This window comes from Aneurinibacillus aneurinilyticus ATCC 12856, assembly GCF_000466385.1.
Classification (GTDB): domain Bacteria; phylum Bacillota; class Bacilli; order Aneurinibacillales; family Aneurinibacillaceae; genus Aneurinibacillus; species Aneurinibacillus aneurinilyticus.
Genome location: NZ_KE952845.1, coordinates 1,824 through 87,093 on the forward strand (window position 1 = coordinate 1,824; position 85,270 = coordinate 87,093).

Sequence of the window (85,270 nt, forward strand, 5' to 3'; positions counted from 1 at the left end):
ACAGGAAAAGTAATCGACCGCACGAAAGATACGGCACGTGTTCACCTGGATACCAATGGAAATACGCTGCTCAATTGAGTTAGCAGTAAATGAAGATGGCCCCGCTAAAGACACATACAATGAGATTGATATCATGATTGTAAAAGCAACGGAACATGAATTTGATTTGAACAATGCAGGGTTATTGAAGGCATATAACCGCATCGAGAAATTCGAGCTGCCGCCACGACTAGATAGCTTTCATATGGGTTAACCGTCACCGGCTGCCAGAAGAGGTACTTGAATACGAAGTAGAGCGAGAGCGGCAGAAGTTTTTCTGCATAGCGGCTGAAATGATTACAGAGGAAAATATGAAACGAACGATGCGGACATGATAGATAGCTTGCAGCTACATCATAGCATTGATATAATGAATGTAAGCATTATTCAATGAATATACTAAAAAAGACCGCTCGGTGCTACCAACACCAAACGGTCATGCACAATAGACGTCCCTAACAAGGGCGTGGCTCATACGATGGATAAAGCAAGAGATAGGTCCCCTGGTCTTCCAAACTCAAGGGGGCCTATTTCTTTTGGCTAAACGACAGTATAGCTACAATTAGTGTGCCGAATGCAATCATCAACATCAATGCTTCGAATACTGTCATAAGCTTCACCCCCTTTCTTACAGGGAGTGAGCCGTAGACCACCCTTGAGGAGCCGTATCAAATTGTGCAATGACAAAATTATACCATATCTATGCACTCTTGGATGAGAGTGCTTTTTTGATAAGTTTTAAATTACAAATAAAGGATGGTGATGTAACATATAGTGATGGAGGAGAAGATGATGAAGATATTAAAGGGTATATTACTGGCTTTATTTTTACTCATTCCTTGGGCTATGGCTCTCGCAGAACCGAAACCTGAAGGAAAAGTACAGGATATTCAAAAGCAGGTTGATGCTAATAAGCCTGAAGTACACCAGCCTGTTCTTGGGGCACCAGCGGGTAATACTATTGGGGAACAACAAGATGGATATGTAACAAAGGAAGGCTTGTTTGCGTGTTAAAAGACATCAAGTGAAGCGGAGGGAGCGCTATACATATTGTGTAGTTCCAGCAGCATCATGATGGACGGTATCATCGAAATTTAGGGATATCGGATAGTGGATGAGGGGCTGACAAAGTCAATGAGTCACTTGTTTCGGTTTTTGTCATACGTGAACCTCTCCAAGCAGGAAAAGTTAAGAAAACAAGGTGTACAACCATTCTTTTTATTATTGTAGTCGTTTATCTTTTGTTTGTTTAGAAACCTTGTCCTGGATAAAATCTTTTACTTCCTGGAGCGATGGCGCGATTGTAACCTTCAGCAACAGTTCGTCGATATATTCATCCTTCGTTAGTTTCTGTATATCTTCATGTAAAGCTTTTGCAGCGTCTCCAAACTTCGCCTGCAAAAGCACATGTACAGCTTCTCGTTTTCCCTCTTGCCTTCCTTCTTGTCTCCCCTCTTGTCTCCCCTCTTGTTTTCCTTCTCGTCTTCCTTTCTCATGCCAGGATGTTGTCAATTCCATAATTCGTCCCTCCTCATTAGGATCAAGCTTTTGTAACTCCATGCGCAAGTGTTGTTCTTCCTCTTCACTCAATTGTAAGTAGGTTTCAAAAAAACCGGTAAGCAATGTCATACGAGCCGGGTCTTGTTCTAACCGTACCAATATGCGGAGAAACTCTTTTTTGACTTCGACTCTTTCCTCAGGTGTGTATCCCATTTTGCTTAGTAGTGCAGCCGCTATCGGATTGTCCTGTTGAATATAGTCTCGCCAGTTTTTTCGCCTCAGTTCCACTTTTAAGAACTGGAATGTCATCACATTGAAGAAAGGGAAGGATATGTGGAGCGTATCAGGTTCTTCCTTAACTTTATCGTAGCTGAAGATGGCGATCGGCAAAATGCGCCTGCGATATTTTTCATATAGTCGACTAAAATAAATGAACATACGGTCGTGGAAGGAGGTTTGTTCATACGATTGAGGCTCCACATGAATAATAATGAGACTTTCTTCCCCTCTCAGGTGCGTTTCTACAAGAAGATCGACACGTCGTTTCTCTCCTTTTAGAATATCCGTAAACAGTTCCTCTGATAAAAAAGAGGTATGTTCAAAATCAATGGCTTCATAGGCGTCAGGAAAGAAGAGCGCCATAAACTCTTCAAAAAATGTCGAAAGGAGCTCCTTAAATAAACGGTCATGATCGGTACGGCCTTGACTATCCGAGAGATTTTCTTCCTTTGACATTTGGATTCCCCCGTAGATACAATTTTATTTTTCATTATATCATGCTTCCCGTAAAGTTGTATTCTGACTATAGACGAGTACAAGGTAATATCGCAGATAAATGCTTTACCTTATGCATTTCTTTAGAAACAAACTAGCGTTATAATAAAAAAATGGAGTTTTGATAATTCAAAAAAATGAGGAGTATGATTTCCTTTGATTATTTCAGAAGACGGTCTCTCTGTTTATCCAGTTAAAGTTCCTACAAAATATAACTTACGGTCCTTTAATTTTTATTTACTAGAGGAAGCTGGTTCTTTAACATTGATCGATGCTGGTATAGACTCTGAAGAATGCTGGGAATGCTTTATGCGGACGATGAATGAAAATGGATATACTCTTCATGACTTGACCCGGATTATTGTTACACATAATCATGAAGATCATGTGGGCCTGATTAATCGTATTTCTTCCATAAAAGAAATTCCGCTCTATGCCCATCAAGAATCGATTCATCGCTTGAAAAGGGACAAAGCGTTTTTTTTATTACGGATAGAATTTTTTGAACAGCTATATCAAGAAATGGGGTGTGGTGCTGCCGGGGAACAACAGGTTCAAAAGTTGCGGGAGGCTGTACGGAAAAATGAGAAGAACCGAATTCAGGCAGACATTGTAACGTTTGCTGATGGTGATACAATAGCGGGGATGCAGGTTATAGAAACACCTGGACATTCTTCTGATCATGTGGTTTTTTTACATGAACAGAAAAAATGGCTTTTCGCTGGCGATCATCTTATTAGTCATATTTCCAGTAACGCGCTTGTCGAACCTGATCGGAATGGCAAACGACAATTAACGCTAGTTGAATATGTAGACTCGCTTAAAAAGTGTTTACAGCTTGATGCCGAGATTGTTTATCCTGGCCATGGGGAATTCATCTACAATCATAAACAATTGATTACGAAGCGATTACACCGTATTAATGAAAAGGCAGAAAGGATTCTGCGTTTAATCCGAAGCGGAATTTCAACAGCAAATCAATTGGCTTATGCGTATTATAAAGATAAATATGAAAGCCAGTTCTCATTGGTCATGTCGGAAATTATCGGTCATTTGGATTACTTAGAGACACGGCATAAAGTCCAAAAAGAGTTGAAAAAAGGTGTGTGGCACTATGATGTGCAACCCGTGAAAGGGGAGGAGGGCTCATATGAATCAAACAATTGAGACGATTCCTGCGCACCGCTCCATCCGTAAACCGAAGAATAGTCGCTGACTGCGAGCGGTTCCAAACGATTGTACCTGATTTGATAAGTCGACACATGTTTGTGATGGAGGTAAGAAAAGAGGGAAGGGCGGTAGGCGGGAGCGGTCGGAAAAAGACGCGCTGGCCTTCCTTCTGCCGGGGCGCAGGTTCAGGCTATGAAGCTGTATGGTGCAGAATTTTACAGGAAGGGAGAAATGCGTTGCATATGAGAAATGTGAGGAGCGACAAAGAAGAAAAGGAGCAAAAAGAGATAGCGAAGGCTACGATTTTTGCGGTATCTGCTGGAGTTGGTGAGGAGACGGAGCAGATAATTGTTGTTACTACGCCTGATTGGAACAGTCGTCAGGCCCGGCTTCAGGCTTTTGAGAAAGTAGGGGGAAAATGGGTTCCGGCTCTGCCGCCGATGCCGGCGGTAGTAGGGAAGAATGGATACGCATTGTCTGTGGATAAGAAAGAAGGAGATGCCAAGTCACCCGCAGGTGTCTACTTCCTCGGAACCGCTTTTGGCACAGCTACAAAACCTGCCGGGGTTACAATGCCTTACAGATTGGTTACACGCCAAGACTACTGGATAGATGATAAAACATCCCCCGACTACAATACGTGGGTCCATTATGAAGGCGATCCAAAAAAGAAGTGGAAATCATTCGAGCGTTTGGCTATTCCGTTGTATAAATATGCGCTGGTGATTCGCTATAATGAAGACCCGGTGATTCCGGGCAAAGGCAGTGCGATTTTTGTGCATATCTGGCGTGGTCCCCAGAGCTACACTGCTGGTTGCGTGGCGCTGTCTGAAGCGAATGTACTGGCTATAGTAAAATGGCTGGACCCAAAGAAAATGCCAGCGATTGTGCAAGGTCCGGAATCCTTTCTGGCTTCATTAGTGAAGTAAGTAAAGCATACAAAAACGCGAGACGCTCAAGCAGCTTCTCGCGTTTTGTTTAATAGAGAAGAAAATAATATACTTTCTTCCGTTTATGTTGCTTGAAAAACGCGTGAGTTTTTATCCTGCAGGCTTTTGTCGTACAAGAAAAATCATCAGTAGCGTACCTGCTCCGAGATAGCCGAATAGCGGATAGAGATGATGTACTAGCGTGGAGAAGCCGAATTGGCTAATCACATAGCAAACCATCAACAGTCCAGCGATAAGTACCCTCGGACCAGTCTGGAATTGGGGAAGCGTCTGCAATTGGCGCGTTAGACCGAAGACGTTGCCGACAAGCGTAGTGAAAATTTCTGCCAGAATTACAAGGCTGAACAGCCATTGCACAAGCGGTCCGAGCGATACGACGATCATTGCCATAGGAACTTCGGCTTGAGCGATAGCAGGTCCACGGACGAGCAATGCATAGTTGCTGAGAAAAAGGAGAATGCCAAGACCAATTCCTCCGATTATACTACCGCCGACTAGTACACGGGGGTCTTGTACTGTGCTCCCAAGCGGTACAAGTACGGCCAGTGCGAGTGAAAGATTAAACGCTACGTACAGGAATGGAGCTAACGTCCATTCGGAAACGGAAGAACGTTCTGTAAAGGGCAGGGAAGTCGCATCGTTCATTAAAAACGTATGAATACCGATAAGAATAGTAAAGCCAAGCATGAGTGGTACGACAAATGTATTGACCGTCATAATGGCCTGCATACCACGTGAGGTAATAACATACACAAGCAGTGCGGTTCCGATGATGCCGATCTGATAGAATCCGCCTAATTGCTGGGCGAACAATGCGCCGCTCCCGGCTAGCATAACACCTGTCGTACAAAGCAGCGTAAGCAGCGTAAATACATTGATCCAGAGACCTGCCTTTTTACCGAATACATACCGGTTGAACTGATGATAAGAAGAAGCGCGAATACGGTGGGCGATCAGCATGATTTTGGCTCCGGCAAGAATGAATAGAAGAACGCTAACGATAATAATTGGCACGCTTTTGCTTCCATAACGGGTAATAAATTGAAAAATTTCCTGTCCGCTTGCAAAGCCTGCGCCGACAATTGTGCCAATATACGTGAAGCCGACCTGTAGCATCGCCAGCCATTGAATGGACTGCAAATTTCGTTTCGAGACTCTCACCTCTCATTGGTTCATATAATCAACAGGTGTGTTATTTTATATGTATGAGATTGTCCCGGCTGATAGACTGGCCTTACATAGAGAAAAAATCTCGTTACATTTTTAATGCTTTGTTTTACAATAAAAAGAAATACGGCAGGCCTTGTTCGATTTTGGGAGAAAGCAGGAGGACATATACGCATGATGAAATGGATAAAGGAATGGGTGCCCGTTATTCTGTTGGCGATTGTACTGAGTGTGACCATTCGTACATACATTGGGGAAGCGGTTGTCGTGCCGAGTGGTTCCATGCTGCCCACGATTCATATTAATGATCGTCTGGCGGTAGATAAAATGACGAGTACGGAAAATTTAAAGCATGGCGATATAGTTGTATTCTATCCGCCTTTGCCTGAAAAGAAAGGCGAGCGGTTTATTAAACGTCTTATTGGAATGGGCGGCGACACGATTGAAGTGAAGGATGGAGCGTTGTACCGGAACGGAGAAAAAGTGGATGAGCCGTATATTAGGGAACCGATGAAATATGATTTTGGGCCGATTACGGTTCCAAAGGGAAAATTCTTCTTCCTTGGTGACAACCGGAATGAAAGCTATGATTCTCATCTATGGCCTGAGCCGTTCGTAGACGAGAGCGCTATCGAGGGCAAAGCACGCTTCCGATTCTATCCGTTTACGGATATGCAGTCCATGTAGAAAAAGCAGTTTCTTGGCATGCCAAGAAGCTGCTTTTTTCTATATGGGGGGTTATTTTCTACCGGATGCTGCCTCCTGTGAAGGAACGGCGGTTGCCGGGTCATACGGTTTGTCGGTAGGATCCAGCCCCACGTGCTTTTCGTATGAATCATATATCGCCCGGGCGATTAAACCGGCTGAAGAGCTGCCGTATCCCCCTTCCGGTACGATAACGGCGACAGCTAGCTTGGGATTGTCCACTGGTGCGAACGAAACGAATACCCCGTTATTGATTGCTTTGTATTTGCGCCATTTAACTTTTTTGGAGAAATCGACAGAATCCGGCACATAGATGTCCTGCTGCGAGGTCCCTGTTTTGGCTGCAACACGGTACGGAAAACCGGCAAACGCGTTACGTGCTGTACCTGAACTGGCAACCTGGGCCATCCCCTGATGAACAATTCTCCAATACGAATCGGACTCTTTTAACACGCTTAACACTTCGGTTTTGAATGGTCGAACAACATTGCCGTTGATGTCAACAATGCGATCGACGATTTGGGGCCTTACACGTACGCCTTTATTCGCCATAGTAGCCGTGTATTGCGCCAGTTGCATGGTGGTGTACCGGCCCTGCTGCCCGAAGGAAGCTTGTACCATAGCGGCAACCGGTCCGTACTCTTTATTCATGACAAGGAAGTCCTCACCGCCGGATGACTCGCCCGGCAAGTCGACACCTGTCTTTATTCCAAGACCGAATGCATGCATGTATTTCTGCAACACAGGCACAGCATTCTTCTTATATTTTCTGGCCAGATTATGGCCGACGAGCGCCATATATGTATTGGAGGACTTCTCAATGGCCATCTGTGGTGTTAATGGACCATAAATATGTCCGCTATCATTGCGAATGACATCTCCCGCGCCACCATATTGGTATGAGCCCGTGTCAGAATAATAGTAGGGTGCAGTCCCTTCCGATAAGCCCATTAGAACGGTAGCTGGTTTAATTACTGAGCCGGCGGGAACGAGTGAAGCCGGATGCTTATACGTTTCCAACTGAGCCGTTTTGCCCGTTTTCGGACGTACGTCATACGGTGCACTGCGGATTGTACCGTTTGTGAAGGAATATTGGTTGGCCTCATATGTTTCCTGATCAGGGCTGGATGTCCAGATGTTCGGGTCGTATTCAGGATAGCTAACCATAGCGACAATCTTGCCTGTCTTTACTTCCATTGCGACCGCATAAGCCGTCTTTGCGTAGGAGGCATTACGGCCGGTCGCACGCAGTTTTGGCAGGAAGTTTTTAATGAAATCGCGTGCTTCCATCTGGACGCGCTGATCGATCGTCAGGTACAGGTTATGCCCGCTCTTAGGCGGGGCTTCCGCAATCTGTCCCAGGATGGCTTGCTTGGAGTTAATCTGATAAATCCGATACCCATTCTCCCCGCGTAATACTTCTTCATAGCTTCGTTCGATGCCGTCGTAGCCAACCATCTGGTTAGGGAGATACGAGTCTTTACGCTGACGATAGAATTCGATATTTTGATTATCTGCAACGTTAAACGGCCGAACATAACCGATCGCTTGTACCGCTATGTGCTTGGAATCATATTCACGAATCGGTTTGGTTACGACAGATACCCCTTTTAATTCAGTACGGTGTTCCGCCAAATAAGCGATTTCTTCTTCAGATAAATCATATTTTAAGTCCTTCTCAAGGAATTTTTGTGTTTGACGGGGAACGTCAACAATTTTTCCATCCTTGTAATGATATCCTACGTCCATCTTCTTAAGCAGGTCTTCTTTTGTTGTGTTTTTTAAAATTGTAGAAAGCCGGGTCGCCAGACTAACAAAGTCCGCTTTTTTCATCCCGTTTTCTTCCTGGAATACAGCCGCGAAAGATGCCCGGCTATGCACGATAAGATTTCCATGCTTATCATAAATGCTCCCACGCAGCGCGGGAATTGGAACTTTCTTGTCAGACTTGGAAGAGGCTTCCTGTATGTATGTGTCTCCCTGCACTATTTGAACATAGGCCAGCCTGAAAATGACAATAGCAAATATGGAAAAGACCAGCACGAGGAGAAAATTTAAGCGAGAGCAAATCTGTTTACGCCGTTCAGTCTCTTTTTTTTCTACGTCGAACATCGTGGTTACCTCACACCTTGAACTATATAGTTTCTTTCTCTTTGTCTTATATGCTTACACCGGAAGCGAAAATAATAAGGGCAAATAAAATATAAATAAGATTAAACATCCACCAAATAAGGGGAGGTTGCTGAAAAAATGCATATTTGTAGGGAAATTGATGCTTATGTGTTTTTTTATTAAAAGAGAGATGCTTTAACAGTAGCATTCCTAAAACAATGAGGGAAAATTTAACGATATCCAGTAAGAACATGATTTCCACCTGAAGTATAATTTTCCATGCATTTACTATTTTACATGAAATGAGGGTGTTTTGCTATCTTTCAATCTGAGCAATCCCCTTGCCAGTGAAATGGACAAGGAGATTTATCGAATCAGATATATATAGAAGGGAGCGAGATGAGGAAGCAAAAAATTTTTAAGGGGGATTGTTACGCCCTCTTATGTTTCGGGAATAATTTGAATAAGTATAATAGGACGGTGAAAATCAAAATGGATAACATTATAGATAAAGAAAAATTATTGTTAATTTACAACCCGATAGCCGGACAGAAAGTAATAAGTCAGATGGTAGGAGACATTGCTATATCGCTGCAAGAAAGATGGGATGTTACGCTTAGGCCCACATTGCGTCAAGCGCATGCCGAACAGATTGCATACGAAGAGAGCAATAAGTATAACGTAGTGGCAGTTGCCGGAGGGGACGGAACTGTCCACGAAGTAGTGAATGGCTTGATGCGCTTGGACAGGTGTCCTGTGCTCAGTATTTTGCCTGCGGGTACGGCAAATGACATCGCCCGCACGCTGCAAATCCCGTTGGATTTGCTGGAAGCGTGTGAATTTATGAAGCAGGAATTGCCACAGGCCATCGATATCGGATGTTGTGGCGAGCGGTATTTTGTAAATTTTCTTGGTGTAGGACTTATTTCTACGGTGTCGAATGAAATAAAGAACGAAACGAAAACATATTTAAAGCATTTCACTTATTATTTGAAATCACTGCAACACTTACAGGAAGATCAGCTATTTCGGACGGTTATTAGAACAGAGACAGAAACGATCGAAAAGGAAGCGGTTATGGTGTATATAGCCAATGGAATGTCATTGGCAGGCCTCGAACTGTTTACGGACAATGAAATAAACAGCGGGTATCTTGAGGTGATCGTGGTAGAGAATATCGGGCTTTCCGAAATTGTTAGTGTTTTGTCGTCTTATTTGCGACATGAGCCGTTTCAGCATGACGCGCTCTCCTGTCATAAAGCGTCCTCATTGACACTTGAATGCAGTCCTGCACAAATCATCGATACGGATGGAGAAGAGAATGGGAAAACACCGGTTGATGTCAGGCTTTTACCTGGAGCCCTTCGTGTTATTGGAAGAGTATAGGCATGCGATGGGGGGATTTTCTAAATAAAATATAATATGTTTCAATCCTCACCTATGTGGAAAGGAATACATGTCACCACATTAGAAAAATACGAAAAGGAGCGAGGATACACAATGAATACAAATTGCAAGGTTCAAGAATATGAGAACACAGTACAGGCGTATCAAGCGGTGAATAGCCTGCAAAACGCAGGATATACAAAAGATAATATGTATCTGTTTGCCCATGATAAAAATATTTCTAAAGATTTAACAGATACAACAGATACACAAAACATGGGCGTTAGTGAGAAAGGCGTAATCGATACGGTAGCTAATATGTTCAAAAGCCGGGGAGATGAGCTGCGCAATGAGTTCAAAAATCTTGGCTTTACCCAGGCGGAAGCCGAGCAGTACGAGGCTCGTCTTGATCAGGGAAAGGTTCTGCTAGTTGTGAAAGATTATCGTGATAATCTGGACCGTTATCTATAAGGAAAAATTTTCGGGATATGGATTTTGACAAAGGAAAAAGTGGTAAGCCTTATTCATGAGGCTTACCACTTTTGTACGTTCTTATTTTCGTTTAACTGAGGTGAGCTGCGTTTCCACCCTTTTGCCGACAAACCAAAGCAAAAAAATAGCGAGAAGCACAACAAGCAGCTTCCACGGTTGCTCAATAAAGGACATAAAGTCGTGCCCGATAAACGAAATGATAAAAATCATAATCGCTTTACCAAGCATAATAGCAGCCATGAAGTGACTGGTTGGAATGTTGGAAAGACCAGCCACTACATTTACGAGCGAAGAAGGTGTGAACGGGAAGCAGGAAAACAGAAAAATGGCGCTGAATCCATGCCGGTTCATCCAATTCATCGCTTCGTTCACCTTCGGATGACGGGTGAGGAAGTTCAGGAAGCGGTGCTGTCCAAGCTTACGGCATAGCAAGAATACGGTGCCTGCACCGAGACAGACTCCGACCCAGGAATATAAAAACCCGAGCCATAAGCCGTATGCAGCGGCGTTGCCCGCGACGATGGCTATCAATGGCAACGGCGGGAAGAACGCTTCGATAAACGGCATGAAAATACCTGGAAACGGCCCGAATGATTCATATTTGGCAAGCAACATTAATAGATTTTCTTCGGAAAAATAGGCTTTTAACTCTGTCCAGTTCATATTTTCATTTTACCCCAAAAAAGAAGGAAAGTGCATCAGGAAGTTGATTTTGCCAAAATCCCCAATCATGGCCGCCTTCTTTTTCGGTATATGTAACAAAAGCCTGGCGCTGCTCGAGCAATTGCTTCATTTCACGGTTATAGCTGAGAAAATCGGCGGTTTTATCTCCGACAGGTACTGCTGTTTCCTGCAAACCGACAAGCATATAGATGGTGAGGTGCGGAAGCTTAGGCTTGCGCAGCACGCCTTTCATTACTTCCGGATAGAACGCTCCAGAAAGAGAGAGAACTTTGTTGAATAAATCAGGTCTGTCCAACGCAAGATCAAGACTTACGGTTCCGCCAAGTGAATCGCCGACAAGTACACGTTCGCTTACGAGGAATTCTTGCTCGACTGCGGGTATGATTTCTTCCAGAAAAAAGGATTTGTAAATATGATTTCGGCTGCGCCCGGTTCCGTATTCTTCTGTTCGATTTTCACGTGAAACTGTAACAGCTACTATGATGAATGGTAACAGTTTGTTCTTGAGAATCATTTCCTGAGCGATGGTTGCTCCTCTGCCAAAGTTGAGGAACTGTTCGCCGTCCTGAGCGTACAGTACGGGATAGGCCTGGTTCGAATCATAGTTCGGCGGCAGGTACACTTTGTAGGAGCGTGTTTCTTTTAGGTACGCGCTCTCAAGCTCACGGCGCAGGATGGTCCGCTTGCGCAATTTCTCGTCCATTTTGAATCAATCCTCCGTGTTTTTTATATGTATGAGTGAAAAAAATTGGACATGATAAAGAGGAAGTGCTATACTCATCGCGAATCCGAAAGTAAAGAACTGTACTTGTTGTGCAACAAGAGGTGTTTCACTGCCAGATTGTTCTATTACAGCAGTGTAAATGTTCTTTTTCATATTTTATCAAAAAAAGGAGTTGTCATGATGTTACAAATTCTTTCGCCTGAAGGCAAGGTTGCAGATCAAAAGCAAATGCCTCAAGTCGATGATGCCACTCTGAAAGAATTAATGCGCAAGATGGTATATACCCGAGTATGGGATCAGCGTGCAATCAGCTTGAACCGTCAAGGTCGTCTCGGCTTCTATGCACCGGTTGCCGGACAGGAAGCATGCATGATCGGAAGTCAAAGCGCACTGGCTAAGGAAGACTTCATTCTGCCGAGTTACCGTGATATTCCACAAATCGTATGGCATGGACTGCCATTGTACCAGGCATTTTTATATTCACGCGGTCATTTCCACGGTGGACAGATTCCTGAAGATGTAAACGTTTTAATGCCACAAATTATTATTGCTGCACAAATTACACAAGCAATGGGTGTAGCTATGGGCTTTAAGCTGAAAAAAGAAAAACGTGTCGCAATTACGTACATAGGCGATGGTGGTACGTCCCAAGGGGATTTCTACGAAGGTCTGAACTTCGCGGGTGTATATAAAGTACCGGCTATCTTCTTTGTGCAAAACAATCGTTACGCGATCTCTACGCCGTTCTCCAAGCAAACAGCAGCCGAATCGGTGGCGGCGAAAGCGCAAGCAGCGGGTATTAAAGGCGTGCAAATCGACGGTATGGATGCGATTGCCGTATACGAAACGGTACGAGAAGCAAGAGAACGCGCGCTCGCAGGCGAAGGCCCGACACTGATCGAAGCGTTGACGTTCCGTTATGGACCGCATACGATGGCAGGCGATGATCCGACCCGTTATCGTGCACAAGAAGAAATGACTGAGTGGGAACAAAAAGATCCGCTTGTACGTTTCCGTTCGTATCTTGAAAGCAAAAACCTCTGGTCTAAAGAGGAAGAGGACAAAGTAATCGAACAGGCGAAGAATGAGATTGCTGAAGCGATTAAAAAAGCAGACGCACAACCGAAGCAAAAAGTAACCGATCTGATCGATATTATGTTTGAAGAGAAGACTCCGGCTCTGCAGGAGCAATACGATGAGTATAAGCAGAAGGAGATGAAGTAAGCCATGGCACAAATGACCATGATCCAAGCCATTACAGACGCACTGCGTACAGAAATGAAAGCTGATCCGAACGTACTCGTGTTCGGTGAAGACGTAGGGGTGAACGGTGGGGTATTCCGCGCAACGGACGGACTTCAGAAAGAGTTCGGCGAAGAGCGTGTATTCGATACGCCGCTTGCGGAATCCGCTATCGGCGGCATGGCAGTCGGCCTTGGCCTGCAAGGCTTCCGTCCGGTTGCCGAAATCCAGTTCTTCGGTTTTGTATTTGAGACGTTTGATGCGGTTGCATCCCAGGCAGCGCGTATGCGCTACCGCTCTGGTGGACGCTATAACTCTCCAATCGTATTCCGCGCGCCGTTTGGCGGTGGCGTGAAAACGCCGGAATTGCATGCTGACAGCTTAGAGGGGCTGTTCCTGCAAACGCCAGGTGTAAAAGTAGTTATTCCGTCCAATCCGTACGATGCGAAAGGACTTCTCATTTCCGCTATTCGCGACAATGATCCGGTTATCTTCCTTGAGCATATGAAGCTATACCGTTCTTTCCGCGGTGAAGTACCAGAAGAATCGTACACAGTTCCGTTAGGTAAAGCGAATGTAGTAAAAGAAGGAAAAGATGTGACCATCGTTACGTATGGCGCTATGGTACAAACATCCTTGAAAGCGGCCGAACAAATTGAAAAAGAACGTAATGTATCGGTTGAGGTTATCGACCTGCGTACCATCAATCCGATTGATACGGAAACAATTATTGCCTCCGTTGAAAAAACCAATCGTGTCGTTGTTGTACAGGAAGCACAAAAACAAGCGGGTGTGGCGGCTGAAGTCATCGCTCAAATCAACGAAAAGGCTATCCTCTCTCTGGAGGCTCCGGTCGTGCGCGTAACGTCTCCGGATACAGTGTTCCCATTTGCGGCAGCGGAAGATGTATGGTTGCCGGATCCGTCCCGTGTCATCGAAGGTATGAAGAAAGTGCTCGATTTCTAAATCGACCCTTCGATATTATTCGCAACAATACTTAAAGAGGAGGTCCCATCTATGGCGTTCCAGTTCAAGATGCCGGATATTGGTGAAGGCATCCACGAAGGCGAAATCGTTAAGTGGCATATTAAAGAAGGCGATCAAGTCGAAGAAGACCAGATCATTATGGAAGTACAAAATGACAAGGCGGTTGTAGAGATTCCCTCTCCCGTAAACGGAAAAGTGCTCGCTATTAAAGTGGACGAAGGAACGGTAGCCGTCGTCGGTGACGTACTCGTCGAATTCGATGCAGAGGGTGCTGCAGCATCTGAAGGCGCATACGAGCCGCAGAGCGAGACGGCAGATGCTACCGGACGCGATGTAGGAGAAGAGCTGAAAGAGAAATCCGAGCAGGCGGACGTAGAAAAAACACCGCTAACGCAAGGCCAGGCTCCTGTGCAGCAGAAGGCTGAGCCAGTGGATGAGAACAAGCGCGTATATGCAACACCGGCTGTACGTAAGCTGGCTCGCGAACGCGGCATCGATATTCGTCAGGTACAAGCTACAGGTAAAAATGGCCGTGTAACCCGCGAAGACGTAGAGCAATTTGCACAAGGCGGCGGCAAAGCCCAGGCAGCAGCACCGCAAGCAGAGCAAACACAACAGGTGGCTCAGACAGCAGGCGAGCAAAAACAGGCTCCAGCAGCAGTACAAGCAGCGTCTGGTGGACTTGAAGAACGTAAGCCGCTTAAAGGTATCCGCAAAGCCATTGCAACCGCAATGACGAAATCGATGTATACCGCGCCGCATGTAACCATTATGGATGAAGTGGATGTAACCAAGCTAGTAGAAATGCGCACTCGCTTCAAGCCGATTGCGGAGAAAAAAGAAGTGAAGCTGACATACTTGCCGTTCATTGTTAAGGCTGCTATCGCAGGTCTGCGAGAGTTCCCGGAACTGAATGCAAGCATCGATGACGAGAATAACGAAATTATATTGAAGAAATACTACAATATCGGTATTGCAGCTGCAACAGATGAAGGATTGCTTGTGCCGGTTATCAAGGATGCGGACCGTAAACCGCTGTGGAAAATTGCGGGCGAAATTTCCGAGCTGGCCACTAAAGCGCGCGAACGAAAAGCTTCTTCTGATGAGTTGAAAGGAAGTACATTCTCTATTACGAACATTGGTTCTGCAGGGGGCATGTTCTTTACTCCGGTTATTAACTATCCGGAAGTGGCGATCCTTGGCGTAGGACGCATCGCGAAGAAGCCGGTTGTGAATGAAAATGATGAAATCGTAGCTGCACCTGTTATGGCGCTGTCCTTAAGCTTTGATCACCGCCTTATCGATGGTGAGATGGCGCAATTGTATATGAACTATATTAAAGGCCTGCTGCAAAATCCGGAAATGCTTGTCATGGAGGTGTAATACATGGTAGTAGGTGAATTTACAACAGAGCTTGATGTGCTGGTGATTGGTGCTGGACCGGGTGGATATGTGGCGGCAATTCGTGCTGCCCAGCTTGGCAAGAAGGTAGCGATCGTGGATAAGGCAGAAGTCGGCGGCGTATGCCTTAACCGTGGCTGCATTCCGTCCAAGTCGCTTATCTCTGCCGCCAAGCAGTATGAACAGGCGAAAGAGGGAAGCAGCATCGGTATTAACGTCGAAGGTGTATCCGTCGACATGAAAAAAGTACAGGAGTGGAAGCAAAGCGTTGTCAATAAATTGACAGGCGGTGTTGGAACGCTTCTTAAAGGAAACGGTGTAGAAGTGATTCCGGGCGAGGCGCTTTTTGTAAGCGAGAATGAGGTGCGCGTGTTCCATGGTTATGAAGTGAACCGCTACCGTTTTAACCATTGCATTATCGCAACAGGCTCCCGTCCGATCGAGATTCCGGCCTTGCCTTTCAGCGAGCGCATTCTTTCTTCGACCGAAGCATTGGAATTGGATCATATTCCAGAGCAAATGCTCGTTGTTGGCGGCGGCTATATCGGTATCGAGCTCGGCACTGTGTTCGCAAAGCTGGGTGCGAAAGTGACTGTGCTTGAAGGCGCGGCCAATATTCTGCCTGGTTTCGAGAAGCCAATGGTACAAATGGTACGCAAAAAGCTGAAGAAGCTAGGTGTAGAAATCCATACCGAGGCGATGGCGCAATCGAGTGAAGTAACGGAAAATGGCGTAAAGGTAACAGCAAAAATTAAAGATAAGGAAGAAGTATTCGAGGCGGATTATTGTCTGGTAACGGTGGGACGCCGTCCGAATACGGATGAACTAGGGTTAGAAGCCATCGAGATGAAGCTGACGGACCGTGGACTTATCGAGGTTGATAAGCAGTGTAAAACGAGCGTGCCGAATATTTATGCGATTGGTGATGTTGTGGCTGGTCCTGCTCTGGCACACAAAGCGTCATACGAAGGTAAAGTAGCAGCGGAAGTGATTGCTGGTGAACCAAGCGAAATCGACTATATGGCAATCCCGGCGGTTGTGTTCTCCGATCCAGAGATGGCTACTGTCGGCTTGACGGAAGAGCAGGCGAAAGAAGAAGGATTCAAGGTGAAAACGGGTCGCTTCTCCTTTGCGGCAAATGGCCGTGCGTTGAGTGTTAATGAAACAGACGGTTTCGTGAAAGTTGTAGCAAACGAAGAGGATGGACGAGTGCTTGGAGTGCAAATTGTCGGTCCAGAAGCATCTGATCTTATTGCAGAAGCCGGCCTTGCTATCGAGATGGGCGCAACGCTAGAAGACATCGCGTTAACCATCCATGCGCATCCGACGTTATCCGAAGTAACGATGGAGGCGGCAGAAGCGGCTCTTGGACACGGTATTCATTCATTGTCCAAGTAATGTTTGGTGGGCAGAAAAAAGGCAGACGGAATATCAATTCCGGCCTGCCTTTTTTTGTAGGAAAGGAATGGATGTTACACATCTGAAGCTTTGCGTTGGATGAGAGATTCGGATACTTCTGCGACTTTCCTTGAGTTTTCTTCAAGTGAAGCCATTGATGCGCTGATTTGCTCAGTGGCAGCTGCTTGTTGTTGAGCTAAAATGTCGAGGTTTTTGACTTCCTTTACGATTTCTTCAATGGTGCCTGACATTTCCATGAGATTTTTCGAGATTTCCTCTACATTGTCTCGTGTGCTCGAAGCAAGTTTGCGTACCTCGTCGGCAACGACGGCAAAGCCACGACCCGCATCGCCTGCACGCGCTGCTTCGATTGCAGCATTCAGGGCGAGGAGGTTGGTTTGATCGGCAACTTGTTTAATCAGGTTGATGACCTTGCCTACTGTGCTTAGTGCGTTCTGGGCCTTTTGCGAGTTAACCGATAGAGCACTTACCGCATCCGCCATACCTGTAGCACCGGCAGCGATGTCCTCAGTGGCCTGTGTCGTCTGCTCAGATGTTTGCATCAATTCTGATGCCATATTTTTAAGCATTTCCTGCTTTTGAATGGGAGTAGAGACTGCGAGGGCTCCGATAAGTCGGCGCTGCTCATCAAACAGAGGAATGCTTGTGGCCGAGTATCCGAAGCCAAACGCTGATTCCTGATGATCAACAGTGCGGCTGACTTTGCGCTTTTGCTCCAGCGAGCGTCGAAGCGCTGTATTTTCGGGAAGGCTGCTTCCTTCTCTGAAGCCAAATTTAATATGCTTGCCTTCCCAGTATCCGATAATTTTTTCTGTATCGGAAAGAACAAGCGTACTTTCTTCATTAAGCATGTCATAAAAATAACGGCAGGATTTTTTTAATGAATCCCACTCGTCATGAAGATGCGATGTTTGGTCTTTTGCGATTTCCGTCATTATTGGGAACACGCTCCTATTCGATAAGAAATGGTATCTTTTTCATTAGTATTTTCTACTCTTTTCATCATAAACCAAAACCTTACATAAGAGAATATGGAATTAGATAAAGAGTTTGTTTATAAGTATAAAGTCTTATTCATTTCTTTTAGGAGGCTATATGAAAATAGGGTTTCGTATTGCAAAAACAGCGTTGGCGGTGGTGCTTTCGATTTATTTGGCTCATTTTCTTCGACTGGACACGTATACATTTGCCGGAGTGATCGCTATTTTGACGCTGCAGGCGACGCGGAAGGCTTCCCTCGCTGCGGCAGGAAAACTGTCGCTTTCCGCAGGCATTACGCTGTTTATCGGTTCAGGGTTGTTTTATTTGCTGGATTTTCGCGTTTATGTTATAGGTCTTATTTTATTGCTTGCTATTCCCCTGTTAGTAAAAATTGGAGCGGAACGCGGGATCGTGCTCTGCTCCGTCGTTTCGCTTCATCTGTTTGCCGCTGAGGAAATTTCACTTGCCGTTGTCCAGAATGAGGTGCTGATTTTATTTTCTGGTATGGTGGTGTCATTGCTGGTTAACATGGCGTACATGCCGTCACGGAAGAAGCGGGTGCAGGAAATAAGGGAGAAATTAACGGGGGAGTGTGCTTCATTGTTCACACAGCTTGCCAATCATCTTGAAAATGAAGGATATATCTGGGATGGCCGGGAAATTCTCTCCATTGATGAACTGATCGGACAGGGTAAGGCGGAGGCGCTGTTGAATGCGGAAAATGCGATGACTCGTGACGAGATGAATGATTACCAGTACTTCGAGGAAAAAGAAAAGCAGTTCGAGACAATAAAGCGAATGCTCGCACTCGTATCCCATGTTCAGAAAGTCGTAGTGCAGGGAGAGATGTTGGCTGTGATGCTGCGTAAAATTGCGGAGAAGCTTGGTAGGGGGAAACATGCAGAGCTTGGAGGGATGCGTGATGAGATTCGTGTGCTGCGTCGGGAGTACGAAGCCATGCCACTGCCTACGACACGGGATGAGTTCGAGATTAGGGCGGCTCTGCTGCAGATTTTAAATGAGCTGGAAAGCTATTTGCTGGCGTATCAATGATGTATAGAAAGCAATAGGTCTGCACTGCGCTGCGGGCCTATTTTTTGTTTTTTTACTATTGACGAAATGTAAAGAGAGAAGTATATTTTCGTTAAGTAAATACTTAACGAATTGAGAGGAAGCTATAGAACACGATGAAAAAACAAACAAATCGTGCTTTGCAAGCTGCAGAGACGAAGACCAAATTAATCGATGCGGCACTGGCCGTGTTTTCGAGGAAAGGATTTTCCGCAAGTACAACGAAGGATATCGCACGTCAGGCTGGTGTAACCGACGGATTGATTTATCATTATTTTACGTCAAAGGAAGAGCTGCTATGGGCGGTAATTGATCGGCATACACTAAATGAGTCTTTGCGGCTTATCACACTGGAAATACGAGAGGAAACAGGGCTGGAAGAGGCGTTGACTTATATATTGCGTTCGCTCTTCCGTTTGCTGGACGAGAAGGAAGCTCTTATTGCAATGTTCTTCGGTGAATCACACCGTAATCCGGCTATTCAGGAAAAGCTGAATCAATTGGTAGCACGCGGTGTACAATTGTTTGCCGGATTTTTAAAAGAACGCAGTACTATTGGCGAGCAGGAGCTGTACATTGCGATTCGCAATATGCTGAATGCGCTTGTTATGTATTTTCTTATTCATGATCGTGTACAGGACAATAAGAATGAACGTGAGAACTATATCACAGTTACTGTTCATCAATTTATCAAAATAATTTCTTAACTATTTCTTTATCTAGTTCATTGAGTAAGTACTTACTAAGTGAAAGGGTGGGGAAAAATGGGCGGAAGTGATCTGGAATTTGATGTTATCGTGGCAGGAGCAGGACCTGGGGGATGTACGCTGGCATATTTACTTGCGCGGAGTGGGGTAAGAGTCGCGCTGGTAGAGCGTCATAAGGAACTGGATCGCGAGTTTCGAGGGTACTTTTTTCAGCCGAGTGTGATGAAATTATTTGATCAGATGGGCGTGCTCGATGGGGTGCTTGCTTTGCCTCATCGAAAAATTGACGCCTTTCACTTCATTGATCATGGAAAAAGGCTATTTTCTGTAAGGTTTGACGATTTGCCGCGTCCTTATCATTTTGGCGTAAATCTTGCGCAGCCTTTGCTGCTTCAGTTTTTAATTGATAAAGCATCTGCATTTGATAATTTTACTTTCATGAATGGTACTGTCGTGACAGATTTGATTAAAGGAGAGAAAGGTGTATCCGGTGTACAGGTGAGGAGAGGCAGTGAACGGCTCGAGTTGTCAACAAGGGTAGTAGTTGGTGCTGATGGGCGCTATTCTACCGTACGAAAACTCGCAGGGATTGAACAGGAGAAAGAAGAGCATCAATTCGATTTTGTATGGTTTGACATGCCGGCCATAGGAGGAAAAAAGTATCCGTTACAAATACAAATTGAAGATGAAGGGATGCTGATTCATATACCGATGGGTAAAGATAAAGTGCAAATTGGATGGGTGATTCGCAAAGGAACATACAATGAATTGCGCAGGCAGGGCATCGAACAATTCCGCAATCGGTTGAGCGCAGTGGAACCGGGTTTGCAGAGTGGGCTTGCGCGGCATTTGGTTGATTTTAAGCAATGCTCAATATTGGATATTCAGGTGGCAATGATGAAAAGCTGGGTGCAGGACGGACTGCTGCTCATCGGAGATGCTGCGCACATTGCCTCTCCATTTTCTGGACAGGGAAATAGTTTGGCCATTCAAGATGCAGTAGCTGCCCATCCTGTCATTATGGAGGCGCTACGGACGAGTACGGGAATTCTATCGAAGAGAGAGCTTCATCTGTATGAGAAGGAGCGACGTCCAGCCGTTGCACAAATCCAAAGCATTCAACGGATGCAGGCGAACATGCTAGGTATCCGTAATCCTCTCCTACTACGACTTCGGCGTACGGCTGTCCCTATTGTCAGCCATACACCGCTATTTGAAAGAATGCGAAATAAGCTGGCGCTTGGGTCAAAGCCTATACATGTTGCTACCGATTATTTCGTCCGTTAGCAGTATAAGTACAGTAGTATTCAAAAGAAAAAAGGCCGGGGAAGTTCCGGCCTTTTGGCAGTATAACAGTACGGTTATTTAACGGCTTCCTCTTGTTTAGCAAGCTGTTCTTTTACATAACGATTATCCTTATGTTCTGCGCATGCTGTGGAGCAGGAGCGTTTGTGCTCATCCTCGCATGCTTCACAGCAGAAGTGCTGCACATTACACCATGGATTCGCACAGTTTACATAGCGATCGCTCGGCTTACCGCAGTGTTTACATTTAGAAATAATTACATCCTCTTCAGTTTGGTTAACCGGTACGGAAATTCGTTCATCGAATACGTAGCATTTGCCGTCGAATAAGCGACCTTGTACTTCAGGGTCTTTACCGTATGTGACGATGCCTCCATGCAGCTGGGCCACATCGGTGAAGCCTTCATTTAGCAAAAATCCGGATAGCTTCTCACAGCGAATCCCGCCTGTGCAGTACGTGATAATTTTTTTGTCCTTGTAGTCCCCCAGGTTTTCACGAATCCATTTTGGAAACTCGCGAGAAGAATTAACACCAGGCTTAATCGCACCGCGGAAGTGTCCGATTTCATATTCATAATCGTTACGACCATCAATTACGATTACATCGTCACGTTGCAGATGTTCGTAAAATTCCTTTGGACTTAAATATTTACCGGTTGTCTCATTCGGATCAACATCTTGTTCGAAGCGCCACGTTACCAGCTCTTTTTTGTAACGAACAAAAATTTTCTTGAAGGCATGTTCATCCACTTCGTCGATTTTGAAAAACATATCAGCAAAACGAGGATCTTGCCGTAGCGTGTCCATATATTGTTCTGTTTGTTTCACTGTCCCGGATAGTGTGCCATTAATGCCTTCATCAGCGACGATAATGCGGCCTTTTATACCTAGATTTTTACAGAAATCCAAATGTTCGGCTGCGAATGTTTCTGCATTTTCAATATGAATGTATTTATAAAATAAAAGCACACGATATGGCTTTTGTGTTTCCAAATGCTCTTGTTGCACGGAAATCTTCCTCCTTGTTATATGTTTTGATCTCAAGGATGCTGATTATCCAGTACGATGGGAGCATCTTCTCCCTTCCAACCTATGGATAATCAACAGGTGTGATAGTATACTTATTAAATAAATGTAATAATAATTGGCTGTAATTGTAAATATCATAAGCATATTGCATAAGTTGAGTTACGATACTATATCGTACCATAAATATTACCGAAAAGGGAAGCGGTGATTTATAGCAATGTCAGCATGGTTCGGTTCTTTCATTATCGTCTGGACAGTTCTTCTTATTTTATTGCTTGCCGTTGGCGGATTTTTCATGTTCCGTAAGTTCTTAAAATCAATGCCGAAGCAGGACGGAATGTCAGAGTTGGACTGGCAAGACCATTATATTGACAAGACACGTCATATGTGGACAGACGAGACGACAGAGTTGCTTGATGAACTGGTTAGTCCTGTGCCACAACTGTTTCGCGATGTAGCCCGTCGCAGCATTGCGGGAAAAATCGGGATGCTGGCGCTTGAGGCAGGGGTCAAGCAGATAACGACCGACCTTGTTATCAAGGGATACATTGTGGCAACGCCTGCTCGCGACCATAAGTTCCTGGTCGCCCATCTACAGAAGAAGCAGATTGATTTTTCTCCGTATAAGCAGCATCTAAAAATTAATGTGTAAAGGTGCCCTTCATCCTAATGTATTTCGGCACTATCGCACTTGTCGTCGAAATCTTTACCGTTCTCTTGAATATGACAAAAAGCTACTAAGGTAAAAGGCCTGCTGTCCCGGATGGGATAAGCAGGCCCTTTTCTTATTAGCAGCAACGTGTCCGTTTTCCGTTTCCGTAGCGTTGTTCAATTGCTTGTCGGAAGAACTCCTTCTCAGACATGGGTGTCTGTTCATCCTTCGGCGGTGCTGCATGCCAGTAATCCAGATACAACTCATAGTCCGGAATACCGAAGATCATTCGGAACGTCGAGCGAATCCGCCGCATGAGCGAATGGTTAGCCGATATCTCCTTTACTTTCTCCGGTGGAACATACGATTGTTTCGGACATGCTTCATCGTTCCACATTATTTATCCCCTCCTTTATGCGCTGTGCGAATGACCGCCTCCTCCATAAATAGAAGCGTCGCCTTTGGATTCCACGAAAGGTGCTTCTTGAAGCGAACCACGATACGTGCCCCGCAGAATGCTAATCCAAACACGCAAGCAGTCGATGATAAGCAGGAGTACGATGCCGACAAAAATCGCAGTCATTATAGCATCTACGCGATCATTAAAAATCATTTGTTTTGCAGCTTCTATTGTTTTTACGCCTTTAGGCAATTGTCCCTGTTCCAATGCTTTTGAAAAAGCAGAGGCATGGGAGAGAAATCCGATGGCCGGCTCGGGATGGAATAGCTTTTGCCAGGCGGCTGTCATTGTGACAGTGAGCAGCCAGGTGAGCGGTACAAGTGTAACCCAGGCGTACACTTTTTTACCCATTTTCAATATAATGGTCGTTCCGACTGCCAGCGCGATTGCGGCCAACATTTGGTTGGCGATACCGAACAGCGGCCAGAGCGTCTTAATGCCGCCAAGCGGGTCAATAACGCCCGCATACAGGAAGTATCCCCAGCCCAGACTGATGACGGCGCTAGAGATAATATTGCCGGGCAGCCATGTCATATCTTTGAATTTCGGAGCGAAGTTGCCGACCAATTCGCTTACCATAAAACGTCCGACCCGTGTACCGGCGTCGATAGTTGTAAGAATGAATACCGCTTCGAACAGAATTGCGAAGTGATACCAGAAAGCCATGAGAGCCTTGCCGCCGAGAATAGTCGAGAAAATGACGGACATACCGACCGCAAGTGACGGCGCACCACCTGTACGGGATAGAATGGAATTCTCCCCTACGTCTTTTGCCAATTGCGTTAGTTCAGCCGCCGAGACAGTAAAGCCCCATTCTGTAATCGTACGTGCTGCAGCGATGGCATCTGTGCCAATAGCGGCCGCTGGACTGTTAATCGCAAAGTAGGTGCCGGGTGTCAGAATGGTAGCGGCGATGAGCGCCATGATGGCGACGAACGATTCCATCAGCATACCACCGTAGCCGATGGCGCGGCTGTGGCTTTCCTTAGCAATAAGCTTCGGCGTCGTACCGCTTGATACGAGCGAATGGAAGCCAGAGATGGAACCACAGGCAATTGTAATGAATAGGAAGGGGAACAGATTACCGGTGAATACCGGTCCGCTTCCATCAATGAACTTCGTTACCGCAGGCATTTGTAAAGTCGGCAATGTTAGGATAATGCCGATGCCGAGCAATCCGATCGTTCCGATTTTAAGGAACGAGCTAAGATAATCACGCGGAGCGAGCAGCATCCACACGGGTAGAATGGATGCGATGAAGCCGTAGATAATCATTAAAATAGCGAGAGCTTCCGGACTAAACGTAAACATGGGTCCAAGGGTAGGCGATTCCGCTACCCATTGTCCGGCTACGAGTGCAAGCATCATGAGCGCGAATCCGATAAGGGATGTCTCCCCAACACGCCCTGGACGAATATAGCGCATATAAAAGCCCATGAACAGCGCAATCGGAATGGTCATGGCAATCGTGAAGGTGCCCCAAGGGCTTTCAGCCAGAGCATTGACTACAACAAGTGCCAATACAGCAATAAGAATAATCATAATGGCAAGAATACCAACCATGGCAATCAGGCCGCCAACCGGTCCGATTTCTTCCTTCGCGATTTGTCCCAGACTTTTTCCATCACGTCGCATGGAGCCAATAAGGATAATAAAATCCTGAACAGCACCTGCAAGAATAACCCCTACAACAATCCAGATAGTACTGGGCAGATATCCCATCTGTGCGGCAAGGGTAGGACCAACAAGCGGGCCTGCACCGGCAATTGCAGCAAAGTGGTGGCCGAATACAACCCATTTGTTGGTCGGAACGAAGTCTTTACCATCATTATGAACTTCAGCGGGTGTTGCCCTTTTGTCATTCAGGTTGAAAATCTTATGAGCGATAAAACGACTATAAAACCGATAAGCGACTGCATAGCTTGCCAGAGCAGCAATTAAAAGCCAGGCCGCATTGATTTCCTCGCCACGTACAAGGGCAACCCAGCCCCAGGCCACCGCACCGACAAGCGAAATCGCACCCCAGATTAAGATGGAGAACATACGGCTCTTCATTTGTAAATCCCCTCTTTCTTTCTCTGAAATTTTATGATTTAAAATTTTCTAATAATTGTATTGTAATTGTAGCCTGCTTGGCTATAGCGTGCTATCGATTTTACATCAACGGTAGTAAACAATGCATGAACAGTAAAAAAAACGATGTTAATAACAGGAACAAGTGCATGCGGCAAAAGGAAAGTCCAGCCATATGCACTTGTGTATGTAATGACGCTAGAAACCGAGTCGAAGCTTAAGATCTTTTACGAGTGTGCGGCTAACGGGAAGAAGCGTTTCTTCCGCATCGTCAACCCTTACCTGGACAGTACCCTTAAACCATGGAATGAACTCAATGATTCGGCAAAGGTTCACGATATATGTACGATGAATCCGGTAAAATTTCTCCTCAGGAAGTTTTTTTTCCAGCTCTTGAAGGGAAAAGGATGTGACATAGTTCTCTGTCTTCGTGTGAATGCGCGCGTTGCGGCCTTCGGCAGCGGCATAAATAATATCGTCCACCTGGACGAAGGCCACGCTTGTCGCTTTCTCTACAGGAATGCGGGAGAAAGTCATGAATGATTTAGCCATAGGCTGCATCGTTTCGATAACCTGGCGTAATGCTTGTTCCAGGGAAGCGGATGTATCCATCCTGTCTACGGGCCCCTGGCTTATCCGTTTGCGAAGCCTTTTCAACGTTTTATCGAGGCGTTCCTCATTGAATGGTTTGAGCAGGTAATCCATCGCTTCTGTTTCAAAAGCCTGTAGTGCATACGAATCGTATGCAGTAGCATATACGATGTATGGACTTGCATCGTTTTTGGCTAACTTCTCCGCAATTTCAATCCCTTCGATATCATGAAGATGAATATCCAGGAATACTACATTCGGTTTCTGTGAAGCGATCGTATAGAGTGCTTCTTCACCGCTTGCCGCTTCTCCAATAATCTCAACATCTTCGTATTGTTCCAGTAAATAGCGCAGCTCCGAGCGTGCTGGCGCTTCGTCGTCAACGATGATTACTCGCAGCATATGTTATGATACATTCCTTTCCTCCCATGGCATCGTAATTGTACAGACGGTGCCTCCACCAGGATTGCACTCGATTTTTAAATCATACGGGTTACCATACAGTGCCTGAAGACGGCTTCTCACATTCACAAGACCGATGCCGGATAGGGGACGTGTCTTCGTATACGGTGAAAATCCGACACCGTTATCAGTTACGCGAACGGTAAGCGCCTGGTTTTCTTTGCCGATAAAAATATGGACGGTGCCTCCTTCTTTCTTCGCAAGCAGACCGTGTTTCACAGCATTCTCTACAATCGGCTGAAGAATCAAACCGGGAATGTGCTGTTTCCAGGCAAGCGGCTGGATATCGGTTTTAACTTGCAGCTTATCCCCGAAGCGTGCCTGTTCGATTTCGAGATAGGCTTCTACATGCTTCATCTCTTCTTCCACTGTAATAATTCGGTCTCCCTGATGTAGATTGCGCCGGAAAAATTCAGCCAGATTCACAATGAGGCGCCGGGCTGTTTCCGGTTTGGTACGAATAAAAGAAGAGATTGTATTCAGGGCATTAAAAAGAAAGTGCGGATTAATTTGCGCATGTAGCGCCCGGATTTCTGCATCAGCCAAAAGCGAAGCCTGTTTCTCCAGATCGGCGATTTCGAGTTGGGTTGAGAACAGTTGCGCAAGGCCACGTGCCAGTTCCCAGTCGACAATGGACACTTCATGCTCTCGCTTAAAATACAGCTTTAGTGTACCGACTGTGGATTCCCTCTTGGTGAGTGGAACGATAATGGCAGAGTGCAGGGGACAATCTTTGCTGCTGCAACCAATCTCTTTTTTATTATGGGCCCAGATTACATTCTGGCTGCGTAACGCTTCCAGCGTTGCTTCTGTCTGCAAAGGGGTTCCTTTGTTGTGATGATTGTCTCCAGCGCCAATGTGGGCCAAGATGCGTTCTTTGTCAGTAATTGCTACTGCGGCTGCTTCGGTCATGTTGTAAATAACGCGGGCTGTCTTTTCCGCGGAATGTTCATCGAGTCCCTGGCGCAGTATCGGAAGTGTGATATCGGCGATCTGCAGGGCGCGCTGCGCTTGCATGGAGCCGATTTTTTCCTCTTCAGCTTTCGCAGCCTGTACAATCATAATGAACAGGGCGATAGCTGAGGCATTGACGAGCATCATTGGGAGTGCAATAATTTCGACAAGGCGCAACGCCTCTGTGAATGGTCGTGCAACGCTAAGAATGATCAACATCTGCACACCTTCCGCGATGAAGCCGACCAGCCATGCGGCACCCCAGTGCATAGAGCGGCGATGGTACCTGAGATAGACCAGACCTGCCAGCAGGCCTTCCACAGTCGTCGAGACGGCGCAGGCAATGTCGGTAAATCCGCCGAGAAAATAGCGGTGTACACCAGCTAGAAAGCCGGTTGCTATACCGACGAGTGGACCGCCCAGAAGACCTGCCATAACAGGACCGATAACCCGGGAGTTTGCGAGCGCTCCTTCGATAGGGATGGCTGCATACGTTCCATAGATGCCGATAAGTGTACATACTATAATCGTAATGATTTTGTCCCGCGGCCCATCGGTGCGCCGGAGCATACGGCGAAAAAAGCGAAAACGAGAGAGAAAAAAAGCTAGCACGACAAGTGTGGCGGTGCGTTCAGCCAAATCGATAAACAACGGATGAAGCAGCATATGTACGCCTCCTTATGTGTCCGATTGCATGGTTACCCAAAGTATATCATCCGTATAATCCCCGTCAATTAAGGAAAGAGAGCTTGTGAGGAGATGGACTAATGAAAAATTTAACCATGAGTACAGACTTGTACCAGATTAATATGATGTACGCTTATTACAAGAAGGGGATGGCTCGCCAGCGCACGATATTCGATGTGTTTTTCCGAAAGTCGCCCTGTGGAAGCGGATATGCGATTTTTGCTGGGCTGGATCAAGTGCTTGATTACATCGAGAACATTCATTTTACGGAAGAAGATATTACTTATTTGCGTAGCGTTTATCCATATGAAGAAGAGTTTTTGGAAATATTGCGTAATTTTCGCTTTACTGGAAACATCGCAGCCATGAAGGAAGGAACGATTGTATTTCCGGGAGAGCCGTTAATTCGTGTGGAGGCGCAGGTTAGTGAGGCGCAGCTTATTGAGACGGCTATGTTGACAATGATTAACCATCAGACATTAATCGCTACAAAAGCGGCGCGAATTGTTGGAGCGGCGAAAGGGGATACCGTGCTTGAATTCGGCCTTCGCCGTGCTCAGGGAGCGGAAGCCGGTTATTACGGTGCACGAGCTGCGTACATCGGTGGTGTACATGCAACGTCGAACTTGATGGCAGGACAGGATTTCGGCATTCCGGTAAAGGGGACGCATGCCCACAGCTTTGTTCAATTGTTCGACCATGAGATGGATGCGTTTACCGCATACAGTGAAGCGTTTCCGGATGAGACAGTGCTGCTGGTAGACACATACGATACGCTGAGGATTGGTATTCCGCATGCCATTCAGCTTGGTCTTGCGATGAAGGAACGGGGAAAAAGATTGCTGGGTATTCGGCTTGATTCCGGGGATTTGGCGTATTTGTCCAAACTGGCGCGCCGGATGCTGGATGAAGCGGGGCTTATAGATGTGGCCATTGTCGCATCCAGCGATCTGGATGAACGGTTGATTCAGGACTTAAAAAACCAGGGGGCGCAAATTGCCATCTGGGGCGTAGGAACGAATCTCATTACGTCGTACGATTGTCCGGCTCTGGGGGGTGTCTATAAGCTTGCTGCTGTGGAAAAAGATGGCGAATGGCTGCCGCGTCTAAAGATTTCCGAGAATCCGACCAAGATTACGAATCCAGGATATAAGCAGGTAGTTCGCTTTTATGATCGAGCGTCGGACAAGCCGCTGGCTGATTTGATTGCACTTGCGGACGAAGATATTCCGCGCGACAGAATTACTTTGTTCGATCCTCTATTTCCGCACAAACGCAAGACGATCCACAACTATAGAGTTGAATCCTTGCTTCAGCCGGTCATCGAACAGGGCCATCGCTGCTACGATACGCCGCCTTTAGAAAGCATCCGCGCTTATGTTCAGCAGCAATTAAGCTGCTTCTCGCCGGAAATTAAGCGGTTGATTAATCCGCATGAATATCATGTTGATTTAAGCCAGAAGCTGTGGGATTTGAAACAGAGCCTGATTCATCAGGAGAGGGAATAGCATAGATTGAATGAAATAGAAGATTATTGAAACTTTTCCTAATGTTTTTCCGTAAAAGAGAATGTAAGAATAATTTGGAGGGGGAATCCGCATGAAAAAAGGAAAAGTAGCAGCAGCGGGAATGTTAAGTTTGGCAATGTTAATGGGAACACCGGCATTCAACGTGCTTGCAGCAGAACCAGCTGTCGCGGTACAACCGCAGGGCGAAACGCTGACGCGGGGAGAGTTTTTCAAAATGCTTGATCAGGCCATTGATCTGCCAAAGAGTGAAGAAAAGCGTACATATAAAGATGTGCCGCAGGGCAGTGAGTTGGCAGACATCGTAAACAAATTGCAGACGGTAGGCGCTTTGCACGGGTATAACGATGGCACTGTGCGTCCGGAAGATAAATTGAAATCAGGCGAAGCGATAGCCCTGATTAGTGGTGCGCTAGGCATACCGGATCATCCCGTTCCCGGAGGTTCTTCGCCGCTTGATTCTGAGCATTGGGCAAGCAACATTGCAAGCTGGATGAAGAGTGCCAAGGTGGATTATAACTGGAATGATCTGGATCGGGCCATTACGAAGCAAGAAGCCGAATCCCTTGTTAAACAACTGCTGTCTACTTCCAGTGATGCTACAAAGCTTCTGGAAGAAAGCCAGAAGGCGCAGAAGGACATTAAGTCCTTCAATTTGAAAGGCGACATGTCTTTCAGCATGGTGTTAAAGCAGAATGCGCTGGAGCAACTGTCTGCTGACGAACGTAAAACGTTTGAAGAAATGGCCAAAAAAGGCATGTCCATGAAAATGGAAGGCGCTTATGTTATGCCTGACTCCATGTATACGAAATCCCATATGAAGATGCCGGATTTCGGACAGGGAGTAGAGCTGGGAGATATGGAAATCGAGCAATATGTTATCGGCAAGGATATGTATATGCATATGAAGATGCCGGAGATTGCTTCTGCCGATTCCAAGGGTACGTCAGAATGGGTAAAAATGAAAGATGCATTCCCGCTGGATATGAAGACGATGATGGAGCAGCAGATGTCTGGCGTTCCGCCGCAGTTAGAGAAAAAGCTGTTCTACCGAAGTGCAGGAGAGGGACAGTTGTCGTTCCAGGGACGCATCGATAAGTTATCCGATCTAGCTTCGATGATGAACGGCATGCAGGGAATGGAAGATATGACAGCAGCACTTAAAGAGGCAGAAAAAAGCATCGGTGCTATTTATCTTCAAGGGGTTATGAATTTTGATCCGAAGACAAAACTGCCTGTAGATAGCAGCATGCAATTTGTCATTTCATTCAATGAAAAAGCTGGTAATGCCGAAGAAATTCCATTCAAGCAAATGATTATGGCTCAAAATGTAAAGTATAGCGATTATAACGATAATGTGAAGATCGAACTTCCAGAAGCAGCTAAGCAGGCTAAAGAAGCATCTGCAAATGTAGAAGCGGCCAAACAGGCTACCAAGCAATAAAAAAGCATATCTCATTGCTTTCGTATGTTTTTACCGGGCGAAAGAAACGCTGCCGTTTCTTTCGCCCGGTTTATTATTTGAGGGGGAAGGGAGGCTAAAGAAAAGAAAGTGCGGTATGATAAAGTAAAACTTCTGTCGGCTTAGGGTTCTTCATCCCTTGTCGATGGTTCGTAAATGCGAGAAGGGAGAATGCCAGATGACAACAAGAACAATTTTTCGTATGGGGCTGGCGCTTTGTTTCTTTTTTTCTTTCCTTCTTTTTCCTTCGACCGTATATCAGGAAACAAAGAACGTAATACGAATTGCAGGAGATAATCAATTTCCTCCTTTTGAATATTTGAGTGATGCCGGAGTATATTCGGGCTTTAATATTGATATTATGAATGCTGTGTCTATTCAGACGGGAACGAACATCGAATATTATCCTATGCCATGGAATCAGGCGGTGCAGGCCTTGCAATCAGGACAGGTCGATGCGATTCAGGGCATGAAAAAAACGGAGGCGAGAAAAGGAACATACGAATTTTCAGTTCCGTATTTCACCAGTTCACAAGCGATTTTTGTTCTGAAAGATAATATGTTCATTAGAAAAGTGGATGATTTGGAGGGAAGAAGGGTAGCGGTACAAAAAGGTGATGTCGCGACTGATTTATTAAGCCGGGTCAAGCAGGTTCAGCTTATAGAAGCGGATAACCAGCAGGAAGCCATTCAATTGCTGACAGAGGAAAAGGTGGATGCGTTCGTTGGAAATAGAATTACCGGGCAGTATTTCCTTCAGAAGAGCCGCCAGCAGCCATTAACGAAGATCGTAGGGGAGCCTCTGGACGCTACCGATTACGGAGTAGCTGTAATGCCCAAGAATAAAGAGTTATTATCTGTATTTAACAAAGGGATTTCCCGGATAAAAGGCGATGGAACCTACCAGAAAATCGAAAAAAAATGGTTTGGAGAATATATTATGCCGTACAGTTTCAGTCTGCGGCAGACGCTTTTGTATTTGGAGATAGGCCTTGCGCTTACCTTTGTTATTATCACATGTGTCCTTTGGTGGAATCGAAGCCTGAAAAAAGAAGTTGGGAGACGGACGAAGCAAATTGAGCGCATAAATAAGGAATTAGAAAAGAAAATGGTTTTGCTTGAGGGGAATGTACACTTCCAGCAACAATTGTTAAACAGTGCATACAGCTCTTTTATTACCATGGGCCCATCCGGAAATATTTCGATGATGAACGATAGGGCGGTGGAGTATTTACATCTAGAAAAGGCAATCATTGGGACTTCCTTTGTACAGACTCCGCTTGCTGCTTTTATTCCTGAACAAGAAATTCTCGCTGCACTGCAAGACAAAAAAGTTTTTTTGCAAAAAGAGACGGTATGGATAAAAGATCGCTCCGAAAAAAGGAATATCGTGTACAGTATCTCCCCTATTCAAACGATGGAAGGAGACAGTGCCGGAGTCGTATTGAATATTATGGACATTACGGAGCAAAAAGAATTAGAAAGAAAAATCGCACAGGAAGATCGGCTACGTTCTCTCGGTCAATTGATCGCAGGGATTGCTCATGAAATACGAAATCCGTTAATGTCTATTCTTACCTATACACAATTGCTTCCAAAAAAATTCGACAGCCCGGAATTTCGTATTTTTTTTTCACGTCATGTTACGAGTGAAATTACCCGTCTCAACGCGCTGATTAATGATCTGCTGGATTATTCTCGTCCGAAAAAATCGGACCCTATTGTTTTTCCTTTTTATGAAATGGCACAAGGGATTGTACATTTGTTTAAGCAGAAAGTAAAAGAAGCCGATGTGGTCATTCGTTGGGAATTCGATGGCGAAGTTTGGGCGATTGCGGATGTACAGCAAATAAAGCAGGTACTAATGAATGTAATTCTAAATGCTATCGAAGCCGTAGAAAAAGGTGGAATCATTATAATTCGAGGGTATTATGAGGAAGCTAAAGCCGTTCTTCAAGTCGAGGATAATGGAAGAGGAATGTCGGAAGAGGAGATTCATAAAATGTTTGAGCCTTTCTACAGCAAGAAATTGAATGGTGTCGGACTTGGTCTTTCGGTTACATATCAGCTAATACAGGAAAATAACGGGGAGATTAGGGCCAGCAGCAGAGAAGGAGAGGGAACAGTTATGACGATTTGGTTACCGGGCTGCAGAAAGGATGAGAACGATGTATCATGTCATGGTAATTGATGATGAGCCGACTATTTGCCAGTCGCTTACTTTTGCTTTAGAGGATGAGTATCATGTGTATGCATTTACTGATCCGCGAGAAGCACTGCCTCTGTTGGAGCGTACGGAGATTGCCATTGTTTTGTTGGACTTAAAAATCGGAGAGTATGATGGAATGAAGATATTGGAGGAAATTAAACGCATATCTCCTTCTACCATTGTCATTATTATGACAGCTTACGGAAGCATTCCTTCTTCCGTAGAGGCGATGCGCAAAGGGGCCTTTTCCTATGCTACGAAGCCGCTTCATATTGACGAATTAGAAGTGCTTATGCAAAAAGCGGAAGAAGTGTATGCACTGCAATCCAAAGTGCGTTGGCTAAGCGATGAATTGGAAAAGGTAACAGATAACAATGGGCTCATCGGAGAAAGTGCAGCCATGCGCGAAGTTTTTACTTTGATTGATAAGGTAAAAGATATCGGCTCTAATATCCTTATCACAGGAGAAAGCGGAACAGGAAAGGAAGTGGTTGCCAGAACAATCCATTACGAGAGTAAGCGCAGAAACAAAAGGTTTCAGGCGATTAATTGTGCTGCTATACCATCTCATCTATTGGAATCCGAATTGTTTGGACATGAAAAGGGAGCGTTTACGGGAGCGTTGCAACGTAAAGCCGGATTGTTTGTTTTAGCGGACGGAGGTACCATTTTTTTAGATGAAATCGGTGAGATGGATTTGGCTTTACAAGGCAAGCTATTGCGTGTGCTTCAAGAAAGAAAAGTCATGCCGGTTGGAGGAACAGAAGAAATCGAGATCGATGTTCGCATCGTCGCCGCGACCAACAGAGATTTGGCAAAAGAAGTAAAAGAGAACCGTTTTCGTGAAGATTTGTATTACCGTCTCAATGTTATTCCAATGCATCTGCCTCCTCTTAGGGAAAGAAAGGAAGATATTCCTTTGCTGGTGAAGTTTTTCATTAGAAAAATCGGCGATAAAATGGGCAAGCCTGTAGAAGGAATTGCTGAAGAAGCGCTTCGTCTCCTGCAGCAATATTCTTTTCCAGGCAACATAAGAGAGTTACAGAATATGATTGAGAGGGCTATTGCCCTGACGAATTCTTCCTGTATACAGAAAGATGATTTACCAGCTGAAATCAAAAATCACACGCGTGCTTTTATTAGTAATACGCTTATTCCTATCTATGTAGGAGAGACGATGGATGAGGTAGAGAAGAAAGTGATTTTACATAATTTGGCTGATTTCAATGGTAACCAGCGAAGAACTGCACAAATCATTGGCATTGGGGAGCGAACGATGCGGGATAAAATAAAAAAATACAGGGAGCAAAAGTAGGCGAAAATTGCCGTGCGGCAATTTTCGCCTACTTTTTTGTGGCTTTTTATGTCGTGATGCTGTGATGAATTGTGTGTTGTTGTTTTTGGTATGAAATTTGCTCTGGTTATATATTTATCAAGCACAACAAAACAACAAGGGAGGCACAAATGTATACGCTAACAGAAAAAGAATGCTGGGCCGGAAGAGTCGACAGTGAGACGGTGGCCGGGATGTTTCGGTTACATCAGGTAGTGAGAATTGAAGACATTTCTACTTTTGATAAGAAGCAAGGTGGAAAGGCTATTGGCATTATCGGCTTTCGAAGCGATGAAGGAGTTCGGAGAAATAAAGGCAGAATAGGGGCGTATCATGCTCCCGATGAGATAAGAAAAGCGCTGGCATCTTTACCGTATCATTTTCATTCCGAAATTGCGCTATTTGACTTTGGAAATATTAGCTGTGATGATGGAAACCTTGAAGGAGCACAGGCGGAATTGGGTTCTGTGGTAAAAAAAATATTACAGTTAGATATGTTTCCGTTGATCATCGGCGGTGGACATGAAGTGGCATACGGTCATTTCCTTGGGGTAAAAGGCCATGCGGGCGGTATAGAGAACGTAGGAATTGTAAATATTGACGCCCACTTTGATATGAGACCGTACGATGAGATGACTAGTTCGGGCACAATGTTTAAACAAATTGCGGATGAATGCGCCGCAGAAGGTAAACCGTTCCGCTATTTGTGTGCTGGTATTCAGAAAAGCGGTAACACAAAGCATTTATTTGAAACAGCTGACCTACATGGGTGCCAATACATTTGTGAAGACGAAATTTCATGGCAAAACATAGAGGCGACCACTGAGAAGATTAATAACTTTATCGAACAAAGCGGGGTAGTTATGGTTACGCTTTGCAGCGATGTTATGGATGCCAGCTATGCGCCGGGTGTCAGCGCCCCCCAACCGTTCGGTATGGAACCGAAGCTTGTAGCACGCCTCTTGCAGGAAGCCTTGAAAAATAAAAAAGCGATTAGTTTTGATATCGCTGAGATTAATCCGGCCCTGGATGAAAGTGGCCGTACGGTTAAGCTTGCTGCTGCCATGTTATACAAGGTGATGGATAGCGTGGCTTCTGTCGATGGGGGGGGAATTGTAAAATGAAGCTGGAATTTACCTTAATTGAAACACTGTGTTTAGCCGTGCTGCTGTTGCTGTTTGGGTATTACATCAGAAGAAAGGTAAAGGTGCTGGAGCGCTTTTGTATTCCAGCCCCTGTTATTGGCGGGTTACTTTTCTCTATTCTTGTTATGATATTGAAGGAAGCAGATGTCGCGACTATTAAACTTGATGTTTCTCTGCAAAGTTCATTTATGCTCGCTTTTTTTACGACGGTTGGTTTAGGAGCAAGCTTTTCTCTTGTGAAACAGGGAGGAAAATTGCTGATTGTTTACTGGCTTCTGTGTGGTTTTGTAGCTATATTCCAAAATGTTATTGGTGTTTCTCTGGCGAAGCTTATGGACATCCATCCCCTGCTCGGTGTAATGGCAGGAGCGGTTTCGATGGAAGGCGGGCACGGGGCAGCTGGAGCTTTCGGACCGACGATTGAGAGTCTGGGCGTTCCTGCAGCGACCACGGTTGGTATTGCCGCTGCTACATTTGGACTTATTTTTGGCAGTTTAATTGGTGGTCCAATCTCCAGGCATTTAATAACGAAACATGGTTTAAAGCCGCAAGCCTTAAATGAGGAAATCGTATCGTTCGAAGCGGCTGCAGGCATCGACAAGAGTGAAAGCGATTTAACTGCTACACGTTTCTTTACACATATTGCTCTTATTACTTTTTGTATGAGTATGGGCGTTATTATTAGTAAAGCTTTCTCTCAAGTTACAAGCTTCGTATTGCCTGAATATGTAGGCGCCATGTTTTTAGCTGTTATTATTCGTAATATAAACGATCGCTTCGGCTTTATGAAGTTTAATCTAAATTGCGTCAACCTTATCGGAGATATTTCACTCGGTATTTTCCTGTCTATGGCATTGATGAACCTGAAAATTTGGGAAGTTTTCAGTCTGGCTGTACCTTTGTTCATTATTTTAATTTTCCAGGTAGTGTTTATCGTTTTATACGGTATATTTGTTGCGTTCCGCTTGCTGGGCAAAAACTATGATGCTGCGGTGATGGTAGGCGGATTGGCTGGTCACGGACTGGGAGGAACACCTAATGCCATGGCGAATATGGGAGCAATTACGGAGAGATTCGGTGAATCGAAACGGGCGTTTCTCATTGTTCCTGTTGTTGGAGCATTTTTAATCGATTTGTTTGGCATACCTAGTATTATTACTTTTATTAATCTTTTTAAATAAGGGCAAAAATAAAGGCAAAGCATAAGTGGGGCGGAGAAACATTACGTTTTTCCGTCCCGCTTTATTTCCTCCTTAGATGACAGGAAGAGGAGGAATATGGTATAGTAAATGCCGGATTTACACAAATCCTATTCGTAAGAAACAACATTTAATTGAAGAAAATTATGGAGTGGTTGCATGCTCTACTCATTATTGTTACCGGATCTGCATGTCGATTCCGTATATGATATTGATTTGAATGAATTGAAAAAGCGTGGTATTAAAGGGATTATTACAGATCTGGACAATACGCTAATCGAGTGGAATCGTCCAGATGCAACTCCGGAACTTGTGAAGTGGATGAAAGAGCTTAAGGAGCAAGGCTTTGCGGTCGTGATTGTTTCGAATAATAGACAAACACGGGTATCCAAAATAGCAGAACCGCTCGGGGTACCGTTCATTCATCAGGCAAAAAAGCCGACGACATCGGCTTTTCGCCGGGCTACACGGGAAATGGGGCTGTCTGTACAGGAAACAGTAGTTATCGGCGATCAGCTTTTCACCGACGTGCTTGGTGGAAAGCGGATGGGCTTTTATACGATTCTGGTCGTTCCGGTAGCGCAAAGCGACGGGTTTATTACTCGTTTTAACCGGAAGATGGAGAAAGTGGCGTTAAACTGGATGAGAAAACGCGGAAAAATTCCGTGGGAGGATTCGAATGGATAAGCAAGAAATGATGGAACTGTATTGCGCGGGATGCGGTGTAGCTATTCAGACGGAGGATAAAACCTCAGTCGGCTATGCTCCTCCGCAGTCATTGGAAAAAGAAACGGTCATTTGCCAGCGATGCTATCGTATTCGGCACTATAATGAAGCGTCTACTGTCACATTAGGTGACGACGATTTTGTGCGCATTCTTAATGGGATAGGTGACACCAAAGCATTGGTTGTGCAAGTGGTAGACATTTTTGATTTTAATGGAAGCTGGTTGCGCGGTTTGCCGCGTTTTGTAGGAGGCAACCCGATTCTTCTGGTGGGCAATAAAGTGGATTTGTTACCGAAGAATGTAAACCGTAATCGTCTGATCAATTGGATGCGGAAGTCGGCTGCCGATCTTGGATTAAAGCCGCTCGATGTTGTGCTTGTGAGCGCACGCAAGGGTGAAGGCGTAGAGCGATTGGTGCAGGCGATGAATGAATACCGTAAAGGCCGCAACATTTATGTAGTCGGTGTGACTAATGTTGGTAAGTCATCGTTAATTAACCGTCTGCTTAAGCAGTTTGGTGAATCTGAGATGGATATCACAACATCCCAGTTCCCAGGAACAACATTGGATGTCATCGAAATCCCGCTTGATGACAAGTCCTCGCTATATGATACGCCAGGCATTGTTAACCGTGATCAGCTTGTGCATAAGGTGGCGCCGCAGGAATTGAAGATAATTATGCCGGACAAGCCGATTAAGCCGAAGGTATATCAATTGAATGCCGAGCAAACGATGTTTATCGGGGGGCTGGCCCGAATCGACTTTGTTAAGGGGGAGCGTCAGCCGTTTGTATTTTACTTATCAAACCATCTGAACATTCACCGTACAAAGCTGGCCAATGCGGACGAGCTGTATGCGAAGCACAAAGGCGAAATGCTGGCACCGCCAGGACCTGATGCGGCTGAAGCTATCGTGTGGGAGAAGTTCACATTCAAGGTTCCGTCAGGCAAGTATGATATCGTCATTTCTGGACTTGGCTGGATTGCAATGCATGGCAAGGGCGCGAATGTTGAAGTGCACGTGCCGAAAGGCGTGGCTGCAGGTCTTCGCCCTTCACTTATATAAGCCCACCCGTTTACCCCTGGACTTCAGGGGGTTTTTTAACATATAATTTCTTCCGATCGCATCACTTGAAAAACTCGCGAGGCATGTGTCAACTGTCTCCCTCACCCGAGATACCCGGACGTTTTGTCGGGCCGCCCGAAGTGGCACAAAGCGGCCGTTCGGCATCGTTGTGGAAAAGGACGAGCGGCCATGCCCGCGAGTTTTTCTTATACATAGTTCGTGAGATAAGATGAAAAATAGGAAACTATAGTGAAGAGAGGCGAGTCGATGAACAGTCAAACGGTATTAACCGGATTGTTCGGCCATCCGGTGGGACATTCCTTATCCCCGCTAATGCATAACCGGGCATTTGCCGAATTGGGGATAAATTTTCGTTATGCAGCGTTTGATATTGAACCCGGGCAGGTACGAGAAGCGGTAGAGGCAATTCGGGCGCTTGGCCTGCGAGGTGTGAATGTTACGATTCCGCATAAAGTTACAGTCATGGACTATCTTGATGAGGTAGACGCGGAAGCGAGGGCTATTGGGGCGGTTAATACGATTGTCAATGACGGGGGCAAGCTTATCGGATACAATACAGATGGACGAGGCTATGTGCGTTCTTTAACTGAGGAGACGGGCGTGGATTTGTCCCGGCAGTCGGCATTGTTGCTTGGAGCAGGTGGCGCAGCACGAGGTGTGGCTGTAGCGCTGCTTGGAGCGGGTCTGGCCTCGCTGGTCATCACAAATCGGACGAGAGAGAAAGCGGAACAGCTTGCTGAACATCTGCAAGCGATTCATCCGCAAGCGAGCATAACGGTTCAGCCGACAGAGCGGATAAACGAAGCTCTTGTGGACGCTACGCTTTTGGTGCAGACAACTTCCATCGGCATGCATCCGAATGTAGAAGCAAGTCCGGTATCGAAGGAAGCGCTGCATGAACGATTACTGGTCAGCGACCTTATTTATAATCCTATGGATACGAAGCTTTTGCGTGATGCAAAAGAGAAGGGCGCTCATACTCATCAAGGCTTGGGGATGTTTATTTATCAGGGTGCTCTAAGCTTTGAATATTGGACAGGACAGCCAGCGCCTGTGGATGCCATGCGTGAGGCTGTATGGGATGCGCTGCGCAGCCGTCAGCAAGCATAAGGAGGAACAATATGTTAAAAGGAAAACAAAAGCGGTATTTGCGTTCGTTGGCCCATCATTTGAACCCGATTTTTCAGGTGGGTAAAGGCGGCGTGAACGAGAATTTGATTACACAGGTCGAAGAGGCACTTGAAGTACGCGAGCTGCTGAAAATATCTGTGCTGAATAATTGTAGTGAAGACAAAAATGATGTGGCGGAAGAAATCGCCGCTGGCAGCGGTGCGGACATCGTGCAGATTATTGGCAATACGATCGTGCTCTATAAAGAATCAAGGGAGCATAAGACGATTGAGCTTCCAAAATAACCGCAAAAAAGTTGGTCTTTATGGAGGTACCTTCGACCCTATTCATACGGTTCATCTAATTGTGGCAGAGCAGGCACGGGACATACTGGCGCTTGATGAGATTTGGTTTCTGCCAGCGCGCATCCCACCTCATAAGCAGGCGAAGCAGATTACCGCCGACGTTCACCGGGTCAAGATGATCGCCCATGCAATTGCCAGGCATCCATCCTTTCGGCTCGATACAATTGAGCTTGAACGCGAACCGGAATTGCCTTCTTATACGTATGATACGGTCCATATACTAAAGGAGAGGCACCCGGACATCGACTTTTATTTCATTATCGGTGGAGATATGGCGGCCTATCTGCCAAAATGGCACCGTATTGATGAATTAATTTCAATGGTACAGTTCGTGGCATTGGGGCGGCCTGGTTATGTGATGGACAATCCGTACATGCAGTGTGTCATCAAGGTGGAGATGCCGCAATTGGATGTTTCTTCGTCCATGATTCGCAAGAAAGTAGCGCTGGGCCAATCCATTCGATATCTTGTACCGGAGGCGGTAAGAATGTATATAGAGGAGAAACGGTTGTATGAAGCGTGAACAATTGTTGGAAGCTGTACGTGAGCAGATTACAAAGCATCGTTATGAGCATACGTTAGGCGTTGTCGATACAGCTATCCGACTCGCCGACAAATATGGAGCTGATAAAGAGAAGGCTGAAACGGCAGCTATCCTTCATGATTATTGCAAGTTTTGGCCGGAAGATAGAATGCGTGAGATTATTGAGAGCACGCCGACTATTCCGAAGGATTTGCTTGAGCATGATAAAGAATTGTGGCATGCTCATGTCGGGGCCGAGGTCGTTCGAAGCGAGCTGGGCATTGAGGATGAGGAGATTCTTGATGCGATTCGTTACCATACATCAGGTCGCGAAAATATGACCTTACTGGAGAAGATCGTATGCCTGGCTGATTATATAGAGCCGGGACGCCAATTTCCGGGAGTTGAAGAGTTGCGCACTGCGGCGGAAGAGGATTTGGACCGGGCGCTGGCCAAGGGACTGGGGGGAACGATTACCTTTCTTGTAAATAGGGAAAAAAGAATATATCCCCTCACTGTTCTGGCTCGCAATTCCTTACTTAAATTGAAAACGAAAAACGCACAGGAGGAATAAAAGCGTATATGACAGAATTGGAAATTGCTCAATTGGCTGCAAAAGCGGCAGAAGATAAAAAAGGGAACAATGTAGTCATCCTTAACCTGCAGGGTCTTTCCATTATTGCTGATTATTTCGTCGTTTGTCACGGTAATTCCGAAACCCAGGTTCAGGCGATTGTTGATAATATTAAAGATAGTGTGGAAGAAGCTGGCCTTACCGTGCGCGGACGTGAAGGATATGATGAAGCACGCTGGGTATTGATCGATTTAGGAGACGTTGTCGTACACGTATTCCATCGCGATGAGCGGGAATTCTACAATATTGAGCGCTTATGGAAGGATGCTCCCGTTGTCAGCGTTCAGTAGCTACCGGAAACTGGCTGATGTATATGATCATCTAATGGCGGATGCCCCATATGACCAATGGATGCAGTTTACGGCCCAGGCATGGCGTATGATGGGAGCGCATCCTCATTATGTGGCGGAGCTTGGCTGCGGCACCGGTTCGCTAACTCGCTATTTGCTTGAGAGGGAACTGGAAGTGTGGGGTGTGGATTTATCTGCTGACATGCTGGAAGTGGCGAGGGAGAAAATAGGGCGCAGCCATCCGCATGCGTCTGTTCACTGGCTGAAGCAGGATATACGCCACCTTTCACTCCCACGAGAAATGGACAGTATTGTAAGCTTTTGCGATACGCTGAACTATATCCCGGACGCCGAAGGGGTACGACAAGTATTCGCACATGTATTTGATGCACTTGTCTCCGGTGGTACGTTCCTGTTTGATGTGCATACTCCGTACAAAATCGCCGAGGTATTCGGAAATGAATCGTTCTGCTACCGTGATGAGGATGTAGCATATATCTGGCAAAGCACGTACGATGAAACGGTAGAGACGGTAGAACATGATTTAACGCTATTCGTGGCAGAAGGGAACGGCTTGTATCGTCGTTTTAACGAGCTGCACCATCAGCGTGCCTATTCACTTGATGATTTGCAGAAATGGCTTGGCGAAACGGGATTCAGCCTTTTAAGCATTACGGCAGACTTTTCTACCCAGCAGGTAGAGGAAGATAGCGAACGTGCCTTTTTCCTCGTCCAAAAGCCATGAGGAACATAAGTTGACATCAGGCAGGTAAGTTGCATATAATTTTAGATAATTGCAAATGAAGGCCTTGATAAGGAATAGTAATTGCCAAGAAGTGATGCAGAGAGTTAACGGTTGGTGCGAGTTAACCGCTTGAGGCGATGAACTCACCTTGGAGCCGATAGCGGGAAAAGCAAGTGTGAGTACCGTTATCCGACTCATCCACGTTACGGATGCGAAAGTGGGCGTCGTTTTTCTAGCAGTGAATTGCTATGCGGCGTTAACTGGGGTGGTACCGCGGGAGTTACGCCTCTCGTCCCTGGATGATTGCAGGGATGGGAGGCGTTTTTTAATGGATAAGAAACGATATGTCACTGTAAAGTAAGAAATTTACATATCATTTCTTCCGATCGTATCACTTAAAAAATGCGCGAGGCGTGCGCCAAACGCTTTCCTTTTCCTATGGGGCGTGTGGCAATGCTCGCGAGTTTTTCTTGTCGTAGAAGGACATGAATTATGATCACTGTGGAGGTTAGTCATTAATGAGAGCTTACAAGCCGCATGAAATCGAGCAAAAGTGGCAGCAGTATTGGGATGAAACGAATGCGCACCGTACGAATGAGGACGATGCGAAGGAGAAATTCTACTGCCTAGAACAATTCCCTTATCCTTCTGGACGTTTGCATATGGGGCATATGCGCGTGTATTCCATTGGAGATGTGACGGCTCGCTATAAAAAAATGAGCGGTTATCAGGTTCTTCACCCGATGGGATGGGATGCTTTCGGTATGCCTGCTGAAAACGCAGCTATTAAGCTGGGTGCACAGCCGTCCAAATGGACGTATGAGAATATTGACTTTATGAAAAATCAGCAAAAAAAGCTTGGTGTCAGCTATGATTGGGAGCGAGAGCTTGCCACATGTTCGCCTGAATATTATAAAATGACCCAGCAATTATTCCTTTTGTTCTATGAAAGAGGTCTGGCGTACCGTAAAAATGGAGCGGTGAACTGGTGTCCACATGATCAGACCGTACTCGCTAATGAGCAAGTAGAGGATGGTTGCTGCTGGCGTTGCGGTACGGAAGTAGTCAAGTTGGACCTGGAGCAATGGTATTTTAAAATTACGGACTACGCTGATCGTTTAGTAAACGATTTGGAACAATTGGCAGGATGGCCGGAGAAAGTCAAAACGATGCAGCGCAACTGGATTGGCCGCAGCACAGGTGCCGAGGTCACATTCGAAGTACCGGAAGTGGACGAGAAGCTAACTGTATTCACCACTCGTCCGGATACGCTGTTTGGTGTGACCTTTATGGTGCTGGCACCGGAACATCCAGTTGTACGAAAATTGATTGCCGGTAAAGAAAATGAGGCGGCAGTGAATGCGTTTATTGAGAAAACGCGAAAAGAATCCGATATTACACGTACTGCAGCTGATGCGCCAAAAGAAGGGATGTTTACGGGAGCGTACGCCCGTCATCCGCTGACTGGTGAGAATGTACCGATCTGGATTGCCAACTATGTATTGATGGATTACGGTACAGGTGCTGTTATGGCCGTACCGGCTCATGATACACGTGATTTCGCGTTTGCCCGCCAGTATGACCTTCCGATCAAGCGTGTCATTGTAGCAGAAGGCGAAACATTCGATGTGAATGAGACGCTGGCTGAGGCGTATACAGAAGATGGCGTGCTCGTGCAATCTGGAACATTCGACGGAATGCCGAATCGCGAAGCGCTTGTAAAAATTGGAGATTATCTGAAAGAGCAGGGATTGGGCGGTCAGACGGTTTCCTATCGTTTGCGCGATTGGCTCGTATCGCGCCAGCGTTATTGGGGAGCGCCGATTCCGATTATTTATTGCGATGATTGTGGCATCGTTCCGGTGCCGAAGGAGGATTTGCCGGTTATGCTGCCTGAGGATGTCGTCATTGACGGCATGAGCAATCCGCTTGCCAAATCCGAAGCATTCGTAAATGTGACGTGTCCGTCCTGCGGCGGACATGCGCGCCGGGAAACCGACACGATGGATACATTCATCGATTCTTCGTGGTATTACCTGCGCTATACGGATTCAAAAAACGACCAAATTCCATTCAAGTCTGAGAAAGCGAACAAGTGGCTGCCGGTTGACGAATATATCGGTGGTATTGAGCACGCGATTCTGCATCTTCTCTATTCGCGCTTTTTTACAAAAGTATTGTATGATGCCGGCATGGTGAATTTCACGGAACCATTCAAAAGCTTGCTGACGCAAGGAATGGTACTTAAGGATGGCGCGAAAATGTCCAAGTCAAAGGGCAATGTTGTTAGTCCAGATGAAATCATCGCCAAGTATGGTGCAGATACAGGACGGCTTTTCATTTTGTTCGCTGCTCCGCCGGACCGCGATTTGGAATGGAGCGATAGTGGCGTAGAAGGAAGCTACCGTTTCCTTAATCGCGTATGGCGCATGGTGGACGGCCATGCTGAGCTGGTAGCGAGCCACCCTGCTGTTCATTTGTCCGATAGCGCAGCGAAGGACTTGAACCGTACACTGCATGCTACTATTAAGAAGGTGAGCGAGGACATTGGCGAGCGTCGTCAATTTAACACGGCAATAAGCTCCATTATGGAGCTTGTGAACAAAATCTACGCTTATCCGGAAGACGCGGATCGTGGCATGCTTGCACATGCTATCGAAAGTACAATTATTCTGCTTGCACCTTTTGCTCCGCATATTACAGAGGAGATGTGGCGCATTGTTGGTCATGAAGATAGCGTACATGAGCAGAAGTGGCCTGTGTTTGATGAGACCGCTCTGGTGCTTGATGAAGTAGAGATTGTCGTGCAAATCAACGGCAAGGTACGTGAGAAGATGGTTATTCCAGCTAATACAACGAAGCAGGACATGGAAGAAATGGCCAACAGCAATGAAAAAATTAAAGAGTTGGTCGCCGGAAAAACCGTTCGCAAAGTCATTGCAGTTCCTGGGAAGCTTGTGAATATTGTTGTAGGATAATCGTTATAGAATTTTGACAACTTGCATGCTATACTTTTGAAAAGCTTAGCTTTTTAGATTTTGAGATGAGAGAGTATGGAGGAGAGATAAGATGAGAAGAGTGAGTGTTATGATGGCTCTATTTGCGCTGGCATTGTTCGCGCTAGTAGGATGTAGTCAGGAAACGAAGCAGGGATCTGTACAGCAGAAGGCGGAACAGGCAAGCCCCGATAAGAAAGTGAAGGTTGGTATTACACAAATTGTCGAGCATCCGGCACTTGATTCGATCCGCAAGGGAATTATTGATCAATTGGCGGACGAGGGCTTCAAAGATGGAGAGACAATGCAATTGGAGTACCTGAATGCTCAGAATGACATGAATAATGTTGCGACGATCGCTCAACAGTTGGCGGCTGATAAGAAAGATATTATCATTCCGATTACGACGCCTTCTGCTCAAGCGGTAGCTCAACAAGCGAAAGAAATTCCGGTTGTTTTCTCTGCAGTAACCGACCCGGTGGCGGCCAAGATTGTACCGGCATTGGATAAACCGGGGAAGTATATTACAGGTACATCCGACGTGTCTCCAATGGACAAACAAGTGCAGCTTGTGAAAGAATTCGTACCGTCTATGACGAAACTCGGCGTTATTTATAATACGGGGGAAGTCAATGCTGAAGTGCAGGTGGCTATGATTGAGAAAGCAGCTCAGGCATTAGGGATTAAGGTAGAGAAAGCCGGAATATCGAACTCCAATGAAGTAAAGCAGCGTGCTGAATCCATCGTTGGCAAAGTAGATGCTATTCTTATTCCGGTTGATAATACGGTTGTATCTTCATTTGAAGCTCTGCTAACTGTAGCCAAAGCATCCAAGATACCTGTGTTCGCTTCCGACAGCGACACGGTGAAACGAGGTGCGGTGGCTACCTATGGTATTGATTACTATAAGCTTGGTCGGCAGACCGGTGTGATGGCGGCCCGTGTTTTGAAAGGCGAGAAGCCTGATACAATACCGGTTGAGACGTTAAAAGATGTACAATTGATGATGAATGAGACCGCCGTAAGAGACTTTGGTCTATCTGTTCCTGACAAATTAAAAGCGGAAACACCAGCTAGCAAATAGCTCAGACAGACACAAAAAAACTCCTTCCTGGTTAGTGGAAGGAGTTTTTTTTGTCGGCAAACATTTCTTTTACTTCGAGAATATCCACATCGAATTTTCGATGGGTTGCCTGAATCAGGTGTTCGAATACGTGCTGCGTCTCACGATCCAGCACGTGCAGTCCAATACCTGTAACCCCTCCCGGAACGCACACTCTGGCTTGCAGGGTAGGCAACGAGAAGCGACCATCCTCTAGCAAGCGACCAAGACCTACAACCATTTCGGTCATCAACCGAGTTGCCTGCTCTTCTGTGATAGCCGTCTCCGATACAGCACTATCGATAAAGCGCTGCAGCAAAAAGCTGAAAAAAGCAGGCCCGCAGCTAACAATATCAGAAGAGATGCGTGTATTTTGCTCCTCAATTTCAATTGGTACACTAATGGCGGACAGCAAGGTCAGCAGTTCTGATCGATCGGTTACACATAAACGACTGCCGAACGTTACCAGCGCGGCGCCGCTCAAAGCAGTATTCGTAATGCTTGGAATGACGCGAGCCACCTTGCAGGGTGTATAAGCCTCCAACTGCTGGACACCGACGGAACTTGTGATGGAAAGCAGGAGCTTATCAGGGGTTAAACAATGCTGAATTTCATCAAGTACGGTACGGTAGTCGAGCGGCTTCGTACAGAGAAACAGCACGTCCGCCGCATGTGCCACGTCGATGTTTGTACCGGTAACAAGACCGGCGTTTTTTCTGGCAAGCGTGCGCGTTTTTTCCGGTGACCGGTTTGAAACGATGATGTGTGCAGGAGGCACGGTGCCGGATTCGATAAAAGCTTCAATTAGAATCGTTCCCATACTTCCCGCTCCAATAAAGCCGATAATCATCTGAATCCCTCCGGCAATCATGATTGATTAATGTGTATGGGAAAGTCGCAGGATTCAGTACACATATTTTTCCAATTATGCTAAAATGCAATTGAATGGAAATTAATTACATAAACTTTGTACCATGTCCGCTGTTACAAGCTTGCGAGGGGGAAGATGATATCGCTGTGCGAGTTGGTTGATTTGATTGGTGACCTCATTAATCTCCGCTACATTGATAGCATTTCCGCTTTTGCACTGTTCCACTGCACTTTCAATTCTGGCTTCCCGGAGAGAGTCTAGCTTTCTGTAGAGGGCGATGTATTCCGCTTGTTTAGCTGAGTGGGCAGTGATAGCTTTGTGAACACTCATGATAAAACCTCCTTTTTTCTGAACGGATTCAGTACATGTATATAAAAATTATAGGTAATTTGTTGGCAAACTACAAGTGAAGGGGAGAATGGCATTGAAAAACTGGATGCAGGGAAAGAAGAAATGGATTAGTAGTAGTATATGTCTTTTTATTCTCGTTAGTAGTGTTTATTTTTATAACCTTCAGCAAAAACCCGCAGAACAAGCATTTGCCTTCGCTGAAGCTAAACCAGCCGCACAGACCTCTCAAGAAACAATTGATGAGGCTGCGCGTCGAATGGGAGAGCCGGAAGCGGAACGAAAGACGGATAACGCTCCGTCAGCGGGTTCTATCTCTATTGTAGTAGATGTGAAAGGTGCTGTAGTGAAGCCTGGTGTCTATGCCTTGCCCAGGGATGCACGTGTCTACCAGGCGATTGGCATGGCCGGGGGGCTGTTGCCGGAAGCAGATGCAAAGCAGGTCAACGGTGCGCAGTTACTTCAGGATGGTACCATGCTGTATGTTCCACTAAAAGGAGAAGCATCCGCTCCTACGACAGCGGGGAGCATGATGAATGCTCCTGCTGCGGAAGAAGGTAAAATAAATCTTAATACGGCAACCTCGGAACAGCTTCAGACGATTCCTGGCATTGGCCCTGGAAAGGCAGATGCAATTCTTCAATATAGAGAAGAGCACGGGCCATTTAAAACAGTCGACGAGCTTACAGGTGTATCTGGTATCGGTGCGAAGACAGTGGAGAAAATGAAAAGCAAACTTTTTGTTCAATAAAAATTTTCGAATTAAGTTGACAGGTCGGAATAGTAAGGCTATAATTACAAACAAGAACGAAGCAAGCATAATGAAATTTTATAAGTAATCTCTTATCAAGAGCGGCAGAGGGACTGGCCCAATGAAGCCCGGCAACCGGCATGAAATGCAAGGTGCTAAATCCAGCAAAGCAGTGTGCTTTGGAAGATGAGAGCGATGGTACATACCTACGTAACCAACCCTCTTCTTCCAGGAAGAGGGTTTCTTATTTCTGATTTAAGAAAGTATATAGCGCTATAAAGCGGGAAAGCAACATATACTTTCTTCCGAAAATTAACGATTACGAGGAGGAAGATTAACGATGGCAGAAGAACGTAATTTCAAATTTGAAACAGTATGCTTGCATGGGGGGCAGGAAGTGGACCCTACCACATTATCTCGTGCAGTTCCGCTTTACCAGACAACCTCGTATGTATTTAAAGATACTGATCATGCAGCGAACCTGTTCGCTTTAAAAGAGTTCGGAAATATTTATACACGTATCATGAATCCTACGCAGGATACATTCGAGAAACGGATTGCGGAGCTCGAAGGCGGTGTTGGTGCGCTGGCAGTCGCATCCGGTCAGGCGGCAATAACTTTCTCCATTCTTAATATTGCCCATGCGGGAGATGAAGTGGTTGCATCGAGCAATTTGTACGGCGGAACGTATAACTTGTTCGCACATACGCTTCCAAAACTCGGTCTGACGGTAAAATTCGTCAATCCGGATGATTTGGACGAAGTACGTGCAGCCATTACGGATAAAACCAAAGTGCTCTACACTGAAACCATCGGTAACCCGCGGGCGGACGTAGTAGACCTGGAGGCCCTGGCAGCTATTGCTCATGAAAACGGCATTCCGCTTATTGTGGATAATACATTTGCGACTCCATATCTCTGCCGCCCAATTGAATTTGGCGCTGATATTGTCGTCCATTCTGCTACAAAATTCATCGGCGGTCATGGTACCTCCATTGGTGGTGTGATTATTGATTCCGGTAACTTCGACTGGACCAATGGCAAATTCCCGGGACTGACAGAGCCGGATCCAAGCTATCATGGTGTTGTTTATACTGAAGCGGTAGGGAATCTGGCATATATCATTAAGGCGCGCGTACAATTGCTGCGTGATTTGGGGGCGGCTGTATCGCCGTTCAACTCATGGTTGTTCCTGCAAGGTCTGGAAACACTCCATCTGCGCATAGAACGCCATGTGGAAAACGCAAAAAAAGTAGCGCAATACCTGGAAAATCATGAACTGGTGTCCTGGGTTAATTATCCCGGCCTGGAAAGCAGCCCTTATTATGAGCGTGCACAGAAATATTTGCCGAAAGGCGCGGGTTCCATCTTCACCTTTGGCATTAAAGGCGGTTTGGAAGAGGGCAAAAAATTCATCAATAGCTTGAATCTTCTTTCTCATCTGGCTAATGTTGGCGATGCTAAGACGCTAGTAATTCATCCGGCTAGCACAACGCACCAGCAGCTGACAGAAGAGCAGCAGGTCAGTGCCGGTGTTTCTCCAGATATGATTCGCCTGTCCATCGGTATTGAATCCGTGGACGATATCATCGCCGACCTTGAGCAGGCACTTAAAGCAAGTCAACTGGCGACAGTAAAATAACACATATGATATTTGTTTTTTGTAAGGGGCGAGGAAATATTTCCGCCCCTTTTTTGCGATACTTCTATCCCATCGTTTATTATATAAATAACGTTTGGCATTTCGGTATTGTAGATTGATTCAGTCGGATATATAGAAAAGAGGGAGATAGATGGACGTACGAAAGTCATGGGATGAATATTTCATGGATCTAGCCTATATGGCGGCCACACGCGCTACATGTCCGCGTCGGCATGTTGGAGCCGTGTTGACCAGAAACAGAAAAGTTCTGGGCACGGCGTACAATGGAAGTCCGAGCGGCGTCGATTCTTGTCTGGATGTAGGGTGCATGCTGCACAACTATTACGAAACAGACGGGAATGGTGTAATCCAGGAAAAGCAGAAATGCATTCGCACAATTCATGCTGAACAAAATTTGCTGCTATTCACTGATCAGGAAGATCGGCAGGGGGCAACAATCTATGTTACCGATCAGCCGTGCTGGACATGTGCCAATCTTATTGCCAATAGTGGCATTGCAGAAGTGGTCTATCACAGGGCATACGCCAAAGATTACGAGAAGGTTGCACGGCTATTTGCTCAGAAGAACATTGAATTTCGTCAGATGAAGGAATACACACCACCGACTGGTGTTAAGCTGGAGTTTGTGGATTAAGAGAAATTTTTTTATAAAATACACAAAAATATGGTATGGATGTTAAGCAAGGGGGTAAAGATGTAGCAAGAGGATATATTCTGTTGAACTACGAACGAGGTGATTTCAATGCAACCGAATGTCGCAACGATCCGTGGTGTATGTGATAATTTTCAAGCTCCGCAGGAAAGAACAGACGATGTGTACCGCATTGTGGAAGAAGCGAAGACGCGCCCCGAAATCACGGTAGAAGAGAAAAAGACAATGCAGGGTACACTGCTGCTTGGCTTCTATACCGAACACGGTGTTTTCCGCTTAGTCGTACAAGCGGGTCTGCCGATTAAAGGTCGGCTCTATATAAATGGGATTACTGAAGAAGAAATGGCAATCAACCCTCTTATCCGTTTGTTTTATGGCTCCGTATATTTGATGGGAGCGAGCGGTATGCTTCGCCTCTATGAAGAAGGAGTAAGCAAGGATATTCATTTCCGTGAAGGTCGTATTTATGAGAATAACGGATTTGGGGAAGAGAAAGAGTTGGCCAACATTCTGGTAGAGCAATATATTGATCAGCAAATTGTTGAAGGTCGCATTAATTTTCTGTTGGAGAAGTTGAACGATTGTATGGTGCAGAAGGAAGAACCGAATACGCATATAATTAAGCAGGAATTGTCTGAGTTAACGGGACAGTGGAATGAACTGCAGAATTTTTAAAAGGAAAGAGGAGTATACTCTTTCCTTTTTTTTACATTTAAATTATCTTTTATGATACAATAAAATAAAAACAGAGATACATGCTACAAGGGAGAAAGGAAGGGAATGAGGATGGAAATAGTGCTTCCCAGATTAAATCGGCTGGTTCCTTCATTAGAATCAACATTTCATAAATTGGTGGAGGAGCAAGGGGAGTTAAGCGAAGCGATACTGGGATGGATAGATGAGCAGGGAACGCCTCGGGCACGCGAAGCGCTTGAGAATGTAGCCGGTGAACTGCTGGACGTGGCACAGACCTGTATCTCCATGACTTTCGTACTGGAGGATTTGGCGCCGGATGTAAGATTGGAAGAAATGATTGATGACCATCTAGCCAAGCTATTGCGTAAGGGATACTTGCATAGCGTAGCTGGAGACATTTATATTACTGTAAATAAAGATGGCTTTCGGGAGCTGAGCTTGCCTCGATTGGTTATTCCAGGCGTCACGATGGACAGCACGGTGCTGAACATTTCGGTGGCAATTGGACGATTTGCTCAGTGGATTGGCAAGTTTCGTGGTGCAAGCGGCGAAGTCAGAAGATATACGGATGAACAGATTCTTAAAGGATGCGGCTTGAACTTATTACATATTGCTCAATGCTGTTTTACGATGCTATACATACTGGAAGAAACATTTTTGATGGATATTGACGTTCTCATGCGTATGCATATAGATAAATTGAAAAGGCGCGGGTACGTGGGATAATGGTGAGGCAGCGGACGCTTTTAATTTGTAGTTTATACATGCTGGGCGGACTTGTTTGCGCTTCTCAGTTTGTTCATAGCGTCCGCGCAGGCCTTGGCCTGCTTTTGCTGACAATTGTGCTTGGGATTTTGCCACTCTGGCTTCAAAAAGAAGTGTTTTCCCGCTCACTTGTTTTGGTAGGTCTGGCTTGTTTGTGCACAGGTTTTATGTATTATATATGGACAGAGCAACGCAACACAAGTGTGTTGCCGGAAGCGGCGAATGCGGCCTTTACTGGACGCATTGAGAGCCCTGTGGTTTTTGATGGAAATCGATGTAAGTTTACCCTGCGCATCAATAGCTTGGAAGACAAGGAGTTGCTGCGCTCGGAAAAGGTCCAAGCCACGCTTTATTTTCGGGATAAAGCATCACGTAACGAAGCGGAAAAAGTGCTCGGATACGGCACGGAGCTTGCAGGTCCCATAGAATTAATGATACCGTCTTCCCCTACTAACCCGGAATCATTTGACTATCCCGCCTATCTTCACTGGCAACGGATTCATCGTCTTGGTAAGATTATGGATATGCGCAGTCTTTCCTATCGAGAAGCTAAACTGAATTTTACCGTGGCTATGATGTCTTCACAACGGTGGCTGGCGGATCGTGTATCCAGTCTGTTTGCGCCAGAGGCAGCTGGCTTGCTTTCCGGGATGCTTCTGGGAGCGGTGGATGATATTGACCCGGATACGTATGCAACGTTTTCTTCATTAGGTCTCACGCATATTGTTGCGATTTCTGGACAGCATATTGCACTGCTGAGCGCAGGGGTGCTCTATGTATTGCGCTTATGTGGTGTAACAAAGAGGCGAGCCTATATAACGCTTGCATTATTTCTGCCTCTGTATGTAATTATGAGTGGTTCCAGCGCCTCGGCTGTTCGTGCCCTTATTATGGGTGAATTCGTTTTGCTCGCATTGATTGTAGGCAGGCTTAAAGACGGATGGAATTTGCTAGGCGCTGCATTTTTGCTTATGATAGGATACGATCCGTATTACATTCATAATGTAGGATTTCAACTATCCTACCTCGTTACTTTTGGCTTGCTTGTGTTTGTGCCGCCTATTATGAATAAATGTACCGCCGGATCATTGGCTATAAGAAGTTTGATCGCGGTTACAATTGCGGCGACATTAGTATCGTTTCCGCTAACAATCTACTATTTTCACGTATATTCTTTTCTATCACCAATGATCAATTTTTTGTTTGTTCCCTTTGTTAGCATATTGATTGCGCCGCTTTCGGTCGTTTCTATCATTTTGGGGAGCGTACATCCAGCTCTTGGATTTTTGACGTCCAAAATAGTAGATATTCTGTTGCTTCCTGCACTGCGGTTGTTGCGAATCATAGAGCAGGATTATTCGCTGCGATTCGCTTTTGAGTCGCCTTCGCTATGGTGGATGCTAGGATATTTCGGCTGGCTTATCTTTCTTACTGCATGGTTATATGATAGAATAACCTTTAATTGGAAAACAAAAACATGCCTTGTCCTTTTTCCGGCACTTCTATTTGGTATGCTCTTTTTTTCATGGCTGAAAAAAGAAGTTGTGGTTACTTTTTTGGATGTGGGTCAAGGAGATGCTATCGTAATTGAAACACCTGGACGTACCGTGCTGATTGATGGCGGGGGTTCTCCGCTCCTTTTTGGGGAGCAGGCGTGGGAGAGGCGACGCGAACCGTTTAATCCGGTCAAATCTACTGTCATCCCCTTTCTGCATGCAAAAGGAATTTCTTCGCTCGATTTAGTTGTTATGACCCACGGTGATAGCGATCATATTGGCGGTATTTCCTATTTGCTGGAGCATATGCCTGTTCGGCAGGTAATGGTCAATGGATTGCCAGCCCGTACCGAGATTGAAAAAAAAGTGAATGAATTACTTCACTATAAACGTATTCCTATATTGAAGGCTAAACAGGGCCAAGTGTGGAGTGAAGAACCTGGCATCGTCTGGCGGGTTCTGAATCCTGTTCGTGTGCTTTCACCAGAAGGGGAAGATAATGCATATTCTGTTGTATTATGGCTTGAAGCATACGGGTCAACGTTTCTATTTACCGGTGATCTGGAACAGGAAGGAGAAATGAGACTATTGCATGAGAAAGCTGTCGGAACAGTGGATGTGCTTAAAGTAGGCCATCATGGGAGCAGAACCTCAACATCTAAGCCCTGGGTGGAAGCTCTTTCGCCAAAGCTGTCCGTTATCTCGGCCGGAAAGAAGAATCGGTACGGACACCCGCATCGCGAAGTCATAGAAAGATTGGAAACGAATGGGAGCATCATCCTCCGCACTGATAGATGCGGCGCAGCGGTCGTACGCGTGCGTGAAGGTGCGCTTACATATAAAACAATGGAATCCAATGCTGGATGCAAATAAAGTGAAACTTTATGCAGTAAGGGTTTCTTCATTTCCTATTGCGTGTTAGTTTAACATATCGAACCTTTAAGGGTAGTTTGTCCTCCGCCTGAGCTTCGTCGATTTGTCCAAATCTTGAGGTGAGGATATTACTGCCCGTTAAAGCTGGAAAATTTTTTAGATATTCATGCAACATTTAGTGCAACATTTAGTATATACCTTACGTCTGAGGTATTGAGAGGGGAGGCACGGGCGTGGTTGATGCAGAGTTAGTACGCTCCGCCCAGAACGGGGATCGGGAAGCTCTTGTACAATTGTTGAAAGTGATAGAGCATTCCGTTTACCGCACCGCTTTTTACGTATTGGGGAACGAGCAAGATGCGCTGGACGCCTCTCAAGAGGCGTTAATTCGAATTTATACGAAAATCGATACCTACCAGGAGAAAGCGAAGTTTTCAACCTGGGTGCAGCGTATCGTGACCAATGTGTGCATAGATAAATTTCGTAAAAAGAAAGAAACCGTATCGATTGATCAGCACGAGCTTACCCTGTATGATGTGCAAAACGTAGAGCAGGAAGTGGAAAGGGCGGGAATGGCAGAAGAAGTCAGAAGAGCGATCAAGCGGCTTCCGGAGCATCAACGTACGGTTGTTACGTTGCGCTACCTCCAGGATTTATCGTACGGAGAAATTGCGGAAGTTATGAATATGCCATTAAATACCGTAAAATCATACCTCTATAGGGCCCGGCAACAACTTCAGGAATTACTACATGAATATCAGAAAGGTGGTGTGTAGAGTGAGTTGCGAAGAAGCTTATGAGTGGATACAGCGTGATCTGGACGACGAGCTTACTGATGTTGAAAAAGAAAAGCTAATGCTGCATTTGGCAGCATGCCGGGATTGCTCGTCATTATATGACCGCTTGAACTCTCTCTCTACGCATCTGGCGCAGCTTCCTATGGTGGAACCGCCATATAGCATTGTAGAATCCATCTTGCCGGAACTTGATCGGATCGATAGCGAACGAAGCATTCCTCCGATTGCTAAGGAGCAGGCAGCAGCTGTGGAATTACCGCAGCGCCTTTCTCGCAGGGCAATCTGGTATCGCTATATCGGCGGAGCTACGGCGGCTGGTTTGTTGATATCAGCTGTTGCTTTTATGCTTAATTATACGAATACCGATATCAAGGAGACGGCGCTTTCGACTTCCGAGATCGCCCGTGTGGAGGATGCGCCTGGAACAAAAGCGCAAACGATGGCCGGTGCAGGCGATGATAAACAGGCTGAGCTTCACCAGAAACAGCAGACGGAGCTGGAGGGACAGCCTGCTGAGGCACAGACGCCTGTCGGTGGGAAAGCTGGGGAAGAGCAGCCTTCTGATAATGGCTCCCCTGGCCCGAATACGTCGGGAAGCGTAGATGTTCCTACAGAGCAGCGGACGCAAGGAGCTTCCAAAGCTCAGGAAGTACATCCTGAGCAACGGCAGGCAAGTGAACAGAAGCCAAAGCCGGAGAATCCGAAGCGGGAGTCAGCGAATGAACCTTCTGTTCAGCCGAATGCTGAATCGGGGACAGTCAAGCCTAAGCCGGATGAGCCAATTATGAATAGCTCAGATCCTAAGGCAGCAGTTGCTCAGGTGCCGGAGTCATCCGCAGACAATAAGGCGTCAGCTGATGAGAATGAACCTCCTGTCGATAACAAAAAATCAATCTCGAACGGGTTGATAGCTTTTGTTCAGGAAGATGGAAAACAGCCGAAAAAACCGGCAAAACAAGGCATAGCTGCGTCAGGGCAAAGCGATGCAAATAAGACAACGAAACAGGAGTATTTTGTAAGCAAGACAGACAGCGCCCTGCTGGTCCGCAACGCAGATGGGGGCATTGAGTTTGTTACCCATACATGGAACGAGATGTATAATGTATCGTACCGTTGGATTGGGGAGAAGAAAATTGTGTATAAGCTTGAATACATTGGGCGAAAAGGCGAAGATGGTGTTACGGCTTCACAGCCACAGGAATGGCTAATTGACCTTGAAAAAAATGTTGAACGTCCACTTTACAATAAATAAGCACCCTTTCTTCTCTCGTGCGTATGATGTAGTAAAGGCAACGGTGCTTATCGCTCGGCCTCCGGGAAAAGGGCCCACCTGGACCTTGAGCGTTTACATATACGCACAGCCTTCCACAGGCCATGGCACACTTTGCCATGGTTTTTTTGTTTTGTATAATATCAAGGGTGTTGATTATCCAGTACGATCTAGAGTGGATAGCCACCACACCGTGCCCCAAACGGGCGTCGGTCCAGCCTTGGCGACACGTGCATCTCCCATTCTCCAATATATGGATAATGAACTGGTATAGTATAATATGTAAGGAGGATTGAGGTGACATAGATGGAAATACGGCAAATTGTACGGGATATCAAACAAGGGAACATCGCTCCTGTGTACGTATTTTATGGCACTGAGCAATATATAGTAGATGAAACTGTTCGATTAATCGAAGCGTGCGTACTGGACGAAGCAAGCCGGGATTTCAATTATAGTGCGTATGACTTACGTGAGACTCCTGTCCAGACGGTATTGCAGGATGCAGAAACCTTTCCTTTTATGGGAGAGAAACGCGTCATACGTGCGTCGTACGCGCTATTTCTGACTGGAAGCAAACTTCCTTCGGGAGCCCCTGAGCATGATATGGATGCGTTAGGTGCGTATATAGAGAACCCGCCGGACTATTCGGTGCTTATCCTGGAAGTGGCACAGGACAAGCTTGATGAACGAAAAAAGGTAGTAAAAGCGCTCAAAAAAAATAGTATTATGGTCGAATGCGCCCCGCTAAAAGAAGCGGCACTTGCTGACTGGGTAGTCCGTCAGGCGAAACGTTACCATGTTGGTATGGATGCAGCAGCAGCAGATCTGTTAATTGCGATGAGCGGGACGCATTTGCGCCAGCTAGATAAGGAAATTGAGAAGCTGGCAGCCTATGTAGGCGAAGATGGAGAGATTACCGAACCTATTGTGGAGAAGCTGGCGACACGGGAGCTGGAACATGATATTTTTCGGTTAATCGATAAAATTGCTCGTCTGCAAATTGAAGAGGCGATGCGGATGTATTATGACCTCCAACAACTTAATACCGGTAGCAGCGAAACGAAAGGAGAAGGGGAACCCTTAAAGATTCTCACGTTACTTGCGCGCCAGTTCCGCATTTTGCTTCAGATTAAAACATTGCAGCCGCGCGGGTATTCTCAACAGCAAATGGCTTCATTGCTTGGTATTCATCCATATGTTGCCAAGCTGGCGAGCGAGCAGGCGCATGCATTCAACGAACGGACTCTTAAGCGGATTATTCACAAGCTTGCGGAGGAAGACATCCGAATTAAAACAGGACAGATTGATAAAGTGCTGGCTCTTGAACTTTTTATTCTAGGATTAAAAGATAGTATGCATACACCATAGAATAAAAGAAAAAGCGACCATATTACAGGTCGCTTTTTCTTAATATGAATGCATTCATATATGCTTAAGCGGACAGGCCGTTAACCTTCTTCGCCAAACGAGACTTCTTACGGGAAGCTGCGTTTTTGTGGATCAGACCTTTGGTTACTGCTTTGTCCAAATGTTTGCTGGCAGCCTGCAGTGCAGTCTTAGCTGCTTCTACATTGCCTGCTGCTACAGCAACCTCTACTCCTTTGATCGCAGTGCGTAGAGTAGATTTTTGAGCGGCACGGTGTGCGCGGCGCTTTTCAATCGTTTTTGTACGCTTGATCGCGGATTTAATATTTGGCATGAGATTCACCTCCTTGGTGCATCCGATAATACTACTGTTATAAAGTCAACAAGAGAAATTGTATCATGTGCTACCAGGGTTTGCAAGAAGGTTTTTCTTCGTATAAATAAACAAGGAACGGGAGAGTATGAAAACGAGGTGATATGCATGGAAAAACGGCTTGATTTAAGCGTATATGCTGTACGGACGGATCTGGCGCTAGAAGCGCGCGAGATGGCGACACGGAAACATATGGAGGAGCTTGCCGGTGTTCGTTTTCATAGTGAGGAAGAAGCAGGGATTACTGTATCAAAGATGGTTATTGAAACGATGGAGGGTGCGGAACGAATTGGCAAAATGCCGGGGCACTATGTTACTTTGGAAGTGCCAGGCCTGCGTTCACAAGACTCAGAATTGCAGGATCGGGTAGCCACTCGCTTTGCCCAAGAATTTCATGCATTCCTCGAAGCACTAGGCTTGAAAGAAAAAGACAGTGTACTTATTGTCGGTTTGGGTAATTGGAACGTTACGCCTGATGCGGTCGGTCCTCTGGTAGTAGAGAATGTACTGGTAACCCGTCATTTGTTCGAACTTATGCCTGACCGTGTGGAAGAAGGATATCGGCCGGTTAGTGCTGTTTCGCCCGGTGTGCTTGGCATTACCGGCATCGAGACGAGCGAAATTGTATACGGAATTATTGAGAAAACGCGGCCTGATTTTATTATTGCAGTTGATGCGCTTGCCTCACGTGCGCTGGAGCGTGTCAATACGACAATACAAATATCGGATGCAGGAATCAGCCCCGGTTCCGGTGTTGGCAACAAGCGAAAGCCGTTGACAAAGGAAACGCTCGGTATTCCGGTCATCGCGGTAGGGGTACCTACCGTGGTTGATGCGACAACGATTGTTCATGACACGATTTCGTATATGCTTGCCCATCTGGGTCGTCAGCTTAACGAGGCAAAAAATCCAAAGCCTGCAAGCCGCCTGATGCCTGGTGGTTTTTCTCTTCCAGGTAAAGTGAAACGATACACGGAGGAGGATATGCCGAATGAAGATGAGCAAAAAACAATTCTCGGTATGATAGGCGAGCTGGAGGAAACCGAGAAGCGCCAGCTCATTCATGAGGTGCTTGCCCCGCTCGGTCATAATCTTATCGTTACGCCAAAAGAAGTTGATGACTACGTCGAAGATATTGCTAATATCATTGCCAGTGGTCTGAATGCGGCTCTTCATCGTTCTATTGATATGGATAATGTGTCTGCTTATACGCATTAATGTTATGGGGAAGAAAGTTAAATACTGTGTCCGTCAACGAAGCATGGACAGGAACCGCCAAATATTCGGATTCCTTTGAGGGAAAAACGGTGGCGGTTCTTTTTTATGGAGCGAAAGCACAAGCGTTTTTTTCTTCGCTCTTCTTTTTCTGGAAAATCGGTTCTATGTCCCGTATCGGATTCATAGATTAGTAGAAAGCATGGTGAAGACGATGGACAACCATCCGAGCAACAGGAAAGGAGAACGCAGTATGTCGAGGAAAAGTCGCAATTTTATTGTTAATTTATATGGGGCAGGCGTACAAAAAAGTTTTGTCGTCCTTTCGCTGAGCACGGCGGTTATTTTTGTATTAATGGGAATTCTCTTCGCTTCGCAGGCAGGTAAGGGATTATCTTCACAGCAAGTAGGAAAGATGACGGTAGCGATGTCGAGCGGCGTACTGCTTCGTACTATGGGCTACGAAATTCCTTATTTTACAGCCGTACAAAAGGCTGAGGAGAACATTAATGTATCTTCCTTAGCATTTCGCCTGATCACCAGCATTAATCCGAAAGATCCCCGCAGTTTTCTCGGCAACGAATTGCCGGGTTTTAGTCTATTTGATACGGAAGTTCTCGTCTCAGGAAAAGATCTCGCGCTAAGCGAGTTGCCCTTCGAATCATCCCCGCCTCCGGAAGCGTTGAAAAAAGATGCAGCGACAGGAACGGATTCCCAGGCAAAGGTGCAAGAGGAGAAGCCGATGGAGCAGGAAGTGCTGTCTACGAACGGTAGAAAAGTTTTTTTCATTTATAACACTCATAATCGGGAATCATGGGTGCATGCTGTTCCAGAGGCACGTGCTAAGAACAATCCGGATTTGGCGATGGATTCGAAGAAAAACGTTACGCTTGTGAGTCGGCGCCTTGCACAAACCCTTGAGAAGAATGGCATCGGTTCATCGGTAGGCACGACAGATTTTACGGGCCGACTCATTAATCGGGGTGCTCCATATGCGCTATCGTATGCTGAATCGTTAAAAGCGGTCAAAGCCGTGATGGCCCAAAACCGGGATTTGGACTATTTCATCGATATTCACCGTGACTCGCTCCGACGCAAATCTACAACGGTTGCCCTGGACGGAAAATCATACGCACAAATCCACTTCGTCGTCGGCATGCGCAACAAAAATTGGGAGAAAAATCAGCAGTTTGCACTCAAAGTGCATAATGTAGTCGAAAAGAAATACCCGGGCCTGTCCAAAGGTATATTTGGCAAAAAAGGTGGGAATGGTGAATATAACCAATCCGTTTCACCGAATGCTATCCTGGTTGAAGTAGGGGGTGTTGATAATACACTAGAAGAATGCTATCGCACGGCGGATGTGCTGGCGGAAGCGATAGCTGAAGTGTATTGGGAAGCGGAGAAAGCGAATGCGAAGACGCAGCCGAAACGATCGTAAGCGGGAGGGAACACGGTGAAGCTGACCGCCAAATTCTTTTTGCTTGTCGGAGTCTTATTTGCAGGTATTCTGTGCGGCATTAATCTGGCGGAGAAAGGCATCCAGCGCATTGAAGGAGCCTCGGATCAGCCTGTGAAGGGGTTTTATATTAAGAAGGTAGAGAACGGACGCTTTGAAGTAGAAGTGCTGGGCAAGCAGGTTGTAACGGAAGACACATTGTCCTCCGCACGAATGTCAAGCGAGAACTGGATTAGTCATACAGGAAACAGTGTGCGAAACTGGGTAGTTACGGCCACACGAAATATGATGAAATGGATTATGGATAAGCTATGATGAAAAAAGAAATCGCCGATGCGGTTTCTTTTTCGTTTTGTCATACGCTTATTGCAAGGCATATTGAGAGGAAAGAACAGTATGAACGAGAATTATATAGAACAACACAAATGAGGGGGAACCAAAAATGAGTATGTATTTGGAGCGATTGAACAGTGTGCGTGAGGAACTGCAAAGTATGGGAGCCGAATCTGCACTTATTACTTCTCCATTATCAGTGGCATATCTGACTGGTTTTGTGTGTGATCCGCATGAACGCTTTCTTGGCCTTTTGCTGCGGGATGATAAAGCGGTATTATTCTTGCCTTCGTTGGAGCAGGGAAAGGCAGAATCAGTGCTAGGCGGCACGAATGCATTAATTCAGGAGATTGTAGGCATACAGGATACGGATAATCCGTACGCTAAAGTGAAGCAGAACGGCGGGGCGGCAGCTCGGTGTATAGCAGTAGAAAAGGAATATATGAAGCTAAGCCAGGCAGAGCAATTGACTTCGGTATTTGGAAATCCCGTTCTTAATGATGTGGGTGGCTTTATCTCAAAGCTGCGCAACCGGAAATCGGCTGATGAAATTTTAAAAATCAGGGCTGCGGCAGAGTTGGTGGAGGATGTGCTGGCGGAAGGATTAAAAAAGGTTAAAGCAGGCATAACAGAAATAGAAATAGTGGCTGAGCTTGAGTACATAATGAAGAGGAAAGGGGCGGATGCACCAGCGTTTGACACGATGGTGCTTGCAGGAGCCAATTCCGCACTGCCACATGGTGTTCCGGGAAAGACACAGGTGAAGGAAGGCGGATTTCTACTGTTTGATCTCGGCGTGTTTAAGGATGGATACTGTTCAGATATTACCCGTACATTCGTGACAGGCGAGCCTTCGACAAAGCAGAGGCATATATACGATACAGTACTTAAGGCGGAAGAGGCGGCCATTCGTGCTGTACAAATCGGGCGTCCGCTGGCTGAAGTGGATCGTGCGGCGCGGCATGTAATTGAAGATGAGGGCTATGGACAATATTTCACTCATCGCACCGGTCATGGACTTGGCCTAGAAGTGCACGAATATCCTTCCGTTCATGGAGCTAATGAAGAAGCGATAGAGGCCGGTGCCGTATTTACAATTGAGCCGGGCATTTATGTGCCGGGGGTAGGCGGCGTCCGGATCGAGGATGATATACATGTTACAAGTCAGGGCGCTGAGGTTTTAACTTCATTCCCCAAGACTTTAACACGTCTTGATATTTAAATTGCTGTTCGTACCAGCGCCTGATATAATAATCATTAGTGCATTTTTTCCTCGTGGGAGGTATTGTATGGATCGCAGACAAAGACAGGAGAAAATCAGAAACTTCTCCATCATCGCTCACATTGACCACGGTAAATCGACGCTGGCTGACCGCATTCTTGAATTTACCGGTGCGTTGACCGAACGGGAGCGAGAAAATCAGTTCCTGGATCAAATGGATTTAGAAAGGGAACGCGGCATTACAATTAAGCTGAATGCCGTTCAGCTGAAATATAAGGCGAAAGACGGCGAAGAATACATTCTTCACCTGATTGATACGCCAGGACACGTCGACTTTACGTACGAAGTATCACGTAGCTTGGCCGCTTGCGAAGGTGCTTTGCTCGTTGTGGATGCGGCGCAGGGAATTGAAGCCCAGACGCTGGCCAATGTGTATCTGGCGCTGGATAATGATCTTGAGATTCTGCCGGTAATTAATAAAATCGATCTGCCAAGCGCAGAACCGGATCGTGTAAAGCAGGAAGTTGAAGATGTAATCGGTCTCGATACTAGCGATGCGGTGCTTGCTTCAGCCAAGGCAGGTATCGGAATCGAAGAAATTCTGGAACAGGTAGTAGCGAAGGTGCCTGCTCCGACCGGGGACCCGGATGCACCATTGAAGGCGCTTATCTTTGATTCCCTGTATGACGCGTACCGCGGCGTTATCGCTTATGTACGTATAGTAGACGGTACTGTGAAAAAAGGTTCGAAAATTAAAATGATGGCGACGGGCAGTGTATTCGAAGTGACTGAGGTTGGTACACATGCACCGTTCCCGAAACAAGTAGACGAACTAACAGTGGGCGATGTAGGCTTTATCGCTGCAAGCATCAAAACGGTTCGTGACACAAGGGTCGGGGATACGATTACGCTGGCGGAAAATCCGGCAAGCGAACCGCTACCAGGCTATCGTAAGGTGAATCCGATGGTATTCAGCGGCATGTATCCGGTGGATAGCGCGGATTACAACGATCTGCGAGAAGCGCTTGAGAAATTGCAGCTGAACGATGCATCGCTGCAATTCGAGCCGGAGACATCGCAGGCGCTCGGCTTTGGCTTCCGTTGCGGCTTTTTAGGTATGCTGCATATGGAGATTATTCAGGAGCGTATCGAACGTGAATTCGACATTCCCCTTATCACGACGGCACCAAGCGTTATCTATCATGTGACAAAAACGGATGGAGAAAAAATTTCCATCGAGAATCCGTCGAACATGCCGGACCAACAGAAAATAGATTTTATTGAAGAGCCATACGTTAAGGCCTCAATTATGGTGCCGAAAGATTTTGTTGGTGCAATTATGGATTTATGCCAGCGCAAGCGCGGTGACTTCATTGATATGCAGTATATCGACGAGACGCGTGTGCAGATCGTGTATGAAATGCCGCTGGCTGAAATTGTTTTTGAGTTCTTTGACCAGTTGAAGTCAAGTACGAAAGGGTATGCGTCGTTTGACTATGAATTAGTCGGCTACAAAAAGTCCAAGCTGGTAAAAATGGATATTATGCTGAACGGTGAAGTGGTGGATGCCCTGTCCTTTATTGTGCATCGGGATACTGCTTATCAACGCGGACGCGTACTATGTGAGAAGCTGAAGGAGCTGATTCCACGACAAATGTTTGAAGTGCCCGTACAGGCGGCTATCGGGCATAAGATTATTGCGCGCGAAACGATTAAGGCGATGCGCAAAAATGTACTTGCCAAATGCTACGGCGGCGATATTTCCCGGAAGCGTAAGCTGCTCGAGAAGCAGAAGGAAGGGAAGAAGCGCATGAAATCCGTCGGAAGCGTAGAAGTACCGCAGGAAGCATTTATGGCGGTGCTTAAAATGGACGAATAATTCATTACGAACGAAACGATGAGGAGCGAGGGGTAAAAGGCTTTTTACTTCCGCTCTTTTTTTGCTAGTACCGAGCGGCGATGCCCGTGAGTTTTTCTTACTAACTACAGGTTGTTAAGAGGTGATGCGGTATGACAAAGGCCGTATATATCCATATCCCATTTTGCACCAATAAATGCTACTATTGCGATTTTAATTCGTATGTAACGAAGAATCCGCAATTGGTGTGGGATTATCTAGATGTTTTAAATAAAGAAATGGAAGAAACAGTACGCTATTTTCCTCCGGAAGAAATCAGAACCATTTTTGTTGGGGGAGGAACGCCAACGTTTCTCGATCCGAAGCAGATGGCATATTTCCTTGAGATGGTACATCGGCATTTTCCGAAACGGAGTGCAGATTTGGAGTTTACGATGGAGGCAAATCCCGGAACAACCGATATGGAGAAGCTGTCGATTATGAGAGAGGGCGGCGTGAATCGGATTAGCTTCGGCGTACAATCGTTTAACGATGATTTATTGAAGCGAATCGGGCGTATCCATGACAGCGAACAAGTGCTGCGCAGTTTGGAGAATGCGAAGAAAACAGGCTTTGAGAATATCTCGATTGACTTGATTTTCGGTTTGCCTGACCAGACAGTGGTGCATTTTCAAGATACGCTGGACAAGGCATTCGGGCTTGATCTGCCCCATTTTTCTTCCTACAGTCTGAAAGTGGAAGAAAATACGCTTTTTCATACGCTATATGAAAAAGATCAGCTTCCTTTACCAACAGAAGATGAAGAAGTCATCATGTATGAACGATTAATGGAGCAAATGGCGAAGCACGGATACCGTCAATATGAAATTAGCAACTTTGCCAGACCCGGATTTGAGAGCCGTCATAATATGACATACTGGCGTAATGAGTCTTATTACGGCATTGGGGCAGGAGCACATGGCTACGTAAATGGGGAGCGGCATGTGAATGCGGGGCCGCTTGCACAATATATGCAGCTTACGGGTGAGAAAGGACTGCCGCGAGTTGAGCAATTCACTGTGAGCCGTGCTGAACAAATGGAAGATCATATGATTATGGGCCTGAGAATGATGGAAGGCGTATCCGCAAACGATTTCCGGCACCGGTACGGCATAACGCTTCAAGAGCAATTCAGTCCGGTTATCGGTGAGCTTATCGCGCTTGGCCTGCTTGCATGGAGTGGGGAACGCCTGCATTTGACCCATCGTGGCATTCCGTTAGGAAACGAGGTTTTCGCAAGATTTTTAGGGCTAGTTGACAAAGTTTGATCTCCTTTGGTATTTTGGAAGTAAGCTCTTTAGCACTCATTATCTAGGAGTGCTAACAAAGGAGGGGCAGCATGCTTACGGAACGTCAGCAAATGATTTTACGAGCAATTATAGACAACTATATCCGTTCCGCCGAACCAGTTGGCTCACGCACGATTTCGAAACGGGAAGACATTGGATATAGTTCTGCTACCATCCGCAATGAGATGGCGGATTTGGAAGAGATGGGCTATCTGGAGCAGCCGCACACATCGGCAGGACGCATTCCTTCCAATAAGGGCTACCGTTTTTATGTGGACCAGCTTGCTCGCATGCCTTTTGTGCAGATAGAGGATGCCTCATACATCCGCCGACTATTTGCCGAACGATTTTATGAATTCGAACAGGTGATGAACCAGGCGGCGTCCATCCTTTCCGGATTGACGAATTATACGTCTATTATTCTTGGACACGACATAAAAACGACTCGACTTAAAGCAGTCCAGATGATTCCACTATCCCGGCAATCCGCTGTTGTTATTCTTGTAACAGACACGGGAAAGGTCGAGAATAAGACTATTTCCTTGCCGGAGGGTATGGAGATAGAGGAAGTGGAGCGGGTAGTAAACCTGCTGAACGATAAGCTTTCCGGCGTGGCAATGACAGAGCTAAGACAGCGTCTGCATGCCGAGGTGGCAAAAGAACTGGGCCGCTATATTCAGCAATATGAGCAACTCATGACAGTACTTGAAGAGACGTTGAAGCATGAACCGGACGATCACATCGTATTGAAGGGAACGACCAATATTTTGATGCAGCCCGAATTTCGCGATGTGGATAAAGTTAGGGATATTTTAACACTTTTTGAGCAGAATGAAATGGTAGTGCGCCTGTTTGATTCGCAGCAAACCGGGCTTCGTGTACGAATTGGCACAGAGAACGAAGAACAGGCTGTTAGCGGCTGTAGCATCATTACAGCCACTTATCACCTGGATGGACAGCCGGTCGGAACGGTAGGTATTTTGGGGCCGACTCGAATGGAGTATGCCCGTGTCATGGCAATTTTGAGCGAGCTTTCGGGCAATTTAACCGATGCGTTTGAACGTTTCTATAAAAACGGGCCATAAGAGTCCGGTATAATTAGTGAATAAAAGGGGATGCTTATGAGTTCACATCCGACGGAGCGGGATGGCTCAGGGGATGAACGGATATCCACCCTGCTTCATAATATGAATGCGGTACAGGCGGTTGCAAGTTCCGTCGAAGGAACGATTGGCCCCAAAGGGCTTGACACGATGCTGGTAGACGAACAAGGTGGCGTTATTATTACGAATGACGGGGTCACTATCCTTGAAGAGATGGAAGTGAAACATCCGGCTGCCCGATTGATGATAGGCCTTGCCCGTTCACAGCAGCGTGAAGTGGGGGATGGGACGACGACAGCCACCTTGCTGGCTGCATCGCTTGTTGCCGAGGGTGTAGCGCAGGTGCAGCGAGGAGTTCCAATCGCCAGGGTGATTGCTGGCATCGAACTTGGAATCAAGGAAGCAGTAGACCGACTCAGGGATGCTGCGTTGCCGATCGAAGGGTTCGATGATGAGCGTCTGTTTCATATTGCATACATTGCGGGAAGGGAACAGGAAGATATTGCCCGTCTTGTTATTGAAGGAGCCGGACTTGTCGGACAGGAAAAGATGCTTGAGCAGGACTTTTCTTTCAGTGAATTGGTTACGGCACGTGAAGGCGCGGAGAATAAAGTGCTGAACGGTGTTATTATAAATCAGCATCCTTTATCTCGCGAGATGCCCACCCGTCTTGTAAATGTACGCCTTCTTGTGTTGAATGACGCGCTTGCACCCGAAGAAATGGATGATGAGGCGCTAGGTACAGAAATAGGATTTCAGCGGTACTTGCATGTAAAAGAAGAGTACCGGCGCAACCTTGAGAAGCTTTTGGAATTGAACGTGAATACAGTGGTGCTTGACCGAAGCTGTGATAGTATAGCAGAAGAGTTCTGTCTTGACCATGGAATTCTAGTGCTTCATCGGGTGTTCCGTTCGGAAAGGGAACGGGTTGCCCGATACACCGGTGCACGTTCGCTTAAACGTACTGCTTTGGATAAAAGCATAGCAGAGCTTTCACGTGCGCTTGGATATGCAGAACAACTGGAGTTTGACGAATCACTTAATCATGTGCGGATCATAGGCGGGCAAGGTATGCCTGAGGCGACGATGATTATTGGAGCTTCGACAAGCGAGGTGGTCGGTGAGCGGGAACGCATCGCCAAAGATGCGGCTTCGGCTGTCCAGGCTTCGCTTCGTGGCGGCTATCTTCCTGGTGGGGGTAGCGCTGAATTATTCCTGTCCAGGCACCTGGAAACATGGCGCCATTCGGTTAAAGGAATGGAAGGATTTGGTGTAGAATCGGTTGCCGCTTCGCTTCGCAGGCCTTTTGCCCAAATGGTGCGCAATGCCGGTTTTAATCCGCTTGAGAAAATTGAACAAGTAAAAGCGGCGCAGTCCGAAACGGGAATGTCTAGCATCGGTCTTGATTTTGACACCGGAGAATGCGCCGACATGCTGGTGGCTGGGGTGGTGGACCCTGCACCGGTCAAATTGCATGCCCTGCAGACGGCTGGTGAAGTAAGCCGCGCCATTTTGCGCATACATACGGTCATCCGCAAGAAGTCTCCAGCTATACTATTAGATGAATAGGGGGAAGTACTGTGTCAGAAGAGAACAAAAAAACTGCCGAAACATCGGAAGAAATAAAGCAACAAGAGGCTGCGGCAGAGGCAGTTGAATCTGTACATTCTGAGAAAAGCGAGCAGTCAGAGGCCGCAGCGGAGGCCAATGAGTCTTCCGGTGTAACTCGCGAGGAAGAATTGCTTGCCCAAATTGAGCAACTTAAGGCTGAGAAGGAAGAGCTGAACAATCAATATCTGCGGGCGCATGCTGACCTGCAGAACTTCCGTACCCGCGTCAATAAGGAAAAGGAGCAGATGCTCAAATATTCTTCACAGCGTGCTGTTGAGGCGCTTCTGCCGGTAATTGATAATTTTGAGAGGGCTATTGCTGCAAGTCAGGATGCCCAGGATACAAGCGCCCTAAAAGAAGGTATCGAGATGGTGTTCCGTCAATTGCAGCAGGTGCTTGAACAAGAAGGGGTTACCGTGGTGCCTGGCGTTGGAGAACCGTTCGATCCGAACATGCATCAGGCAGTGATGCAGGAAGAGAGCAGCGAGTATGAATCCGGTATGATTATCGAAGAATTCCAGAAGGGGTATAAGCTCAAAGATCGTGTCATTCGACCGTCTATGGTAAAAGTAAGCTCCTAAAAAACCATAATAAATACACTTAGAAAGGTTGGTCAACATATAATGGCTAAAGTAATTGGGATTGACTTAGGTACTACAAATTCTTGCGTAGCAATTATGGAAGGCGGCGAGCCAGTCGTTATTCCAAATCCAGAAGGCAACCGCACCACGCCTTCCGTAGTCGCTTTCAAAAACGGCGAACGAATTGTCGGCGAGGCTGCAAAACGTCAAGCGATCACAAACCCTGATAACACAGTTATCTCCATTAAGCGTTACATGGGTACGAACCATAAAGTTACCCTTGAAGGAAAGGAATACACGCCGCAGGAAGTATCGGCAATGATCCTGCAAAAGCTTAAATCTGATGCAGAAGCATATCTCGGTGAAACGGTAACACAGGCTGTTATTACAGTACCGGCTTACTTTAACGACAGCCAGCGCCAGGCGACGAAAGATGCTGGTAAAGTCGCGGGTCTTGAAGTGCTCCGTATCGTCAATGAACCAACAGCCGCAGCGCTTGCTTACGGAATGGAAAAGGAAGATGACCAAACGATTCTTGTATATGACCTCGGTGGCGGTACGTTTGACGTGTCCATTCTTGAGCTTGGCGATGGCTTTTTCGAAGTAAAGGCGACAAGCGGAGACAACAAGTTAGGTGGGGATGACTTCGACCAAGTTATCATCGACTATCTGGTAGCGGAATTCAAAAAAGAGAACGGCATTGACCTATCTGTTGACCGCATGGCAATGCAACGTCTAAAAGATGCAGCGGAAAAAGCGAAAAAGGATCTTTCCGGCGTACTTACTACAACAATCTCGCTTCCGTTTATCACGGCGGATGCAACTGGTCCGAAGCATTTGGAAGTAAATTTGACTCGCGCAAAGTTCGAAGAATTGAGCGCACAGCTGGTTGAGCGTACGATGGTGCCGACTCGCCAAGCGTTGTCAGATGCAGGCCTTCAGCCTTCCCAAATCGATAAAATTATTCTTGTCGGTGGTTCTACACGTATCCCGGCTGTTCAGGAAGCGATTAAGAAATTCACAGGTAAAGAGCCGTATAAGGGCGTAAATCCGGACGAAGTAGTAGCTCTTGGCGCCGCTGTTCAAGCAGGTGTGCTGACAGGTGATGTAAAAGACGTTGTTCTGCTTGATGTAACTCCGCTATCACTCGGTATCGAAACGATGGGCGGCGTTATGACAAAGCTTATCGACCGCAATACGACGATCCCGACTAGCAAGTCCCAAGTATTCTCTACAGCAGCCGATAATCAGACAGCAGTAGACATTCATGTTCTGCAAGGTGAGCGTCCAATGGCCCATGATAACAAAACGCTGGGCCGCTTCCAGTTGACCGACATTCCGCCGGCACCACGTGGCATTCCGCAAATCGAAGTTACGTTCGATATCGATGCCAATGGTATCGTAAACGTATCGGCAAAAGATCTTGGCACAGGTAAGCAACAGCAAATTACGATTACTTCTTCTTCTGGCTTAAGTGATGAGGAAGTGGAACGTATGGTGCGAGAAGCAGAAGAAAATGCCGAAGCGGATAAACAGCGTAAAGAACAGGTAGAATTGCGTAACGAAGCCGATCAATTAGTATTTGCGACAGAGAAAACGCTGAGTGACCTTGGCGATAAAGTAGAGCAAGCTGAGATCGACAAAGCGAACGCAGCAAAGGATAAACTGAAAACCGCACTCGAAGGAACGGATCTTGAAGCGATCCGTACGGCAAAAGACGAGCTGCAGGAAATCGTACAGCAGCTGTCTGTAAAACTGTATGAACAGGCTGCACAACAGGCGCAAGCGGCGCAAGGAGCACAAGGTGCAGAGCAAGCCGGTAAAAAAGACGATGATAATGTCGTAGATGCTGACTATACTGTTGTGGATGAAAACGAAAAAAAATAATGCGTAACGTTTGATGAAAAAAAAGTCAAAGTCAGGGGCAAACTTGGCTTTGACTTTTTTTCGCAATTTGATATATGATGAACCTTATGAGTGAAACAGTGCGGGAGTGAAGAGTATGAGCAAACGCGATTATTACGAGGTGTTGGGCGTAGGCAAATCCGCCTCGGAAGATGAAATAAAGAAAGCATACCGTAAGCTGGCGCGCAAGTATCATCCGGATGTCAACAAAGAGCCGGATGCGGAGCAGAAGTTCAAGGAAGTCAAAGAGGCATACGATGTTCTTAGCGATTCACAAAAACGGGAATCGTATGATCGTTTTGGTCATGCTGGAGCCCAGCAGGGCGGATTTGGCGGCGGTGGCGATTTCGGTGGCTTTGGTGATATTTTTGATATGTTTTTTGGCGGTGGCGGCGGACGACGCAATCCGAACGCCCCACGCCAGGGGGATGATCTGCAGTATACGATGCAGATTGACTTCAAAGAAGCGGTCTTCGGTAAAGAAATGGATATTGAAATTCCGAAGGAAGCAACCTGTTCTAAATGTGATGGATCGGGTGCTGAACCAGGTAGCAAGGTGGAAACATGCCATACATGCGATGGTTCTGGACAGCAGGAGGTTGTGCAGAATACACCGTTTGGCCGTGTCGTAAACAGACGTGTCTGCCCGACATGTAAAGGAAGCGGCCAGTTTGTATCTGTAAAATGCAGCAAGTGTCACGGCAGCGGAAAGGAAAAGGTTCGCCGCAAAATTCATATTAAGATCCCTGCAGGGGTAGATGACGGGGCAAGAATGCGTATCGCCGGCGAAGGCGAGCTAGGAGTGAATGGCGGACCACCGGGCGATTTGTACATTGTGTTCCGTGTAAAAAACCATGAATTCTTTGAACGTGATGGTAATGATGTTTTCTGCAAGGTACCGATTACGTTCGCTCAGGCTGCACTTGGCGATGAGATCGAGGTGCCGACGCTTGACGGCAAGGTAAAATTAAAGATACCTGCGGGCACGCAGACAGGAACGAAATTTCGCCTGCGCGGACATGGGGTTCCATACCTCAATCGCTCCGGTAAGGGTGATCAACATGTAAACGTAGTAGTAGTAACACCGACCAAGCTGGACGATAGACAGAAAGAATTGCTCCGTGAGTTTGCTGAAATTAGCGGTCAAGAAGTGCATGGCGGACATGAGCCTTCTTTCTTCGATAAAATGAAAAAAGTACTGCGCGGAGAAATGTAAGCAGGCAAGCTTGATAGCAAACGAGAGGATGGGACAATCGGATGAATTGGTCTGAAATTAGCGTTCACACAACGCAGGAGGCAATCGAAGCGGTTTCGAATATTTTGCAGGAAGCGGGTGCCTCTGGTGTTGTTATTGAAGACCCGGAAGTACTGAAACGTGAGTGGCAGGATACATTTGGAGAAATCTATCAGCTATCGGCAAAAGATTATCCATCCGAAGGCGTCATCGTAAAAGCCTATCTTCTCGCGAGCGATCAGATAGAACAAACCGTACAACAAATCGAACAGGCGATTCAGGGTCTTTCTGCATATGGCATCGAGGTCGGTTCCGGAGCGGTGTCGCTTGCGGAAGTGCAGGAGGAGGATTGGGCAACCGCCTGGAAGAAATACTATAAACCGGTAGAAGTATCCGAACGAATCACGATTACTCCTACATGGGAGAACTATGTGCCGGAGAAGGAGAATGAGCTTATTATTGAACTCGATCCAGGCATGGCATTCGGTACAGGAACGCACCCGACAACGGTGATGTGTATTCGGGCATTGGATGAAGCGATTTCGGGTGACGAAACGGTTATAGACGTCGGTTGCGGTACGGGTGTGCTCAGCATCGCAGCCGCGAAGCTGGGGGCTTCCTCTGTTCGGGCACTTGATCTCGATGAGGTCGCTGTTCAATCCGCAAGAACAAATGTTGAATTGAATGGTACCAAGAATACAGTAACTGTGGCACAGAATAATCTGCTCGATGGTATCGACGGTCCAGTCGATATCATCGTCGCTAATATTCTGGCTGAAGTTATCGCTTTATTTGTCGAAGATGCAGCCAGGACATTGAAGCCCGGTGGTTTGTTCATTACATCAGGTATTATTACTCAAAAAGAGGCCGACGTAAGAGCCGCGATGGAGAAGGCTGGTTTCCGTATTACGGATGCACATTACATGCACGATATGTATGAGAAAGAGGACGGCTCCCGTTATGCTGATACTGACAGGGTAGCACCACCTAGTATTCGTGACAGGGGTGACATCAAATCCGGCTGGGTATGCCTGATAGCACAAAGAAAAGCAGAATGAGGGATGTAGCATGCAGCGATACTTTGTAGATCCTTCGCAAATGAAGGAGCAGTATGTGGTGATTACGGGTGACGATGTGAACCACATTGCGCGCGTTATGCGTTCACGTGCTGGTGATGAAATCATCTGCTGCAATGGGCAGGGGCGTGATGTGCGTGGAGCAATCGAAGAAATTGGCGCTGATGCAGTGCGGGTGCGCATCCTTGAAGAAGACCTTCCAAGCCGCGAGCTTCCGGTGCAAGTTACCATTGCACAGGGATTGCCCAAAGGTGATAAAATGGAGTTGGTCATTCAGAAAGGCACTGAGCTCGGTGCTTTTTCTTTTTGCGCGTTCACATCATTGCGTACGGTAGTTAAGCTGGATGATAAAAAAGAGAAAAAGCGCAGAGAGCGGTGGCAGAAAATCGCCAAGGAAGCGGCTGAACAGTCACACAGGAGCAAGGTACCGAATATCGCCAATATGCTAACCTGGCGCGAGTTACTTGCATCGGTGACACAATTCCATTATGCTTTATTTGCATATGAGAAAGAAGAGACATCTACGTTGCGTCGTGCCCTTTCCGAAGTTCCAGCCGGCTCGCGAATTCTGCTTGTCATCGGTCCAGAAGGCGGTTTCGACGAAAAAGAAGTCGTAGAGGCGGAGGCAGCCGGATTCATCAGCGTTTCGCTGGGAAGGCGCATTTTGCGTGCGGAAACAGCCCCGCTCTATGCGCTGTCCTGTGTTTCATATGAGTTCGAACAAGCATGATAGAATAAAGTCAGAAGGAATTTTATAGTAAGGAGTTGGATGATATATGCCAACTGTAGCATTTCATACGCTCGGCTGCAAAGTGAATCACTATGAAACCGAAGCGCTCTGGCAACTATTCAAGCAAGCCGGATATGAAAAAATAGACTTTGAGCAAAGCGCGGATGTATATGTCATAAATACTTGTACGGTAACGAATACAGGCGATAAGAAAAGCCGTCAGGTTATTCGTCGCGCAATCCGGCGCAATCCGGAAGCGGTCGTAGCAGTAACCGGTTGTTATGCACAGACAACACCGCATGAGATTATGGCAATTCCAGGCGTTGATATCGTGGTGGGTACGTCTGGTCGCGACAACCTGATTGATTACGTAAATCGGTACCTGCGTGAACGTGAACCGATTAATGCAGTATCTAATATTATGAAAGCACGCGAATACGAAGAACTGGATGTACCTGAATTTACCGATCGTACACGTGCATCGCTGAAAATCCAGGAAGGTTGCAACAATTTCTGTACGTTCTGCATTATTCCCTGGGCACGCGGATTGATGCGTAGCCGTAAACCGGAAAGCGTCATTGAACAGGCAAACAAGCTAGTGGCGGCCGGCTATAAGGAAATTGTTCTGACGGGTATTCATACTGGAGGATATGGTGAAGACCTGGAAGACTATAACCTGGCACGTCTGTTGCGCGAACTCGATACGAAGGTTCCTGGACTGAAACGTATTCGTATCAGTTCGATTGAGGCGAGTCAGATTACGGACGAAGTTATCGAAGTGCTGAATTCTTCCGATAAGATGTGCCGTCATCTGCATGTTCCTCTGCAGGCAGGCGATGATAACGTATTGAAGCGCATGCGTCGCAAATATACGACGGACGAGTTCCGTCGTAAAATTGAGCAGCTGCATCAAGCATTGCCTGATGTAGCGATTACAACAGATATTATTGTAGGATTCCCTGGTGAAACAGAGGAAATGTATGAAAATGGGTATCGTTTCATTGAAGAGATGAAGTTTGCAGAGCTGCATGTTTTCCCGTATTCTAAACGGAGCGGGACACCTGCGGCTCGTATGGAAGATCAGGTGGATGAAGAAGTAAAGAACCGCCGCGTGCATGAATTGATTGCGTTATCTGATAAGCTGGCGCTTGAGTATTCCGGCAAGTTCGTTGGTGATGTACTTGAAGTTATTCCGGAAGAGCCATATAAGGAAGCGCCGGATAGCGGCTTGTATGTAGGTCATTCAGATAATTATTTGAAGCTTGTGTTTGAAGCAAATGAATCGCTGGTCGGTAAAATATGTAAGGTCCGTCTTGATGAACCTGGCTCTGAATACTGTAAGGGCACGTTTGCACGCGTGCTTAGTGAAGAGACGCTCAAGGCGTGATAATATGTAAACAGCTATGAAAGCGAAACTGTTTTTCCCCAGTTTCGCTTTTTTTTTGCTACCATTGTTTTGTATAATTTTAAACAAGCCATTTTTATTGGTAGTATATTGAGGAGTCGCTTATGCTTCATTTGGATAATTGGCCGATTCGCCGTAAAATTACTTTGCTTGCATTCGGCATCGTTTTGTTCACCCTGCTGATGGGCACGATGATTCTAATAGGCAAAATCGCTAGCGTAAAGGTCGAAGAGGTGAGTCAGCGCTCATTATTGACAGCAAAAGTTACTGCACAAATGCCCGAGGTCAAGCTGGCGGTGGAGATGCCGGAGGGTGCAAAACGTATGCAACTGCTCGTAGAGCAGGTTCGGGACATTTATGGGGTCGATTATATTGTTGTAGTAGATATGGACGGCAAACGGATGTCTCATCCGCTCCAGAACAGAATCGGGACACTGTTTGATACGACAGAAGCGATGCCAGCTTTTGCTGAACATATCTACATCGAGCGTGTGAAAGGGGACCTCGGTGAAGGTGTGCGGGCCTATGCACCAATTATGAATGCTGAACACCAACAGGTTGGAGTGGTGATGGTTGGTAACACTGTGCCGAAATTATCGGCCATTATAGCAGATATGGGCAAGGAAATGGGGATTATTCTCTCACTAACATTAACATTTGGAATTGTATGTGCCTATCTTTTGGCCAGTCATATTAAACAACAAACATTTCATTTGGAACCTCAGGAATTGGCCCGGACGCTAGACGAGCGAACTGCGGTATTCCATGCTATTCATGAAGGAGTTATTGCAATTGATGAGCATGAGCGCATTACTGTCATTAATGAAGCAGCGCGTCGTATGCTGAAGGTGGAGGGGAAGGCGATCGGGGAGAACATTCGTGAAGTCATCCCGGATACGCGCCTTCCGGAAATTATCGAGCTTGGTCGTCCATTGTATAATAAACAGTTCTACATTGGCGACACGCTTCTTCTAAGCAATCGGATGCCGATCAAAGTAAAAGGGAAAACGTCTGGAGCACTGGCGATTTTTCAAGATAAGACGGAAGTGACACAGCTAGCCGAAGAACTTACAGGGGTGAAGGCGTTTGTGGACGCCCTTCGTGCGAAAAACCACGAGCATAGCAACAAGCTGCATACAATTGCCGGGTTGATTCAATTAGGCAAAGAGCAAGAAGCGTTACGTTATATTTTTCAGTTGGATGAGGAACAGGAGAATGTAGCCCATTATATTGGCGGCCGCATTCAGGATGTTAATTTGTCTGGCTTGCTTATTGGCAAGATTAGCCGGGCCAAGGAGCTCGATATTTTATTGCAGATTGATTCGTACAGTGAATTCCAGCTGTATCCTGAGGGGATGACATATCACGACCTTGTCATCATTATCGGAAATCTAATTGAAAATGCCTTCGACGGGCTTGTTGAAGTAAATGATCGGGACAAGCGGGTTGATGTATCAATTGTGCAAGATGATAGTTATCTCATTGTCGAGGTTGAAGATAATGGAGTTGGCATTCCTGAAGAGATACAACGACAGATTTTTACAAAAGGCTTTTCCACCAAACAGAAAGGAGAGCGAGGTATCGGTCTGTATCTTGTCTCTTCAATTATTGAGCGAAGCGGAGGGGAGATTGAGGTGGAAAGTACGTTAGGATACGGTACGTGGGTACGTGTAAAGGTGCCGATGGAACGTAAGGAGGATGATAAGCGTGAGCAAAATGATTAATGTTTTACTTGTAGAAGATGATCCGATGGTTCAGGAGATTAATTCTTCTTTTATTGAGCGGGTTGAAGGGTTCAATGTTATAGGCTGTGCACGTAACGGGGAGGAGGCCATCGAAAATGTAAAGCAACTTGCCCCTCATCTTGTTATCCTTGATTTATATATGCCTGGTAAAGGCGGGCTAGAAGCGCTTCGTACTATTCGGCAGCAAGAACTGGATGTGGACGTAATTGCGGTGACGGCGGCCAATGATAGGGAAACGGTTTTGCGTGTAATGAGATTAGGGGCCGTAGATTACATTTTCAAGCCGTTTCAATTTCATCGAATTCAGGCGGCATTGTTGCGCTATAAAGAACATTTTCGTCGCAACCAGTCAGCAGTGTTCTCGCAATCAATGTTTGATACCGCACGCGAGTTTACGATGTTTGGCAATAAACAAACGAACAAAAAGGAAGATACGGAAACCGAATATCCGAAAGGGATTCAGGCATTTACGCTCCAGCAGGTGTCCGATTGTCTAAAAGGAGGGGCTGGAGAGATGTCTGCTGAAGAAATCGGCCAGCTTATCGGCATGTCCCGTGTTACCGTACGGCGGTATCTTGAGTATCTTGAATCGGTTGACAAAGTCAAAGCGTATATGGTGTACGGTACGGTGGGTCGCCCGATGAAAATGTACACATGGCTTGATGAACAAAAAGAACAAAATGTGTAACAAAAAGAACAAAACGTTTTAAAAATACGAAAACTTTTTTACTCCTGATGCAAACGTTATCATAAATCTATCAGAAAAAGAGAACGATTTGCAAAGGGGAGTGTCCTGTGAAGATTTTGAAGAATTTGACGGTACAAGTCGTTATCGCCATTATCATTGGTATTATCGTCGGATCGGTCTGGCCAGATGTCGGCAAAGAGATGAAAGTGGTCGGAGAAACGTTCATCAATATGATCAAAATGGTTATCGCGCCCATTATTTTCCTTACTATTGTTCTTGGCATCGCCAGCATGGGTGATATGAAGAAAGTGGGACGAGTTGGCGGCAAGGCTCTTATTTATTTCGAAGTTGTTACGACCTTTGCTCTTGTTATCGGTATCATCGTAGCCAACATTACAAAACCGGGAGCAGGGCTTGACCCGGCGAAGCTGAAGAGCGGAGATATAACCAAGTACGCCGAGAGCGCAAAAGAGATGGATTGGGTAGAGTTCTTCACCCATATTGTTCCATCCAACATGTTTGAAGCGTTCGCTAAAGGCGACATTCTGCAAATTTTATTCTTCTCGGTCCTGTTCGGTCTCGGTTTGACTGCAATGGGGAAAACAGGAAAGCCTGTTATCGATTTCTTCGAGAAATTATCTACGATTTTCTTCAACATTCTTGGCATCGTTATGAAGCTTGCGCCAATCGGTGCGTTTGGCGGTATGGCATTTACTATTGGAAAGTATGGCATTGGAACATTGCAGCAGCTTAGTATGCTGATGATAACGGTATATACCACGATGTTCTGCTTCGTATTTATCGTATTAAATATTATTGCTAAGATGTATGGTTTTAGCTTATGGAATTATCTCAAGTTTATTAAAGAAGAGCTGTTAATTGTACTGGGAACTTCTTCGTCCGAATCTGTGCTACCACGCATGATGGATAAAATGGAGAAGTTTGGCTGCTCCAAGCCGGTTGTCGGTCTCGTAATTCCCACAGGATATTCGTTCAACCTGGATGGGACAACCATCTATCTGTCAATGGCAACCATCTTTCTGGCACAGGTATTCCATGTTGATTTGAGCATCACGCAGCAACTAACAATTATTGCGATTTTGATGCTCACATCGAAGGGGGCAGCAGCGGTTACTGGCGGCGGATTCATCGTGCTTGCTTCTACCCTGACGGCTATGCAGGTTATTCCGGTAGAAGGATTAGGGCTTCTCATCGGCGTCGATCGTTTTATGTCGGAAGCTCGTGCTATTGTAAACTTAATTGGAAATGGTGTGGCAACCATTGTTGTGGCAAAGAGCGAGAACGAGTTCGATGAGGCGAAACAGCAGCAGGCAATACAGGAATTGAACCAAAAAATGAGCGCATAAAGCGTACAGGAAGAAGAGAAAGCGCCAGCTATCAGCAGGCGCTTTTTTATGTGGAGCGTATGGTACGGCGGACGAAACAAACCGACAATGCCTGCGAGCTTTTATTATATGGAGCATGTATAAAGTATGCTATGATACGAATACAAAAGAATGCAGAATAAGGTGAGAGGACATGAAATCTCTAGGGCTATTGGTCGTATTTCTTTTCGTTGGCCTATCGCTTTCTATAGCTATCGGTTTTGGTTTTGGCGTGGAGACGCCTGTGCGCTACGACGCAGAGCAGGAAGGATTGGATCAGAAAGTAACCATCCGATTTAGCCATGTAGTCGCGGAAAATACGCCGAAAGGGCTGGCGGTTGCCAAATTTGCTAAGCTGGTACGTGAGAAAACGAACGGGATGGTTGAAATCCGCGTTTATCCGAATGCGACGCTATTTGATGATGAAAATGAATTTAATGCTCTACAATCGGGCAAAGTGGAAATGATAGCGCCTGCTACATCCAAGATCTCTTCACGATATCCCGCATGGATGATTATGGACTTGCCCTATGCATTTGAAAATGAAAAAGAAGTCAATGAAGCGATGGATGGCCGATTGGGTGAATTGTTATTCGAGGCCATTAATGATGCCAATGTCAAAGGTCTTGCTTTGTGGGACAACGGTTTTAAACAGATGACAGCAAATCGGCCTGTCGTGCAGACGGATGATCTTAAAAATCAAAATTTCCGTATTATGCAAGGTCCCGTTCTGCATGCGCAGTTCAAAAGATTAGGGGCCAAGCCGGAGAGTCACTCGTTCAACGATTTATACCGGCAGCTGCAAAGCGGTGTTGTACAGGGACAAGAGAATACATTATCTAACATATACAGCAAACGCTTATATCAGGTGCAAAAATATATGACGATTAGTAATCATGGCTATCTGGGGTATATTGTATTAATAAATAAAGCAACATGCGATAGGCTAACCGGTACTCAACAGAAGGCGATTGAGTCGGCGATGGAAGAAACAACAGCCTGGATACGCGAATACGCAAAAAAAATGAATGACCAGGCGTTGGCTGAAATGAAGGAAGAACACCTAATTGCTATCCACATGCAAACAAATGAGGAAAAGGAAGCATGGAAAAAACAGCTTGGGCCTGTCTATTATCAATTTAAAGATGTAATCGGCGAACCGGTTATCGAGGAGTGGCAGCGGCTGATAGTCCGGCAGCGCTCTCCTCATAAAGGTCCCTATGGTTACGAATGAATGTTATGAAAAAAGTGGTAAAAGACAGTCATAGTGCGATAAACTTGAAAAAAAGGATGTTTTTGCGAGGAGGAATGTTTCATGGCAAAGGAGGTTTCTGCAGGAGGCGTTGTATATCGGAGAACGAAGGATAATCGGATTGAACTTATGATTATTGAGGATCGCTATTTGAAGGCGTCCCTGCCCAAGGGGAAACGGGAAAAAGGGGAGACGATGGAAGAGACAGCACTCAGGGAGATTCGCGAAGAAACTGGAATTGAGGGCAAGGTAGTTCAGCCCTTGGAAACGATTTATTATAATTATTACAATCCAAAATTCGGCGCTGTAAAAAAAGAAGTGCACTATTATTTAGTGGAAGCAATGGCAGGCACACTTGTTCCGCAATTGGAAGAAATTCACACTGTGGCCTGGATGTCGCCAGAGGCAGCCTGGGAGAAACAGGCGAAGAATGGGTACCAGAATAACATTTCTGTCCTGTCCAAAGCATATGAACTGCTCGGGCTGGATCATCGAAAGGAGAAAACATCATGACAGACGCGAACAAGCCGCTGGCAACGTATATTGATCACACCTTGCTAAAACCGGAAACGACAGCAGAGATGATCGATAAGCTGTGCCGGGAGGCGAAAGAAAATGAATTCTTCGCTGTATGTGTTAACCCATACTGGGTTGGACGGTCGAAACGAAATCTCCAAGGCAGTCAGGTAAAGGTTGCCACTGTTATTGGTTTTCCTCTCGGTGCGAATACTGCTGAAGTGAAAGCGTTCGAAGCGACGAAAGCAATCGAAGATGGAGCCGATGAGTTGGATATGGTGATCAACATTGGGGCGCTGAAATCGGGAGACGATGGGACAGTATTGCAGGATATCGCAGCGGTCGTGGCAGTCGCGGAAAATCGTGCACGCGTGAAAGTGATTATTGAGACTGGCCTGTTAACGAATGAGGAGAAGGAAAGAGCTTGCCGTCTAAGCAAAGAGGCAGGCGCACATTTTGTGAAGACTTCCACCGGATTCGGAGCAGGAGGTGCCACGGTGGAAGATGTCAAGCTGATGCGTGAAGCCGTCGGAACGGAGCTGGGCGTAAAAGCATCAGGCGGCGTTCGGACACGTGAAGACGCAGATGCGATGATTACAGCGGGTGCCACACGTATTGGTACCAGTGGTGGCGTTACGATTGTACAGGGTGGAACGAACACAGAACAATATTAACTCACTTACTGGCAGCAACAGGCATATGACCGAAGCAGCATGGTCATATGCCTGTTTTTTTATGGATAAGAAGGGGACATTTTACTTCTATGTGGAGGCCATGCTCGGGAGTCTTTCTTATTTTCTAATACAATATTGGGCCGCTCGCGCGAGCCAGTGTGTAAACGGCAATGCCAGCAGAGAACAAATAACGTTGAACAAGGTTTGAGCATGCGCGATTTGAATCGCCGGATCGTTTGTCAGCCATGTAACCGTTACTCCCAGCGGATAAATAAATGGCAGGAACAGCAGCACGCCCGCAACATTCAATACGACATGAACCCATGCAACCTGCTTTGCCTCTGCATTTCCACCGATTGCTGCCATTACAGCGGTGACGCATGTTCCGACATTGCTGCCAAGAACAATTGCAATACCCATCCCGAGCGTCAGGATATTCTCATTCATAAATCCCATTGTCATGGCTGTTACCGCTGAACTGCTGTGCAGCAGCGCCGTGAACGCCGCGCCGAGAAAAATCCCATTAAAGTAGCTGCTGTCGGGGCTGGCAAGCGATGATAAAAAGAAAGAGGTATGCTGCAAAGGCTCGGCTGCCGTCTGCATCATCTGAATGCCAAGAAATACGCATCCGAAGCCGCACAGAGACATCCCGATTGCTTTTATTATTTGTGAACGCATCCATAGTACGGAACAGCCTATAAGAAACATCGGCAACGCCAACTTTTGCGGATTTAGTGCAATTAATTGGGTAGTAAATGTTGTCCCAACATTTGTGCCAAGAATAATGCCTATCGTCTGTGGAAATGACAACAATCTTGCGTTTGCAAGCCCAATTGTTACGACTGATACTGCACTGCTGCTCTGAACGATCATCGTCACCAGCGTACCTGTAATCATGCCGCGTGTCGGGGTTTTCGTAAAGCGCACAAGCCAGCGATGAAGATTATTGCCCGCCAGCGCAAATAAGCCAAGGCGCATCAAATGCATTCCGCCCAAAAACAAACCAAGCCCTATTAGAAGGGGAAGCGCCAGACTAGTCATTTGTTTGTCTCCTCTCATGCATGTCTACCTCACATATGTATGCAAAGCAAAAGACAGGCATGACAGGCCTAGGCAAAATGAAAGGCAGATCCTGAGGGGATCTGCTTCGAAATTTACTATGCTGTACAAATGAAATAAGCGATGCGTCGTGTGTCCAATCCGCCGAGCGTATAGCCGAAGAACGGAATATGCCGGAAAAACGTAACTGTTTGCTGCCGCACAGAGAACGGCCAAATCCAGAATTGATCACCATTCGACAGCCATACATACGTCCAGCGGAAGAGGCACAATCGCAGGCTTCCCGGAGCGATTGCTAGGGTGCTGTAGGCCTGGCTTTGCTGTGGAATGTAAGTAGGTGGTAGGGTAGGCGGCTGCATTGGAGGTTGACCGGGTCCACCGGGCGGCTGTGTTGGAGGTTGAGGAGGGAAGCCGCCACCGGGAAATCCTGGAATACCCGGCAGGTTTTGAGGAAATGAAAATTGCCTCTCTTCTTTATAAAATCTACTCATTGTAACACCTTCCTTTCCGTATAGACTATTCACAAATCGGGCAGATTGCGTATAAAATAGGCACAAGCCTGCTATGGCTATGGCAAAAGAACAAGCGAAAGGGTGAACGGAATGGAAGCAAAAACGAATGGATGCAGCATTGACCATTCTCTAGAAGATGTACGCAAGAAGCTCGATGCCATTGAACCTTATCTGCCGGCAAGCATCTCTCAAGGCCTGCCGGGATATATGGAGCAGGAACGGACACAGGACGAGCTTAATCATGTATTCCATTTATTGAAGAAGTATGACCTGGCAGATGATGAAGAACAAGCGCGCCGCAATGAAGAATTCAGAAAGCTATTGCAGCACATCTAGATGAAAGACAGAATACCCTCCGCTTTTGGATGAGCGCAGGGTATTTTTAAATGTAGCACTTTTTATTGAAATGCGGCAGAAAAATCTTCTGCCCTACGAAAAATATAGCAGCTAAGGATAAAAATAAAGTAGAGATTAAAATCGGGGATCTTATAGCGGTAGTCAACGATAAAAAAGTGAAGCTGGATCAAGAAGCGTTTATGGTTAATAATCGTACGATGGTGCCGGTTCGTTTCGTAAGTGAAGCACTTGGTGCAGATGTACAATGGGATGCCAAAAACTTGACAATTCACATTACGACGAAAAAATAAAGTAACAATATAAAAGGATAACACAGTGGACACTTGCCTGGCAGGTGTCCGTTTTTATATGTATTCTCGTTTTTCTTTTATAATTTTGGTAAGATTATGTGCATGAAAACAGAGAAAAGGATGGTTTCGATGATTGCACTACCAGAACGTTTTGTTGAACGAATGAAGCGAACGATGGGGGAGAAGGATACGGCAGCTTTTTTTGCGAGCTATCAGGAAAATGTAGCTCATGGTCTGCGTCTGAATCCTGGAAAAGTATCGCATGAATCAACTGCTCCGATGCCATTTTCCCTTACACCTGTGCCATGGTGTTCAACAGGGTTTTATTATACAGAAGAAGACAGGCCGGGCAAGCACCCGTATCATGCAGCAGGCGTGTATTATATACAGGAGCCGAGCGCAATGGCGGTCATCGAGGCGCTTATGCCTGAGCCAGGAGATAAGGTGCTGGATTTATGCGCAGCTCCAGGGGGCAAGTCAACGCATATCGCCGGATACCTGGGGAATGAAGGTCTGCTGGTAGCGAATGAAATCCACCCATCCCGTGTTAAGGCACTATCCGAGAATCTGGAGCGATGGGGAGCAAGGAATATTCTTGTAACTAATGAAACGCCGGGTCGTATGGCTGAACGCTTTCCTGCATTTTTTGATAAAATCGCGGTAGATGCACCCTGTTCGGGAGAAGGAATGTTTCGCAAGCTGCCGGAAGCTTGCGAGGATTGGTCGGAAGGAAAAGTGGCCCATTGTGCAGCAATGCAAAGTGATATTCTCGCAGACGCAGCAGCGATGCTAAAACCGGGCGGTGTTATCGTATATTCGACCTGTACGTTTGCCCAGGAGGAGAACGAGATGCAAATCGAGGGCTTTCTTGCGGCACATCCTGAATTTTCGCTTGAACAGATTGCGCAGGAAGCGTACTTCACGCCGGGTGAGCTACAGCATACCGTACGCCTATGGCCACACAAGCTGCGCGGGGAAGGGCACTTTCTCGCCCGGCTGCGCAAGCACACCGATGCTGTGGTAACAGAAGAGGTGCAAGAAGCGAAAATAAAGCCGATACCATCGGATGTGCGCAAGCTATTCGAATCGTTCTGCAAGGAAACGCTGACGTTCGTTCCAGAAGGAAATTATGTGCTCTTCGGTGATCAGCTGTATGTGCTTGCGGATGGGCTGCCGCGCTTGAATGGCCTGAAGATTACGCGGGTCGGCTGGCATCTCGGTAAGGTGAAAAAGGACAGATTCGAGCCGTCACACGCGCTAGTGTTGGCGCTGAGGTTTGGAGAATGGAAGAGAAGCATAGATTTTGCGGCAGACAGCGAGGAAGTGCGTCGCTACTTGCGGGGCGAGAGTCTGTTCGTAGATGCGACCGAGAAAGGCTGGATCGTCGTGACGGTGGACGGATATCCGCTTGGCTGGGGCAAGCTTGTACAGGGACAATTGAAGAACCACTATCCCAAAGGATTGCGTTTGGTGTAGTGTGGTGAAACATGTAGGCTGAACCCCTTGATATATAAGGGGATTCAGCCTGTCAATATTATATATAGTTATGTTCAGATACAAACCCTTTACCGAAAAAAGATAATTCTTTTTCCTTTGTTCGTTTTTAACAGCTTTCCGAAAGAAGTCCCCTTCCT

General features: G+C 46.2%; 80 protein-coding genes, 1 riboswitch and 1 other annotated feature. Of the genes, 63 read left to right on the top strand and 17 right to left on the bottom strand.

From position 1 onward, the window contains the following. Positions 1-55: 55 nt before the first annotated feature. Positions 56-253: a hypothetical protein gene (locus HMPREF0083_RS17570; RefSeq protein WP_021622978.1), complete on the top strand. Its 198-nt coding sequence runs from the start codon at positions 56-58 to the stop codon at positions 251-253. A 313-nt stretch (positions 254-566) separates the two neighbouring features. Here the strand turns inward: HMPREF0083_RS17570 and HMPREF0083_RS28215 are convergent, their stop codons facing one another. After that, on the bottom strand, positions 567-650 hold the full coding sequence (locus HMPREF0083_RS28215) for a putative holin-like toxin (protein ID WP_148316011.1): 84 nt from the start codon (positions 648-650) through the stop codon (positions 567-569). A 178-nt stretch (positions 651-828) separates the two neighbouring features. Between HMPREF0083_RS28215 and HMPREF0083_RS17575 the strand changes: the two genes are divergently transcribed. Next, the gene (locus HMPREF0083_RS17575) at positions 829-1,053 is read left to right on the top strand and encodes a hypothetical protein (protein ID WP_148316007.1); all 225 of its coding nucleotides are present in this window, start codon (positions 829-831) and stop codon (positions 1,051-1,053) included. A 207-nt stretch (positions 1,054-1,260) separates the two neighbouring features. Here HMPREF0083_RS17575 and HMPREF0083_RS17580 read toward each other — a convergent pair whose 3' ends face one another. Next, positions 1,261-2,274, bottom strand: a complete 1,014-nt coding sequence (locus HMPREF0083_RS17580; RefSeq protein WP_021622982.1) for an RpnC/YadD family protein — start codon at positions 2,272-2,274, stop codon at positions 1,261-1,263. 195 nt (positions 2,275-2,469) lie between these two features. On the opposite strand from HMPREF0083_RS17580, the gene HMPREF0083_RS17585 reads away from it, so the two are divergent. Further along, a complete protein-coding gene (locus tag HMPREF0083_RS17585) occupies positions 2,470-3,480 on the top strand; it encodes an MBL fold metallo-hydrolase (RefSeq protein ID WP_021622983.1) in 1,011 nt (336 codons plus the stop codon). Beyond that, entirely contained in the window at positions 3,477-4,412 is a 936-nt protein-coding gene (locus HMPREF0083_RS29455; protein WP_245191355.1) for a L,D-transpeptidase family protein, read from the top strand. The genes HMPREF0083_RS17585 and HMPREF0083_RS29455 overlap by 4 nt, the downstream gene beginning before the upstream one ends. 111 nt (positions 4,413-4,523) lie before the next feature. Here HMPREF0083_RS29455 and HMPREF0083_RS17595 read toward each other — a convergent pair whose 3' ends face one another. Beyond that, the gene (locus tag HMPREF0083_RS17595) at positions 4,524-5,594 is read right to left on the bottom strand and encodes a YkvI family membrane protein (protein WP_245191356.1); all 1,071 of its coding nucleotides are present in this window, start codon (positions 5,592-5,594) and stop codon (positions 4,524-4,526) included. Positions 5,595-5,774: 180 nt separating this feature from the next. On the opposite strand from HMPREF0083_RS17595, the gene lepB reads away from it, so the two are divergent. Continuing rightward, a complete protein-coding gene (gene lepB / locus HMPREF0083_RS17600; RefSeq protein WP_040303499.1) occupies positions 5,775-6,287 on the top strand; it encodes a signal peptidase I in 513 nt (170 codons plus the stop codon). 51 nt (positions 6,288-6,338) lie between these two features. Here lepB and HMPREF0083_RS17605 read toward each other — a convergent pair whose 3' ends face one another. Further along, a complete protein-coding gene (locus tag HMPREF0083_RS17605; RefSeq protein ID WP_021622987.1) occupies positions 6,339-8,417 on the bottom strand; it encodes a peptidoglycan D,D-transpeptidase FtsI family protein in 2,079 nt (692 codons plus the stop codon). Between the two features lie 492 nt (positions 8,418-8,909). On the opposite strand from HMPREF0083_RS17605, the gene HMPREF0083_RS17615 reads away from it, so the two are divergent. Together HMPREF0083_RS17615 and HMPREF0083_RS17620 are read left to right on the top strand one after the other, a co-directional pair. Further along, positions 8,910-9,803 carry a diacylglycerol/lipid kinase family protein gene (locus HMPREF0083_RS17615; RefSeq protein WP_167331580.1) on the top strand — a complete coding sequence of 298 codons (894 nt, stop codon included), beginning with the start codon at positions 8,910-8,912 and terminating at the stop codon, positions 9,801-9,803. Between the two features lie 114 nt (positions 9,804-9,917). Continuing rightward, positions 9,918-10,274, top strand: coding sequence for a YflT domain-containing protein (locus tag HMPREF0083_RS17620; protein WP_040303502.1), 357 nt, complete (start codon positions 9,918-9,920; stop codon positions 10,272-10,274). Positions 10,275-10,355: 81 nt separating this feature from the next. On the opposite strand, the gene HMPREF0083_RS17625 is transcribed toward HMPREF0083_RS17620, so the two are convergent. Then, entirely contained in the window at positions 10,356-10,958 is a 603-nt protein-coding gene (locus HMPREF0083_RS17625) for a TVP38/TMEM64 family protein (protein ID WP_021622991.1), read from the bottom strand. Between the two features lie 4 nt (positions 10,959-10,962). Continuing rightward, the gene (locus HMPREF0083_RS17630) at positions 10,963-11,682 is read right to left on the bottom strand and encodes an alpha/beta hydrolase (protein ID WP_021622992.1); all 720 of its coding nucleotides are present in this window, start codon (positions 11,680-11,682) and stop codon (positions 10,963-10,965) included. Between the two features lie 198 nt (positions 11,683-11,880). Here HMPREF0083_RS17630 and pdhA point away from each other — a divergent pair, with 198 nt between their 5' ends. From pdhA to lpdA, 4 genes are read left to right on the top strand one after another with little or no spacing between them, the layout of a single operon-like run. Beyond that, positions 11,881-12,927: a pyruvate dehydrogenase (acetyl-transferring) E1 component subunit alpha gene (gene pdhA, locus HMPREF0083_RS17635; RefSeq protein ID WP_021622994.1), complete on the top strand. Its 1,047-nt coding sequence runs from the start codon at positions 11,881-11,883 to the stop codon at positions 12,925-12,927. A 3-nt stretch (positions 12,928-12,930) separates the two neighbouring features. After that, positions 12,931-13,911: an alpha-ketoacid dehydrogenase subunit beta gene (locus tag HMPREF0083_RS17640; protein ID WP_021622995.1), complete on the top strand. Its 981-nt coding sequence runs from the start codon at positions 12,931-12,933 to the stop codon at positions 13,909-13,911. Positions 13,912-13,962: 51 nt separating this feature from the next. Continuing rightward, positions 13,963-15,315, top strand: coding sequence for a dihydrolipoamide acetyltransferase family protein (locus HMPREF0083_RS17645; RefSeq protein ID WP_021622996.1), 1,353 nt, complete (start codon positions 13,963-13,965; stop codon positions 15,313-15,315). A 3-nt stretch (positions 15,316-15,318) separates the two neighbouring features. Next, entirely contained in the window at positions 15,319-16,731 is a 1,413-nt protein-coding gene (gene lpdA / locus HMPREF0083_RS17650; protein WP_021622997.1) for a dihydrolipoyl dehydrogenase, read from the top strand. Between the two features lie 74 nt (positions 16,732-16,805). On the opposite strand, the gene HMPREF0083_RS29820 is transcribed toward lpdA, so the two are convergent. Next, entirely contained in the window at positions 16,806-17,687 is an 882-nt protein-coding gene (locus tag HMPREF0083_RS29820) for a methyl-accepting chemotaxis protein (RefSeq protein WP_021622998.1), read from the bottom strand. Between the two features lie 160 nt (positions 17,688-17,847). On the opposite strand from HMPREF0083_RS29820, the gene HMPREF0083_RS17660 reads away from it, so the two are divergent. The 3 genes from HMPREF0083_RS17660 (at position 17,848) to HMPREF0083_RS17670 (ending at position 20,798) form a co-directional block, all read left to right on the top strand. Next, the gene (locus tag HMPREF0083_RS17660) at positions 17,848-18,786 is read left to right on the top strand and encodes an aromatic acid exporter family protein (RefSeq protein WP_021622999.1); all 939 of its coding nucleotides are present in this window, start codon (positions 17,848-17,850) and stop codon (positions 18,784-18,786) included. A 134-nt stretch (positions 18,787-18,920) separates the two neighbouring features. Then, positions 18,921-19,511: a TetR/AcrR family transcriptional regulator gene (locus HMPREF0083_RS17665; protein WP_021623000.1), complete on the top strand. Its 591-nt coding sequence runs from the start codon at positions 18,921-18,923 to the stop codon at positions 19,509-19,511. Positions 19,512-19,568: 57 nt separating this feature from the next. Then, positions 19,569-20,798: an FAD-dependent oxidoreductase gene (locus HMPREF0083_RS17670; RefSeq protein WP_040303505.1), complete on the top strand. Its 1,230-nt coding sequence runs from the start codon at positions 19,569-19,571 to the stop codon at positions 20,796-20,798. Positions 20,799-20,872: 74 nt separating this feature from the next. Here the strand turns inward: HMPREF0083_RS17670 and trhO are convergent, their stop codons facing one another. After that, positions 20,873-21,808, bottom strand: a complete 936-nt coding sequence (trhO, locus tag HMPREF0083_RS17675; protein ID WP_040303547.1) for an oxygen-dependent tRNA uridine(34) hydroxylase TrhO — start codon at positions 21,806-21,808, stop codon at positions 20,873-20,875. A 253-nt stretch (positions 21,809-22,061) separates the two neighbouring features. On the opposite strand from trhO, the gene HMPREF0083_RS17680 reads away from it, so the two are divergent. Beyond that, on the top strand, positions 22,062-22,496 hold the full coding sequence (locus HMPREF0083_RS17680; protein ID WP_021623004.1) for a DUF2621 family protein: 435 nt from the start codon (positions 22,062-22,064) through the stop codon (positions 22,494-22,496). A gap of 136 nt (positions 22,497-22,632) precedes the next feature. Here HMPREF0083_RS17680 and HMPREF0083_RS17685 read toward each other — a convergent pair whose 3' ends face one another. From HMPREF0083_RS17685 to HMPREF0083_RS17700, 4 genes are all read right to left on the bottom strand, one after another. Then, the gene (locus HMPREF0083_RS17685) at positions 22,633-22,893 is read right to left on the bottom strand and encodes a YbdD/YjiX family protein (protein WP_021623005.1); all 261 of its coding nucleotides are present in this window, start codon (positions 22,891-22,893) and stop codon (positions 22,633-22,635) included. 15 nt (positions 22,894-22,908) lie between these two features. Then, positions 22,909-25,011 (bottom strand): carbon starvation CstA family protein, encoded by a 2,103-nt coding sequence (locus HMPREF0083_RS17690; RefSeq protein ID WP_021623006.1) that lies wholly within the window; start codon positions 25,009-25,011, stop codon positions 22,909-22,911. 216 nt (positions 25,012-25,227) lie between these two features. Beyond that, positions 25,228-26,022, bottom strand: a complete 795-nt coding sequence (locus HMPREF0083_RS17695; protein WP_021623008.1) for a LytR/AlgR family response regulator transcription factor — start codon at positions 26,020-26,022, stop codon at positions 25,228-25,230. Positions 26,023-26,025: 3 nt separating this feature from the next. Beyond that, positions 26,026-27,702, bottom strand: coding sequence for a sensor histidine kinase (locus tag HMPREF0083_RS17700; protein WP_021623009.1), 1,677 nt, complete (start codon positions 27,700-27,702; stop codon positions 26,026-26,028). A 101-nt stretch (positions 27,703-27,803) separates the two neighbouring features. Between HMPREF0083_RS17700 and HMPREF0083_RS17705 the strand changes: the two genes are divergently transcribed. The 16 genes from HMPREF0083_RS17705 to HMPREF0083_RS17780 all read left to right on the top strand — a co-directional run bounded on the left by HMPREF0083_RS17705 (position 27,804) and on the right by HMPREF0083_RS17780 (position 46,157). Next, positions 27,804-29,231, top strand: coding sequence for a nicotinate phosphoribosyltransferase (locus tag HMPREF0083_RS17705; RefSeq protein ID WP_021623010.1), 1,428 nt, complete (start codon positions 27,804-27,806; stop codon positions 29,229-29,231). 91 nt (positions 29,232-29,322) lie between these two features. Next, positions 29,323-30,693 carry a DUF6612 family protein gene (locus HMPREF0083_RS17710; RefSeq protein WP_021623011.1) on the top strand — a complete coding sequence of 457 codons (1,371 nt, stop codon included), beginning with the start codon at positions 29,323-29,325 and terminating at the stop codon, positions 30,691-30,693. Positions 30,694-30,889: 196 nt separating this feature from the next. Beyond that, entirely contained in the window at positions 30,890-32,902 is a 2,013-nt protein-coding gene (locus HMPREF0083_RS17715; RefSeq protein WP_051354711.1) for a transporter substrate-binding domain-containing protein, read from the top strand. Then, entirely contained in the window at positions 32,880-34,235 is a 1,356-nt protein-coding gene (locus HMPREF0083_RS17720; protein WP_040303508.1) for a sigma-54-dependent transcriptional regulator, read from the top strand. Before HMPREF0083_RS17715 ends, HMPREF0083_RS17720 begins: the two co-directional genes overlap by 23 nt. Positions 34,236-34,384: 149 nt before the next feature. Further along, a complete protein-coding gene (gene hutG / locus HMPREF0083_RS17725; protein ID WP_021623014.1) occupies positions 34,385-35,377 on the top strand; it encodes a formimidoylglutamase in 993 nt (330 codons plus the stop codon). Further along, positions 35,374-36,579, top strand: coding sequence for a sodium/glutamate symporter (gene gltS, locus HMPREF0083_RS17730; protein WP_021623015.1), 1,206 nt, complete (start codon positions 35,374-35,376; stop codon positions 36,577-36,579). The genes hutG and gltS overlap by 4 nt, the downstream gene beginning before the upstream one ends. Positions 36,580-36,756: 177 nt before the next feature. Continuing rightward, complete coding sequence (locus HMPREF0083_RS17735) at positions 36,757-37,284, top strand: YqeG family HAD IIIA-type phosphatase (RefSeq protein ID WP_021623016.1); 528 nt, start codon at positions 36,757-36,759, stop codon at positions 37,282-37,284. A 7-nt stretch (positions 37,285-37,291) separates the two neighbouring features. After that, entirely contained in the window at positions 37,292-38,389 is a 1,098-nt protein-coding gene (yqeH, locus tag HMPREF0083_RS17740) for a ribosome biogenesis GTPase YqeH (RefSeq protein WP_040303553.1), read from the top strand. Positions 38,390-38,656: 267 nt separating this feature from the next. After that, complete coding sequence (locus HMPREF0083_RS17745; RefSeq protein WP_040303510.1) at positions 38,657-39,520, top strand: shikimate dehydrogenase; 864 nt, start codon at positions 38,657-38,659, stop codon at positions 39,518-39,520. Between the two features lie 11 nt (positions 39,521-39,531). After that, positions 39,532-39,825, top strand: a complete 294-nt coding sequence (gene yhbY / locus HMPREF0083_RS17750) for a ribosome assembly RNA-binding protein YhbY (RefSeq protein ID WP_021623019.1) — start codon at positions 39,532-39,534, stop codon at positions 39,823-39,825. After that, on the top strand, positions 39,809-40,408 hold the full coding sequence (locus HMPREF0083_RS17755; RefSeq protein ID WP_021623020.1) for a nicotinate-nucleotide adenylyltransferase: 600 nt from the start codon (positions 39,809-39,811) through the stop codon (positions 40,406-40,408). The genes yhbY and HMPREF0083_RS17755 overlap by 17 nt, the downstream gene beginning before the upstream one ends. Beyond that, positions 40,398-40,982 (top strand): bis(5'-nucleosyl)-tetraphosphatase (symmetrical) YqeK, encoded by a 585-nt coding sequence (gene yqeK / locus HMPREF0083_RS17760; RefSeq protein WP_021623021.1) that lies wholly within the window; start codon positions 40,398-40,400, stop codon positions 40,980-40,982. The genes HMPREF0083_RS17755 and yqeK overlap by 11 nt, the downstream gene beginning before the upstream one ends. A gap of 8 nt (positions 40,983-40,990) precedes the next feature. After that, positions 40,991-41,332 (top strand): ribosome silencing factor, encoded by a 342-nt coding sequence (gene rsfS, locus HMPREF0083_RS17765; protein WP_021623022.1) that lies wholly within the window; start codon positions 40,991-40,993, stop codon positions 41,330-41,332. Then, on the top strand, positions 41,316-42,077 hold the full coding sequence (locus HMPREF0083_RS17770; RefSeq protein WP_051354712.1) for a class I SAM-dependent DNA methyltransferase: 762 nt from the start codon (positions 41,316-41,318) through the stop codon (positions 42,075-42,077). The genes rsfS and HMPREF0083_RS17770 overlap by 17 nt, the downstream gene beginning before the upstream one ends. A gap of 55 nt (positions 42,078-42,132) precedes the next feature. Further along, positions 42,133-42,377: a binding site (T-box leader), on the top strand. A gap of 218 nt (positions 42,378-42,595) precedes the next feature. Continuing rightward, positions 42,596-45,055 (top strand): leucine--tRNA ligase, encoded by a 2,460-nt coding sequence (gene leuS, locus HMPREF0083_RS17775; RefSeq protein ID WP_021623024.1) that lies wholly within the window; start codon positions 42,596-42,598, stop codon positions 45,053-45,055. A gap of 91 nt (positions 45,056-45,146) precedes the next feature. Continuing rightward, complete coding sequence (locus tag HMPREF0083_RS17780; RefSeq protein WP_021623025.1) at positions 45,147-46,157, top strand: ABC transporter substrate-binding protein; 1,011 nt, start codon at positions 45,147-45,149, stop codon at positions 46,155-46,157. A 31-nt stretch (positions 46,158-46,188) separates the two neighbouring features. On the opposite strand, the gene comER is transcribed toward HMPREF0083_RS17780, so the two are convergent. Together comER and HMPREF0083_RS17790 are read right to left on the bottom strand one after the other, a co-directional pair. Next, on the bottom strand, positions 46,189-47,025 hold the full coding sequence (gene comER / locus HMPREF0083_RS17785; protein WP_040303515.1) for a late competence protein ComER: 837 nt from the start codon (positions 47,023-47,025) through the stop codon (positions 46,189-46,191). A 102-nt stretch (positions 47,026-47,127) separates the two neighbouring features. Beyond that, on the bottom strand, positions 47,128-47,376 hold the full coding sequence (locus HMPREF0083_RS17790; protein ID WP_021623027.1) for a DUF2533 family protein: 249 nt from the start codon (positions 47,374-47,376) through the stop codon (positions 47,128-47,130). A gap of 94 nt (positions 47,377-47,470) precedes the next feature. On the opposite strand from HMPREF0083_RS17790, the gene HMPREF0083_RS17795 reads away from it, so the two are divergent. From HMPREF0083_RS17795 to holA, 9 genes are all read left to right on the top strand, one after another. Continuing rightward, entirely contained in the window at positions 47,471-48,145 is a 675-nt protein-coding gene (locus tag HMPREF0083_RS17795) for a helix-hairpin-helix domain-containing protein (protein ID WP_167331581.1), read from the top strand. A gap of 89 nt (positions 48,146-48,234) precedes the next feature. Then, a riboswitch (SAM riboswitch) is annotated at positions 48,235-48,338 on the top strand. Positions 48,339-48,485: 147 nt separating this feature from the next. Next, positions 48,486-49,787, top strand: coding sequence for a homocysteine synthase (locus tag HMPREF0083_RS17800; protein ID WP_021623029.1), 1,302 nt, complete (start codon positions 48,486-48,488; stop codon positions 49,785-49,787). Between the two features lie 151 nt (positions 49,788-49,938). After that, the gene (locus tag HMPREF0083_RS17805; protein ID WP_021623030.1) at positions 49,939-50,442 is read left to right on the top strand and encodes a deoxycytidylate deaminase; all 504 of its coding nucleotides are present in this window, start codon (positions 49,939-49,941) and stop codon (positions 50,440-50,442) included. Between the two features lie 108 nt (positions 50,443-50,550). Further along, the gene (locus HMPREF0083_RS17810; RefSeq protein ID WP_021623031.1) at positions 50,551-51,135 is read left to right on the top strand and encodes a hypothetical protein; all 585 of its coding nucleotides are present in this window, start codon (positions 50,551-50,553) and stop codon (positions 51,133-51,135) included. A 105-nt stretch (positions 51,136-51,240) separates the two neighbouring features. Further along, positions 51,241-51,882: a MazG-like family protein gene (locus HMPREF0083_RS29070; protein ID WP_040303518.1), complete on the top strand. Its 642-nt coding sequence runs from the start codon at positions 51,241-51,243 to the stop codon at positions 51,880-51,882. Further along, positions 51,882-54,290: a DNA internalization-related competence protein ComEC/Rec2 gene (locus tag HMPREF0083_RS17820; protein ID WP_021623033.1), complete on the top strand. Its 2,409-nt coding sequence runs from the start codon at positions 51,882-51,884 to the stop codon at positions 54,288-54,290. The genes HMPREF0083_RS29070 and HMPREF0083_RS17820 overlap by 1 nt, the downstream gene beginning before the upstream one ends. 233 nt (positions 54,291-54,523) lie before the next feature. Continuing rightward, positions 54,524-55,066, top strand: coding sequence for an RNA polymerase sigma factor (locus tag HMPREF0083_RS17825; RefSeq protein WP_021623035.1), 543 nt, complete (start codon positions 54,524-54,526; stop codon positions 55,064-55,066). 1 nt (position 55,067) lies between these two features. Continuing rightward, the gene (locus tag HMPREF0083_RS17830; RefSeq protein ID WP_040303523.1) at positions 55,068-56,339 is read left to right on the top strand and encodes a zf-HC2 domain-containing protein; all 1,272 of its coding nucleotides are present in this window, start codon (positions 55,068-55,070) and stop codon (positions 56,337-56,339) included. Positions 56,340-56,663: 324 nt separating this feature from the next. Beyond that, positions 56,664-57,728: a DNA polymerase III subunit delta gene (gene holA / locus HMPREF0083_RS17835; RefSeq protein WP_021623038.1), complete on the top strand. Its 1,065-nt coding sequence runs from the start codon at positions 56,664-56,666 to the stop codon at positions 57,726-57,728. Between the two features lie 64 nt (positions 57,729-57,792). Here the strand turns inward: holA and rpsT are convergent, their stop codons facing one another. Then, entirely contained in the window at positions 57,793-58,059 is a 267-nt protein-coding gene (gene rpsT / locus HMPREF0083_RS17840; RefSeq protein WP_021623039.1) for a 30S ribosomal protein S20, read from the bottom strand. Between the two features lie 147 nt (positions 58,060-58,206). Between rpsT and gpr the strand changes: the two genes are divergently transcribed. The 20 genes from gpr (at position 58,207) to deoC (ending at position 81,418) form a co-directional block, all read left to right on the top strand. Further along, positions 58,207-59,316: a GPR endopeptidase gene (gene gpr / locus HMPREF0083_RS17845; RefSeq protein WP_021623041.1), complete on the top strand. Its 1,110-nt coding sequence runs from the start codon at positions 58,207-58,209 to the stop codon at positions 59,314-59,316. A gap of 250 nt (positions 59,317-59,566) precedes the next feature. Further along, positions 59,567-60,754: a stage II sporulation protein P gene (gene spoIIP, locus HMPREF0083_RS17850; protein WP_040303525.1), complete on the top strand. Its 1,188-nt coding sequence runs from the start codon at positions 59,567-59,569 to the stop codon at positions 60,752-60,754. A 15-nt stretch (positions 60,755-60,769) separates the two neighbouring features. After that, positions 60,770-61,087: a DUF3679 domain-containing protein gene (locus tag HMPREF0083_RS26540; RefSeq protein ID WP_021623044.1), complete on the top strand. Its 318-nt coding sequence runs from the start codon at positions 60,770-60,772 to the stop codon at positions 61,085-61,087. A gap of 133 nt (positions 61,088-61,220) precedes the next feature. Further along, complete coding sequence (locus tag HMPREF0083_RS17860) at positions 61,221-62,327, top strand: M24 family metallopeptidase (protein ID WP_040303560.1); 1,107 nt, start codon at positions 61,221-61,223, stop codon at positions 62,325-62,327. Between the two features lie 67 nt (positions 62,328-62,394). Continuing rightward, positions 62,395-64,206: a translation elongation factor 4 gene (gene lepA / locus HMPREF0083_RS17865; RefSeq protein WP_040303527.1), complete on the top strand. Its 1,812-nt coding sequence runs from the start codon at positions 62,395-62,397 to the stop codon at positions 64,204-64,206. A gap of 131 nt (positions 64,207-64,337) precedes the next feature. Continuing rightward, positions 64,338-65,492 carry a radical SAM family heme chaperone HemW gene (gene hemW / locus HMPREF0083_RS17870; protein ID WP_021623048.1) on the top strand — a complete coding sequence of 385 codons (1,155 nt, stop codon included), beginning with the start codon at positions 64,338-64,340 and terminating at the stop codon, positions 65,490-65,492. A gap of 71 nt (positions 65,493-65,563) precedes the next feature. Continuing rightward, positions 65,564-66,598, top strand: a complete 1,035-nt coding sequence (hrcA, locus tag HMPREF0083_RS17875) for a heat-inducible transcriptional repressor HrcA (protein WP_021623049.1) — start codon at positions 65,564-65,566, stop codon at positions 66,596-66,598. 36 nt (positions 66,599-66,634) lie between these two features. Beyond that, the gene (locus HMPREF0083_RS17880; RefSeq protein ID WP_040303530.1) at positions 66,635-68,185 is read left to right on the top strand and encodes a TCP-1/cpn60 chaperonin family protein; all 1,551 of its coding nucleotides are present in this window, start codon (positions 66,635-66,637) and stop codon (positions 68,183-68,185) included. A gap of 11 nt (positions 68,186-68,196) precedes the next feature. Further along, entirely contained in the window at positions 68,197-68,808 is a 612-nt protein-coding gene (grpE, locus tag HMPREF0083_RS17885; protein WP_021623051.1) for a nucleotide exchange factor GrpE, read from the top strand. A gap of 42 nt (positions 68,809-68,850) precedes the next feature. Beyond that, positions 68,851-70,695, top strand: a complete 1,845-nt coding sequence (gene dnaK, locus HMPREF0083_RS17890; protein ID WP_021623052.1) for a molecular chaperone DnaK — start codon at positions 68,851-68,853, stop codon at positions 70,693-70,695. A 115-nt stretch (positions 70,696-70,810) separates the two neighbouring features. Then, a complete protein-coding gene (gene dnaJ, locus HMPREF0083_RS17895) occupies positions 70,811-71,929 on the top strand; it encodes a molecular chaperone DnaJ (RefSeq protein WP_021623053.1) in 1,119 nt (372 codons plus the stop codon). Positions 71,930-71,970: 41 nt separating this feature from the next. Further along, positions 71,971-73,005, top strand: a complete 1,035-nt coding sequence (prmA, locus tag HMPREF0083_RS17900; RefSeq protein ID WP_021623054.1) for a 50S ribosomal protein L11 methyltransferase — start codon at positions 71,971-71,973, stop codon at positions 73,003-73,005. Between the two features lie 10 nt (positions 73,006-73,015). Further along, positions 73,016-73,753 (top strand): 16S rRNA (uracil(1498)-N(3))-methyltransferase, encoded by a 738-nt coding sequence (locus tag HMPREF0083_RS17905; RefSeq protein ID WP_021623055.1) that lies wholly within the window; start codon positions 73,016-73,018, stop codon positions 73,751-73,753. Positions 73,754-73,799: 46 nt separating this feature from the next. Beyond that, positions 73,800-75,140 carry a tRNA (N(6)-L-threonylcarbamoyladenosine(37)-C(2))-methylthiotransferase MtaB gene (gene mtaB / locus HMPREF0083_RS17910; RefSeq protein ID WP_021623056.1) on the top strand — a complete coding sequence of 447 codons (1,341 nt, stop codon included), beginning with the start codon at positions 73,800-73,802 and terminating at the stop codon, positions 75,138-75,140. Positions 75,141-75,262: 122 nt separating this feature from the next. Beyond that, the gene (locus HMPREF0083_RS17915; protein WP_021623057.1) at positions 75,263-76,882 is read left to right on the top strand and encodes an ATP-binding protein; all 1,620 of its coding nucleotides are present in this window, start codon (positions 75,263-75,265) and stop codon (positions 76,880-76,882) included. Continuing rightward, the gene (locus HMPREF0083_RS17920) at positions 76,875-77,591 is read left to right on the top strand and encodes a response regulator (RefSeq protein ID WP_021623058.1); all 717 of its coding nucleotides are present in this window, start codon (positions 76,875-76,877) and stop codon (positions 77,589-77,591) included. Before HMPREF0083_RS17915 ends, HMPREF0083_RS17920 begins: the two co-directional genes overlap by 8 nt. Before the next feature lie 107 nt (positions 77,592-77,698). After that, positions 77,699-78,958, top strand: coding sequence for a dicarboxylate/amino acid:cation symporter (locus tag HMPREF0083_RS17925; RefSeq protein WP_021623059.1), 1,260 nt, complete (start codon positions 77,699-77,701; stop codon positions 78,956-78,958). 172 nt (positions 78,959-79,130) lie between these two features. After that, positions 79,131-80,210, top strand: coding sequence for a DctP family TRAP transporter solute-binding subunit (locus HMPREF0083_RS17930; RefSeq protein ID WP_021623060.1), 1,080 nt, complete (start codon positions 79,131-79,133; stop codon positions 80,208-80,210). A gap of 81 nt (positions 80,211-80,291) precedes the next feature. Further along, positions 80,292-80,741, top strand: coding sequence for an NUDIX hydrolase (locus HMPREF0083_RS17935; RefSeq protein WP_021623061.1), 450 nt, complete (start codon positions 80,292-80,294; stop codon positions 80,739-80,741). Continuing rightward, positions 80,738-81,418, top strand: coding sequence for a deoxyribose-phosphate aldolase (gene deoC, locus HMPREF0083_RS17940; protein WP_021623062.1), 681 nt, complete (start codon positions 80,738-80,740; stop codon positions 81,416-81,418). The genes HMPREF0083_RS17935 and deoC overlap by 4 nt, the downstream gene beginning before the upstream one ends. A 117-nt stretch (positions 81,419-81,535) precedes the next feature. Here the strand turns inward: deoC and HMPREF0083_RS17945 are convergent, their stop codons facing one another. Together HMPREF0083_RS17945 and HMPREF0083_RS17950 are read right to left on the bottom strand one after the other, a co-directional pair. Continuing rightward, a complete protein-coding gene (locus HMPREF0083_RS17945; protein ID WP_148316010.1) occupies positions 81,536-82,459 on the bottom strand; it encodes a Na/Pi symporter in 924 nt (307 codons plus the stop codon). A gap of 116 nt (positions 82,460-82,575) precedes the next feature. Continuing rightward, positions 82,576-82,968 (bottom strand): hypothetical protein, encoded by a 393-nt coding sequence (locus HMPREF0083_RS17950; RefSeq protein ID WP_051354714.1) that lies wholly within the window; start codon positions 82,966-82,968, stop codon positions 82,576-82,578. Between the two features lie 111 nt (positions 82,969-83,079). On the opposite strand from HMPREF0083_RS17950, the gene HMPREF0083_RS17955 reads away from it, so the two are divergent. The 3 genes from HMPREF0083_RS17955 to HMPREF0083_RS17965 all read left to right on the top strand — a co-directional run bounded on the left by HMPREF0083_RS17955 (position 83,080) and on the right by HMPREF0083_RS17965 (position 85,112). Further along, complete coding sequence (locus HMPREF0083_RS17955; RefSeq protein WP_021623065.1) at positions 83,080-83,325, top strand: hypothetical protein; 246 nt, start codon at positions 83,080-83,082, stop codon at positions 83,323-83,325. Positions 83,326-83,390: 65 nt separating this feature from the next. Further along, complete coding sequence (locus HMPREF0083_RS17960; RefSeq protein ID WP_021623066.1) at positions 83,391-83,636, top strand: copper amine oxidase N-terminal domain-containing protein; 246 nt, start codon at positions 83,391-83,393, stop codon at positions 83,634-83,636. A 129-nt stretch (positions 83,637-83,765) separates the two neighbouring features. Further along, positions 83,766-85,112, top strand: coding sequence for an RsmF rRNA methyltransferase first C-terminal domain-containing protein (locus HMPREF0083_RS17965; protein WP_040303533.1), 1,347 nt, complete (start codon positions 83,766-83,768; stop codon positions 85,110-85,112). Positions 85,113-85,270: the final 158 nt, after the last annotated feature.

Bases quoted from the DNA above. Each gene is read 5' to 3' on its own strand.
- HMPREF0083_RS17570 (WP_021622978.1), top strand. From the start codon at position 56: ATGGAAATACGCTGCTCAATTGAGTTAGCAGTAAATGAAGATGGCCCC.
- HMPREF0083_RS28215 (WP_148316011.1), bottom strand. From the start codon at position 650: ATGACAGTATTCGAAGCATTGATGTTGATGATTGCATTCGGCACACTA.
- HMPREF0083_RS17575 (WP_148316007.1), top strand. From the start codon at position 829: ATGATGAAGATATTAAAGGGTATATTACTGGCTTTATTTTTACTCATT.
- HMPREF0083_RS17580 (WP_021622982.1), bottom strand. From the start codon at position 2,274: ATGTCAAAGGAAGAAAATCTCTCGGATAGTCAAGGCCGTACCGATCAT.
- lepB (WP_040303499.1), top strand. From the start codon at position 5,775: ATGATGAAATGGATAAAGGAATGGGTGCCCGTTATTCTGTTGGCGATT.
- HMPREF0083_RS17605 (WP_021622987.1), bottom strand. From the start codon at position 8,417: ATGTTCGACGTAGAAAAAAAAGAGACTGAACGGCGTAAACAGATTTGC.
- HMPREF0083_RS17615 (WP_167331580.1), top strand. From the start codon at position 8,910: ATGGATAACATTATAGATAAAGAAAAATTATTGTTAATTTACAACCCG.
- HMPREF0083_RS17620 (WP_040303502.1), top strand. From the start codon at position 9,918: ATGAATACAAATTGCAAGGTTCAAGAATATGAGAACACAGTACAGGCG.
- HMPREF0083_RS17625 (WP_021622991.1), bottom strand. From the start codon at position 10,958: ATGAACTGGACAGAGTTAAAAGCCTATTTTTCCGAAGAAAATCTATTA.
- HMPREF0083_RS17630 (WP_021622992.1), bottom strand. From the start codon at position 11,682: ATGGACGAGAAATTGCGCAAGCGGACCATCCTGCGCCGTGAGCTTGAG.
- pdhA (WP_021622994.1), top strand. From the start codon at position 11,881: ATGATGTTACAAATTCTTTCGCCTGAAGGCAAGGTTGCAGATCAAAAG.
- HMPREF0083_RS17640 (WP_021622995.1), top strand. From the start codon at position 12,931: ATGGCACAAATGACCATGATCCAAGCCATTACAGACGCACTGCGTACA.
- HMPREF0083_RS17645 (WP_021622996.1), top strand. From the start codon at position 13,963: ATGGCGTTCCAGTTCAAGATGCCGGATATTGGTGAAGGCATCCACGAA.
- lpdA (WP_021622997.1), top strand. From the start codon at position 15,319: ATGGTAGTAGGTGAATTTACAACAGAGCTTGATGTGCTGGTGATTGGT.
- HMPREF0083_RS29820 (WP_021622998.1), bottom strand. From the start codon at position 17,687: ATGACGGAAATCGCAAAAGACCAAACATCGCATCTTCATGACGAGTGG.
- HMPREF0083_RS17660 (WP_021622999.1), top strand. From the start codon at position 17,848: ATGAAAATAGGGTTTCGTATTGCAAAAACAGCGTTGGCGGTGGTGCTT.
- HMPREF0083_RS17665 (WP_021623000.1), top strand. From the start codon at position 18,921: ATGAAAAAACAAACAAATCGTGCTTTGCAAGCTGCAGAGACGAAGACC.
- HMPREF0083_RS17670 (WP_040303505.1), top strand. From the start codon at position 19,569: ATGGGCGGAAGTGATCTGGAATTTGATGTTATCGTGGCAGGAGCAGGA.
- HMPREF0083_RS17680 (WP_021623004.1), top strand. From the start codon at position 22,062: ATGTCAGCATGGTTCGGTTCTTTCATTATCGTCTGGACAGTTCTTCTT.
- HMPREF0083_RS17685 (WP_021623005.1), bottom strand. From the start codon at position 22,893: ATGTGGAACGATGAAGCATGTCCGAAACAATCGTATGTTCCACCGGAG.
- HMPREF0083_RS17690 (WP_021623006.1), bottom strand. From the start codon at position 25,011: ATGAAGAGCCGTATGTTCTCCATCTTAATCTGGGGTGCGATTTCGCTT.
- HMPREF0083_RS17695 (WP_021623008.1), bottom strand. From the start codon at position 26,022: ATGCTGCGAGTAATCATCGTTGACGACGAAGCGCCAGCACGCTCGGAG.
- HMPREF0083_RS17700 (WP_021623009.1), bottom strand. From the start codon at position 27,702: ATGCTGCTTCATCCGTTGTTTATCGATTTGGCTGAACGCACCGCCACA.
- HMPREF0083_RS17705 (WP_021623010.1), top strand. From the start codon at position 27,804: ATGAAAAATTTAACCATGAGTACAGACTTGTACCAGATTAATATGATG.
- HMPREF0083_RS17710 (WP_021623011.1), top strand. From the start codon at position 29,323: ATGAAAAAAGGAAAAGTAGCAGCAGCGGGAATGTTAAGTTTGGCAATG.
- HMPREF0083_RS17715 (WP_051354711.1), top strand. From the start codon at position 30,890: ATGACAACAAGAACAATTTTTCGTATGGGGCTGGCGCTTTGTTTCTTT.
- HMPREF0083_RS17720 (WP_040303508.1), top strand. From the start codon at position 32,880: ATGTATCATGTCATGGTAATTGATGATGAGCCGACTATTTGCCAGTCG.
- hutG (WP_021623014.1), top strand. From the start codon at position 34,385: ATGTATACGCTAACAGAAAAAGAATGCTGGGCCGGAAGAGTCGACAGT.
- gltS (WP_021623015.1), top strand. From the start codon at position 35,374: ATGAAGCTGGAATTTACCTTAATTGAAACACTGTGTTTAGCCGTGCTG.
- HMPREF0083_RS17735 (WP_021623016.1), top strand. From the start codon at position 36,757: ATGCTCTACTCATTATTGTTACCGGATCTGCATGTCGATTCCGTATAT.
- yqeH (WP_040303553.1), top strand. From the start codon at position 37,292: ATGATGGAACTGTATTGCGCGGGATGCGGTGTAGCTATTCAGACGGAG.
- HMPREF0083_RS17745 (WP_040303510.1), top strand. From the start codon at position 38,657: ATGAACAGTCAAACGGTATTAACCGGATTGTTCGGCCATCCGGTGGGA.
- yhbY (WP_021623019.1), top strand. From the start codon at position 39,532: ATGTTAAAAGGAAAACAAAAGCGGTATTTGCGTTCGTTGGCCCATCAT.
- yqeK (WP_021623021.1), top strand. From the start codon at position 40,398: ATGAAGCGTGAACAATTGTTGGAAGCTGTACGTGAGCAGATTACAAAG.
- rsfS (WP_021623022.1), top strand. From the start codon at position 40,991: ATGACAGAATTGGAAATTGCTCAATTGGCTGCAAAAGCGGCAGAAGAT.
- leuS (WP_021623024.1), top strand. From the start codon at position 42,596: ATGAGAGCTTACAAGCCGCATGAAATCGAGCAAAAGTGGCAGCAGTAT.
- HMPREF0083_RS17780 (WP_021623025.1), top strand. From the start codon at position 45,147: ATGAGAAGAGTGAGTGTTATGATGGCTCTATTTGCGCTGGCATTGTTC.
- comER (WP_040303515.1), bottom strand. From the start codon at position 47,025: ATGATTATCGGCTTTATTGGAGCGGGAAGTATGGGAACGATTCTAATT.
- HMPREF0083_RS17790 (WP_021623027.1), bottom strand. From the start codon at position 47,376: ATGAGTGTTCACAAAGCTATCACTGCCCACTCAGCTAAACAAGCGGAA.
- HMPREF0083_RS17800 (WP_021623029.1), top strand. From the start codon at position 48,486: ATGGCAGAAGAACGTAATTTCAAATTTGAAACAGTATGCTTGCATGGG.
- HMPREF0083_RS17805 (WP_021623030.1), top strand. From the start codon at position 49,939: ATGGACGTACGAAAGTCATGGGATGAATATTTCATGGATCTAGCCTAT.
- HMPREF0083_RS17810 (WP_021623031.1), top strand. From the start codon at position 50,551: ATGCAACCGAATGTCGCAACGATCCGTGGTGTATGTGATAATTTTCAA.
- HMPREF0083_RS29070 (WP_040303518.1), top strand. From the start codon at position 51,241: ATGAGGATGGAAATAGTGCTTCCCAGATTAAATCGGCTGGTTCCTTCA.
- HMPREF0083_RS17820 (WP_021623033.1), top strand. From the start codon at position 51,882: ATGGTGAGGCAGCGGACGCTTTTAATTTGTAGTTTATACATGCTGGGC.
- holA (WP_021623038.1), top strand. From the start codon at position 56,664: ATGGAAATACGGCAAATTGTACGGGATATCAAACAAGGGAACATCGCT.
- rpsT (WP_021623039.1), bottom strand. From the start codon at position 58,059: ATGCCAAATATTAAATCCGCGATCAAGCGTACAAAAACGATTGAAAAG.
- gpr (WP_021623041.1), top strand. From the start codon at position 58,207: ATGGAAAAACGGCTTGATTTAAGCGTATATGCTGTACGGACGGATCTG.
- spoIIP (WP_040303525.1), top strand. From the start codon at position 59,567: ATGTCGAGGAAAAGTCGCAATTTTATTGTTAATTTATATGGGGCAGGC.
- HMPREF0083_RS17860 (WP_040303560.1), top strand. From the start codon at position 61,221: ATGTATTTGGAGCGATTGAACAGTGTGCGTGAGGAACTGCAAAGTATG.
- lepA (WP_040303527.1), top strand. From the start codon at position 62,395: ATGGATCGCAGACAAAGACAGGAGAAAATCAGAAACTTCTCCATCATC.
- hemW (WP_021623048.1), top strand. From the start codon at position 64,338: ATGACAAAGGCCGTATATATCCATATCCCATTTTGCACCAATAAATGC.
- hrcA (WP_021623049.1), top strand. From the start codon at position 65,564: ATGCTTACGGAACGTCAGCAAATGATTTTACGAGCAATTATAGACAAC.
- HMPREF0083_RS17880 (WP_040303530.1), top strand. From the start codon at position 66,635: ATGAGTTCACATCCGACGGAGCGGGATGGCTCAGGGGATGAACGGATA.
- dnaK (WP_021623052.1), top strand. From the start codon at position 68,851: ATGGCTAAAGTAATTGGGATTGACTTAGGTACTACAAATTCTTGCGTA.
- dnaJ (WP_021623053.1), top strand. From the start codon at position 70,811: ATGAGCAAACGCGATTATTACGAGGTGTTGGGCGTAGGCAAATCCGCC.
- prmA (WP_021623054.1), top strand. From the start codon at position 71,971: ATGAATTGGTCTGAAATTAGCGTTCACACAACGCAGGAGGCAATCGAA.
- HMPREF0083_RS17905 (WP_021623055.1), top strand. From the start codon at position 73,016: ATGCAGCGATACTTTGTAGATCCTTCGCAAATGAAGGAGCAGTATGTG.
- mtaB (WP_021623056.1), top strand. From the start codon at position 73,800: ATGCCAACTGTAGCATTTCATACGCTCGGCTGCAAAGTGAATCACTAT.
- HMPREF0083_RS17915 (WP_021623057.1), top strand. From the start codon at position 75,263: ATGCTTCATTTGGATAATTGGCCGATTCGCCGTAAAATTACTTTGCTT.
- HMPREF0083_RS17920 (WP_021623058.1), top strand. From the start codon at position 76,875: ATGATTAATGTTTTACTTGTAGAAGATGATCCGATGGTTCAGGAGATT.
- HMPREF0083_RS17930 (WP_021623060.1), top strand. From the start codon at position 79,131: ATGAAATCTCTAGGGCTATTGGTCGTATTTCTTTTCGTTGGCCTATCG.
- HMPREF0083_RS17935 (WP_021623061.1), top strand. From the start codon at position 80,292: ATGGCAAAGGAGGTTTCTGCAGGAGGCGTTGTATATCGGAGAACGAAG.
- deoC (WP_021623062.1), top strand. From the start codon at position 80,738: ATGACAGACGCGAACAAGCCGCTGGCAACGTATATTGATCACACCTTG.
- HMPREF0083_RS17945 (WP_148316010.1), bottom strand. From the start codon at position 82,459: ATGACTAGTCTGGCGCTTCCCCTTCTAATAGGGCTTGGTTTGTTTTTG.
- HMPREF0083_RS17950 (WP_051354714.1), bottom strand. From the start codon at position 82,968: ATGAGTAGATTTTATAAAGAAGAGAGGCAATTTTCATTTCCTCAAAAC.
- HMPREF0083_RS17955 (WP_021623065.1), top strand. From the start codon at position 83,080: ATGGAAGCAAAAACGAATGGATGCAGCATTGACCATTCTCTAGAAGAT.
- HMPREF0083_RS17965 (WP_040303533.1), top strand. From the start codon at position 83,766: ATGATTGCACTACCAGAACGTTTTGTTGAACGAATGAAGCGAACGATG.